This is a genomic window from Pantoea agglomerans (assembly GCF_020149765.1).
GTDB classification, from domain to species: domain Bacteria; phylum Pseudomonadota; class Gammaproteobacteria; order Enterobacterales; family Enterobacteriaceae; genus Pantoea; species Pantoea alvi.
This window is the reverse complement of sequence record NZ_CP083809.1, coordinates 1-115,343: the sequence shown is the minus strand read 5'-3', so window position 1 is coordinate 115,343 and position 115,343 is coordinate 1. Positions and strand designations below refer to the sequence as shown.

The 115,343-nt window shown below is 59.4% G+C and carries 97 protein-coding genes, 4 tRNA genes, 3 rRNA genes and 1 riboswitch (1 of these 105 running past the window's edge); of the genes, 49 read left to right on the top strand and 55 right to left on the bottom strand.

Annotated elements, in window-relative coordinates; all coding sequences use genetic code 11:
* The 3 genes from dgcN to mntP form a co-directional block, all read right to left on the bottom strand.
* A protein-coding gene (gene dgcN / locus LB453_RS02955; RefSeq protein WP_103796221.1) for an N-acetyltransferase DgcN crosses the window boundary here: on the bottom strand, positions 1-854 show its 5' portion. It extends 154 nt beyond the left edge of the window; only the first 854 of its 1,008 coding nucleotides appear in the window; the start codon lies at positions 852-854; its stop codon lies beyond the left edge, outside the window.
* Between the two features lie 252 nt (positions 855-1,106).
* A complete protein-coding gene (azuC, locus tag LB453_RS23380; protein ID WP_146053841.1) occupies positions 1,107-1,184 on the bottom strand; it encodes a stress response protein AzuC in 78 nt (25 codons plus the stop codon).
* A gap of 117 nt (positions 1,185-1,301) precedes the next feature.
* Complete coding sequence (gene mntP / locus LB453_RS02945; protein ID WP_103796220.1) at positions 1,302-1,877, bottom strand: manganese efflux pump MntP; 576 nt, start codon at positions 1,875-1,877, stop codon at positions 1,302-1,304.
* A 303-nt stretch (positions 1,878-2,180) separates the two neighbouring features.
* Here mntP and LB453_RS02940 point away from each other — a divergent pair, with 303 nt between their 5' ends.
* The 3 genes from LB453_RS02940 to LB453_RS02930 all read left to right on the top strand — a co-directional run bounded on the left by LB453_RS02940 (position 2,181) and on the right by LB453_RS02930 (position 7,079).
* Positions 2,181-2,423 carry a DUF1158 domain-containing protein gene (locus LB453_RS02940; protein WP_103796390.1) on the top strand — a complete coding sequence of 81 codons (243 nt, stop codon included), beginning with the start codon at positions 2,181-2,183 and terminating at the stop codon, positions 2,421-2,423.
* 514 nt (positions 2,424-2,937) lie between these two features.
* A complete protein-coding gene (gene mqo / locus LB453_RS02935) occupies positions 2,938-4,554 on the top strand; it encodes a malate dehydrogenase (quinone) (protein ID WP_103796219.1) in 1,617 nt (538 codons plus the stop codon).
* Between the two features lie 140 nt (positions 4,555-4,694).
* The gene (locus LB453_RS02930) at positions 4,695-7,079 is read left to right on the top strand and encodes a phosphoketolase (protein WP_103796218.1); all 2,385 of its coding nucleotides are present in this window, start codon (positions 4,695-4,697) and stop codon (positions 7,077-7,079) included.
* Here LB453_RS02930 and LB453_RS02925 read toward each other — a convergent pair.
* Positions 7,076-7,657 (bottom strand): LysE family translocator, encoded by a 582-nt coding sequence (locus tag LB453_RS02925; RefSeq protein ID WP_103796217.1) that lies wholly within the window; start codon positions 7,655-7,657, stop codon positions 7,076-7,078. The genes LB453_RS02930 and LB453_RS02925 overlap by 4 nt on opposite strands.
* Before the next feature lie 135 nt (positions 7,658-7,792).
* Between LB453_RS02925 and LB453_RS02920 the strand changes: the two genes are divergently transcribed.
* A complete protein-coding gene (locus LB453_RS02920; protein ID WP_103796216.1) occupies positions 7,793-9,280 on the top strand; it encodes a PLP-dependent aminotransferase family protein in 1,488 nt (495 codons plus the stop codon).
* On the opposite strand, the gene LB453_RS02915 is transcribed toward LB453_RS02920, so the two are convergent.
* Entirely contained in the window at positions 9,247-9,873 is a 627-nt protein-coding gene (locus LB453_RS02915) for a glutathione S-transferase family protein (protein ID WP_103796215.1), read from the bottom strand. The two genes, LB453_RS02920 and LB453_RS02915, sit on opposite strands and share 34 nt — an antisense overlap.
* A gap of 98 nt (positions 9,874-9,971) precedes the next feature.
* Here LB453_RS02915 and LB453_RS02910 point away from each other — a divergent pair, with 98 nt between their 5' ends.
* A complete protein-coding gene (locus tag LB453_RS02910) occupies positions 9,972-10,820 on the top strand; it encodes a PhzF family phenazine biosynthesis protein (protein ID WP_103796214.1) in 849 nt (282 codons plus the stop codon).
* Between the two features lie 83 nt (positions 10,821-10,903).
* Here LB453_RS02910 and LB453_RS02905 read toward each other — a convergent pair whose 3' ends face one another.
* Positions 10,904-11,662 carry an SDR family NAD(P)-dependent oxidoreductase gene (locus LB453_RS02905; protein WP_103796213.1) on the bottom strand — a complete coding sequence of 253 codons (759 nt, stop codon included), beginning with the start codon at positions 11,660-11,662 and terminating at the stop codon, positions 10,904-10,906.
* 115 nt (positions 11,663-11,777) lie between these two features.
* On the opposite strand from LB453_RS02905, the gene LB453_RS02900 reads away from it, so the two are divergent.
* The 5 genes from LB453_RS02900 to LB453_RS02880 all read left to right on the top strand — a co-directional run bounded on the left by LB453_RS02900 (position 11,778) and on the right by LB453_RS02880 (position 17,430).
* Positions 11,778-12,677: a LysR family transcriptional regulator gene (locus LB453_RS02900; RefSeq protein WP_103796389.1), complete on the top strand. Its 900-nt coding sequence runs from the start codon at positions 11,778-11,780 to the stop codon at positions 12,675-12,677.
* Positions 12,678-12,722: 45 nt separating this feature from the next.
* A complete protein-coding gene (gene yhjD / locus LB453_RS02895) occupies positions 12,723-13,739 on the top strand; it encodes an inner membrane protein YhjD (RefSeq protein WP_103796212.1) in 1,017 nt (338 codons plus the stop codon).
* A 275-nt stretch (positions 13,740-14,014) separates the two neighbouring features.
* Positions 14,015-15,349, top strand: a complete 1,335-nt coding sequence (locus tag LB453_RS02890; protein ID WP_103796211.1) for an MFS transporter — start codon at positions 14,015-14,017, stop codon at positions 15,347-15,349.
* A gap of 80 nt (positions 15,350-15,429) precedes the next feature.
* Entirely contained in the window at positions 15,430-16,350 is a 921-nt protein-coding gene (locus tag LB453_RS02885) for a LysR family transcriptional regulator (RefSeq protein WP_103796210.1), read from the top strand.
* An 81-nt stretch (positions 16,351-16,431) separates the two neighbouring features.
* Positions 16,432-17,430 (top strand): aldo/keto reductase, encoded by a 999-nt coding sequence (locus LB453_RS02880; protein WP_224481588.1) that lies wholly within the window; start codon positions 16,432-16,434, stop codon positions 17,428-17,430.
* Between the two features lie 78 nt (positions 17,431-17,508).
* On the opposite strand, the gene ilvC is transcribed toward LB453_RS02880, so the two are convergent.
* Positions 17,509-18,984, bottom strand: coding sequence for a ketol-acid reductoisomerase (gene ilvC, locus LB453_RS02875; protein WP_103796208.1), 1,476 nt, complete (start codon positions 18,982-18,984; stop codon positions 17,509-17,511).
* 162 nt (positions 18,985-19,146) lie between these two features.
* Between ilvC and ilvY the strand changes: the two genes are divergently transcribed.
* Entirely contained in the window at positions 19,147-20,028 is an 882-nt protein-coding gene (gene ilvY, locus LB453_RS02870) for an HTH-type transcriptional activator IlvY (RefSeq protein ID WP_103796207.1), read from the top strand.
* Here ilvY and ilvA read toward each other — a convergent pair whose 3' ends face one another.
* The 6 genes from ilvA to ilvL all read right to left on the bottom strand — a co-directional run bounded on the left by ilvA (position 20,029) and on the right by ilvL (position 26,587).
* Positions 20,029-21,576, bottom strand: coding sequence for a threonine ammonia-lyase, biosynthetic (gene ilvA / locus LB453_RS02865; RefSeq protein ID WP_103796206.1), 1,548 nt, complete (start codon positions 21,574-21,576; stop codon positions 20,029-20,031). It lies immediately after the preceding gene.
* A 3-nt stretch (positions 21,577-21,579) separates the two neighbouring features.
* Complete coding sequence (ilvD, locus tag LB453_RS02860) at positions 21,580-23,430, bottom strand: dihydroxy-acid dehydratase (protein ID WP_103796205.1); 1,851 nt, start codon at positions 23,428-23,430, stop codon at positions 21,580-21,582.
* A 60-nt stretch (positions 23,431-23,490) separates the two neighbouring features.
* Positions 23,491-24,420, bottom strand: coding sequence for a branched-chain amino acid transaminase (locus LB453_RS02855; RefSeq protein WP_033792780.1), 930 nt, complete (start codon positions 24,418-24,420; stop codon positions 23,491-23,493).
* Between the two features lie 12 nt (positions 24,421-24,432).
* Entirely contained in the window at positions 24,433-24,696 is a 264-nt protein-coding gene (gene ilvM / locus LB453_RS02850) for an acetolactate synthase 2 small subunit (RefSeq protein ID WP_103796204.1), read from the bottom strand.
* The gene (gene ilvG, locus LB453_RS02845) at positions 24,693-26,339 is read right to left on the bottom strand and encodes an acetolactate synthase 2 catalytic subunit (RefSeq protein ID WP_103796203.1); all 1,647 of its coding nucleotides are present in this window, start codon (positions 26,337-26,339) and stop codon (positions 24,693-24,695) included. The genes ilvM and ilvG overlap by 4 nt, the downstream gene beginning before the upstream one ends.
* Before the next feature lie 149 nt (positions 26,340-26,488).
* Positions 26,489-26,587: an ilv operon leader peptide gene (gene ilvL, locus LB453_RS02840; protein WP_071813600.1), complete on the bottom strand. Its 99-nt coding sequence runs from the start codon at positions 26,585-26,587 to the stop codon at positions 26,489-26,491.
* A 329-nt stretch (positions 26,588-26,916) separates the two neighbouring features.
* Here ilvL and LB453_RS02835 point away from each other — a divergent pair, with 329 nt between their 5' ends.
* Positions 26,917-28,437: a YifB family Mg chelatase-like AAA ATPase gene (locus LB453_RS02835; protein ID WP_103796202.1), complete on the top strand. Its 1,521-nt coding sequence runs from the start codon at positions 26,917-26,919 to the stop codon at positions 28,435-28,437.
* Between the two features lie 28 nt (positions 28,438-28,465).
* Here the strand turns inward: LB453_RS02835 and LB453_RS02830 are convergent, their stop codons facing one another.
* Complete coding sequence (locus LB453_RS02830; protein WP_103796201.1) at positions 28,466-28,804, bottom strand: DUF413 domain-containing protein; 339 nt, start codon at positions 28,802-28,804, stop codon at positions 28,466-28,468.
* Positions 28,805-28,925: 121 nt separating this feature from the next.
* Between LB453_RS02830 and hdfR the strand changes: the two genes are divergently transcribed.
* Complete coding sequence (hdfR, locus tag LB453_RS02825; RefSeq protein ID WP_033753511.1) at positions 28,926-29,750, top strand: HTH-type transcriptional regulator HdfR; 825 nt, start codon at positions 28,926-28,928, stop codon at positions 29,748-29,750.
* A gap of 108 nt (positions 29,751-29,858) precedes the next feature.
* Here the strand turns inward: hdfR and LB453_RS02820 are convergent.
* From LB453_RS02820 to btuB, 9 genes are all read right to left on the bottom strand, one after another.
* A tRNA-Trp gene (locus LB453_RS02820) sits at positions 29,859-29,934 on the bottom strand.
* A gap of 8 nt (positions 29,935-29,942) precedes the next feature.
* Positions 29,943-30,019 (bottom strand) — tRNA-Asp (locus LB453_RS02815).
* 74 nt (positions 30,020-30,093) lie between these two features.
* Positions 30,094-30,209 (bottom strand): 5S ribosomal RNA (gene rrf / locus LB453_RS02810).
* 91 nt (positions 30,210-30,300) lie between these two features.
* Positions 30,301-33,206 (bottom strand): 23S ribosomal RNA (locus LB453_RS02805).
* 196 nt (positions 33,207-33,402) lie between these two features.
* Positions 33,403-33,478 (bottom strand) — tRNA-Ala (locus LB453_RS02800).
* Positions 33,479-33,626: 148 nt separating this feature from the next.
* Positions 33,627-33,703 (bottom strand) — tRNA-Ile (locus LB453_RS02795).
* A 71-nt stretch (positions 33,704-33,774) separates the two neighbouring features.
* A 16S ribosomal RNA gene (locus LB453_RS02790) occupies positions 33,775-35,316 on the bottom strand.
* Together the 16S, 23S and 5S rRNA genes with 4 tRNA genes alongside form the textbook arrangement of a ribosomal RNA operon.
* A 396-nt stretch (positions 35,317-35,712) precedes the next feature.
* Positions 35,713-36,564: a glutamate racemase gene (gene murI, locus LB453_RS02785; protein WP_103797165.1), complete on the bottom strand. Its 852-nt coding sequence runs from the start codon at positions 36,562-36,564 to the stop codon at positions 35,713-35,715.
* Positions 36,509-38,389, bottom strand: a complete 1,881-nt coding sequence (gene btuB, locus LB453_RS02780) for a TonB-dependent vitamin B12 receptor BtuB (protein ID WP_103797164.1) — start codon at positions 38,387-38,389, stop codon at positions 36,509-36,511. Before btuB ends, murI begins: the two co-directional genes overlap by 56 nt.
* Positions 38,390-38,458: 69 nt before the next feature.
* Positions 38,459-38,641: riboswitch (cobalamin riboswitch) on the bottom strand.
* Between the two features lie 111 nt (positions 38,642-38,752).
* On the opposite strand from btuB, the gene trmA reads away from it, so the two are divergent.
* Positions 38,753-39,859, top strand: coding sequence for a tRNA (uridine(54)-C5)-methyltransferase TrmA (gene trmA / locus LB453_RS02775; protein WP_103797163.1), 1,107 nt, complete (start codon positions 38,753-38,755; stop codon positions 39,857-39,859).
* A 233-nt stretch (positions 39,860-40,092) separates the two neighbouring features.
* On the opposite strand, the gene LB453_RS02770 is transcribed toward trmA, so the two are convergent.
* Positions 40,093-40,449, bottom strand: coding sequence for a YijD family membrane protein (locus tag LB453_RS02770; protein WP_103797161.1), 357 nt, complete (start codon positions 40,447-40,449; stop codon positions 40,093-40,095).
* A gap of 17 nt (positions 40,450-40,466) precedes the next feature.
* Positions 40,467-41,111 (bottom strand): HTH-type transcriptional repressor FabR, encoded by a 645-nt coding sequence (fabR, locus tag LB453_RS02765; protein WP_033755575.1) that lies wholly within the window; start codon positions 41,109-41,111, stop codon positions 40,467-40,469.
* Positions 41,112-41,302: 191 nt separating this feature from the next.
* Between fabR and sthA the strand changes: the two genes are divergently transcribed.
* Positions 41,303-42,703, top strand: coding sequence for a Si-specific NAD(P)(+) transhydrogenase (gene sthA / locus LB453_RS02760; protein WP_103797160.1), 1,401 nt, complete (start codon positions 41,303-41,305; stop codon positions 42,701-42,703).
* Here sthA and oxyR read toward each other — a convergent pair.
* Complete coding sequence (gene oxyR / locus LB453_RS02755) at positions 42,686-43,603, bottom strand: DNA-binding transcriptional regulator OxyR (RefSeq protein ID WP_033792985.1); 918 nt, start codon at positions 43,601-43,603, stop codon at positions 42,686-42,688. The genes sthA and oxyR overlap by 18 nt on opposite strands.
* Before the next feature lie 126 nt (positions 43,604-43,729).
* Between oxyR and LB453_RS02750 the strand changes: the two genes are divergently transcribed.
* Positions 43,730-44,464 (top strand): glutathione peroxidase, encoded by a 735-nt coding sequence (locus tag LB453_RS02750; RefSeq protein WP_103797159.1) that lies wholly within the window; start codon positions 43,730-43,732, stop codon positions 44,462-44,464.
* A 119-nt stretch (positions 44,465-44,583) separates the two neighbouring features.
* On the opposite strand, the gene argH is transcribed toward LB453_RS02750, so the two are convergent.
* From argH to argC, 4 genes are all read right to left on the bottom strand, one after another.
* A complete protein-coding gene (argH, locus tag LB453_RS02745; RefSeq protein ID WP_103797158.1) occupies positions 44,584-45,957 on the bottom strand; it encodes an argininosuccinate lyase in 1,374 nt (457 codons plus the stop codon).
* A gap of 87 nt (positions 45,958-46,044) precedes the next feature.
* Positions 46,045-47,262, bottom strand: a complete 1,218-nt coding sequence (locus LB453_RS02740) for an argininosuccinate synthase (RefSeq protein ID WP_103797157.1) — start codon at positions 47,260-47,262, stop codon at positions 46,045-46,047.
* 23 nt (positions 47,263-47,285) lie between these two features.
* Positions 47,286-48,062 carry an acetylglutamate kinase gene (argB, locus tag LB453_RS02735; protein WP_103797156.1) on the bottom strand — a complete coding sequence of 259 codons (777 nt, stop codon included), beginning with the start codon at positions 48,060-48,062 and terminating at the stop codon, positions 47,286-47,288.
* Positions 48,063-48,077: 15 nt separating this feature from the next.
* On the bottom strand, positions 48,078-49,082 hold the full coding sequence (argC, locus tag LB453_RS02730; RefSeq protein WP_103797155.1) for an N-acetyl-gamma-glutamyl-phosphate reductase: 1,005 nt from the start codon (positions 49,080-49,082) through the stop codon (positions 48,078-48,080).
* Positions 49,083-49,250: 168 nt separating this feature from the next.
* Here argC and argE point away from each other — a divergent pair, with 168 nt between their 5' ends.
* The 7 genes from argE (at position 49,251) to LB453_RS02695 (ending at position 58,893) form a co-directional block, all read left to right on the top strand.
* Positions 49,251-50,399, top strand: coding sequence for an acetylornithine deacetylase (gene argE, locus LB453_RS02725; protein ID WP_103797154.1), 1,149 nt, complete (start codon positions 49,251-49,253; stop codon positions 50,397-50,399).
* Positions 50,400-50,684: 285 nt separating this feature from the next.
* Complete coding sequence (ppc, locus tag LB453_RS02720) at positions 50,685-53,336, top strand: phosphoenolpyruvate carboxylase (protein ID WP_103797153.1); 2,652 nt, start codon at positions 50,685-50,687, stop codon at positions 53,334-53,336.
* Between the two features lie 152 nt (positions 53,337-53,488).
* Complete coding sequence (locus LB453_RS02715) at positions 53,489-54,205, top strand: DUF3053 domain-containing protein (protein WP_103797152.1); 717 nt, start codon at positions 53,489-53,491, stop codon at positions 54,203-54,205.
* A 445-nt stretch (positions 54,206-54,650) separates the two neighbouring features.
* The gene (locus LB453_RS02710; RefSeq protein WP_103797151.1) at positions 54,651-56,585 is read left to right on the top strand and encodes a PTS mannitol transporter subunit IICBA; all 1,935 of its coding nucleotides are present in this window, start codon (positions 54,651-54,653) and stop codon (positions 56,583-56,585) included.
* 93 nt (positions 56,586-56,678) lie between these two features.
* Positions 56,679-57,827: a mannitol-1-phosphate 5-dehydrogenase gene (gene mtlD / locus LB453_RS02705; RefSeq protein ID WP_103797150.1), complete on the top strand. Its 1,149-nt coding sequence runs from the start codon at positions 56,679-56,681 to the stop codon at positions 57,825-57,827.
* Between the two features lie 82 nt (positions 57,828-57,909).
* The gene (locus tag LB453_RS02700; protein WP_103797149.1) at positions 57,910-58,443 is read left to right on the top strand and encodes an MltR family transcriptional regulator; all 534 of its coding nucleotides are present in this window, start codon (positions 57,910-57,912) and stop codon (positions 58,441-58,443) included.
* An 87-nt stretch (positions 58,444-58,530) separates the two neighbouring features.
* Complete coding sequence (locus LB453_RS02695; protein ID WP_103797148.1) at positions 58,531-58,893, top strand: YibL family ribosome-associated protein; 363 nt, start codon at positions 58,531-58,533, stop codon at positions 58,891-58,893.
* Between the two features lie 8 nt (positions 58,894-58,901).
* On the opposite strand, the gene LB453_RS02690 is transcribed toward LB453_RS02695, so the two are convergent.
* The 3 genes from LB453_RS02690 to fdhD all read right to left on the bottom strand — a co-directional run bounded on the left by LB453_RS02690 (position 58,902) and on the right by fdhD (position 61,614).
* Positions 58,902-59,864 carry a VirK/YbjX family protein gene (locus LB453_RS02690; RefSeq protein WP_103797147.1) on the bottom strand — a complete coding sequence of 321 codons (963 nt, stop codon included), beginning with the start codon at positions 59,862-59,864 and terminating at the stop codon, positions 58,902-58,904.
* 183 nt (positions 59,865-60,047) lie between these two features.
* Positions 60,048-60,665, bottom strand: coding sequence for a superoxide dismutase [Mn] (gene sodA, locus LB453_RS02685; RefSeq protein WP_033755547.1), 618 nt, complete (start codon positions 60,663-60,665; stop codon positions 60,048-60,050).
* Positions 60,666-60,849: 184 nt separating this feature from the next.
* The gene (fdhD, locus tag LB453_RS02680) at positions 60,850-61,614 is read right to left on the bottom strand and encodes a formate dehydrogenase accessory sulfurtransferase FdhD (RefSeq protein ID WP_103797146.1); all 765 of its coding nucleotides are present in this window, start codon (positions 61,612-61,614) and stop codon (positions 60,850-60,852) included.
* Positions 61,615-62,068: 454 nt separating this feature from the next.
* Between fdhD and fdnG the strand changes: the two genes are divergently transcribed.
* From fdnG to LB453_RS02655, 5 genes are read left to right on the top strand one after another with little or no spacing between them, the layout of a single operon-like run.
* Entirely contained in the window at positions 62,069-65,119 is a 3,051-nt protein-coding gene (gene fdnG / locus LB453_RS02675) for a formate dehydrogenase-N subunit alpha (protein ID WP_224481587.1), read from the top strand.
* A gap of 12 nt (positions 65,120-65,131) precedes the next feature.
* Entirely contained in the window at positions 65,132-66,016 is an 885-nt protein-coding gene (gene fdxH / locus LB453_RS02670; protein WP_103797144.1) for a formate dehydrogenase subunit beta, read from the top strand.
* Positions 66,013-66,654, top strand: coding sequence for a formate dehydrogenase cytochrome b556 subunit (gene fdoI, locus LB453_RS02665; RefSeq protein ID WP_103797143.1), 642 nt, complete (start codon positions 66,013-66,015; stop codon positions 66,652-66,654). Before fdxH ends, fdoI begins: the two co-directional genes overlap by 4 nt.
* Positions 66,654-67,580 (top strand): formate dehydrogenase accessory protein FdhE, encoded by a 927-nt coding sequence (gene fdhE / locus LB453_RS02660; protein ID WP_103797142.1) that lies wholly within the window; start codon positions 66,654-66,656, stop codon positions 67,578-67,580. Before fdoI ends, fdhE begins: the two co-directional genes overlap by 1 nt.
* 28 nt (positions 67,581-67,608) lie before the next feature.
* Complete coding sequence (locus LB453_RS02655; RefSeq protein WP_103797141.1) at positions 67,609-68,220, top strand: glutathione S-transferase; 612 nt, start codon at positions 67,609-67,611, stop codon at positions 68,218-68,220.
* 180 nt (positions 68,221-68,400) lie between these two features.
* Here LB453_RS02655 and LB453_RS02650 read toward each other — a convergent pair whose 3' ends face one another.
* The 4 genes from LB453_RS02650 to glyQ form a co-directional block, all read right to left on the bottom strand.
* Complete coding sequence (locus tag LB453_RS02650) at positions 68,401-68,718, bottom strand: helix-turn-helix domain-containing protein (protein ID WP_103797140.1); 318 nt, start codon at positions 68,716-68,718, stop codon at positions 68,401-68,403.
* Positions 68,711-69,100 (bottom strand): type II toxin-antitoxin system RelE/ParE family toxin, encoded by a 390-nt coding sequence (locus tag LB453_RS02645; protein ID WP_103797139.1) that lies wholly within the window; start codon positions 69,098-69,100, stop codon positions 68,711-68,713. Before LB453_RS02645 ends, LB453_RS02650 begins: the two co-directional genes overlap by 8 nt.
* 147 nt (positions 69,101-69,247) lie before the next feature.
* The gene (gene glyS / locus LB453_RS02640) at positions 69,248-71,317 is read right to left on the bottom strand and encodes a glycine--tRNA ligase subunit beta (RefSeq protein WP_103797138.1); all 2,070 of its coding nucleotides are present in this window, start codon (positions 71,315-71,317) and stop codon (positions 69,248-69,250) included.
* A 9-nt stretch (positions 71,318-71,326) separates the two neighbouring features.
* On the bottom strand, positions 71,327-72,238 hold the full coding sequence (gene glyQ / locus LB453_RS02635) for a glycine--tRNA ligase subunit alpha (RefSeq protein WP_033793010.1): 912 nt from the start codon (positions 72,236-72,238) through the stop codon (positions 71,327-71,329).
* A 192-nt stretch (positions 72,239-72,430) separates the two neighbouring features.
* Here glyQ and LB453_RS02630 point away from each other — a divergent pair, with 192 nt between their 5' ends.
* Positions 72,431-73,426: an acyltransferase gene (locus LB453_RS02630; RefSeq protein ID WP_103797137.1), complete on the top strand. Its 996-nt coding sequence runs from the start codon at positions 72,431-72,433 to the stop codon at positions 73,424-73,426.
* Here LB453_RS02630 and LB453_RS02625 read toward each other — a convergent pair.
* The 4 genes from LB453_RS02625 to xylA all read right to left on the bottom strand — a co-directional run bounded on the left by LB453_RS02625 (position 73,411) and on the right by xylA (position 77,786).
* The gene (locus LB453_RS02625; protein ID WP_103797136.1) at positions 73,411-74,346 is read right to left on the bottom strand and encodes a GlxA family transcriptional regulator; all 936 of its coding nucleotides are present in this window, start codon (positions 74,344-74,346) and stop codon (positions 73,411-73,413) included. The two genes, LB453_RS02630 and LB453_RS02625, sit on opposite strands and share 16 nt — an antisense overlap.
* Before the next feature lie 17 nt (positions 74,347-74,363).
* Positions 74,364-74,903, bottom strand: a complete 540-nt coding sequence (locus LB453_RS02620) for a cysteine hydrolase family protein (protein WP_103797135.1) — start codon at positions 74,901-74,903, stop codon at positions 74,364-74,366.
* A gap of 99 nt (positions 74,904-75,002) precedes the next feature.
* Positions 75,003-76,445 carry a xylulokinase gene (gene xylB / locus LB453_RS02615; protein WP_103797134.1) on the bottom strand — a complete coding sequence of 481 codons (1,443 nt, stop codon included), beginning with the start codon at positions 76,443-76,445 and terminating at the stop codon, positions 75,003-75,005.
* Positions 76,446-76,463: 18 nt separating this feature from the next.
* A complete protein-coding gene (xylA, locus tag LB453_RS02610; protein ID WP_224481586.1) occupies positions 76,464-77,786 on the bottom strand; it encodes a xylose isomerase in 1,323 nt (440 codons plus the stop codon).
* Between the two features lie 341 nt (positions 77,787-78,127).
* On the opposite strand from xylA, the gene xylF reads away from it, so the two are divergent.
* The 4 genes from xylF to xylR all read left to right on the top strand — a co-directional run bounded on the left by xylF (position 78,128) and on the right by xylR (position 83,109).
* Positions 78,128-79,120: a D-xylose ABC transporter substrate-binding protein gene (xylF, locus tag LB453_RS02605; RefSeq protein WP_103797132.1), complete on the top strand. Its 993-nt coding sequence runs from the start codon at positions 78,128-78,130 to the stop codon at positions 79,118-79,120.
* 29 nt (positions 79,121-79,149) lie between these two features.
* Positions 79,150-80,670 carry a xylose ABC transporter ATP-binding protein gene (locus LB453_RS02600; protein WP_103797131.1) on the top strand — a complete coding sequence of 507 codons (1,521 nt, stop codon included), beginning with the start codon at positions 79,150-79,152 and terminating at the stop codon, positions 80,668-80,670.
* Positions 80,663-81,838, top strand: coding sequence for a xylose ABC transporter permease XylH (gene xylH, locus LB453_RS02595; protein ID WP_103797130.1), 1,176 nt, complete (start codon positions 80,663-80,665; stop codon positions 81,836-81,838). Before LB453_RS02600 ends, xylH begins: the two co-directional genes overlap by 8 nt.
* Positions 81,839-81,930: 92 nt before the next feature.
* Positions 81,931-83,109 (top strand): D-xylose utilization transcriptional activator XylR, encoded by a 1,179-nt coding sequence (gene xylR / locus LB453_RS02590; RefSeq protein ID WP_103797129.1) that lies wholly within the window; start codon positions 81,931-81,933, stop codon positions 83,107-83,109.
* Positions 83,110-83,160: 51 nt separating this feature from the next.
* Here xylR and LB453_RS02585 read toward each other — a convergent pair whose 3' ends face one another.
* The 5 genes from LB453_RS02585 to LB453_RS02565 form a co-directional block, all read right to left on the bottom strand.
* Complete coding sequence (locus tag LB453_RS02585; protein ID WP_103797128.1) at positions 83,161-84,285, bottom strand: ROK family protein; 1,125 nt, start codon at positions 84,283-84,285, stop codon at positions 83,161-83,163.
* Positions 84,286-84,458: 173 nt separating this feature from the next.
* Positions 84,459-85,199 (bottom strand): DNA replication protein DnaC, encoded by a 741-nt coding sequence (dnaC, locus tag LB453_RS02580; RefSeq protein WP_033793024.1) that lies wholly within the window; start codon positions 85,197-85,199, stop codon positions 84,459-84,461.
* Positions 85,199-85,735 carry a primosomal protein DnaT gene (gene dnaT / locus LB453_RS02575; RefSeq protein WP_224481585.1) on the bottom strand — a complete coding sequence of 179 codons (537 nt, stop codon included), beginning with the start codon at positions 85,733-85,735 and terminating at the stop codon, positions 85,199-85,201. Before dnaT ends, dnaC begins: the two co-directional genes overlap by 1 nt.
* Before the next feature lie 103 nt (positions 85,736-85,838).
* Complete coding sequence (locus LB453_RS02570; RefSeq protein ID WP_103797126.1) at positions 85,839-86,516, bottom strand: hypothetical protein; 678 nt, start codon at positions 86,514-86,516, stop codon at positions 85,839-85,841.
* A 77-nt stretch (positions 86,517-86,593) separates the two neighbouring features.
* On the bottom strand, positions 86,594-87,283 hold the full coding sequence (locus tag LB453_RS02565; protein WP_103797125.1) for an autotransporter: 690 nt from the start codon (positions 87,281-87,283) through the stop codon (positions 86,594-86,596).
* A gap of 141 nt (positions 87,284-87,424) precedes the next feature.
* Between LB453_RS02565 and LB453_RS02560 the strand changes: the two genes are divergently transcribed.
* The 9 genes from LB453_RS02560 to LB453_RS02520 all read left to right on the top strand — a co-directional run bounded on the left by LB453_RS02560 (position 87,425) and on the right by LB453_RS02520 (position 96,538).
* Entirely contained in the window at positions 87,425-88,006 is a 582-nt protein-coding gene (locus LB453_RS02560; RefSeq protein WP_103797124.1) for a DNA-3-methyladenine glycosylase I, read from the top strand.
* Between the two features lie 88 nt (positions 88,007-88,094).
* Entirely contained in the window at positions 88,095-88,757 is a 663-nt protein-coding gene (locus LB453_RS02555; protein WP_103797123.1) for an OmpA family lipoprotein, read from the top strand.
* A gap of 159 nt (positions 88,758-88,916) precedes the next feature.
* A complete protein-coding gene (locus LB453_RS02550) occupies positions 88,917-89,903 on the top strand; it encodes a LacI family DNA-binding transcriptional regulator (protein WP_103797122.1) in 987 nt (328 codons plus the stop codon).
* 67 nt (positions 89,904-89,970) lie between these two features.
* A complete protein-coding gene (locus tag LB453_RS02545) occupies positions 89,971-90,996 on the top strand; it encodes a LacI family DNA-binding transcriptional regulator (RefSeq protein ID WP_103797121.1) in 1,026 nt (341 codons plus the stop codon).
* Positions 90,997-91,134: 138 nt separating this feature from the next.
* Positions 91,135-91,884, top strand: coding sequence for a sugar phosphate isomerase/epimerase family protein (locus tag LB453_RS02540; protein WP_103797120.1), 750 nt, complete (start codon positions 91,135-91,137; stop codon positions 91,882-91,884).
* 9 nt (positions 91,885-91,893) lie between these two features.
* The gene (locus tag LB453_RS02535; protein WP_103797119.1) at positions 91,894-92,847 is read left to right on the top strand and encodes a sugar kinase; all 954 of its coding nucleotides are present in this window, start codon (positions 91,894-91,896) and stop codon (positions 92,845-92,847) included.
* Between the two features lie 35 nt (positions 92,848-92,882).
* Positions 92,883-94,163, top strand: a complete 1,281-nt coding sequence (locus LB453_RS02530; protein WP_103797118.1) for an MFS transporter — start codon at positions 92,883-92,885, stop codon at positions 94,161-94,163.
* A gap of 72 nt (positions 94,164-94,235) precedes the next feature.
* On the top strand, positions 94,236-95,207 hold the full coding sequence (gene ghrB / locus LB453_RS02525; RefSeq protein WP_103797117.1) for a glyoxylate/hydroxypyruvate reductase GhrB: 972 nt from the start codon (positions 94,236-94,238) through the stop codon (positions 95,205-95,207).
* 77 nt (positions 95,208-95,284) lie between these two features.
* On the top strand, positions 95,285-96,538 hold the full coding sequence (locus LB453_RS02520; RefSeq protein WP_103797170.1) for a valine--pyruvate transaminase: 1,254 nt from the start codon (positions 95,285-95,287) through the stop codon (positions 96,536-96,538).
* Between the two features lie 36 nt (positions 96,539-96,574).
* On the opposite strand, the gene LB453_RS02515 is transcribed toward LB453_RS02520, so the two are convergent.
* Entirely contained in the window at positions 96,575-98,029 is a 1,455-nt protein-coding gene (locus LB453_RS02515) for a PLP-dependent aminotransferase family protein (RefSeq protein ID WP_103797116.1), read from the bottom strand.
* Between the two features lie 237 nt (positions 98,030-98,266).
* On the opposite strand from LB453_RS02515, the gene LB453_RS02510 reads away from it, so the two are divergent.
* The 6 genes from LB453_RS02510 to LB453_RS02485 are packed head-to-tail and all read left to right on the top strand — an operon-like array spanning position 98,267 to position 103,995.
* A complete protein-coding gene (locus tag LB453_RS02510) occupies positions 98,267-99,733 on the top strand; it encodes a hypothetical protein (protein ID WP_103797169.1) in 1,467 nt (488 codons plus the stop codon).
* Between the two features lie 18 nt (positions 99,734-99,751).
* Positions 99,752-101,029 carry an acetyl-CoA carboxylase biotin carboxylase subunit family protein gene (locus LB453_RS02505; protein ID WP_103797115.1) on the top strand — a complete coding sequence of 426 codons (1,278 nt, stop codon included), beginning with the start codon at positions 99,752-99,754 and terminating at the stop codon, positions 101,027-101,029.
* On the top strand, positions 101,026-101,724 hold the full coding sequence (locus LB453_RS02500) for a class II glutamine amidotransferase (RefSeq protein ID WP_103797114.1): 699 nt from the start codon (positions 101,026-101,028) through the stop codon (positions 101,722-101,724). Before LB453_RS02505 ends, LB453_RS02500 begins: the two co-directional genes overlap by 4 nt.
* Positions 101,725-101,729: 5 nt before the next feature.
* On the top strand, positions 101,730-102,530 hold the full coding sequence (locus LB453_RS02495) for a hypothetical protein (protein ID WP_224481583.1): 801 nt from the start codon (positions 101,730-101,732) through the stop codon (positions 102,528-102,530).
* Positions 102,531-102,566: 36 nt separating this feature from the next.
* Positions 102,567-103,067 carry a YbaK/EbsC family protein gene (locus LB453_RS02490; RefSeq protein WP_103797113.1) on the top strand — a complete coding sequence of 167 codons (501 nt, stop codon included), beginning with the start codon at positions 102,567-102,569 and terminating at the stop codon, positions 103,065-103,067.
* Between the two features lie 16 nt (positions 103,068-103,083).
* Positions 103,084-103,995 carry an EamA family transporter gene (locus LB453_RS02485; RefSeq protein ID WP_103797112.1) on the top strand — a complete coding sequence of 304 codons (912 nt, stop codon included), beginning with the start codon at positions 103,084-103,086 and terminating at the stop codon, positions 103,993-103,995.
* A gap of 82 nt (positions 103,996-104,077) precedes the next feature.
* On the opposite strand, the gene ibpA is transcribed toward LB453_RS02485, so the two are convergent.
* On the bottom strand, positions 104,078-104,494 hold the full coding sequence (gene ibpA, locus LB453_RS02480; RefSeq protein WP_033755460.1) for a small heat shock chaperone IbpA: 417 nt from the start codon (positions 104,492-104,494) through the stop codon (positions 104,078-104,080).
* 286 nt (positions 104,495-104,780) lie between these two features.
* On the opposite strand from ibpA, the gene LB453_RS02475 reads away from it, so the two are divergent.
* Positions 104,781-105,146, top strand: a complete 366-nt coding sequence (locus LB453_RS02475) for a YceK/YidQ family lipoprotein (protein ID WP_224481582.1) — start codon at positions 104,781-104,783, stop codon at positions 105,144-105,146.
* Here the strand turns inward: LB453_RS02475 and LB453_RS02470 are convergent.
* From LB453_RS02470 to dnaA, 7 genes are all read right to left on the bottom strand, one after another.
* Positions 105,130-106,383 (bottom strand): DUF3748 domain-containing protein, encoded by a 1,254-nt coding sequence (locus tag LB453_RS02470; protein ID WP_103797110.1) that lies wholly within the window; start codon positions 106,381-106,383, stop codon positions 105,130-105,132. The two genes, LB453_RS02475 and LB453_RS02470, sit on opposite strands and share 17 nt — an antisense overlap.
* Positions 106,384-106,430: 47 nt before the next feature.
* Positions 106,431-107,747, bottom strand: a complete 1,317-nt coding sequence (locus LB453_RS02465) for an MFS transporter (RefSeq protein ID WP_103797109.1) — start codon at positions 107,745-107,747, stop codon at positions 106,431-106,433.
* 286 nt (positions 107,748-108,033) lie between these two features.
* The gene (yidA, locus tag LB453_RS02460) at positions 108,034-108,843 is read right to left on the bottom strand and encodes a sugar-phosphatase (protein ID WP_103797108.1); all 810 of its coding nucleotides are present in this window, start codon (positions 108,841-108,843) and stop codon (positions 108,034-108,036) included.
* A gap of 260 nt (positions 108,844-109,103) precedes the next feature.
* On the bottom strand, positions 109,104-111,512 hold the full coding sequence (gene gyrB, locus LB453_RS02455; protein WP_103797107.1) for a DNA topoisomerase (ATP-hydrolyzing) subunit B: 2,409 nt from the start codon (positions 111,510-111,512) through the stop codon (positions 109,104-109,106).
* Positions 111,513-111,529: 17 nt separating this feature from the next.
* Positions 111,530-112,615, bottom strand: a complete 1,086-nt coding sequence (gene recF, locus LB453_RS02450) for a DNA replication/repair protein RecF (RefSeq protein ID WP_103797106.1) — start codon at positions 112,613-112,615, stop codon at positions 111,530-111,532.
* A gap of 216 nt (positions 112,616-112,831) precedes the next feature.
* Positions 112,832-113,932 carry a DNA polymerase III subunit beta gene (gene dnaN / locus LB453_RS02445; RefSeq protein WP_103797105.1) on the bottom strand — a complete coding sequence of 367 codons (1,101 nt, stop codon included), beginning with the start codon at positions 113,930-113,932 and terminating at the stop codon, positions 112,832-112,834.
* A 4-nt stretch (positions 113,933-113,936) separates the two neighbouring features.
* Positions 113,937-115,343, bottom strand: coding sequence for a chromosomal replication initiator protein DnaA (gene dnaA, locus LB453_RS02440; protein ID WP_103797104.1), 1,407 nt, complete (start codon positions 115,341-115,343; stop codon positions 113,937-113,939).

Genomic DNA, 115,343 nt, shown 5'->3' with positions numbered 1-115,343 from the left:
TGCGGATTGTCGCTGGTCACCTGCGCCGCGCGCAGATTGGCTTCGACGCAGTCCGCCAGGCCCACCATCGGCTGATGAGGCAAATGACGCATATGCGGACGCCCCATCTCATGGCACATCACCAGCCAGTGCGGCTGCGCGCCGTGGATTAATCCCATGCTGACGCCCGCATAGGAGGGGTGGAACAGCGAGCCTTGCCCCTCGACGATATCCCAGTGATCGTCGTCGTTGGCTGGCGAGAGCGCCTCCGCCGCGCCGGCGATAAAATCGGCGATAACCGCGTCGATGGCGATGCCTTCGCCCGCCACCAGGATGCCGGTCTGTCCGGTGGCGCGAAAATCCGCCTTCATGCCCTGCTCGCGCATGGCGGCTTCCAGCGCCAGCGAGGTATACATTTTGCCGACCGAGCAGTCGGTGCCAACGGTCAGCACGCGTTTTCCGCTGCGCTTTTTGCCGCTGCCCACGTTTAGTTTCGGCCGCATATGACGGATATCGAACAGCGCGACGCCGTGCGCCTCCGCCAGCGCCACCAGTTCAGGTTCGTCGGCCAGACGATGATGCAGGCCGCTCGCGACGTTCATCCCTGCTTTAATGGCGGTGGTAATGCTCTCCAGCCAGTGCTGCGGCAGATAGCCGCCGGCGTTGGCGGTGCCGAGCACCAGCGTTTTGGCGCCGCGCGCCTTCGCCGCCGCGATGTCCAGCTCTTCAAGTCCCAGGGTCACGGTACAGCCGGGCAGGCGAATTTCGCCGACGCACTGTTCGGGTCGCCACACCTGAATGCCGCGCGCGGTTTTAGCGGCCAGCGGATCGGTGACGTCGCCGAGAAATAGCAGATAGGGTTGCGGGATAAGCATAATGCGTTCTCTTTCAGACAGGGTGGAAGGTCTGAAAGGCACTATTTCACGGGCGGCGAAGCGGGACGAATGCTTGTTTAGTCGCTGGCTATAACCTGCGGCTATAGCGAAAAGCTGAGCTTATGGCAGAGGCCGAATCGGGTGGTAAAAAGAGGAGGGTGCGCGAAGGCGTAGAAAGAAAAGCGTATGGCGAGGGGGCATCACGGCACGCTAGCGGCCGTGATTGCCTGAGACGGTATAAAGCGTAAAGGATTAGTACATCGCGCCTGGCGGTACATATTTGAAGGTTTCGACGTAAGCGCGGAAAACATATTTTACGAAGCGTTTCATAGGCTACCTGATTCAAAATTTGTTGAAGAAATGCAGAGAAATTATAACTTCCGTGCATTTTTCAGGCAATAAATTTTGAACCAGATCACAAAAACACCCTTAACGGGCGATAACAACTCAGGCGAAGAGATTGAGATGCTCGATCAGAATGGTACAGCCGATAGCGATAAGCACCACGCCGCCGAGCACTTCCGCCCATTTGCCCAGCACCGGCCCGACCAGCCGTCCCACCAGCACGCCGGTGGTCGCCATAATGGTAGTCGCCATGCCGATGGTCAGCGCGGTGGCGATAATATTGACCTGCAGGAAGGCCAGGCCCACGCCCACCGCCAGCGCGTCCAGGCTGGTGGCGACCGCCGTGGTCGCCAGCACCATAAAGCCATGACGCTGCGGCGCTTCGCACGCTTCTGCCGTCGCCGTCTGGCGAAAACCTTCCATCATCATGCGTCCGCCCAGGAACGACAGCAGAATAAAAGCGACCCAGTGATCCCAGGCCATTACATAACGGCTGGCGGCGAGGCCGGCAGCCCAGCCGATCAGCGGCGTCAGCGCTTCAATCGCGCCAAAAATCAGACCGGTGCGCAGCGCTTCTTTAAATCCGGGACGATGCAGCGCCGCGCCTTTGCTGAGCGCAGCGGCAAAAGCATCCATCGACATGCCGAAGGCAAGGATCAGAGTTGCGATAAAAGTCATAATGGCTAGTGTCAGGGTAAAAAGCGTTCAGACGCCTGCTTTTTGCCGCAATAAAGGTTCAGTCTGGTAAAAGTGCGCGCAGTCTAGCACGCATCCCGCCTGATAAAAAGACAAGGAAATCATGGATTTAAATATAGCAAAGGCTATAACTTTTATCTTTCGCTATCTTTTGCCGCTAAGTTAATGGTCCTTAAGCCTTTTCTCAGAGCCAGACGCGCGGCCTGAAGGCGTGGCCGCGGCGGGGATTGAACCCCGGCGGAGATTGCCGGAAAATAGCCGCGCTGACTAATGCGGAACCTGCTGATGAAAAACCCTTTTGAATCCCTGATTATCCCCGGCGGCATCTTGCTGCTCGGCTTTCTCTCTGCGCTGCTGCTGCCTGCGCCCAATTTTGGACTGACGATGGCCAGAAGCCTGACCCAGCGTCTGCACCTGCAGGATATCAACCAGCTCTATACCCTGATCTTCTGCGTCTGGTTCCTGCTGCTGGGCGCGGTGGAGTTTTATGCGATCCGCTTTATCTATCGCCGCTGGTTTCGCACCTGATCCTGTTGCCTGTCGCTGCGGCTGTCGGCCCGGCGCGGGCAGATTGAAATCACAAAAATGTAACATTACTTTTACAGAATCGGCTGAAAAAGGCCGCCTCGTGAAAAATCCTTTATCGATCCCTTTTTGTCTAATCTTTTAAAATCAGCGCCTTATAAAATAAGGCGATTTTTCCCTCTCTCCCTGCCATGCACCGTCATCGTGCATTTCCGCAACATCATATTCGGTTAACCCGCTGAGTTTTCGATAAAAAATTCCTTATGCACGTCGAGCCGGGATGATTAATTCTTATGCTGAATCATTTCTGCATTTAAAAAATAAACAAATGTTTAATTCAGAGGCGAGAATGTTATATTCAACAGATAAAGCATAACGTGCAGTTAACCTGCAGCCCGCTTAAACGAACCTGAGTCTTAACCTTTGAGAAATAGCGCAACGCGCTCCCAAGAAGCGCGGCTATTTCGCCTGCGAACCTGTTGAGCATCAGGTCAACAGAGAGAGGAGATGTCGCCTCATGAGCAAAACAGCTGTAAACCTTACGCTCGCAACGAGCGCCGTTGGCACGGGAAAACCGCAGATGTCCGAGCGTAAAGACGTTGATGTGCTGCTGATTGGCGCAGGCGTAATGAGCGCGACGCTAGGCGCCTGGCTACAGGAGCTGGAGCCGGACTGGGCCATTGAAATGGTCGAGCGTCTCGATAACGTGGCGGAAGAGTCCTCTAACGGCTGGAACAATGCCGGGACCGGCCATGCCGCGCTGGCGGAGCTGAACTATACGCCGTTAAAGGCGGATGGCAGCATCGATATCAGCAAAGCGCTGGCAATTAATGAATCCTTCCAGGTTTCCCGTCAGTTCCTGGCCTGGCAGGTGCAGAAGGGACGTCTCCACTCGCCTGAACGTTTTATTAACAGCACGCCACATATGAGTTTTGTCTGGGGCGATGAGAATGTGGCTTTCCTGCGCAAACGCTATCAGGCGCTGCAGAAAAGCACGCTGTTCCGCGGTATGGCCTACTCCGAAGATCCACAGCAGATTGCCGAATGGATCCCGCTGGTGATGAAAGGCCGCGACCGCCGCCAGAAAGTTGCGGCGACCTGGACGGAGATGGGCACCGACGTCAATTTCGGCGAAGTGACGCGTCAGCTGATCGCCTCGCTGGAGAAACATCCCGGCTTCCGCCTGCGTCTGCGTCAGGAAGTGCGCGACCTCAAGCGCCTGAGCGACGGCCGCTGGCAGGTTACCCTGCATTCGCTGGCAACGGGCGAGAGCCGCCTGCTAACGGCGAAAAACGTCTTTATCGGCGCGGGCGGCGCGGCGCTGCCGCTGCTGCAGAAGAGCGGCATCCCGGAGGTCAACGGCTACGCCGGTTTCCCGGTCGGCGGCTCGTTCCTGGTGACCGAGAACCCGGACGTGGTGCGTCAGCATATGGCGAAGGTCTATGGCAAAGCCTCGGTCGGCGCGCCGCCGATGTCGGTGCCGCACGTCGATACCCGCGTGCTGGACGGCAAAAGAGTGCTGCTGTTTGGCCCGTTCGCCACCTTCTCCACCCGGTTTCTTAAGCAGGGCTCGCTGCTGGATATGTTCGGCTCGATAAACAGCAGCAACCTGCTGCCGATGATGAACGTCGGGCTGAAGAATTTTGACCTGGTGAAATACCTGGTCGATCAGGTGCTGCAGAGCGATGCCGATCGCATGGAGGCGCTGCGCACCTATGTGCCGGAGGCGCATCCTGACGACTGGCGTCTGGTTACCGCTGGCCAGCGCGTGCAGATTATCAAAAAAGAGGGCAAAGAGGGCGGCGTGCTGCGTCTCGGCACTGAAGTGGTCACCTCGGAAGATGGCTCTATTTCCGCCCTGCTCGGCGCCTCGCCGGGCGCCTCCACCGCTGCGCCGATTATGCTGGAGCTGATGGCGAAAGCCTGGCCAGAGCAGATGGCGTCGACGGAATGGCAGAACCGCATTCGCGCCGTGGTGCCCTCCTGGGGGCGCAAACTTAACGGCGACGTGGCGCTGACGGAGCGAGTGCTGGCGGATACCAGCCGCGTGCTGAAACTCGCCTACGCGCCGCCGGTGACGCCAAACGCTGCGAACGACGAAGCGCGCGAAACCGCCCATGTGGTAGGCAAGTAAGCCCGTTTGGCCGATCAAAGCCCCGCCCTGGCGGGGCTTTTTGTTTCCGGGTATCGCGCCTGGTCGAGTCGTGGATTCTCTATTAGGGTTAATGAAACGCTTTTTTTCTCGTCACGTTTCGCTAACCAGGAGAATGTCCGATGTCAGAATCGACCGCTGCCAGTGAGTTACGCCTGCTGGACCGCTACTGGCGCGCCGCCAACTACCTTTCCGTCGGGCAGATTTACCTGATGGCGAACCCGCTGCTGCGCGAGCCCCTGCAGCCGGAACATATTAAGCCTCGCCTGCTGGGGCACTGGGGCACCACGCCCGGCCTCAATTTTATCTACGCGCACCTCAACCGCATTATTCGCCAGCGCGACCTGAATATGATCTATATCTGCGGACCGGGCCACGGCGGGCCGGGCATGGTGGCGAATACCTGGCTGGAGGGCAGCTACAGCGAAATCTATCCGCACATCAGCGAAGACGCGGAAGGCATGCAGCGCCTGTTCAAACAGTTCTCGTTTCCCGGCGGCATCCCGAGCCACGCCGCGCCGGAAACGCCGGGGTCGATCAACGAAGGCGGCGAACTCGGCTACTCGCTGTCGCACGCCTTTGGCGCGGCCTTTGATAATCCCGATCTGATCGTGCCCTGCGTGATCGGCGACGGCGAGGCGGAAACCGGCCCGCTGGCCTCGAGCTGGCACGGCATCAAGTTTCTTAATCCCCAGCGCGACGGTGCCGTGCTGCCGATCCTGCACCTCAACGGCTACAAGATTGCGAACCCCACTATTCTGGGACGCGCCAGCGACGACGATCTGCAGCAGCTGTTCCGCGGCTACGGCTACGAGCCGCTGTTCGTGAGCGGGCACGAGCCGGAGAAGATGCATCAGCAGATGGCCGACACCCTTGAGCACGCCTTCGATCGCATCGCCGCTTACCAGCAGGCGGCGCGCGAAGGCCACGAGCAGGACGGCATTCCACGCTGGCCGATGATTATTATGCGCAGCCCTAAAGGCTGGACCGGCCCGCAGGAGGTCGACGGTAAAAAGGTGGAAGACTTCTGGCGCGCCCATCAGGTGCCGGTAGCGGCCTGCCGCGAAGATGCGGGACATCGTCAGATACTGGAGCAGTGGCTGCGCAGCTATCAGCCGGATGACCTGTTCGACGAACAGGGTCGGCTAAAGCCGGAGCTGCGCGCGCTGGCACCGCAGGGCGATAAACGTATGGGGGCGTCGCCCTACGCCAACGGCGGGCTGCTGCGCCGCGAGTTGAATACGCCCGATATCCGTGAATTCGCCTTTGACGTGAAGGCACCAGGCTCGCAGCTGGCGCAGGCCACCGAGCAGTTCGGCCGCTATCTGGCGGAGATATTTGCGCGCAACCAGCATAACTTCCGCCTGTTCGGCCCCGACGAAACCGCCTCGAACCGCCTGACGCCGGTCTTCGACGTTACCAGCCGCACCTGGCTGGAGCCGGTGAAGCCCTATGACGAGCAGCTGGCGCGCGACGGCCGCGTGATGGAGATCCTTAGCGAGCATCAGTGTCAGGGCTGGCTCGAAGGCTATCTGCTGACCGGCCGTCACGGCCTGTTTAACTGCTACGAAGCCTTTATCCATATTGTCGATTCGATGTTCAACCAGCACGCCAAGTGGCTGAAGGTGACGCGCAAGCTCGGCTGGCGCAAGCCGGTCTCCTCGCTCAACTACCTGCTCTCTTCCCACGTCTGGCGTCAGGATCACAACGGCTACAGCCACCAGGATCCTGGCTTTATGGATCACGTCGCCAATAAAAAGGCGGATATCGTACGCATCTATCTGCCGCCGGACGCCAACACGCTGCTGTGGGTCGGCGATCACTGCCTGCGCACCTGGGACCGTATCAACGTGATTGTGGCGGGCAAGCAGCCGTCGGCGCAGTGGCTCGATATGGAGAGCGCCATTGCCCACTGCGAGGCGGGCATGGGCGAATGGCGCTGGGCGGGCACCACGCCGCCGGGCGAAGAGCCGGATGTGGTGATGGCGTGCGCCGGCGACGTGCCGACGCTGGAGACGCTGGCGGCGGTGGATCTGCTGCGCGGCTATCTGCCCGACCTGCGCATTCGCGTGGTGAACGTGGTCGATCTGATGGCGCTGCAAACCCAGGAGCAACATCCGCACGGCAAAAGCGAAGAGGATTTCGACGCGCTGTTCACGCTCGACAAGCCGGTGATTTTCGCCTTCCACGGCTACCCGGCGCTGGTGCATCGCCTTGCCTACCAGCGCAACAACCATCGTAATTTCCACGTACGCGGCTTTAACGAAGAGGGCACCACCACCACGCCGTTCGATATGACGGTGCTTAACGAGCTGGACCGCTATCATCTGGCGCAGGAGGCGATCCTGCGCGTGCCGGGACTGGCGGATCGCCACCCGGAACTGCTGGACGATTTGCAGGAGCGCATCGCCGAGCATCATCGCTACGTACGCGAATATGGCGAAGATGTGCCGGAGGTGCGCGGCTGGAAATGGCCGTCGGAAACGGGTACCGGCGCGCCCGATTAACGCAGGGCGTCCGCCAGCATCCATAACGTCGTGGCCACCAGCGACAGCGCCATCACGCTGTTGAAGAGACGACGCTTCCACGGCGTTTGCAGATGCAGGCCCAGCCGATCGCCCAGCGCTGCCCAGATGACTACGCAGGGCAGGTTTACCAGCGCGAAGCCAAGCATGACCGGCAGCAGCCCGCTCTGCGCGCTCCACAGCAGCGCTACGTTGGTCGCCATCAGCCAGGCCTTGGGATTGAGCGCCTGAAAGCCGATAGCACCGGCGATGGTCATCGGCTGCGCCTTTTCCCGCTGGGTCGGCGCGCCCGCCCGCCAGATCTTCCACGACAGCCAGAGCAGGTAGGCGCAGCCCGCCAGCGTGAGCGGCAGCCGGACGGCGCCCATCCAGCTCAGCAGCCACTCCAGCGCCAGAACCGCCAGCGCGGTTTGCAGCAGACAACCCAGCAGCACGCCGGAGATCATCGGCAGCGTACGCCGCAGGCCGAAATTAACGCCGGAGGTCGCCAGCAGCAGGTTATTGGGGCCAGGGGTAATAGACATAACGGTGACATAGCTGAAAAAAGAGGGATCGAGCATGGCGGCGTTCTCCACAGGAAACAGTAAGGCCATGCTAAAACGCCAAATGAATTGGTAACAGAGACACAAAATCACTATTGTCATGGTTACAGTCTGTAATTTTAAATATTGTACCCATGACTCGCGGAGGCTTTTGTGTCCCTTTCTTTCTCTGCCGATCAGCCGCTCTATTGCCAGCTTGCCGATAGCTTCGCCGAGGCGATTCATCAGGGCACGCTAAAACCGGGCAAGCGCCTGCCTGCCATTCGCCGCGTGGCGCAGAGCCATCAGGTCAGCATTAATACCGTGCTGAACGCCTGGCAGCGGCTGGAAGATCGCGGCCTTATCGAGGCGCGGCCACAGTCAGGCTATTATGTGCGCAGCGTGCTGCCCGCCCTGACGCAGCCGGTTCCCCATCGCACCCGCATTAAAGACCCGAGCAGTGAAAAGCTCGATCTGATCGACCAGGTGTTCGCGGCGCAGAACCATCCCGATTACGTCAATATTTCGCTGGCCTGCCCGCAGGACGGCGAGCTTTATCCGTCGGCGCGCCTCGCGCGCATTACCGCTTCGCTGCTGCGCCGCAATCCCGACCTTATCGGCCGCTATGCGCTCCCTCCCGGTAGTGAGCGCTTACGGGAGGAGATTGCGCGCCGCGCGCTGCACGCGGGCATGTCGCTGACCAGCGAAGCGATCACCCTCACCCACGGCTGTATGGAGGCGCTGCAGCTGGCGCTACGCGCGGTGACCCAGCCTGGAGACTGCGTTGGACTGGAGTCGCCGACCTACTTTTTTCTCTTTCCGCTGCTGGCGTCGCTGGGGCTGAAGGCGCTGGAGATTCCCACCGATCCGCAGCACGGGCTTTCCCTCGACGCGCTGGAGATGCTGCTGCAGGAGAAGCGTATTCAGGCGCTGATCGCCATGCCGAGCGCGCAGAATCCGCTGGGCTGCTGCATGTCGCGCCAGAACAAGCAACGTCTGGCCAGGTTAGTAAATACTTACAAGGTTCCTCTGCTGGAAGACGGCCTCTATGACGAGCTGCAGTTCGACTGGCCGCTCTCGCCTACCGTAAAGTCATTTGATACCGAAGGTTGGGTGATTTACTGCACCAGCTTTACCAAAACCGTAGCGCCGGACTTTCGCATCGGCTGGATCGCCGCCGGCCGCTTCCATGAGGCGATAGCGCGCCTGAAGGCGGTCTCCTCGATGGCGGAATCCCGGCTGCTGTCGGAGACGCTGGCGGAATTTCTCGCCAACGGCGGTTACGATCACCATCTGCGCACGCTGCGCCGCCGCTACGCCGCCAATATGGACGAGGCGCGTGGCCTCATCGCCCGCTATTTTCCGCAGGGGACGCGCGCCACGCTGCCGCGCGGCGGGTTTGTTTTTTGGGTCGAACTGCCGGAGCAGGTCGATACGGTGGCGATGTTCCATCGGCTGCTGCAAGAGCAGATCTGCGTGACGCCCGGCGCGCTCTATTCGCTGAGCGAACGCTACAATCACGCGCTGCGTCTCTCCTGCTGCTACCCCTTCGACCAGCGCTATAGCTGGGCGCTGAAGCGCACCGGCGCGATCGCCTGCGAGCTGGCGGGCCTGGCGCCGGGGATCGATCAGGGTTTGCCGTTGCGGCCCCAGACGGTGTAGGGATGGCGCTCGGTCAGGCGTTCGTAGTAATTACGCACCGCAGGCAGGCTGGGATGATCCAGCGGGGTTTCATACCAGCGGTTGACCGCCAGCCCGACGCCGATATCCGCCAGGGTGAAGTTACGGCCCGCCACATAGCGTCCGGTTTTCTCCAGCTGCTGGTTAAGGATGCCCATGGTGTGCGCCCACCCTTTGCAGGCCGCCGCCAGCAGACGCGGATCCTGATGCGCGGGCGAGTTGCGCACCAGCGACATAAAGGCGTAGCGCCAGGAGGTATTGAGTTCGGTGGACTGCCAGTCCATCCACTGATCGATCGGCGCGCGGGCGCGCGGATTTTGCGGATAGAGCCAGTCGCCCTCATAGGCGTTGGCCAGATAGCGCAGGATGGCGTTCGACTCCCACAGCACGAAGTCGTCGTCGATAACGACCGGGATCAGGGCGTTCGGGTTAAGGGCGAGAAATTCCGGCTTGCGCAGCGAGTCAGGTTCCACGCCCCACTCTTCTTCGCGCTCGAAGTCGAGATCCAGCTCGTCGCAGAGCCAGAGCACTTTACGCACGTTAATTGACGAGTCGCGCCCAAGAATTTTCAGCATAACGGTCTCCTGCAGGAATTGTTAACATATTGATAACCCTGTCAGGCCATAAACGCAAATGTCGGGCGTGGAAATGCCCTGTTGAGAAAGGAGCAATAATGAACGTCGCCTTTAAGCAAGTAGATGTCTTTACCTCGTCCGCGTTCAACGGCAATCCGCTGGCGGTGATTATGGATGCGCAGGGCCTGAGCGACGCGCAGCTTCAGGCCATCGCCCGCTGGACAAATCTGTCTGAAACGACCTTTGTGCTGCCGCCGCAGCACCAGGAAGCTGACTACCGCGTGCGCATCTTTACCGTTGAGGGTGAACTGCCGTTTGCCGGACACCCGACGCTGGGCACCGCGCATGCGCTGCTGGAAGCGGGCTGGCCGACGAAGCAACCTGGCAGGATGGTGCAGGAGTGCGGCGTCGGCAACGTGACGATCAGCATCGGCGCCGGGGGTTCGCTGGCGTTTGCCGCTCCAGAGGCGACGATCGCTCCCTTTACCGACGCGCTGATGAGCAATGCGCTCGGCTGCGAGCTGTTCGACACCACGCAAACGCCCGCCGTGGTCGATATGAGTATCCGCTGGCTGCTTATCCCGATGATTAGCGCCGAGGCGGTGCTGGCGATTCAGCCCGCCGTCAGCGATCTGCAGCGCCTGCTCGCCCACGCGGATGTTACCGGCGTGATGCCGTTCGGCCCGCTGCCGCACGGCGAAAGCGAGCAGTATGAAGTGCGCGGCCTGCTGGTGGAGAACGGCAGCCTGACGGAAGATCCCATTACCGGCAGCGCCAACGCCTGCCTGGCGCGCTACTTTGCCGCGCAGGGTCAGATGCGCGATTACCGGACGCGTCAGGGTACGGCAATCGGGCGTGAAGGGCGCGTATCGGTGCGCTTCGAAGGCGACCAAATCTGGATCGGCGGTAAGACCGTCACGGTAATTGATGGCACCATTGCGCTGTAGCGCTGACGCTGCATTGCCGGCACCGCCGTGGAGGAGATAAGCCCGCGCAGATACGCACCTTATCCCTGGTGCGTATCCGTAGCTTATAACGCCTGGCCGCCTGACGCCTCAATGCGCTGCGCCGTGATCCAGCCGCTCTCCTCGCTGAGAATCGCGGTGATGGCGTCGCCGATATCGTCCGGCTGCCCCACGCGCCCCAGCGCGGTAAGCGCCGCAATGGTGTCGTTAATCTCTTTATTGTCGCGCACGCGTCCGCCGCCGAAGTCGGTCTCGATAGCCCCCGGCGCCAAAATATTAACGCGAATGCGCCGTTCGCCCAGCTCTTTCGCCTGATAGCGCGTCAGCACCTCCATCGCGCCTTTAACGGAGGCGTAAGTGGCGGAGCCTGGGTAGGTCATGCGCGTCAGCCCGCTGGAGATATTCAAAATGCGGCCACCGTCGTTGATCAGCGGCAGCAGTTTCTGCGTCAGAAAATAGGGCCCTTTAAAATGAACGTTAACCAGCGCGTCAAACTCTTCCTCTGTGGTCTCGCTAAATGGCTTATAGTGACCATGACCGGCGTTGTTTATTAAATAATCAAAGCGGTCGCGCTGCCATCCATTTTCCAGCGTCTGTTTGACCTGCGCGACAAAGCCGCTGAACTGGCCGCTGTCGCCTACATCCAGCTGCAGCGCGGCTGCGCGACCGCCCAGCGCCTCGATTGCAGTAATTAACGCCTGCGCCTCTTCTTCATGGCTGCGCCAGGTAAAAAGGATATCGACGCCTTTTGCAGCCAGTTTTAACGCCGCATTCTTGCCTAAACCGCGGTTGGCGCCGGTAATAAGTGCAATTTTATTACTCATGTTTCGATCCTGTTGCAAAATTGAACACCAAATCAGGATATTCCCCAATAATTGATCTATAAATGGCAGGAAATACGCAGCACTGTTTCACTTACAACAACAATCGGTGAACAACATGGACAAAATTCACGCAATGCAGGTTTTTGTGCGGGTGGCGGAAATGGGCAGTTTTACCCGAGCGGCGGAAAGTCTGGGCCTGCCAAAAGGCAGCGTGTCGCGCCAGCTGCAGGCGCTGGAAAATCAGATGGGTACGCGGCTGCTGCATCGCACCACGCGGCGCGTGCAGCTTACCCAGGATGGGCTGGTCTACTACGATCGCTGCCTGGATCTGTTGTCGATGATCGACGATATGGATAGCCTGTTTCAGCACGATCCCGCTACGCTGAGCGGCAAGCTGCGCGTCGATATGTCGGTAGCGATGGCGACCGGCTTTATCCTGCCGCGCCTGCCGGAATTTTTGCAGCACTATCCCGGCGTGGAAATCGAGCTGAGCAGCAGCGACCGCATGGTGGATGTGATCCGCGAAGGTTTCGACTGCGTTATCCGCGTCGGCGAGCTAAAAGACTCCGGCCTGATTGCGCGAAAAATCGGCACCTACACCTTGATTAACTGCGCCAGCCCCGGCTACCTTTCCCGTTTCGGCATGCCGACGCGGCTGGAGGAGCTGTCGTCGCACGCGATGGTTCACTACACGCAGCAGCTCGGCCAGCCTTCGCCCGGCTTTGAATATTTTGACGGCAAGCAGTGCCACTACGTGCAAACCGGCGGCGTTGTGACGGTCAACAGCACGGAAACCTATCGCGCCGCCTGCATGGCGGGACTGGGCATTATTCAGGTGCCGGCGATGGGCATCTATCCGCTGCTGGAGTCTGGCCAGCTGGTGGAAGTGCTGCACGCCTTTCCGGCGAAGCCGATGCCCATCTCTCTGCTCTATCCCCATCGGCGCAATGTGGCGCGGCGCGTGCGCGTGTTTATGGAGTGGCTGAGTCAGGTACTACAGGAGTATGTCACCTGAGCGGCTATAATTGCCTTTTCACGTAAAGCAGGATGATAACTGTCTATGACGGACAAACAGGAAACCCCGAATAATCCCGAGCAACCTAAACCGCTGATCGATATTCAGACCGGCAATAAAACCGTTGACGGCTCGATTCGTCGCGTATCGCGCTTTGCCGCCTGGTTTCAGGCGATTCCGGCGGTGGCGCACTTTATTCGCGCGCTGGAGCGCTTCAACGATCGCCTGGGCAGCCAGTTCGGCGCGGCCATTACCTACTTTTCGTTTTTATCGCTCATCCCGATCCTGATGGTCTCTTTCGCCGCCGTCGGGTTTGTGCTGGCGTCGAACCAGGATCTGCTGTCGCAGCTGATCACGAAGATCGTTAACAGCATCAGCGATCCTACGCTCGCTACGACGCTGAAGAATACGGTAAACACCGCCATCCAGCAGCGCGCCACCGTGGGTATTACCGGTCTGCTGCTGGCGCTCTACTCCGGCATTAACTGGATGGGCAACCTGCGCGAAGCGGTGCGCGCCCAGTCGCGCGACGTCTGGGAGCGCACGCCGGACGATCAGGAGAAGTTCTGGAAAAAGTATCTGCGCGACCTGATTTCGCTGATCGGCCTGATGCTGGCGCTGGTGATCACCCTGTCGCTGACCTCTATCGCTGGCGCGGCGCAGGCAGCAATCGTCAACGCGCTGGGGCTGGCAGATATCGAGTGGCTGCGCCCGGCGATGACCGCCATAGCGCTGGCCATTTCGATTATGGCCAACTATCTGCTGTTCCTGTGGATTTTCTGGATCCTGCCGCGCCACAAGCCGCGTAAGAAAGCGCTGTTTCGCGGCACGCTGCTGGCGGCGATCGGCTTTGAGGTTATCAAGTTCGTGATGACGCTGACGCTGCCCAAGCTCGCTTCGTCGCCCTCGGGTGCCGCCTTCGGCTCGGTGCTGGGTCTGATGGCGTTCTTCTACTTCTTCGCCCGTCTGACGCTGTTCTGCGCCGCCTGGATCGCCACCGCGAAGTATAAAGACGATCCGCAAATGCCGGACTCGCGTCGCGCCTCGCATCGTCAGGTGTAAAAAAAGGTTACCGGCAGCGAAAAATTTCTCCCTTCGGCTATTTTTCAACCAGACAGCAGGATGAATAGCTGAAGGGTCACTTTTATTTACCCCTTTTATAGAGATTCCCGCTGCAAAAGGTGGGCTTCTCCCTGCCTTAATCCACGCTTTCCATTTCAGCACAAATTATCCACTTTTTCGCCGAAAAAGCCCGTTCTGACGCGGTTTATCAGCGTTGAATGCGCTCTGGGAGGTGCGTAATATTCCTGGTCTCTATTTACAATTAAGAAACAGTTATGCAAGCCTCCATCACAGAATCCCTGAAAAAGTCACAAGACGAAACGCCGGTAAACTCTCGCGGCAAGGTCGTGGTGGCCTCGCTGGTCGGTACCGCCATTGAATTCTTCGATTTCTATATCTACGCCACGGCGGCGGTGATTGTTTTTCCTCATATTTTCTTCCCGCAGGGCGATAATACCGTGGCGACGCTGCAGTCGCTGGCGACCTTCGCCATCGCCTTTGTGGCGCGCCCGATCGGCTCTGCGCTTTTCGGCCACTTCGGCGACCGCGTGGGCCGTAAGGCGACGCTGGTGGCCTCGCTGCTGACGATGGGCATCTCTACCGTGATTATCGGCCTGCTGCCGGGCTACCAGTCGATTGGCGTCGCGGCGCCGCTGCTGCTGGCGCTGGCGCGTTTTGGCCAGGGGCTGGGCCTCGGCGGTGAGTGGGGCGGCGCGGCGCTGCTGGCGACGGAAAACGCGCCGGCGAAAAAACGCGCGCTCTACGGCTCTTTTCCGCAGCTGGGCGCACCGATCGGCTTCTTCTTCGCCAACGGCACTTTTCTGCTGCTCTCCTGGCTGCTGACGGACGAGCAGTTTATGCAGTGGGGCTGGCGCGTGCCCTTTATCCTCTCGGCGGTGCTGGTGATTATCGGCCTCTATGTGCGCGTTTCGCTGCATGAAAGCCCGGTCTTCGCGAAGGTGCAGAAAGAGAAGAAACAGGTACGGGTGCCGATCGCTGCGCTGCTGAGCAAGCATCTTACCGCGACCATCCTCGGCACCTTTATCATGCTGGCGACCTATACGCTGTTCTACATTATGACGGTCTACTCAATGAGCTACGGCACCGCGCCGGCGCCAACGGGCCTCGGCTTTTCGCGCAACAGCTTTCTCTGGATGCTGATGATGGCGGTTATTGGCTTCGGCGTGATGGTGCCGATCGCTGGTCTGCTGGCGGATCGCTTTGGCCGCCGTAAGACCATGATCGTGATTACGCTGATGATTATCGCCTTCGCCTTCCTGTTCCCGTCGATGCTGGGTTCCGGTTCACAAGCGCTGGTGATGGCCTTCCTGCTGCTCGGCCTGAGCGTGATGGGGCTGACCTTCGGCCCGATGGGCGCGCTGCTGCCGGAACTGTTCCCGACTGAAGTGCGTTATACCGGTGCCTCTTTCTCCTACAACCTGTCGTCGATTCTCGGCGCCTCGGTTGCGCCCTATATCGCCACCTGGCTCAACGCCCACTACGGTTTGCAGGCGGTAGGCTACTACCTGGCCTCGATGGCAGCGCTGACGCTGATTGCGCTGATCGCCTGTAAAGAGACGCGCCATCAGACGCTCTACGAAGCGGTGTAACAGGAAACAGTAAACCCGGCTAAGGCCGGGTTTTACCTCATGGTATAGTTCCCGCTGTTTCGTTATGCAGGAAAAGAACCATGGCGACGGCAGCTCACCTGATTAGCAATACCCTTCCCAGCGTTAAACAACTCCAGTGTTTCCTCGCCGTCGCGCACGAGCTCAATTTTCGCCGCGCCGCCGAGCGCCTCAGCATGACCCAGCCGCCGCTGACGCGTCATATTCAGAGCCTGGAAGCCCTGCTCCACCAGCAGCTTTTTAGCCGCAGCACCCACGCGGTGAGCCTGACCGAGGCCGGGCGCGCGCTGGTCGCCAGAGCGGAGAGCATTCTCGAGGCTCTCAGCGCCCTTCACGCCGACGCTCTCTCCCGTCAGGCGCGTCTGCGCATCGGGCTGACCCGAACGCTGGACTTTACCCGTATACCGCCTGTCGGTGCGCGGCTGGCGCAGCTGAATGCCGGCGATGATATCGACTCGCCCGATCTGACCTCCGCCCGGCTGCTGCAGTGTCTGACGCAGAACAGGCTGGATCTGGTGCTGACCGGCGAGAAAGGCGCAGGCAATGAAGAGAGCGTCCGCTATCGCTGGATCTGCCGCGAGCCGCTGCTTATCGCGCTGCCGACCACGCACCCCGCCAGTCGCCAGCATCAGGTCTCGCTCGATGAGGTCAGCGATCTGCCGCTGTTCTGGTTTGCCAGGCGCGCCAACCCCGCCTTCTACGATAAATGCGAGAAAGTTTTCGCGCAGCTGCCAGCGCCGTTGAAAAAGGTTAAAGAGCCTGACGATACCCTGACGATGCTGGCGCATATCGCCCGCGGCAAGGGATTCGCCCTGCTGCCGCAGTCAAAGTGCGCCTTTAATCAGGCCGGGTTGTGCTATCGGCCGCTGCGCGATAGCCAGGCGCAGCAGCTGAATATCGACGTCTACGCCGCCACGCGCCATGACGACGTGCGTCCGGCGCTCCTGCAGGCGCTGGCGAGGCTGAGCGACGGCGCGCCTTAATACCTTTTCAGCATCACAAAAACAGCAATTCCCTGCTGCTCCCCCTGGTGAAAGAATCGCAACAGGACAACAGGAGGGATAATGAAAACGCGTGACTTAGCAAAAACCTTAGAGGTGAGCGCCATTGGCTATGGCGCAATGGGCCTCAGCGAATTCTACGGCGCTGCGGACGACGCGCAGTCGCTGCGTGTTTTGCATAAACTTATCGAGCTGGGCCAGACCTTTATTGATACGGCGGATCAGTATGGACGCGGCCACAATGAAACGCTTATCGGGCAGTTTCTTGCCGGACTGAATAGCGCCACGCGCGCCCGGTTTAAGGTCGCCACCAAGTGCGGCATTGAACGCGCGCCCGACGAGGCTTACAGCCGCACCATCAATAACCGGCCGGACTATATTACCCGCTGCTGCCACGACTCCCTTAAGCGACTGGGCGTTGAGCGTATCGATCTTTTCTACCTCCACCGCGTCAGCCAGGCGACGCCGATTGAAGAGAGCATGGCGTGCCTGAGCCGCCTGGTGAAGGAGGGAAAGATAAACCATATCGGGCTATGCGAAGTCTCTGCCGCGACTCTGCGCCGCGCGCACGCCGTTCATCCCGTCGCCGCCCTGCAGACCGAATATTCCCTGTGGACGCGCGACGTTGAGGAGGCGATCCTGCCAACGGTTAAGGCGCTGGATATCGGCCTTGTTGCCTACTCGCCGCTGGGACGCGGTTTCCTGACCGGCAAATATCTGCGCAACAGCGACTTTGCTGAAGGCGACTTCCGTAAAAATAACGGGCGCTTTCAGCAGGCCAGCCTCGATCATAACGCCGCGCTGCTGAGCGCAGTGCGGCCACTGGCGGAGAAGTATGGCTGCACGCCAGGTCAGATAGCGCTGGCCTGGCTGCTGGCGCAGTACGCGAAGCTGGTGCCGATCCCCGGCACGAAACGGATCGCCTACCTGATGGAAAATGCCCAGGCGGCGCAGGTGGCTCTGGAGGCGGCGGACGTGGCGCTGCTGAACGCCCTCCACCAGCGCGTTCAGGTGCAGGGCGCCCGCTATTCGGCAGAGGGGATGAAGGGCGTGAATGCCTGAGGTGAAAGAAGTGAGGGCCTGAAAAGCAAAACCCCGGCAAGCCGGGGTTTTGCAGTGCTGAAAAGAGTGGTGTCTGGCTTAGCTGGCGACGGCGATACGCTTCATATCGGTCATGTAGCCGCGCAGTTTACGGCCAACCGCTTCGATCGGATGCTGGCGAATCGCCTCGTTGACGTCGCGCAGCTGCGCGTTATCAACCTGAGTGCCTTCAATCGCTTTGCCCAGATCGCCCGGCTGCAGCGTGGTCATAAACTCTTTCAGCAGCGGTACTGCGGCGAAGGAGAACAGGTAGTTACCATACTCGGCGGTGTCGGAGATCACCACGTTCATCTCATACAGACGCTTACGCGCGATGGTGTTGGCGATCAGCGGCAGCTCGTGCAGCGACTCATAGTAAGCGGACTCTTCGATAATTCCCGCGTCGACCATGGTTTCGAACGCCAGCTCAACGCCCGCTTTCACCATTGCCACCATCAGAACGCCTTTATCGTAGTACTCCTGCTCGTCGATTTTGCCTTCATACTGCGGCGCATTTTCAAACGCAGTTTTGCCGGTCTCTTCACGCCAGGTCAGCAGGTTTTTGTCGTCGTTAGCCCAGTCAGCCATCATGCCGGATGAGAATTCGCCGGAGATGATGTCGTCCATATGCTTCTGGAACAGCGGTGCCATAATCTCTTTCAGCTGCTCTGACAGCGCATAAGCGCGCAGTTTTGCCGGGTTAGAGAGGCGATCCATCATCAGGGTAATGCCGCCGAACTTCAGGGATTCGGTGATGGTTTCCCAGCCGAACTGGATCAGTTTTTCGGTGTAGGCCGCGTCGTGACCTTCCGCCACCAGCTTGTCGAAGCAGAGCAGCGAACCGGCCTGCAGCATGCCGCACAGAATAGTCTGCTCGCCCATCAGATCTGACTTCACTTCCGCCACAAAAGAGGACTCCAGCACGCCCGCACGGTCGCCACCGGTCGCGGCAGCCCAGGCTTTGGCTATCGCCATGCCTTCGCCTTTCGGATCGTTTTCCGGATGGACGGCGATCAGCGTTGGTACGCCGAAACCGCGCTTGTACTCTTCGCGCACTTCGGTGCCCGGACATTTCGGCGCCACCATAACAACGGTGATGTCTTTACGGATGGTTTCGCCTACTTCAACGATATTAAAGCCGTGCGAGTAGCCCAGCGCCGCGCCATCTTTCATCAGCGGCTGTACCGCCTGCACTACGGCAGAGTGCTGTTTGTCCGGCGTCAGGTTGACCACCAGATCGGCCTGCGGGATCAGCTCTTCATAGGTGCCGACTTTAAAGCCGTTCTCGGTGGCCTTGCGCCAGGAGGCGCGCTTCTCGGCGATCGCTTCGGCGCGCAGCGCATAGGCGACATCCAGACCGGAATCACGCATGTTCAGACCCTGGTTAAGGCCCTGCGCGCCACAGCCCACGATGACCACTTTTTTCCCTTTCAGGAAGCTGGCGCCGTCGGCGAATTCATCGCGCGCCATAAAGCGACATTTGCCTAACTGCGCTAACTGGTTGCGCAGATTCAGTGTGTTGAAGTAGTTAGCCATGGGGCACTCCGGTCAGATGTTATGTTTGTTTTTGTCTGGTAACGGCGCTGCTTACAGCGCCGCGAATGACCCCATCATATGACAGGAAATCCGTTGCTTAAATTGATATATTAGCAAGGTTACATTGCATAATTTGCAATACCACTGTAGAGGTCAAGGCGAATGGATTTACGAGATCTGAAGCTGTTTCTTCATCTGGCCGAAAGCTGCCATTTTGGCCGTACGGCGCGCGCCATGCACGTCAGCCCGTCAACGCTCTCGCGCCAGATCCAGCGCCTCGAAGAGGATGTGGGGCACGCGCTGTTTCTGCGCGATAACCGCACCGTGGTCCTGACCGAGGCGGGCGAACGTCTGCGCCAGTTCGCGCAGCAGACGCTGCTGCAGTATCAGCAGCTGCGCCACGTCATGGATCTTAACGGCCCGTCGCTGAGCGGCGAGCTGCGCCTGTTCTGCTCGGTGACGGCCGCCTACAGCCATCTGCCGCCGATTCTGGATCGCTTCCGCGCCGAGCATCCGCAGGTAGAGATCAAGCTGACCACCGGCGACGCCGCCGACGCCATCGAAATGGTGCAGTCGGGCGAAGCAGATCTGGCTATTGCTGGCAGACCCGAGTCGCTGCCCGCCAGCATCGACTTTACGCCGCTGGGACTGATCCCGCTGGTGCTGATTGCCCCCGCGCTGCCCTGCCCGGTGCGCAGCCAGGCGACCCAGCCGACGCCCGACTGGGCGCACATCCCTTTTATCCTGCCCGATCAAGGCCCGGCGCGGCGCGGCATCGATCTCTGGTTTCGGCGGCGTCGCATTCCTAATCCGCAGATTTACGCCACGGTCTCCGGTCATGAGGCGATTGTGTCGATGGTGGCGCTCGGGTGCGGCATCGCGCTTTTACCGGATGTAGTGCTGGAAAATAGCCCGGAGCCGGTGCGCAATCGCGTGCTGACGCTGGAGAATGTCGAGTCGGTGGCGCCGCTGGAGCTGGGCGTGTGCGTACAAAAAAAGCGGCTCGGGGAGCCGCTGATTCACGCCTTCTGGCACCTGCTGTAGTTACTGGCCGGCGAGGAAGAAGCGGAACGCCGGGTTATTGGCTTCGTCGTGGAAGTCATAGCCCAGTTCGGTAAGATGTGATTCAAAGCGCGGTTCGTTGTCGCCGATCTCAAAGGCCGCCAGCACGCGGCCGTAATCGGTGCCGTGGCTGCGGTAGTGGAACAGCGAGATATTCCAGTGGGTGCCGAGCGTTTGCAGGAACTTCAGCAGCGCGCCGGGTGCCTCCGGGAATTCGAAGCTGAACAGGCGTTCGCGCAACGGCTTCGACGGACGTCCGCCCACCATATAGCGCACGTGCAGCTTCGCCATCTCGTCGTCAGAGAGATCCACCACCTGATAGCCCCCCTGCGTCAGCTGGCTGATGATTTCGCTGCGCTCCTCCAGCCCGCGCGTCAGGCGCACGCCAACAAAGATGCAGGCGTTGTCGGCGTCGGCATAGCGGTAGTTAAACTCCGTTACCGCACGGCCGCCCAGCGTCTGGCAGAACTTCAGGAAGCTACCCTGCTGTTCCGGGATGGTGACGGCGAGCAGCGCTTCACGCTGTTCGCCCAGCTCACAGCGCTCGGAGACGTAGCGCAGGCCGTGAAAGTTAACGTTAGCGCCTGACAGCACGTGCGCCAGGCGCTCGCCTTTGATGTCGTGCTGCTGGATATATTTTTTCATACCCGCCAGCGCCAGCGCGCCCGACGGCTCCGCTACTGCGCGCACGTCTTCAAACAGATCTTTCATCGCCGCGCAGATAGCGTCGCTGTCGACGGTGATAATATCGTCGAGGTACGCCTGGCAGAGGCGAAAGGTTTCGCTGCCGATACGCTTTACCGCCACGCCTTCGGCAAACAGCCCGACGCGCGGCAGATCCACCGGCTCGCCCGCCTCGAGCGCCGCCTTCAGGCAGGCAGAGTCTTCCGACTCTACCGCGATAACTTTGATTTGCGGCATCAGCTGTTTGATCAGCACCGCCACGCCCGCCGCCAGGCCGCCGCCGCCAACCGGCACGAAGACGCGATCGAGATGCGCATCCTGCTGCAGCAGCTCCATCGCCAGCGTGCCCTGACCGGCGATGACCGCCGGATGGTCAAATGGCGGCACGAAGGTGTAACCCTGCTGTTCCGCCAGCTCAATCGCTTTGGCTTTCGCCTCGTCGAAGTTAGCGCCGTAGAGATAAGCCTCACCGCCAAATGCGCGCACCGCCTCTACCTTGATGTCTGCCGTGGTGACCGGCATAACAATCAGCGATTTGATGCCGAGCCGGCTGGCGGAGAGCGCCACGCCCTGCGCGTGGTTGCCGGCCGACGCCGTCACCACGCCGCGCGCTTTCTGCTCTTCGTTCAGTCCGGCGATCATCGCATAGGCGCCGCGCAGCTTGAAGCTGTGTACCGGCTGCCGATCCTCGCGCTTCACCAGAATGGTGTTGCCGAGACGCGATGAAATTTTTTCCATTTTTTGCAGCGGCGTCACCTGTGCGACTTCATACACGGGCGAGCGCAGCACGGCGCGCAGATATTCCGCGCCGCAGGGCGACGCAGGTAGCGGTTGAGCCTCAGCCATCGGTCAGCCTCCCAGCTTGCTCTTGTCGCGCACCGCGCCTTTGTCGGCGCTGGTGGCGAGCGATGCGTAGGCACGCAGCGCGAAAGAGACCTGACGCACGCGGCCGTGCGGCGTGTAGGCCGCCTCGCCGCGCGCTTCTTCCTCTTCGCGGCGCGCATGCAGTTCGTTGTCCGGCACCGCCAGTTTGATGCCGCGGTTAGGGATATCGATTTCGATGATGTCGCCATCTTTTACCAGCGCAATGGTGCCGCCGCTGGCCGCTTCCGGCGAGGCGTGGCCGATCGACAGGCCGGATGTGCCACCGGAGAAGCGACCGTCGGTGATCAGCGCGCAGCTTTTGCCGAGCCCCATCGATTTCAGATAGGTGGTTGGATAGAGCATCTCCTGCATGCCCGGGCCACCTTTCGGCCCTTCGTAGCGGATTACCACAACGTCGCCCGCAACCACTTTGCCGCCGAGAATCGCCTCGACTGCGTCATCCTGGCTTTCGTAGACTTTTGCCGGGCCTTTAAACGTCAGGATCTCTTTGTCGACGCCAGCGGTTTTGACGATACAACCATCTTCGGCGAGGTTGCCGTAGAGTACCGCAAGACCACCATCCTGGGAGAACGCATGTTCGCGCGTGCGGATACAGCCGTCCTGACGATCGTCATCCAGCGTGTCCCAGCGACAGTCTTGCGAAAACGCCTGGGTGGTACGAATCCCTGCCGGACCGGCGCGGAACATTTTCTTCACCGCTTCATCCTGCGTCAGCATGATGTCGTACTGATCCAGGGTTTCACGCAGGTTCAGGCCCAGCACGTTACGTACGTCGGTATGCAGCAGGCCCGCGCGATCCAGCTCGCCGAGAATGCCGATAACGCCACCAGCGCGGTGGACATCTTCCATATGGTATTTCTGCGTGCTCGGCGCGACCTTGCACAGGTGCGGTACCTTGCGCGACAGACGATCGATGTCGGAAATATTGAAGTCGATTTCGCCTTCCTGCGCCGCCGCCAGCAGGTGCAGTACGGTGTTGGTGGAACCGCCCATCGCGATATCCAGCGTCATGGCATTTTCAAAGGCCGCTTTGCTGGCGATGTTGCGCGGCAGTACGCGCTCATCATCCTGCTCGTAATACTGTTTAGTCAGATTAACGATGCGCTTACCGGCGTTGATAAACAGATCCTTGCGGTCGGCGTGGGTGGCCAGCAGCGAGCCGTTGCCCGGCTGCGACAGACCCAGCGCTTCGGTCAGACAGTTCATGGAATTAGCCGTGAACATACCGGAACAGGAGCCGCAGGTCGGACAGGCGGAGCGTTCAATCTGCTCGCTCTCGGCGTCGCTGACGTTCGGGTTCGCACCCTGAATCATCGCATCCACCAGATCGAGCTTGATGATCTTGTCAGAAAGTTTGGTTTTCCCCGCTTCCATCGGGCCGCCGGAAACGAAAATAACCGGAATATTGAGGCGCAGCGACGCCATCAGCATTCCCGGGGTGATTTTGTCGCAGTTGGAGATGCAGACCATGGCGTCGGCGCAGTGCGCGTTAACCATGTATTCCACCGAGTCGGCGATCAGCTCGCGCGACGGCAGCGAATAGAGCATGCCGCCATGGCCCATGGCGATACCGTCATCCACCGCAATGGTGTTGAACTCTTTCGCCACGCCGCCCGCCGCTTCGATCTGCTCGGCGACCAGCTTGCCGAGATCGCGCAGGTGGACGTGGCCCGGCACAAATTGGGTGAATGAGTTGACCACGGCGATAATCGGCTTGCCGAAATCGGCGTCGGTCATTCCTGTGGCGCGCCACAGGGCACGGGCACCCGCCATATTGCGGCCATGAGTGGTGGTGGCGGAACGGTACTTAGGCATGCTCTGTTTACTCCAGTCTGTAAATGACGCGGGAACAGCTGCGCCCGCGTGACTCTCTTGTTATGGGTTAACCTGATCCAGCCAGCCGTATTTGTCTTCGGTTTCGCCAGTGAACAGGCCGAAGAAGGCTTTCTGGATTTTCTCGGTTACCGGTCCGCGTTTGCCCTCGCCAACCTGAATGCCGTCGACGCTGCGTACCGGCGTGATTTCTGCAGCGGTACCGGACATAAAGATCTCATCGGCCAGATAGAGCGATTCGCGCGACAGCACCTGCTCGCGAACTTCAATGCCCATATCCTGCGCCAGCTTGATGATGGCGTCGCGGGTAATGCCAGGCAGCGCGGAAGAGGTGAACGGCGGCGTAAACAGGATGCCGTCTTTTACTTCGAACAGGTTTTCGCCAGCGCCTTCGGAGATATAGCCGTTGGTGTCCAGCGCGATGCCTTCCTGATAGCCGTGACGGCGCGCTTCGCTGCCCACCAGCAGAGAGGAGAGATAGTTGCCACCTGCTTTCGCCGCGGTCGGCAGGGTGTTCGGCGCAACGCGGTTCCATGAAGAAACCATTGCATTGATGCCGTTTTCCAGCGCTTCAGCGCCCAGATAGGCGCCCCACGGGAAGGCGGCGATGATCACGTCGGTGGTGTAGCCATCCGGCGGGTTCACGCCCAGGCCGACGTCGCCGACAAAGGCCAGCGGACGGATGTAGGCGCTTTTCAGATTGTTGTCGCGCAGTACTTTGCGGGTCGCTTCCATCAGTTCGTCCACGCTGTATTTCAGCGGGAAACGATAAATTTTGGCTGAGTCGTGCAGACGCTGCATGTGTTCACGGTGACGGAACACCACCGGGCCTTTGTGCGAGTCGTAGCAGCGCACGCCTTCAAACACAGAAGTACCGTAATGCAGTGCGTGGGACATCACGCTGACCTTTGCGTCTTCCCACTTAACCATCTCGCCATTGAACCAAATAAAGTCTGCTTTCTTCGTGCTCATTCTTATTTCCTTTCACGACCAGGCGTGGATTTGTTGTGATGTTTGTTGCTGGATCTCGACGCTGGCGACATCCATTAATTTGTTTAATTGGGAAGACAGTAAATCGACTGAGCGCTGGCTGGCAACGGTCATTTCAATATTAATGTTCTCGCTGTTAGCCGCCGCGCCCATGTTCATGGCGCAGACCTGAAAACCGCGGTGACGGACGACGCGTAAAATGCGCTCCAATATTTCAGGGCGAAAGCGAGCTTCGATAGACAATTGATGCTGATTCATACGGTTTTCTCCATCATGTTTGCGTTGCTGGCGCCGGGTGGCACCAGTGGCCAGACGTTTTCATGCTCATCAATCGCAACATGCAGGAAGTAAGGACCTTCGCTGTTCAGCAGAGCATCAAGGGCGGCGTCGACCTCATCTTTACGGCTAATACGCTGGCCTGGAATATCAAACGCGCTGGCCAGCGTCAGAAAATCGGGGTTGTCGGTCAGTATGGTTTCGCTGTAGCGACCATCGAAAAAGAGCTGCTGCCACTGGCGCACCATGCCGAGGCGCTGGTTATCCAGCAGCAGGATTTTCACCGGCAGCTTTTTACGTTTGATGGTGCCCAGCTCCTGGATATTCATCATGATTGAACCGTCGCCCGACACGCAGATCACGGTGTCGTCGGGACGGGCAACCTGCGCGCCTACCGCAGCCGGCAGGCCGAAGCCCATGGTGCCCAGGCCGCTGGAGGTGATGAAATTCTCCGGCGCGCTGAAGTTCATATGCTGGGCGGTCCACATCTGGTGCTGGCCGACGTCGGTGGTGATAACGGCGCTGGCGGGTTTACGATCGGAGAGCTGCTTCAGCAGCAGTGGCGCGTAGATCGCCTCGCCGGGATGATCGTAGCGCCAGCTGAATTCCGCTTTCATCGCCTTCACCTCTTCGCGCCAGCCCGCAATCTGCATCGGCATACTCAGCGCGGGCAGGATCTGATTCATATCGCCCTGCAGCGAAACGTGCGCGCGGCGCAGTTTATTCAGCTCGGCCGGATCGATATCAATGTGAATGACGCTGGCGTGCGGCGCAAAGGTATCGAGCTTGCCGGTTACGCGATCGTCGAAGCGCGCGCCGACGGCAATCAGCAAATCGCACGACTGAACCGCCAGGTTTGCGGCTTTGGTGCCGTGCATACCCAGCATGCCCAGGTAGACCTCGCTTTCGCTATCGGCGCTGCCGAGACCTTTCAGTGTGGCGGCCACAGGGATGCCGGTCTCCTGCGCCATAGCGCGCAGTGCGGGAACCGCCTGCGCCATACCGACGCCGCCGCCGATATAGAGCATCGGCTTGTGCGACTGCGCCATCAGCGCACGCGCCGCTTCGATATGCTGCAGCGAATGGGCGATCGGCTCTTCGACCGGCAGCAGATGCGGGTTCAGCTCGCCGCTGGCGATTTGAATATCTTTAGGGATGTCGACCAGCACCGGGCCAGGGCGGCCTGACTGAGCGATAGCGAAGGCCTCAGCCATTACGGAGGGCAGCTCTTCCAGCGATTCAACCAGAAAGCTGTGTTTGGTGCAGGCCAGCGACAGGCCCAGCACGTCGATCTCCTGAAAGGCGTCGGTGCCGATAAATGCCGACGAGACCTGACCGGTGATGGCGACGACCGGCACTGAGTCCATCATCGCATCGGCCAGGCCGGTGATTAAGTTGGTCGCGCCAGGGCCCGAGGTCGCAATGCAGACGCCGGTTTTTCCGGTCGCGCGGGCATAGCCGATCGCCGCGACCACCGCGCCTTGTTCATGACGACACAGTAGGTGTTCCACGCCGCCATCGTAGAGCGCATCGTACACTGGCATGATGGCGCCGCCAGGATAGCCAAATACGGTGTCGACACCCTGCGCGCGTAAAGCCTGAACTACCCACTGTGCACCTGTCATGGTTATTCTCCTGTATCCTTAGGGGAACAACAGAATTTTATGCTACTGCTCATTGTTTGCTCCTCGGTAATTAGCTGATATTTGCTCTGGTCGAAAAAAAACCCCCGGACCTTACGGTGCGGGGGTTTTTCGAATTCCAGGCTTGATTTTTAAGCCTTTCTTTCTCCAAGCGTAGCCCCGCACGGTGGGTTAATAATCACCACCACGCTAATCACGACTAGGCTAATCACTTGTAGAAGGGCTTTCATCTGTTGTCTGTTTTTTCGTTTGTTCGAAGTAATACCTACAGAGTTATCACAGTTAGCGGTGCGATGACAACTTTTTCCATCGCTTTTTTTTATGACCGTTGGGGCGATAAGCAGGTATCACACTGTAAATAAACGCATATTTTATGCGTGATAAATATTCATCACGTCCGTGACGCAATAATTAAGCGGGCTATTTGTCAGGTAGCTTCAGAAAAAATGTATGGGGCTGAACGCCCCGTCGATTTATTGCGGCGTCTGCCGACAGATGAATCCTTTGGCCTCGTCGTCATGGTTCCACCGCTTCATAATCGCCGCGTTAAGGAGCGGTTATGACACTGTCGAGAGTTCTTACCCGAGCGGCGCTAGGCGTCGAGGCGCCGCTGGTGACCCTGGAAGCGCATATCAGCAGCGGCCTGCCCGCGCTGACGCTGGTCGGCTTGCCCGAAACCACGGTAAAAGAGGCGCGCGAACGGGTGCGCAGCGCCATCATAAACAGCGGCTTCAGCTTTCCGGCGAAGCGCATCACCATCAATCTGGCCCCCGCCGATCTGCCTAAAGAGGGCGGACGTTACGATCTGCCGATGGCGCTCGCTATTCTCGTCGCGTCTGAACAGCTTCCAGAGGCGAAACTGGCGCAGCATGAGTTTGTGGGCGAACTGGCGCTCAACGGCGCGCTCTGCGGCGTTCAGGGCGCCATTCCGGCGGCTATGGCGGCGATGCGGGCCGGGCGGCAGCTGATCGTCTCGACGGAGAATCAGCCGGATGTTGGCCTGATCCAGCATGGCGATACGCTGGTTGCTGCGCATCTGCTGGAGATCTGTGCCTGGCTGCAAAACCAGGGCGAGCTGGCGCGCGCTCAATCTCAGCAGGATGGGCCTGAAGAGCCAGCGGAAGACCTGAGCGACATAATCGGTCAGGAGCAGGGGCGCCGGGCGCTGGAGATTACCGCAGCGGGCGGTCATAACCTGCTGCTGATGGGGCCTCCCGGCACAGGCAAGACGATGCTGGCTACGCGGCTGCCCGGCATTATGCCGCCGCTCAGCGACGCAGAGGCGCTGGAGTGCGCCGCTATTGCCAGCCTGGTGGACAAGGTCCGGCTGCAAAAAGCCTGGCGGAAACGCCCTTTTCGCTCGCCGCATCATAGTGCGTCACTCTATGCGCTGATCGGCGGCGGATCGCTGCCTCGACCTGGGGAGATTTCGCTGGCGCATAACGGCGTGCTGTTTCTGGATGAACTGCCGGAATTTGATCGACGCGTGCTGGATGCGCTGCGCGAACCTATCGAGTCTGGCGAAATCGCCATTTCCCGCGCCCGCGCGAAAGTCACCTATCCGGCGCGCTTTCAGCTCATCGCCGCCATGAACCCTAGCCCGACCGGCCACTATCAGGGACAGCATAATCGCTGTTCACCGCAGCAGGTGCTGCGCTATCTGAGCAAGCTATCCGGCCCTTTTCTCGATCGCTTCGACCTGTCGATTGAGGTCCCGCTGCTGCCGAGCGGGATGCTGAGCGGACGCCGGGAGGCTGGTGAGAGCTCAGCCAGCGTCAGCGAGCGGGTGATAAAGGCTCGCATGCTGCAAATGGCGCGTGCAGGCAAGATTAATGCGCATATGAGCAACATTGAGATCAAGAGGTGGTGTGATATCGCCCGCGAGGATGCGGAATGGCTGGAAGAGGTGCTGAATCAGCTGGGGTTATCCGTACGGGCATGGCAACGCATTCTTAAGGTTGCGCGGACCATTGCCGATCTGGCAGGTGAAGAGCGGGTTTTACGTGCGCATCTGCAGGAGGCGGTCGCCTATCGCAGCATTGATCGATTGATGATCCATCTGCATCGCAGCCTGGAATAAAAAAATGGGGCTGATCGCCCCATTCTGTTTAGTCATCGCTGTCGCTGTAGTCTTCCACCGTATCCATCTGCGGCTTGCCGCCTGAAAGCGTATGGAAACGTTTTGGACGCTTAATGCGAGCGGTATATTTAGACCATACTCGCTCAGCTTCGGTTTGCGGCTCACGCAGACCACGACATACTTCTAAGAAAAGACGCTCTTCTTCAGTAGTCGGCTCACGCTTTGCTAAATCGAGTTCGTTAAAAGCGAAACCATGACGTTCCAGCAATTGGGCTTCTTTAATGGTGAAATCACCATGCCGCGAGAAACCGCGCGGATAATGTTTGTTATCAAAGAAACGATTTGTGGTTGAGAAGCTTTCCGCCATCTTACACGCTCCTGATTCTCTTATGGCCGAGCTATTAATGGCGCGGAGTATTAGATAGGCTTGACAGAGTGTAAAACAAAACATTTAAATCTATACGACAAACATTTTTTGGGAGAAAGCTGTGGATACGGAATTACTGAAAACTTTCCTGGAAGTGAGCAGAACTCGCCATTTTGGACGAGCTGCAGAAGCACTTTACCTCACACAGTCCGCCGTCAGCTTTCGCATCCGTCAGCTGGAAAATCAGCTGGGCGTAAACCTTTTTACTCGTCATCGCAATAATATACGGCTGACGTCGGCGGGAGAACGCCTGTTACCCTATGCGGAAAGCCTGATGAGCACATGGATGATGGCGAAGAAGGAGGTCTCGCACACGCAGCAGCACCACGAGCTGTCGATAGGCGCTAGCGCGTCGCTCTGGGAGGCTTATCTGACCCCGTGGCTGCAAACCCTGTATGAAAACCGGGAGAGCCTGCATCTTGAAGCACGCGTGGCGCAGCGGCATCTTCTGGTTAAACAGCTTCATGAACGCCAGCTGGATCTGCTGATCACGACCGAAGCGCCTAAGATGGATGAGCTGACCAGCCAGCAGATCGGCCATATCTCTCTGGCGCTGTTCCGGGCGCGTAAAACAGAGAAGCGCGAGAAGTACGATTACATCAAGCTGGAATGGGGCGCGGACTTTCATCAGCATGAAAGCTACCTCTCCGGCGGCGATGATGTTCCTGTGTTAACCACTACCTCGGCGCACGTAACGCGCGAGTTGCTTTATACCACGGGTGCCTGCGCATTTTTGCCAGACTACTGGCATAGCCTCTACAGCGATCTTATGGTGATCCCTGATACGCCGGTGGCGGTACGTCCTTTATATGCAGTGTGGCTGCAGAACAGCGATCAGCAGGCGCATATTCGACAGCTGCTTAAGTTTCCGGTGCTGGCGCGCTAATTTCAGGCATAAACGGTGAAGAGGCTGACGTAGTCGGCCTTTTTTTGATCTTCGGGCTGGATAAAAAGCAAAAAAAAATCCTTTGCCGAAGCAAAGGATTCTTTTTTCTGGCAGGGGCGGAGGGACTCGAACCCCCAACACCCGGTTTTGGAGACCGGTGCTCTACCAATTGAACTACGCCCCTAAAGAGGGTGGCGGTGCGGACGGGACTCGAACCCGCGACCCCCGGCGTGACAGGCCGGTATTCTAACCGACTGAACTACCGCACCACCGAATACTGCTGCTACCAGCGGGGTCTCGCTGATAACCGGTGTCACCCTCGCGGGTGGATACCAATTTGGATGCCTGGCAGTTCCCTACTCTCGCATGGGGAGACCCCACACTACCATCGGCGCTACGGCGTTTCACTTCTGAGTTCGGCATGGGGTCAGGTGGGACCGCCGCGCTAAGGCCGCCAGGCAAATTCTGTTTCCGCGCCGCCCGCAGGCCGCGCAGATATATCCGTCACAAGCTGAAAATCTCGCGTCTCACAAAACGCCTCTGGCGTTGTAAGGTTAAGCCTCACGGGTCATTAGTACCGGTTAGCTCAACGCATCGCTGCGCTTACACACCCGGCCTATCAACGTCGTCGTCTTCAACGTCCCTTCAGGAGCATCAAGTGCTCAGGGAAAACTCATCTCGGGGCAAGTTTCGTGCTTAGATGCTTTCAGCACTTATCTCTTCCGCACTTAGCTACCGGGCAGTGCCATTGGCATGACAACCCGAACACCAGCGGTGCGTTCACTCCGGTCCTCTCGTACTAGGAGCAACCCCCCTCAGTTTTCCAGCGCCCACGGCAGATAGGGACCGAACTGTCTCACGACGTTCTAAACCCAGCTCGCGTACCACTTTAAACGGCGAACAGCCGTACCCTTGGGACCTACTTCAGCCCCAGGATGTGATGAGCCGACATCGAGGTGCCAAACACCGCCGTCGATATGAACTCTTGGGCGGTATCAGCCTGTTATCCCCGGAGTACCTTTTATCCGTTGAGCGATGGCCCTTCCATTCAGAACCACCGGATCACTATGACCTGCTTTCGCACCTGCTCGAGCCGTCACTCTCGCAGTCAAGCTGGCTTATGCCATTGCACTAACCTCCTGATGTCCGACCAGGATTAGCCAACCTTCGTGCTCCTCCGTTACGCTTTGGGAGGAGACCGCCCCAGTCAAACTACCCACCAGACACTGTCCGCAGCCCGGGTAACGGGCCTACGTTAGAACACCAGCCATTAAAGGGTGGTATTTCAAGGACGGCTCCACGCAGACTGGCGTCCACGCTTCAAAGCCTCCCACCTATCCTACACATCAAGGACCAGTGTTCAGTGTCAAGCTGTAGTAAAGGTTCACGGGGTCTTTCCGTCTTGCCGCGGGTACACTGCATCTTCACAGCGATTTCAATTTCACTGAGTCTCGGGTGGAGACAGCCTGGCCATCATTACGCCATTCGTGCAGGTCGGAACTTACCCGACAAGGAATTTCGCTACCTTAGGACCGTTATAGTTACGGCCGCCGTTTACCGGGGCTTCGATCAAGAGCTTCTCCTTACGGATAACCCCATCAATTAACCTTCCGGCACCGGGCAGGCGTCACACCGTATACGTCCACTTTCGTGTTTGCACAGTGCTGTGTTTTTAATAAACAGTTGCAGCCAGCTGGTATCTTCGACTGGCCTCAGCTCCGGGAGCAAGTCCCTTCACCTACGCGCCAGCGTGCCTTCTCCCGAAGTTACGGCACCATTTTGCCTAGTTCCTTCACCCGAGTTCTCTCAAGCGCCTTGGTATTCTCTACCTGACCACCTGTGTCGGTTTGGGGTACGATTTCGTGTTGCCTGGAGCTTAGAGGCTTTTCCTGGAAGCAGGGCATTTGTTGCTTCAGCACCGTAGTGCCTCGTCGTCACGCCTCAGTGTAAAGTGAACCGGATTTGCCTGGAACACACACCTACACGCTTAAACCGGGACAACCGTCGCCCGGCCAACATAGCCTTCTCCGTCCCCCCTTCGCAGCAACACCAAGTACAGGAATATTAACCTGTTTCCCATCGACTACGCTTTTCAGCCTCGCCTTAGGGGTCGACTCACCCTGCCCCGATTAACGTTGGACAGGAACCCTTGGTCTTCCGGCGAGCGGGCTTTTCACCCGCTTTATCGTTACTTATGTCAGCATTCGCACTTCTGATACCTCCAGCATGCCTCACAGCACACCTTCGACGGCTTACAGAACGCTCCCCTACCCAACAACGCATACGCGTCGCTGCCGCAGCTTCGGTGCATGGTTTAGCCCCGTTACATCTTCCGCGCAGGCCGACTCGACCAGTGAGCTATTACGCTTTCTTTAAATGATGGCTGCTTCTAAGCCAACATCCTGGCTGTCTGGGCCTTCCCACATCGTTTCCCACTTAACCATGACTTTGGGACCTTAGCTGGCGGTCTGGGTTGTTTCCCTCTTCACGACGGACGTTAGCACCCGCCGTGTGTCTCCCGTGATAACATTCTCCGGTATTCGCAGTTTGCATCGGGTTGGTAAGCCGGGATGGCCCCCTAGCCGAAACAGTGCTCTACCCCCGGAGATGAGTTCACGAGGCGCTACCTAAATAGCTTTCGGGGAGAACCAGCTATCTCCCGGTTTGATTGGCCTTTCACCCCCAGCCACAGGTCATCCGCTAATTTTTCAACATTAGTCGGTTCGGTCCTCCAGTTAGTGTTACCCAACCTTCAACCTGCCCATGGCTAGATCACCGGGTTTCGGGTCTATACCCTGCAACTTAACGCCCAGTTAAGACTCGGTTTCCCTGCGGCTCCCCTATACGGTTAACCTTGCTACAGAATATAAGTCGCTGACCCATTATACAAAAGGTACGCAGTCACCCCACAAAGAGGCTCCCACTGCTTGTACGTACACGGTTTCAGGTTCTGTTTCACTCCCCTCGCCGGGGTTCTTTTCGCCTTTCCCTCACGGTACTGGTTCACTATCGGTCAGTCAGGAGTATTTAGCCTTGGAGGATGGTCCCCCCATATTCAGACAGGATACCACGTGTCCCGCCCTACTCTTCGAGTTCACAGCATGTGTGCTTTCGTGTACGGGAGTGTCACCCTGTACCCTGCGACTTTCCAGACGCTTCCACTAGCACACAAGCTGATTCAGACTCTGGGCTGCTCCCCGTTCGCTCGCCGCTACTGGGGGAATCTCGGTTGATTTCTTTTCCTCGGGGTACTTAGATGTTTCAGTTCCCCCGGTTCGCCTCGCAACACTATGTATTCATGTTGCGATAGTGTGTCGAAACACACTGGGTTTCCCCATTCGGACATCGCCGGCTGTAGCGGTTCATATCACCTTGCCGGCGCTTTTCGCAGATTAGCACGTCCTTCATCGCCTCTGACTGCCAGGGCATCCACCGTGTACGCTTAGTCGCTTAACCTCACAACCCACAGGCGTCTTGCGACGTCGCGGATGTGATTAATTGAGAGACTCGAACGCGCTGCCTTTCACTCCTGTTTACGGGGAATGAACGCAGGGCGTCGTTTCAATTTTCAGCTTGTTCCGGATTGTTAAAGAGCATAATACTTCGCAGCCCACCGTTTCCGGTACGCTCTGAAGTATTTCAGAAAACAGTATGGTGGAGCTAAGCGGGATCGAACCGCTGACCTCCTGCGTGCAAGGCAGGCGCTCTCCCAGCTGAGCTATAGCCCCATACAGTTACTGCAGAGACCGTCTACTACCACTCAACCGAGTAAACATTCTTGCGTGAAGAATGTAATTTCTTCTCAGGCAAGGCATGCGGAAGGGAAGTTTACCTCAGGTAAACGACCGCGCGCATAACGCAGCATGAGGAGAAATTTGGTAGGCCTGAGTGGACTTGAACCACCGACCTCACCCTTATCAGGGGTGCGCTCTAACCACCTGAGCTACAAGCCTGTAGAGGTTTTTCTGCTCGTTACTTTCTATCAGACAATCTGTGTGAGCACTTCGAAGGCAGTATCTTCAGGTAAGGAGGTGATCCAACCGCAGGTTCCCCTACGGTTACCTTGTTACGACTTCACCCCAGTCATGAATCACAAAGTGGTAAGCGCCCTCCCGAAGGTTAAGCTACCTACTTCTTTTGCAACCCACTCCCATGGTGTGACGGGCGGTGTGTACAAGGCCCGGGAACGTATTCACCGTGGCATTCTGATCCACGATTACTAGCGATTCCGACTTCACGGAGTCGAGTTGCAGACTCCGATCCGGACTACGACGCACTTTATGAGGTCCGCTTGCTCTCGCGAGGTCGCTTCTCTTTGTATGCGCCATTGTAGCACGTGTGTAGCCCTACTCGTAAGGGCCATGATGACTTGACGTCATCCCCACCTTCCTCCGGTTTATCACCGGCAGTCTCCTTTGAGTTCCCGACCGAATCGCTGGCAACAAAGGATAAGGGTTGCGCTCGTTGCGGGACTTAACCCAACATTTCACAACACGAGCTGACGACAGCCATGCAGCACCTGTCTCACGGTTCCCGAAGGCACTAAGGCATCTCTGCCGAATTCCGTGGATGTCAAGAGTAGGTAAGGTTCTTCGCGTTGCATCGAATTAAACCACATGCTCCACCGCTTGTGCGGGCCCCCGTCAATTCATTTGAGTTTTAACCTTGCGGCCGTACTCCCCAGGCGGTCGACTTAACGCGTTAGCTCCGGAAGCCACTCCTCAGGGGAACAGCCTCCAAGTCGACATCGTTTACGGCGTGGACTACCAGGGTATCTAATCCTGTTTGCTCCCCACGCTTTCGCACCTGAGCGTCAGTCTTTGTCCAGGGGGCCGCCTTCGCCACCGGTATTCCTCCAGATCTCTACGCATTTCACCGCTACACCTGGAATTCTACCCCCCTCTACAAGACTCTAGCCTGCCAGTTTCGAATGCAGTTCCCAGGTTAAGCCCGGGGATTTCACATCCGACTTGACAGACCGCCTGCGTGCGCTTTACGCCCAGTAATTCCGATTAACGCTTGCACCCTCCGTATTACCGCGGCTGCTGGCACGGAGTTAGCCGGTGCTTCTTCTGCGGGTAACGTCAATCGACGCGGTTATTAACCACATCGCCTTCCTCCCCGCTGAAAGTACTTTACAACCCGAAGGCCTTCTTCATACACGCGGCATGGCTGCATCAGGCTTGCGCCCATTGTGCAATATTCCCCACTGCTGCCTCCCGTAGGAGTCTGGACCGTGTCTCAGTTCCAGTGTGGCTGGTCATCCTCTCAGACCAGCTAGGGATCGTCGCCTAGGTGAGCCGTTACCCCACCTACTAGCTAATCCCATCTGGGCACATCCGATGGTGTGAGGCCCGAAGGTCCCCCACTTTGGTCTTGCGACGTTATGCGGTATTAGCTACCGTTTCCAGTAGTTATCCCCCTCCATCGGGCAGTTTCCCAGACATTACTCACCCGTCCGCCACTCGTCACCCGAGGAGCAAGCTCCTCTGTGCTACCGTTCGACTTGCATGTGTTAGGCCTGCCGCCAGCGTTCAATCTGAGCCATGATCAAACTCTTCAATTTAAGTTTGATTTGCTTAAACAAGTTAAGCGGTGCTCATCTGTAAAACGTCATAATGAATGTCATTATGTGTCCACTCGTGAGGCTTGATATTTTTTAAAGCCCGAAGGCTTTTGATATCTGCTCTCGAGTGCCCACACAGATTGTCTGATAAATTGTTAAAGAGCATGCCGCGATTATTCAGCGGCGCGGGCTGCGTATATTACGCTTTCCGCTTTATCAGTCAAGCATTTATTTTTGCTTTCCTGACGATTCGAACCTTGTCGAATCTTACTTAACACCGCATTCCGTAAGCCGTTGTGCCGTGTCAGTGGAGGCGCATTATAGGGAGTTCTTTCGGGCTGACAAGCGCTAATTTCAAATTAATTTCTGAGTGACTATTTTTTCAGCAAAACTACCCTAAACCGCCACTTTTTCCAGCGCCGGAAAGCCATAACGCTGTAAAACCGGTGATAATTGCAGCGCTTCACCGTTGAGCTCGGTACAAAACGCACAGTTCGCCTGCGAAGTCTGTACCCCAGGCGATTCATGCTCCAGCAGCCAGGCGGTGCGGCGCGCTATCGCCGCGCCCGAATCAATTAAACGCGTGCCTTCGGGCAACACCTGCTGTAGCTCTTCACGCAGTAAAGGAAAGTGCGTGCAGCCCAGCACCACCGTATCTGGCGGTTCGGCCATACGCAGCCAGGGCTGAACGATACGCCGCACATCCTCTAACGCGATAGTCTGACCATGAAGCTTCTGCTCAGCCAGCTCCACCAGCTCCGCCGAACCCAGCATGGCAATCCGGCATGAGGAGGCGAACTGCGCCACAAGATCGTGCGTATAGGGACGACGTACGGTCGCGCGCGTCGCCAGCAGCCCGACGACACCATTACGCGTCAGACGCGCCGCAGGCTTAATTGCTGGTACGACGCCAACGACGGGAAAGCCGAAGCGCGCGCGCAGCGCTGGCAAAGAGACCGTACTGGCGGTATTACAGGCGATGATGCAAAGCGAAAGCGGATGACGGCTGGCAATCGCGCCGACGATATCGACGACGCGCTCGACAATATACTCTTCGCTCTTTTCTCCGTAGGGAAAACCGGCGTTGTCGAAAGCGTAGAGATAGTGCAGATCCGGCAGTAGCTGCCGGACCTCGTCATAGACAGAGAGCCCACCCACGCCGGAGTCAAACACCAGCACGGTGGGGCGCAGATCAGAAGCTGTAGCTGGCGCTGAGGTAATACTCCGTTCCTGGAGTTCGATAGCCATACGCTGTCTCGTAATCTTTATCAAACAGGTTGGCAATTCTACCACGAACCATCAGCTGAGATGTGACCGGATACGACACCGCGAGATCCCACAGGCTAACACCGCCCAGTTTAACGCGACGGGTAGGATAGCTGTTGTAGTCGTTATCAAAGCGATCGCCCAGATAGTGATAAGTCACCGACCAGTCGAAATCATAGAGAGACCAGTCGAGCTGATACTTAACCTGCTGTTTTGCACGGCGCACCAGCTGTTGATCCGTTTCGCCATCGCGCGCATCAACGTAGTCATAGGAGATTTGGTGGCCCAGCGGGCCGGTATCGAACGAGGCGGTCGCCTCGACGCCTTTAATGTGCGCCTTGCTGATGTTGTAGTAGCGATAGGTGGTCGGATCGCTGTCTATCAGGTTATCAATGTCGTTGCGATAACCGGATACCCGCCAGCTAACCGGACCGGTCAGCCCTTCGAAGCCCCCTTCCCACTGCTTGCTCTTTTCTGGATCAAGGTCGGGATTGCCGTAGCCTGGACTATAGATCTGGGAGAGGTTTGGCGCCTTAAAGGCGGTGCCGTAGGAGGCGAAGACGCGATAACCTGAAATAAACTCCCAGGATGCAGCGGTTTGCCAGGTGTTGTGCCAGCCGAACTGGTTATTGTCATCGCCGCGCAGCGCGCCCTCCAGCGTCACGCTGCCGAACTGCTGCTGTCCGGTAAGATAGAGGCCGGTGTTGCGCTGCTCATACCCGTCTGCCAGGTAGTTGGTACCCGGTTCAGTGGTCTCTTTCTGCCAGTCGATGCCGCCGCTAATCGCGCCCTGGCCAACCTGCACGGTGTTACCCCACTGAAGGTTGTACTGGGTAACGTCATCAAAGGTCGAGGCGGCGCCAAAGCGGCCGTTGCGCGGATCGTAGTTAATATCTTTGGTGCGGCTGTAGCTGGCGATCAGCTGCGTTGAATAGCTATCCCGGTTGAAGCGCAGGCCAGTATCCCAGGTCTGACTATAGAGCTGACGCGTATCCGCCAGGCCGACAATACTGGTGTAGCTGTCATCATAGCTATAAGAGCCGTCATAGGCGGTGCGGTTGTCGAAACCGTAGCCGCGCACGAATCCGCTCAGCTCATCGCTGAACTGGTGCTCAAGGTTGCCATAGAGGGTTTTACTCATAAAACCATCTCTGTCGCCCTGCGCCGGACCATAGTCGTTAGGATAGCCTGCGCCGACGTCGAAGCCGCGGGTATAGGTGTAGTTGCCAGCCAGCGTTACTCTGGTGGCGTCGCCCAGCTGCTGCTGCGTAGACCCGTCGTAAGACTGATAGCCTTTCGAGCCGACGCCTGCGGTGAGCGTCGTGCCGGGCTGCGCGCGGCCGGTAATAATGTTCACCACGCCGCCGATAGCATCCGATCCATAGACCGCCGAGCGCGCACCGCGGATATATTCAATACGCTGCACCAGCGAAAGCGGGATCTGGCTAAGGTCTGAGGAGCCGGAGATGCCCGCCTGGTTGAGGCGAATACCGTCAATCAGGATCAGCACGTGGCTGGAGTTGGTGCCGCGAATAAACAGCGAGCTGGTTTGCCCCAGGCCGCCATTCTGCGCCACGTCGACGCCAGGCAGACGGCGCATAACATCGGTCAGGCTTTTTGCCTGCCAGCGGTCGATCTCGGCGCGCGTCACCACTGTGGTGGGCGCCAGCACCGACGAAGCTGGCTGAGCGAAACGGTTGGCGGTGACAATTTGCGTATCATCATTATCCTGAGCGAAACCAGGTTGCGCCCAGAGAGCAAGCGCCGTTGCGCTAAATGCGAACAGCGAAGCGGAGTGTTTTTTCATTGTTATGAGCATCCAAAAGACGAAACAGGATGCCGCAGATATACGATCGATAGCACGCGATGACCGTACGAGTTGCGACGTCACGCCGGCAGGTCTTCGGGCTGGGAACCATAAAGTGGCGAAGACTTCCCATCCAGCTGGACAGTGTCTGCAAGGCGATCGCCACGACATTCCTTACCGCTGCGCGTCAGCTCCAGATTCGCACTGGATTCCCTATTAACTCAGGCTGAGGCCGGCGCAGGCAGTCTACAGGAGTGGTAATGGAAGTCCAGACTGCCATACTGCCCGGCGCGCACAGGACTGGACAACGCCAGGTGAATGCCTACAATCGCCCGGCAAGTTTGCTATTAACCAGGATCGCACATGACACCCGAACATCTCCCGACTGAACAGTACGACGCGCAACTGGCCGAGAAAGTCAGCCGTTTACAAACGATGATGACGCCGTTCGCTGCGCCTGAAGCGGAGGTGTTTCGCTCGCCGGTCAGCCACTACCGGATGCGCGCGGAGTTCCGCCTCTGGCACGATGGCGACGATCTTTACCACATCATCTTCGATCAGGCGACGCGCGAGCGTATTCGCGTCGATCGTTTTCCCGCCGCCAGCGAACTGATCAATGCGGTGATGCCGGAAATGATCGCGGCGATCCGCGATAACCGCGTGCTGCGCCATAAACTGTTCCAGATCGACTATCTCTCGACCATGAGCGATGAGATCGTTATCTCCCTGCTCTACCACCGCAAGCTCGAGGCGGACTGGGTTGAAGCGGCGAGCGCCCTGCGCGACGCGCTGCGCGCCAAAGGTTATAAGGCGCAGCTGATTGGGCGTGCCACCAAAACCAAAATCTGTCTCGATCAGGATTTTATCGACGAGCGCCTGCCGGTGGCGGGCCGCGAAATGATCTATCGCCAGGTGGAGAACAGCTTTACCCAGCCCAATGCGGCAATGAACATTCAGATGCTGGAGTGGGCGCTGGACGTCACCAGCGGATCGCGCGGCGATCTGCTCGAGCTCTACTGCGGCAACGGCAACTTTTCACTGGCGCTGGCGCGCAATTTCCGCCGCGTGCTGGCGACGGAAATTGCCAAGCCTTCGGTGGCGGCGGCGCAGTTCAATATCGAAGCCAACCAGATCGATAACGTGCAGATTATTCGTATGGCGGCAGAGGAGTTTACCCAGGCGATGAACGGCGTGCGCAGCTTTAACCGCCTGCAGGGCATCGATCTGAAAAGCTATGAGTGCGAAACCATTTTTGTCGATCCGCCGCGCAGCGGGCTGGATGAAGAGACGGTGAAGATGGTGCAGGCCTATCCGCGCATCCTTTATATCTCCTGCAACCCCGAGACGCTGTGCGACAACCTGCAAACGCTGGCGCAGACGCATAAGGTTTCACGCCTGGCGCTGTTCGACCAGTTCCCCTATACGCACCATATGGAGTGCGGCGTGTGGCTGACGCGAAAAGAGGGATAAAAAGGTCTTGTCTGTAGCGCGGTCGCAGCGTCGCTCAAGGCATCGCTGCCCGCCCGCCTGTTTACGCACCTCATCCTTGAGGCGCGCCGATAAAGGGGCCAGCGCTCTGCGCCGTTCAGAAACGCTCCCTGCGTTTTTGTCCACGGCGCGGGCCGCTTTGCGCTTTGTGCCACGCCACCCGCGTTTTAACTTACCCAGCCGTCTGACGGAAACGTCAAACTCCAGGTTCGCCCTTAATCGTTGTTCTTACGACGCTTAATCTTCACGCCAATCCAGAACACCAGCGCCACCATCAGCAGCGTCGGAATAAAGTTAGAGCCGATATCGGGATACTCGGCGCGCACCAGCGCGCTATATACCAGAATGCCCAGCAGGAAAAACGCCGCCGCCAGACCCGGCATGCCATCCGGCATATTGCGATTCAGATAACGCTGATGCAGGCTCCAGACCGCAAGCCCCAGCGCGATAATCGGGAAGATAGAAAAAGGTACAAAGGCGCTAAACAGCACGGAAAATGAGCCGTTAATCGCTAAACCGGTAATAAAAGCCAGCAGCAGCGTGCCTTTATCGCGGGAAGTCGGTTGTGTCATGGCATTATCCTTATCGATTACTCTTCGGGTTTTTCCAAGGTGACCGCCAGGCGTTCCTGCTCGCGGCGATACCAGTAATAAGCGCCTTTGGCGATCATGCGCAGCTGCAGCACCAGGCGATCTTCAAGCTTGCGACGCTGCTCGATATCCACATCCAGCGCTTCCGCGCCCGCGCTAAAGACAATCGTCACCATCGCCTCCGCCTGCGCTTCGGTAAAGCTGCGCGGCATGCGGTTTTCGACTTCAAGGTAGTCAGCCAGCTCGGCGATGAAATGCTGGATTTCACGCGCCACGGCGGCGCGAAACGCGGCAGACGTGCCGGAACGCTCGCGCAACAGCAGCCGAAACGCGTTGGGATTGTTGCCGATAAACTCCATAAATGTGGAGACCGAGGTTTTGATAATGCTGCCGCCCTTCGCGATGCGCTGACGCGCCTGACGCATCAGCTGGCGCAGCATCAGGCCGCTCTCATCGACCATCGTCAAACCAAGCTCATCAACATCTTTAAAATGACGATAAAAAGAGGTGGGCGCGATACCCGCTTCCCTGGCAACCTCACGCAAACTTAAACTGGCAAAGCTGCGCTCGGCGCTGAGCTGGCTGAATGCCGCTTCGATCAGCGTACGTCTTGTACGTTCTTTTTGTTGCGCTCTGACGCCCATTCTCTCTGCCTTGTGACGAGTTAAGAGGGCACTATAACAAAATATTCAGCGTACATAGGTCAAAGTTTGTGACCGCCTGTGAACCTCACGCTTTGTCAATCCGTGGGGAATTTCACTGTTAGAATTCAGATGTGCGCGGCGAGATGTTAGAATCTCGTTGTAAAAATGTATAGAAAATAGGACGTACTGGTATGCAAAAGTCTTACGATTACGATGCCATCGTGATTGGCTCCGGTCCTGGAGGTGAAGGTGCAGCCATGGGCCTGGTGAAGCAGGGAGCGCGCATCGCAGTGATCGAACGCTACCATAACATCGGCGGCGGTTGTACTCACTGGGGCACCATTCCCTCCAAAGCGCTTCGCCATGCAGTCAGTCGCATTATTGAATTCAACCAAAACCCGCTTTACAGCGATCACACTCGCCTGCTGCGCTCCTCGTTCGCCGATATCCTTAACCACACGGAGAACGTCATCAGCCAGCAGACCGCCATGCGTCAGGGCTTTTACGAGCGCAACCGCTGCGAGCTGTTTCAGGGCAACGCCCACTTTATCGATGCCAACACTATTGAAGTCGAACATTACGACGGCACGCGCGAGCGCCTGACGGCGGAAAAATTTGTCATCGCCTGCGGCTCTCGCCCTTACCATCCGGCGGACGTCGATTTTACCCATCCGCGCATCTACGATTCCGACTCCATTCTTAATCTGCATCACGAGCCGGGCCACGTCATTATCTATGGCGCAGGCGTTATCGGCTGCGAGTATGCGTCGATTTTCCGCGGGCTGAACGTCAAGGTCGATCTGATTAACACCCGCGACCGTCTGCTGGCGTTCCTCGATCAGGAGATGTCCGATTCGCTCTCCTATCACTTCTGGAACAGCGGCGTCGTTATTCGCCACAACGAAGAGTTTGAGAAAATCGAAGGCGTTGAAGATGGCGTGATTATGCACCTGAAGTCGGGCAAAAAGGTGAAAGCCGACTGCCTGCTCTATGCAAACGGCCGAACCGGCAACACCGATTCGCTGGCGCTGGAAAACGTCGGGCTGGAGGCGGACGGACGTGGCTTGCTGAAGGTAAACAGCATGTATCAGACCGCGCAGCCGCACATCTATGCGGTGGGCGACGTTATCGGCTATCCGAGCCTGGCCTCAGCCGCCTACGACCAGGGCCGCATCGCCGCGCAGGCCATTATCAAAGGTGAAGCCAGCGCGCACCTGGTGGAAGATATCCCGACCGGTATCTATACCATTCCGGAAATCAGCTCGGTGGGCAAAACCGAACAGCAGCTGACGGCGATGAAGGTGCCTTATGAAGTGGGCCGCGCGCAGTTTAAGCATCTGGCGCGCGCGCAGATTGTCGGCATGAACGTGGGCAGTCTAAAGATCCTGTTCCACCGCGACACCAAAGAGATCCTGGGCATTCACTGCTTTGGCGAGCGTGCGGCGGAGATCATTCATATCGGCCAGGCGATTATGGAGCAGAAAAACGGCGGTAATACCATCGAGTACTTTGTTAATACCACCTTTAACTACCCCACCATGGCCGAGGCCTATCGCGTGGCCGCGCTAAACGGCTTAAACCGCCTGTTTTAACGTGGTATCGAGATAGCCCTGCATGTGCGTGCGAATCGCTTCTGCCAGCTGCTCATAGCGGCTGCGCAGAGGCGAACCGGGTCGATAGACCAGCGCGATGGTGCGCTGCGGCACAGGCTTATAGCACGGCAGATAGCATACGCCGTCGCGCACGCGCTCCTGCGGCACAGCCAGCGCGGGCAGCAGCGTGATGCCGCTTCCAGCCGCGACCATATTGCGCAGCGTCTCCAGACTGGTGGCGCGAAAATGCGTATCTTCATCCGCACCCGCCTCAAAGCAGAAGCCCATCGCCTGATCGCGCAGGCAGTGGCCGTCTTCCAGCATCAACAGCTTTTCGCCCGCCAGATCGGACATCGGCACGCGATCGCGGTCGCGCCACGGGTGATCCTGATAAACCGCCAGCTTCATCGGCTCGTCGAACAGCGGCACCTCAATAAAGGCTTCACTCTCTTTCACCAGCGCCAGGATGGCACAGTCGAGCTTGCCGCTGTCGAGCTGCGCCAGCAGCTGCTGCGTCTGCGCCTCGTGCAGATACATTTCCAGCTTGGGAAAAGTGCGATGTAGCATAGGAATGATTTGCGGCAGCAGGTAGGGGCCGGTAGTGGGGATAAGCCCGATATGCAGCGGTCCGGACATGGCTTCGCCCTGCTGGCTCGCCATCTCTTTTAATACTTTAACTTCCCGCAGCACGGTGCGCGCCTGATCGACCAGCAGCATGCCCGCCTGGGTGAACAACACTTTACGGCTGGTTCGCTCCAGCAGCATCACGCCCAGCTCATCTTCCAGCTTGCGGATCTGTCCGCTGAGCGTCGGCTGGCTGACGTGGCACGCATCCGCCGCCCGGCGGAAGTGGCGATGCTCGGCAAGCGAAACCAGGTATTCAAGATCGCGAATGTTCATTGTTATCCTCCAGACCACGATAGCCCGTGGCGATAGATAGGATAGCAATGAACGATTAGCCCTATCAAGCAATGATCAGAATAATGCACGCAACAAATTCAGGCGATCTGCTCTCAAGGAGAAAATATGTTTGCAACTCAGGAAGGTAAGCCCGTTCCGCAGGTCGTATTTCATACCCGACAGGGCGATCGTTGGGTAGACGTTACTACCGATGAGCTGTTCAAAGACAAGACGGTTATCGTCTTTTCGCTGCCGGGCGCCTTTACGCCCACCTGTTCATCGAGCCATCTGCCGCGCTACAACGAACTTTACAACGTCTTTGCCCAGCATGGCGTTGACAGCATTCTCTGCGTGTCGGTTAACGACACCTTTGTAATGAACGCCTGGAAAGCGGAGCAGCGCGCAGAAAATATTACCTTTATTCCAGACGGCAACGGCGAGTTTACGCGCGGAATGGAGATGCTGGTTGAGAAAGGGGACCTCGGTTTCGGCGCGCGCTCGTGGCGTTATTCGATGCTGGTGCGCAACGGCGTAATCGAGAAGATGTTTGTTGAGCCAGACAAGCCTGGCGATCCCTTTGAGGTTTCCGACGCCGATACCCTGCTGCGCTATCTGGCGCCAGAATTCAAAGTGCAGGAGTCGGTCTCGCTCTTTACCAAACCTGGCTGCCCGTTCTGCACCAAAGCGAAACAGATGCTGATCGACAACAATATGCCGTTTGAAGAGATTGTGCTGGGTCAGGATGCCACCACCGTTAGCCTGCGCGCCGTATCGGGCCGCGCCACGGTGCCGCAGGTCTTTATCGGCGGTCGCCATATCGGTGGCAGCGACGATCTGGAGCAGTACCTGCTGTCAGCGTAAAAGAATCACTGTGTCAGCCGGAGCGCTGGCCCTCTGATGATGTGCCTATAAAAATAGTAATTAAATTCCGAAGCTAGAGGTTAGCGGGCAATTATTGCCCGCTTTTTTTTGCCTGCCGATCAGCCGAGACGCTTTTTCGCCTCGGCGATGGCGGATGCCACCTGCTGCGGAGCGACGCCGCCTTTCGCATTACGTTTTTCCAGGCAGGACTGCAGCGCCAGAACAGGGTAAACGTCCTCTTCAATCGCCGCGCTGAACTGCTTTAGCTGCGCCAGCGACAGCGCTTCCAGCGCCACGCCCTGCCCGATCGCTTCCACGACCGCTTCCCCAACGATGTGGTGCGCTTCGCGGAACGGCACTCCCTTCGCCACCAGATAGTCGGCCAGCTCAGTCGAGTTAGCGTAGCCCTGCTCCGCCGCTTCCTGGCAGCGCGGACGTTTTACCTGAATGCCATCCAGCACCAGCGCCGACATATGCAGACAGTCCAGCCAGGTGTCGAGCGCGTCGAACAATCCCTCTTTATCTTCCTGCATATCTTTGTTGTAGGCGAGCGGCAGGCCTTTCAGCGTCATCATCATGCCGGTCAGCGCGCCCTGCACGCGGCCACACTTGCCGCGGATCAGCTCCAGCGCGTCTGGATTTTTCTTCTGCGGCATCAGCGATGAGCCGGAGGTCACCTTATCAGACAGCTCGACAAAACCCGCTTCGCCGGTGTTGAAAAAGATTAAATCTTCGGCGAAGCGCGACAGATGTACCATGCCGATAGAGGCATCGGCCAGCAGCTCCAGCACGTGATCGCGATCGGAGACGGTATCCAGGCTGTTGCGGGTCGCGGAGGCGAAGCCCAGCCAGCCGGCCAGCTGTTCGCGGTCAATCTCATAGGCGGTGCCCGCCAGCGCGCCGCAGCCGAGCGGGCTGACGTCGAGACGCTTCAGCGTATCCTGCAGACGGCTTTCGTCGCGCGCCAGCATTTCAACATAGGCGAGACACCAGTGAGCGAAGGTCACCGGCTGGGCGCGCTGCAGGTGGGTATAGCCCGGCATTACCGCATCCTGGTTGGCTTCGGCGGTCGCCGTCAGCGCCTGCTGCAGCTCGCGCGTCGCACCCAGCAGCGCCTCGACCTGCATTTTACACCAGAGCTTCAGATCGGTGGCGACCTGATCGTTACGGCTGCGGCCGGTATGCAGCTTCTTGCCCAGCGCGCCGACTTTCTCAATCAGCTGGCCTTCAACCCAGCTGTGGATATCTTCGGCATCGCTTTGCAGGATCTGTTCTGGATCCGCCTGCACCTCAGCCAGCAGCGCATTCAGTGCATGCTCCAGCTGCTGCTGCTCATCATTGCTCAGCACGTTAACCGTCACCAGCGCTTTGGACCAGGCGATGGAGCCGACAATATCCTGCTCCGCCAGACGATAGTCAAAGCGCAGCGAATCGTTGAACTGTTTGAAACGTTGGTCTGCTGCCTGGGTAAAACGTCCGCCCCAAAGTGCCATGTGAAACTCCTTCAATCCTTAAACCAGAGGCGGCCCGAAGCCGCCTCTGCGAAATCTGGTTGGGCGAGGCACACGCCTCGCCGGTTATTACTTCTTCTGCTCGTTCAGGGCGCGAATGCGCGAAGAGAGCGAGAACAGACGGATAAAGCCGCCTGCGTGACGGTGATCGTAAACCTCGTCTTCGCCGAAGGTGGCGAACTCTTCCGAGTAGAGGCTGTTAGAGGAGCGTTTCTGGATCGCCGTCGCCTGACCTTTATAGAGCTGCAGCACGACTTCGCCATTTACCTCTTCGGCCAGCGACTCGGCAGCGGCCTGGATTGACTTACGCAGCGGCGCAAACCAGCGGCCGTCGTAAACTACGTAAGACATCTCATGGCCCAGCTGCTCGCGCCATTTGAAGCTGTCGCGATCCAGTACCAGCTGCTCAACCGCGCGCAGCGCGTTGACCATAATGGTGCCGCCAGGGGTTTCGTAGCAGCCGCGCGACTTGATGCCGACCAGACGGTTTTCCACGATGTCGATACGGCCTACGCCATGCTTCGCGCCGATGGCGTTCAGCACTTCCAGACACTGGAACGGGCTCAGCCTTTCGCCGTTCACCGCGACAACGCGGCCTTTTTCCACGGTGACGGTGACGTTTTCCGGCTGATCGGGCGCTTCCAGCGGATCCACGGTCCACACCCAGCAATCTTTATTCGGCGCATTGGACGGGCTTTCCAGCACCCCGCCTTCGGTCGAGATATGCCAGGCGTTCTCGTCACGGCTATAGATTTTTTCCAGCGACGCGGTAGTTGGGATATTGCGCTCTTTCAGGTAGTCCAGCAGCGCTTCACGGGAACGCAGGTTCCATTCACGCCACGGCGCCACCACTTTCAGCTGCGGCGCCAGCGCGGTGTAGGTGGTTTCGAAACGCACCTGATCGTTACCTTTGCCGGTCGCACCGTGGCACAGCGCATCCGCGCCGACTTTCAGCGCCAGCTCAACCTGCGCCTTGGCGATAATCGGACGCGCCATTGAGGTGCCGAGCAGATAGGTGCCTTCATACAGCGCACCGGTCTGCAGCACCGGATAAACGTAATCGCTGATAAACTCTTCACGCAAATCGACTACGTGGCACTCAGAGGCGCCGGACTGCAGCGCTTTCTTCTCCACGCCTTCCAGATCGCTACGCTCCTGGCCAATATCCGCCACAAATGCCACGACTTCGCAGCCGCCGTAGTTCTCTTTCAGCCACGGAATAATGGCGGAGGTATCCAGACCGCCGGAATAGGCCAGTACGATTTTCTTGATATTTTGCGTGCTCATGTCGTCATCCTAAATCTAAGTCGTTAAGCGAGGATCCGGGTGCCGATCGACACGCCGTTAAACAGGTCAGGCAGTTGCTCTGCGTGGCGCCAGCTGGCGATATCCACCGGGCGGCCCAGCGTGCGCGCCGCGTCGAGCGCCGCGTTCACTTTTACAATCATGCCATCGGTAATGATGCCTTGTGCAATAAGCTGCTCCGCTTTGGCGGCGGTCATCTCTTCGATGCGCTGGCCTTTGCCGTCGAGAATGCCGCTCACGTCGGAGAGCAGCACCAGATCGGCGCCCAGCGTGGCCGCCAGCGCGGTCGCCGCCTGGTCGGCGTTGACGTTCATCAGCTCGCCCGCGTCGGTGATGCCGATAGAGCTGACAATCGGCATATAGCCTGCGGTCAGCAGGGTGTTAATCAGCGCCGGATCGCCCGGCTCGGCGTGGCCGACGTGTCCCAGCTCTTCATCGAACTGCGCCACCTTCACCAGGTCGGCGTCGCCCAGGCTCAGCCCGACCGCCTTAATGCCGTGCTTTTTCGCCCAGGCGAGCAGGGTTTTATTGGCGGTGCCCGCCAGCGCGCCGGTAATAATGTCGATCTGATCGGCTGGCGTAACGCGCAGGCCGTTCTTCTTCTTCACCGGCAGCGACAGCTTTTTCATCAGCTCGTCGACCACGCAGCCGCCGCCGTGAACGATCAGCAGCGGACGCTGATGGGCGCTGCGATAAGCCAGCAGCGCGTCGAACAGGCGCGCCAGCGCCTCTTCGCTGTCGAGCAGCACGCCGCCCAGTTTGATAATTAATGGAGTTGTCATGTGCATCCTTGTCCGTTAAATCAGCGACTGCGTTTCAGGGAAGCCGAAGCGAATATTCAAACACTGCACCGCCTGCGACGCAGCGCCTTTCAGCAGGTTATCCTCCGCCGCGACGACGATCAGATGCTCGTCCTGCACCGCGAAGCCGATGTCGCAGAATGGCTGGCCGATAACCGCTTTCAGCGCCGGCACGCCCTGCTCATAGACGCGCACCAGCGGCTTGTCGTGATAGGCGCTGTGGAACGCCGCCGCTACGTCGTCGTGCGTGACGCCCGCCTTCAGACGGCAGGTGATGGTCGCCAGAATACCGCGCGGGAAGTTGCCGAGGTGCGGCGTAAAAATCACCGGCGCGCCGAGATGGGCAACAATTTCTGGATGATGGCGATGATTGAACAGGCCGTACGGCTGCAGGCTCACTTCGCAGAAGCTGGTAGTGACGCTGGCTTTACGGCCGGCACCGCTTACGCCGCTGGTGGCGTTGATCACCGGCCACTGATCGGCGTTAAGCAGATCGCCCTCGATCAGCGGCTTCAGCGCCAGCTGCGCCGCGGTGGGATAGCAGCCCGGCACCGCCACCAGCTGCGCCTCTTTGACTTGCGCGTGGTTCCACTCCGCCAGGCCGTAGACCGCTTTGTCGAGCCAGTCGGCGTGCTGATGGGTGAAGCCGTAATAGCGCTGATAAAAGTCGCCGTCGTTGACGCGGAAGGCACCGGAGAGATCGAACACCACGCAGCCGGCCTTCAGGAACTCAGGTGCCAGATCGTGACTGACTTCATGCGCGGTCGCCAGGAACACCACATCCACCTTGTCCGCCCACTCGGCCGCGCTGCTCAACGGCTGCAGCGGCAGATCCACCACGCCTTTCAGCTGCGGATGCAGATCGGACAGACGCTTCCCGGCATCCGGGCTTTGCGCTGAAACCGCCAAAGCGGTTATGTTCATATGTGGATGGCGATTGAGGAAGGTGGCGAGCTCTACGCCAGCGTAACCACTGGCACCAACGATCAGCGTATTCAACATCAGGCTGTATACCTTTTTACAGTCACACGTTCCGGGTCGCGGCCTTGCCCCGTTGCCCACGATGCCGTTTGCGAAGGATTTCTGCTTCCCAGCCAACCGGCGTTAATGTATTTTTATTCACTATTAATGCATGAATATTGATACATCCTAACTCAAGGACCGTCAACAGTGAAGACAAAATTACCGCCTTTTATCGAACTCTACCGCCAGCTGATTGCCACACCGAGCATCAGCGCAACCGACGCCGCGCTCGATCAGAGCAATGAAACTTTAATCAATTTGCTGGCAGGCTGGTTCCGCGATCTCGGCTTTAACGTAGAGGTACAGCCGGTGCCGGGCACGCGCCATAAATTTAACCTGCTGGCGCGCAGCGGCAGCGGCGCAGGCGGTCTGCTGCTGGCGGGCCATACCGATACCGTGCCGTTCGACGACGGGCGCTGGACGCGCGATCCCTTTACCCTGACGGAGCACGACAACAAGCTCTACGGCCTGGGCACCGCCGATATGAAAGGCTTCTTCGCCTTTATCCTCGACACGCTGCGCGACGTCGACGTCAGCAAACTCAGCAAGCCGCTCTATATTCTCGCCACCGCCGATGAAGAGACCACCATGGCGGGCGCGAAGTACTTCTCTGAAACGGCGAGCATTCGCCCAGACTGCGCCATTATCGGCGAGCCGACCTCGCTGAAGCCGGTGCGCGCGCATAAAGGCCATCTCTCGCACGTTATTCGCGTGCAGGGCCAGTCTGGCCACTCCAGCGATCCGGCGCGCGGCGTCAACGCTATCGAACTGATGCACGACGCCATCGGTCATCTGATGCAGCTGCGCAATACCCTGAAAGAGCGCTATCACCACGACGGCTTCGCCATTCCCTATCCGACCATGAACTTCGGCCATATCCACGGCGGCGACGCGGCGAACCGCATCTGCGCCTGCTGCGAGCTGCACATGGATATTCGTCCGCTGCCGGGCCTGTCGCTAAACGACCTGGAAGGGCTGCTGAACGAGTCGCTGGCGCCGGTCAGCGCGCGCTGGCCGGGACGGCTTACGGTCGGCGAGCTGCATCCGCCGATTCCGGGCTACGAATGCCCGGCCAGTCACGAACTGGTCGCCGTGGTGGAAAAACTGCTCGGCACGCAGACCGAAGTGGTGAACTACTGCACCGAAGCGCCGTTTATTCAGGAGCTGTGCCCGACGCTGGTACTGGGGCCGGGATCGATCAACCAGGCGCATCAGCCAGATGAATTTATCGATACCGCATTTATTAAGCCGACTCGCGCCCTGATCGCGCAGGTTGTGCAGCACTTTTGCCACTGATACGCAATAAACAGGGCAATCTACTGTTAAGAAAGTAAATTTCCTGTTCAATACGCGGGATTTGTTGATAAGAATAACTTATCCCGCTCCTCTCTATTTAAAATCTTTGAATTTCCAGCAGTTAGCCGCATGTTACCGGGCGCTTATGCGCATTGACGTCGCCAGGTTTACGTGGCTAGATAAAAGACGATGTTATGCCCGGTGGGTGATTACTCATGCAGTTTCGGCCTGGCCGCGAACGCTGGGTGTAGAAGTTTACAAAGACGATAAGGGTGTCAGGGTCACATGAACGAACAATATTCCGCAATGCGAAGTAATGTCAGTATGCTCGGCAAACTGCTCGGGGATACGATCAAGGATGCACTAGGAGAGAACATCCTCGACCGGGTGGAGACCATCCGCAAACTCTCAAAGTCATCCCGTGCGGGAAATGACACTCATCGCAAGGAACTGCTTAACACGCTGCAAAATCTGTCGAACGACGAGCTGCTGCCGGTGGCACGCGCTTTTAGCCAGTTTCTTAACCTGACCAACGTCGCCGAACAGTATCAGACCATTTCACGCAGCGGCGACGGCGCGAACCATCCCGAACTGTTGAAAACCACCTTTGATCGTCTTAAACAACAGCCCGACGTCAGCGAAAGCGCGATCCGTGCAGCGATTGAATCGCTGTCGCTGGAGCTGGTGCTGACGGCGCATCCCACCGAGATCACCCGCCGCACCCTGATCCACAAGCTGGTCGAGGTGAACAGCTGCCTGAAGCAGCTCGATCACAGCGACATCTCTGACTATGAGCGCAACCAGATTATGCGCCGCCTGCGACAGCTGGTGGCGCAGGCGTGGCACACCGATGAGATCCGCAAATATCGGCCGACGCCGATCGACGAAGCCAAATGGGGCTTCGCCGTGGTGGAGAATAGCCTGTGGGAAGGCGTACCCGCCTTTCTGCGCGAGCTGAACGAACAGGTCGAAGAGGCGTTCGGCGTGAAGCTGCCGGTAGATTTCGTGCCGGTGAAATTTACCTCCTGGATGGGCGGCGACCGTGACGGCAACCCCAACGTCACCGCCACGGTGACGCGTCACGCCATGCAGCTCAGCCGCTGGAAAGCCGCCGACCTCTTTCTGCGCGATATCGGCGTGCTGATCTCCGAGCTCTCGATGTCTGAATGCAGCGACGAGGTGCGCGAGCTGTGCGGCGACCCGGAGGCGATTGAGCCTTACCGCGTGATTCTGAAGCGCATGCGCAGCCAGCTGCTCGCCACCCAGTCCTGGCTTGAGCGCCGCCTGAAGGGCGAGCATCTGCCGCGTCCTGCCGATCTGCTGGTCTCCAACGATCAGCTCTGGACGCCGCTTTACGCTATCTATCAGTCGCTGCAGCAGTGCGACATGGGCATTATCGCCAACGGTCAGCTGCTGGATACGCTGCGCCGCGTGAAGTGCTTCGGCGTGCCGCTGGTGCGCATCGATCTGCGTCAGGAGAGCACGCGCCATACCGAAGCGATCGCTGAAGTGACCCGCTATCTCGGCCTCGGCGACTATGAAAGCTGGTCGGAAGCGGATAAGCAGGCCTTCCTGGTACGCGAGCTTAACTCCAAACGTCCGCTGCTGCCGCGCCACTGGGCGCCGAGCGACGAGACGCGCGAAGTGCTGGAAACCTGCCGCGTCGCCGCCGAAGCGCCGCAAGGCTCGATTGCCGCCTACGTTATCTCGATGGCGAAGACGCCGTCCGACGTGCTGGCGGTGCATCTGCTGCTGAAAGAGGCGGGCATTACCTTCGCCATGCCGGTCGCGCCGCTGTTTGAGACCCTCGACGACCTCAACAACGCCAATGACGTTATGAGCCAGCTGCTGAATATCGACTGGTATCGCGGCTTTATTCAGGGCAAACAGATGGTAATGATCGGCTACTCCGACTCGGCGAAAGATGCCGGGGTGATGGCCGCCAGCTGGGCGCAGTATCAGGCGCAGGACGCGCTGATCAAAACCTGCGAGAAAGCCGGCATCGCGCTGACGCTGTTCCACGGCCGCGGCGGCAGCATCGGCCGCGGCGGCGCGCCTGCGCACGCGGCGCTGCTGTCACAGCCGCCGGGCAGCCTGAAAGGCGGCCTGCGCGTAACCGAACAGGGCGAGATGATCCGCTTTAAGTATGGTTTGCCGGAAGTCACCATCGCCAGCCTGTCGCTCTACACCGGCGCGATTCTGGAAGCGAACCTGCTGCCGCCGCCGGAGCCGAAGAAAGAGTGGCACACCATTATGGATCAGCTCTCACAGCACTCCTGCGCCATGTATCGCGGCTACGTGCGCGAAAACCCGGACTTCGTGCCCTACTTCCGCTCCGCCACGCCGGAACAGGAGCTGGGCAAGCTGCCGCTCGGATCGCGTCCGGCGAAGCGTCGCCCGACCGGCGGCGTCGAGTCGCTGCGCGCCATTCCCTGGATCTTCGCCTGGACGCAGAACCGTCTGATGCTGCCCGCCTGGCTCGGCGCGGGCGCAGCGCTGCAAAAGGCGATGGACGAAGGCCATCAGGATCAGCTCGAAGCGATGTGCCGCGACTGGCCGTTCTTCTCCACGCGGTTAGGCATGCTGGAGATGGTGTTCGCCAAAGCTGACCTGTGGCTGGCGGAATATTACGATCAGCGTCTGGTGGACAAAACGCTGTGGCCGCTGGGTAAACAGCTGCGCGACCAGCTTGACGCCGACATTAAAGCGGTGCTGACCATCGCCAACGACGCGCATCTGATGGCGGATCAGCCCTGGATAGCCGAGTCGATCGCGCTGCGTAACGTCTACACCGATCCGCTCAACGTGCTGCAGGCGGAGCTGCTGCAGCGTTCGCGCGATCAGGAAGCGCGCGGCGAAGAGGTCGATCCGCGCGTCGAGCAGGCGCTGATGGTGACCATCGCGGGCGTCGCCGCGGGTATGCGCAACACCGGTTAACCCTCTTGACTACTCCGGGCAGGCCTCTGCCCGGAAACCTCTGAGCCGCAGCGCCTTTCCCGCTTGCCGGCGTTGTGCCTGAGCGCTACTTTGCTCTATTCTTTAGGACCATTCCTCAGTTATCCACATTCTCATTTACAGGAGTTGCCCTTATGGCATCAGGAATTTCTCGCATCTGGATGCGTACCGGCATGTTGCTCGGCGCCGCGTTGCTGGTGCTTAACCTCACCGCGTGCGGCGACAAAGAGGGCGATCAGCGCAAGGCCTTTATCGACTTTCTGCAAAACACCGTTATGCGCAGCGGCGAACATCTGCCAAGCCTGAGCGAAAGCCAGAAGCAGAATTTTGGCAAGTACGCGGGCGACTACGCCATTCTTTACGGCTTTTCCCAGCAGGTGAATAAGGCGATTGATCAGGGCATGCGTCCGGTGGTTGATGAGCTGTCGGCGATCCACGTACCGCAGGACTACCTGACGCGCCGCGACGCGCTGCGTCAGGCGAACGGCGCGCTGGTGATTGTCACGCAGCAGCTGGAGAGCGCCAAAATGCAGGCGGACAGCAGCAAGGCCTCGCTTAAGCAGGAAGAGGATCTGAAGAAGGTCTACGACGCCGCTTACGATAAAGTGGTTACGCAGCCAGCTAACCAGCTGGTGCCGCTGCTGCCGAAGCTGCAGGCGCTGAGCCAGGGCGCGGCGCAGGCGGGCGACTTTCTGCAGCAGCAGGGGCCGCGCGTGAGCTTTAACAATAGCGCCGTTCAGTTCCCGACGCCCGATCAGGTCACGCAGTATAACGCGCTGATGAGCACCATCTCCGCCAACGCGCAGGCGTTGACTCAGGCGCAGACCGCCGTGCAGAACGGCCTGCAGTAAAGCCTCCTCCGGGACAAGTTTGCCGCTTGTCCCGGCCTCCCCGCATTACCGCTTTTCACTTTATTGTCCGCCCGACAAACGCGCCGCCAGTAGTGTGATCTGGCGCATTTTCAATCAAAAATAGTTTGTGAACTTCGTCACATATATGAAACAAACCGAGATGATCTAAATGTGATTTTAGTCACATATATCCCGGTTTTGTGGCGAAAAAATCGTCTTTGCCGGTTTTTTAAGCCGATGTTATGTGATCTAAATCACCAAAAAAGCCCCTGCCACCACTGTAGTTAAGTGATCTTGATCACACTTAGGCCGCCCGCTACGCAGCGTCATATTCGCGTGTTAGAGTCCGCCTGCATACAGTAATAGCGACGGCTCGACGCCGTGCTGGCTTAACAAAAACAAACGCGCTCTCTTATTGCAGCGCGTCTCGATAAGGGGTGGCTTTATGTCCTCATCAGTCAAGGTCAAGGTTCAAAGCTTTGGTCGCTTTCTGAGTAATATGGTGATGCCTAACATCGGGGCGTTTATCGCCTGGGGTATCATTACCGCGCTGTTTATCCCGACCGGGTGGATCCCTAACGCGACGCTGGCGAAGCTGGTCGGTCCGATGATCACCTACCTGCTGCCGCTGCTGATCGGTTTCACCGGTGGCCGTCTGGTTGGCGGCGATCGCGGCGGCGTAGTTGGCGCTATTACCACTATGGGCGTGATCGTCGGCGCCGATATGCCGATGTTCCTCGGCGCCATGATTGCCGGTCCGCTGGGCGGCTGGGCGATCAAATCTTTTGACCGCGCCGTTGACGGTAAAATCAAAAGCGGCTTCGAAATGCTGGTCAACAACTTTTCTGCCGGCATTATCGGTATGTTGCTGGCGCTGCTGGCGTTTCTCGCCATCGGGCCGCTGGTAGAGGGGCTGTCCCATATTCTCGCCGCAGGCGTCAACCTGATGGTGCAGAACAACCTGCTGCCGCTGACCTCCATCTTTGTTGAACCGGCGAAAATACTGTTCCTTAATAACGCCATCAACCACGGCATCTTCTCACCGCTGGGCATCCAGCAGGCAAGCGAAGCGGGCAAATCGATCTTCTTCCTGATTGAGGCGAACCCTGGTCCGGGTATGGGCGTACTGGTCGCCTATATGATGTTTGGCCGCGGCAGCGCCAGGCAGTCCGCGGGCGGCGCGGCGATCATCCACTTCCTCGGCGGCATCCACGAAATCTACTTCCCGTACGTGCTGATGGCACCGCGTCTGCTGCTGGCAGTGATTCTGGGCGGCATGACCGGCGTCTTCACCCTGACGCTGCTCAATGGTGGTCTGGTCTCTCCCGCCTCGCCGGGCTCTATCCTGGCGGTGCTGGCGATGACGCCGAAAGGCGCCTACTTCGCCAATATCGCGGCGATCGTGGCGGCTTTTGCGGTCTCCTTCGTGGTCTCTTCCATCCTGCTGAAAACCAGCAAAGCCAAAGAAGAGGACGATATCGAAGCGGCGACCAAACGCATGCATGATATGAAAGCTCAGTCGAAAGGCCAGGCTGTGGCGGGCGCGCCGGTGGTTGCCGACGCCAGCAGCGTTGACGTCAGCCACGTGCGCAAAATCATCGTCGCCTGCGACGCCGGTATGGGTTCAAGCGCAATGGGCGCGGGCGTGCTGCGTAAGAAAGTGCAGGATGCGGGACTCACTAACGTTTCCGTTACCAACAGCGCGATTAACTCGCTGCCGGGCGACGTCGATCTGGTGATCACCCACCGCGACCTCACCGAGCGCGCGATGCGTCAGGCACCGCAGGCGCAGCATATTTCGCTGAATAACTTCCTCGACAGCGCGCTCTACACCAACCTGACCGATCGCCTGGTGGCGGCGAACCGCAGCGAAGCGCACCGCGAAGTGGTACAGACCGCGCTGGCGGACAGCTACGACACCAGCAACCCCCATCTGTTTAAGCTGGGTGCGAACAACGTCTTCCTCGGCCTGAGCGCCAGCAATAAAGAGCAGGCGATCCGCTTCGCCGGCGAACAGCTGGTGAAGGGCGGCTACGTGCAGCCGGAATATGTCGAAGCGATGCTGGCGCGCGAAAAACTCACCCCCACCTATCTGGGCGAGTCCATTGCGGTGCCGCACGGCACGGTGGAAGCGAAAGATCGCGTATTGAAAACCGGCGTGGTGTTCTGTCAGTATCCGCAGGGCGTGCTGTTCGGCGACGATGCGGATGACGTGGCCCGCCTGGTTATCGGTATCGCGGCGCGCAACAACGAGCACATCCAGGTGATCACCAGCCTGACCAACGCGCTGGACGACGAAAGCGTGATTGAGAAGCTGGCGCACACCACCAGCGTGCAGGAAGTGCTGGATCTGCTGTCAGGCAGCCCGGCGGCCGCCTAAACGTCCTGCGTGATTTCCCTGGGGCGGGTAAGCCCGTCCCGATTTCCGGGGCGGGCGTGCCCGCCCCATCGTCATTTGATATGGGTCAATATTATGAAAGCGTTACATTTTGGAGCAGGTAACATCGGTCGCGGCTTTATTGGCAAGCTGCTGGCGGATGCAGGCATTGAACTGGTGTTTGCCGATGTTAACCAGGTGGTGCTGGATGCACTGAACGCGCGTCATGAATATCCAGTACATGTGGTTGGCGAGCAGGCGAAAGTGGAAATTGTAAAGGGCGTCAGCGCCGTCAACAGCACCAGCGACGACATTATCGCGCTGGTAGCGGAGGTCGATCTGGTGACCACCGCCGTTGGTCCGCAGATCCTGGAGCGCATCGCGGGCAGCGTAGCGAAAGGCCTGGCGAAGCGCCATGACGAAGGTAACGATCGTCCGCTCAATATTATTGCCTGTGAAAACATGGTGCGCGGCACCAGCCAGCTGAAGCAGCACGTGCTGAAAGCGCTGCCGGAGCAGCATCACGCCTGGGTCGAGCAGCACGTCGGCTTCGTCGACTCCGCCGTAGACCGCATCGTGCCGCCATCCGAAGCGGGCAGCAACGATCCGCTGGAGGTGACCGTTGAAACCTTTAGCGAGTGGATTGTCGATAAAACCCAGTTTAAAGGCGAGCTGCCCACCGTTGCAGGCATGGAGCTTACCGACAATCTGATGGCGTTCGTCGAGCGCAAGCTCTTCACCCTGAACACCGGCCATGCGATCACCGCCTATCTCGGCCAGCTTGCCGGGCATCAGACCATTCGCGACGCCATCCTGGATGAGAAAATCCGCGCGGTGGTCAAGGGAGCGATGGAGGAGAGCGGCGCGGTGCTGATCAAGCGTTACGGCTTCGACGCCGACAAGCATGCCGCCTATATCGAGAAAATCCTCGGCCGCTTCGAAAATCCTTACCTGAAAGATGATGTAGAGCGCGTGGGCCGCCAGCCGCTGCGTAAGCTGAGCGCGGGCGATCGCCTGATCAAACCGACGCTGGGCACGCTGGAGTATCAGCTGCCGAACGCCCATCTGGTGCAGGGCATTGCCGCTGCGATGCACTACCGCAGCGCGCAGGACCCGCAGGCGCAGGAGCTGGAAGCGCTGATTAACGAGAAAGGCCCGCAGGCGGCGCTGGCGCAGGTATCCGGTCTGGATGCCGACAGCGATGTTGTCGCGGCGGCGGTCAGCGCGTATAACGCAATGGCCTGACAGGCGCGTGTCAGTCACGCACAAGCGGTACGGGCGCGGCGACGCTGCGCCCGTTGACGGGATAAGAATTCTGCAGGCGACAATGGAAGAGAAGCAAGCTTTTGAAAACCGGGTGCTTGAGCGCCTGAACGCCGGACGTTCGGTGAGAAGCTTTCTGATCGCTGCCGTCGAGCTGTTGGCCGAAGCGGTCAATCTGCTGGTGCTGCAGGTGTTTCGCAAGGATGACTACGCGGTGAAGTATGCGGTTGAGCCGCTGCTGCTGGGCGACGGCCCGCTCGGCGAACTGCCGGTGCGCCTTAAGCTTATCTATGGTTTGGGCGTCATCAGCCGCCATGAGTATGAAGATTGCGAGCTACTGCTGGCGCTGCGCGAAGAGCTGAACCACGATCGCGGCGACTATCGCTTTACCGACGATGAGATCCTCGGCCCCTTTGGCGAGCTGCACTGCGTGGCCGCCTGGCCGCCGAAACCCGATTTTCATCCCGACGATGCCGAGCTGCGCGCCATGCAGCAGCAGCGCTATCTGCAAATGGTGCGCTCGACCATGGTGCTCTCTCTGACCGAGCTGATCTCGCGCATTAGCCTGAAACAGGCGTTCAAACGTCCCGGCGCCTGAGCTTCAGGCGCCCTCCTCGCTTGCCGCGCGCGAATTTGCGCCGCTTTTCGTGTATCCTTTGCCTGTTTTCCACAACGAGTTTTCGCCATGAAAGAGCAAGAAAAAGCCGAGATTAAACGTCTGAGCGATCAGCTGGACGCCCTGAATCGTAAAGAGCCGCAGCTGCTGGAAGCGGGCGACGCCGAGAAGCTGGGCGCGCTGCTGAAAGAAAAAGAGAAGCTGGTGACCGAGATCGAACGCCTGCGCGACAAGCGCGACGACAAGCTGAGCAAAGAGGCGCAGAAGCTGATGGCGCTGCCGTTCAGCCGTGAGATCACCAAAAAAGAGCAGGCCGATATGGGCACGCTGAAGAAGAGCGTGCGTGGCCTGGTGGTGGTGCATCCCATGACCGCGCTGGGCCGCGAAATGGGCCTGAAAGTGATGACCGGCTTCGCGAAGAAGCCGTTCTGAGTGCGGGATCAGGCGGCCGCCTGATCCTCTCCGCGCTGGCCGACGGCAGCTGACACCTGCTGCGCCAGCGCATCAAGCAGTTCATAACGTCGACGATATTCCGCACGCTTTTTACTGGCGATCTCCTCCAGCGCTTTACGCGGCAGGCTGAGCGGCAGCTGATAGAGCGCGTCTTTACGCGCCTCGCCGCCCAGCGATGTCCAGAACTCGCTATAGCTGGCAAAGAAGTAATCGCTTTTGCTGTGGCGATAGCGCAGGCTGCGGAACACGTGTGTAGTATCGCCTACGGCGATAATCTTCTCCGCCGCACAGCGCTGCGCCAGCATACAGACCACCTCCATAACGAGGCGTTTGGGAAATAGCCCGTGCGCCGCTTTCGTCGCCTCGCGGATCACCTCGTTAGAGATATGTTTACGCGGCCCCTGCAGGCCGCCGATCAGCACAGTGCGCACGCCAGCCTCCAGGATCAGCGAAAAAGAGAGCGAGGCGATAACCTCCTGCTGATAGCGCAGCACCAGCGTAATTTCCCCTTCGCGATCGAAACGGCCCGGGCAGCAAAAAAGCTCGAACGTCTCACCGTTTTTCCCGCTCAGCGTCGCCAGTAAATTATCGCCGGGGCTTTGCAGCAGCTGACGCAGCCGGCCGTTTTGCAACGTGGCGATGAGCTGATAGTGATCAAGGATCGCCTGCGCGCGCGCCGCCACGCTGAACCCGGCGCGCAAATAGGGACGGTGCAGCTTGGCGGGTAATAACCCCTGCACGCTCATTACCTGATGTAAATCGGGCAGGCGCGACAGCTGGTGTAAATAGCGCAGCGTTGTGACGGGAAACGCCAGCGTTCGCAGCGCGAACTTCAGGCGGAATTGTTTACTCAACCACAGTTTATCAGGAATATATTTTCCGCTGATGAGCTGAAAAAACAGCGAAGCAGATGATTCGGCGGCCGGTGTAGATGTAGTTATAATAGACATAATATTACATTCTCTGGTGGAATGTTATTTAGCCTACCTGCGTGAAATTCAACGGAAGGTTAATGTCCTGAAAGGTTAAAAGCCAGCTGCGCGCATGTTTAGCTGCGGTTTAATTACCGCTGTTTTAGCCATAAAAAAACCGGCGAATCGCTTCGCCGGTTTTAGCTTTATTAACGGAACAACTTATTTAGCAGAGGCGAAACGCGCTGCGGCTTCGTCCCAGTTCACCACGTTCCAGAACGCCTTGATGTAGTCAGGGCGTTTGTTCTGATACTTCAGGTAGTAGGCGTGCTCCCAGACGTCCAGGCCCAGGATCGGGTAGCCTGACGCGCCGGAGATCGCTTCGCCCATCAGCGGGTTGTCCTGGTTAGCGGTAGAGACCACGGCCAGTTTGTCGCCTTTTTTCACCAGCCACGCCCAGCCTGAACCAAAGCGGGTAGCGGCGGCTTTCTCAAACTCTTCCTGGAATTTCTCAACGCTGCCGAAATCTTTTTCGATAGCCGCTTTCAGGTCACCCTGCAGCGTGGTACCGGTTTTCAGGCCTTTCCAGAACAGGCTGTGGTTAGCGTGACCGCCGGCGTTGTTGCGCAGCACGGTTTTTTTGTCTGCCGGAACCTGATCCAGTTTGGTAATCAGCTCGTCAACCGGCAGGTCAGCGAATTCGGTCCCTTCCAGCGCGGCGTTAGCGTTGTTAACGTAGGTCTGGTGGTGTTTGGTGTGATGGATTTCCATCGTCTGCTTGTCGAAGTGCGGTTCCAGTGCGTCGTATGCGTAAGGCAGGGATGGCAGTGAATAACTCATGTTCTTCCTCTCCATTTCATATTTGGGCGGCGCCGCCTGATGGCGTGCCGCGTAAGCAGTCGAACCATTATAGTTAAATTCATGATCCGGAAAAGGGTAATCAATGCCCCATTAAAGATAAGGAATTTACAAATCCGTTATAAACAAACTGTTGTTTTTACAGACCGCTGGCGCTAAACGCGCCTTAGCGCAGCCGCTGCGGATGGGTATAGACGGTGGCGCGTCCCGGCTTGCTGAAGCCGACCAGCGTAAGGTTGCAGCGCTCCGCCACCTCGACGGCCAGGCGGGTCGCCGCCGAGACGGCGAACAGGATCTCGACGCCGCACATCGCGGATTTCTGCACCATCTCATAGCTGGCGCGGCTGGAGACCAGCACCGCGCCGTCGCCCCACGCCGCGCGGCTGCGGTAGCCAAGCAGCTTATCCAGCGCAACGTGGCGACCCACATCTTCGCAGCCGCCCGCCAGATCCCCATCCGGACGCAGCCAGGCCGCCGCGTGGGTGCAGCCGGTTTGCTGACCGACCGGCTGAAAACGCTTTAGCTGGCTCAGGCCGCGATCCAGCTGCGCCAGCTCAAAGGTCTGGGTAAAAGGCAGCGGCTGCACCGGCTTGCCGATCTGCTCCAGCTGCTCGACGCCGCATACGCCGCAGCCCGTGCGTCCCGCCAGCGCGCGCCGCTGCTCTTTTAGCGCCATAAAACGTCGGCTGGAAAGTTCGATCTGCACCTCAATGCCGTTACAGCCCGGCACCACGTCGAGACCAAAAATATCGCCCGGCGCGTCGATAATGCCTTCCGACAGGGAAAAGCCGATGGCGAACGCCTCCAGATCTTTCGGCGTGGTCATCATCACCACGTGGGAGATGCCGTTATAGACCAGGGCGACCGGCACTTCATCCGCCAGCCAGTCGGGCTGCGCCACGCTCAGGTCGGCGCGCTGCCATACCGGCATTTCGCTGACGCCGGTCTGAGTTGTTAAATTTTCGCCGGGGATTTGCGGGATAACGTTCAAGGAGTACGACCTGTTGTTAACAAGAGATTAAATTTTGCGCAGCCGCGAGGGCGGCCAGCCGCGCGGTTAAGTTTGCCCTGTTGTCACCGGCAGCGCAAAAAAACCGCTATACAAATTATGCGGTGAAAAGATAACCGATGGCGCTACGGCGCGCTTTAGCGAGATAAATGAGAATGATTTTCCGTTGCGCTTAACCTCGCCTTTATTTGAGAAGGGCGCGTTTTCCCGTCGCCTGAAACAGCACGCGCTACGCTGGCCGCTCTTCAAACAAATTTAAACAGAATTTAAAAAAGGCATTACTAAAAGCTAACTTATTGACCTTCATCAAATAAGACGCAGACAGGATTGTTATTTTGCATAGCTTCGCAATGGAGCCAATAAAGAAGAAAGATAAATGCAAATTACCAGACGGAGTTTTTTCAAAATCTGCGCTGGCGGAATGGCGGGCACCAGCGCGGCGCTGCTGGGCTTCGCACCGGAATCCGCGCTGGCCGGTATCAGGGAATATAAGCTCGTACGCGCCAGAGAGACCCGCAATAACTGCACTTACTGTTCCGTCGGCTGCGGCATGCTGATCTACAGCCTTGGCGACGGCGCCAAAAACGCCAGCGCCGCTATCTACCATATCGAAGGCGATCCCGATCATCCGGTCAGCCGCGGCTCGCTCTGCCCGAAAGGCGCGGGCGTGCTCGACTATATTCACAGCGACCAGCGGCTCAAATATCCGGAGTACCGCGCGCCAGGCAGCGACAAGTGGCAGCGCATCAGCTGGCAGGAGGCGTTTGAGCGCATCGCCCGCCTGATGAAGCAGGATCGCGACGCCCACTTCCAGCAAACCAACGCCGCCGGCGTCACGGCCAACCGCTGGCCGACCACCGCCATGTTCTGCTCGTCCGCCGCCAGCAATGAAACCGGGCTGCTCGACCATAAATTTGCCCGCGCGCTCGGCATCGTTGCGCTGGAGAACCAGGCGCGGCTGTGCCACGGCCCCACGGTCGCCGCGCTGGCGCCCAGCTTCGGCCGCGGCGCAATGACCAACAGCTGGAACGACATCAGGAACGCCAACGTGGTGTTGATTATGGGCGGCAATCCGGCGGAAGCGCACCCGGTCGGCTTTAAATGGGTGATCGAGGCGAAGACGCGCAACAACGCGCAGGTTATCGTCGTGGATCCGCGCTTTAACCGTTCGGCGTCGGTAGCCGATCTCTATGCGCCGGTGCGCGCGGGCAGCGACGTGGTGTTCCTGATGGGCGTCATTCACTATCTGCTGCAGCACAACCAGATTCAGCAGCCCTACGTGCGCGCCTTCACCAACGCCGCGCTGATCGTCAGCGAGGGCTATAGCTTTGAAGAGGGGCTGTTCAGCGGCTACGATGCGGAGACGCGCCAGTACGACCGCACCAGCTGGCGCTATGAGCTGGATGAGAACGGTCATGCGCGCCGCGACGACAGCTTTAGCCATCCGCGCTGCGTGCTTAATCTGCTCAAAGCGCACGCCAGCCGCTACACGCCGGAAATGGTGGAACGTCTGTGCGGCACCCCGCGTGAGACCTTTCTCACTATCTGCCGCCAGCTGGCGACCACCAGCGCCCCCAACCGCACCGCCACTATCCTCTACGCGCTGGGCTGGACGCACCATACCAACGGCTCGCAGATTATCCGCACCGCGGCGATGATCCAGCTGCTGCTGGGCAATATCGGCATGCCGGGCGGCGGCATTAACGCGCTGCGCGGCCACTCCAACGTACAGGGCTATACCGATCTCGGCCTGCTGTCGCAAAGTTTACCGGGCTATCTGCCGCTGCCGTCGGAGAAGATGGCGACGCTGGCGGACTATCTGCAAAAAGCGACGCCTGCCGCATCGCTGCCGGGCCAGGTCAACTACTGGCAAAACACCGATAAGTTCTTTATCAGCCTGATGAAGAGCTTTTACGGCGACAGCGCCACGGCGGACAACCAGTGGGGCTACGACTGGCTGCCCAAATGGGACAAGAGCTACGACTGCATGGCGCAGGCGGAGATGATGGAGCAGGGCGAAATAAACGGTGCCCTTGTTCAGGGCTTTAACCTGCTCGCCGCCTTCCCGGACAAGAACAAAGCCTGTCGCGCCCTCTCGCGCCTGAAGTATATGGTGGTGATCGATCCGCTCAGCACCGAAACCGCCAGCTTCTGGCAGCCTCACGGCGAATTCAACGACGTCGATCCCGCGCAGATTGCGACCGAGGTGTTCCGCCTGCCCTCTTCCTGCTTCGCCGAAGAGAACGGCTCGGTCGCCAACTCGTCGCGCTGGCTGCAGTGGCACTGGGCCGCCGCCGAGCCGCCGGGCGAGGCGCTGCACGACGGCAGAATCCTCGGCAATCTCTTTTTGCGCCTGCGCGAACTCTACCGCCAGGAGGGCGGCGTCGCGCCAGAGCCGCTGCTGGCGATGCGCTGGGACTACAGCAACCCCGCCGATCCGTCGCCGGAAGAGGTGGCGCAGGAGAGCAACGGCCGCGCGCTGCAGGACATTTACGACGCCAGCGGCAAGCTGCTGCTGAAAAAAGGCCAGCAGCTTAACTCCTTCGCCGAACTGCGCAACGACGGCAGCACCGCCAGCGCCTGCTGGATCTATGCCGGCAGCTGGACGCCGCAGGGCAACCAGATGGCGCGTCGCGACAACGCCGATCCCTCCGGGCTGGGCGCGGTTTCCGGCTGGGCCTGGGCGTGGCCGGCGAACCGCCGCATTCTCTATAACCGCGCCTCCGCCGACGAACAGGGCAAAGCCTGGGATCCGAATCGTCGCCTGATCGAGTGGGACGGCCAGCGCTGGCAGGGTATCGACGTGCCGGACTATCCGCTGACGCTGGCGCCGCAGCAGCAGGCGGGCCCCTTTATCATGCAGCCGGATGGCCTGGGCCATCTCTTCGCCCTCGACAAAATGGCCGACGGGCCATTCCCCGAGCACTACGAGCCGATGGAGAGCCCGCTGGGCGCCAATCCACTGCATCCGCAGCAGAGCCACAGCCCGGTGGCGCGCCTCTTTGCGCGCGACGCCGCGCTGCTGGGCGAAGTGGCCGACTATCCCTGCGTCGCCACCACCTACTCCATTACCGAGCTGTTCCGCCACTGGACGAAACACGCCCTGCTGAACGCGATCGCGCAGCCGGAGCAGTTTGTGGAGATTGGCGCAGAGCTGGCGGCGGAGAAAGGCATCAAGGCGGGCGACAGCGTCAGGGTCTCTTCCCGCCGCGGCTATATCAAAGCCAAAGCGGTGGTGACGCGGCGCCTGCAGCGCCTGCACATTGACGGCAAGCCGGTCGATACCGTCGGCATTCCCTGCCACTGGGGTTTTGAAGGCGCGACGCGCAAAGGCTTCCTCGCCAACACGCTGACGCCGTCAGTGGGGGATGCCAACTCGCAAACGCCGGAATACAAAGGATTTTTAGTAAAAGTGGAAAAGGCGTAACGGAGAACGAACATGGCTTACCCCACACAGGACATTATTCGTCGCTCCGCGACCAGCTCGCTCACGCCCGCGCCGCAGGCGCGCGATCATCGACAGCAGGTCGCCAAGCTGATCGACGTCACCACCTGTATCGGCTGTAAAGGCTGTCAGGTCGCCTGCTCGGAATGGAACGATATCCGCGCCGAGGTTGGACACAATATCGGCGTGTACGACAACCCGACCGATCTCAACGCCAAAGCCTGGACGGTGATGCGCTTCTCGGAGGTTGAGGAGAATGGCCGGCTGGAATGGCTGATCCGCAAGGATGGCTGTATGCACTGCGCCGATCCCGGCTGTTTAAAAGCCTGTCCGTCGGCGGGCGCTATCGTGCAGTACGCCAACGGCATCGTCGACTTTCAGTCTGAGCACTGCATCGGCTGCGGCTACTGCATCGCCGGATGCCCGTTTAACGTGCCGCGCATCAGCCAGGAGGACAACCGCGCCTATAAGTGTACGCTCTGCGTCGATCGGGTCAGTGTCGGTCAGGAACCCGCCTGCGTCAAAACCTGCCCGACCGGTGCAATCCACTTCGGCAGCAAAGAGGAGATGCAGCAGCTGGCGGCAGAGCGCGTCGCCGATCTCAAATCGCGCGGCTTCGAAAACGCCGGTCTTTACGATCCGGCAGGCGTCGGCGGCACCCATGTGATGTATGTGCTGCACCACGCTAATAAGCCGCAGCTCTACCACGGGCTGCCGGAAAACCCCAGCATCAGTTCGACAGTGACCTTCTGGAAAGGCGTCTGGAAACCGCTGGCGGCGATAGGCTTCGCCGCCACCTTTGCCGCATCGGTGTTCCACTATGTCGGCGTAGGCCCGAATCGGGTCGATGAGGAGCAGCATAAGGAGGAGGAAGAGTGAAAAAAGGCGAGCGCATCATACGCTACCGCGCGGCGGAGCGTATCAATCACTGGATTGTTGCCATCTGTTTTGTGCTGCTGGCGTTCAGCGGGCTGGGCTTTCTGTTCCCCTCGTTCAACTGGCTGATGAATGTGCTGGGCACGCCGCAGCTGGCGCGTATCCTGCATCCTTTTATCGGCGTAACCATGTTTGTTGCCTTTATGCGGATGTTTTTCCGCTACTGGCATCATAATCTGGTGAACAGAGAGGACCTGCTGTGGGCGCGCAATATTCACAAAATTGCCCTTAATGAAGAGGTCGGCGATACGGGCCGCTATAATTTTGGCCAGAAGTGTGTGTTCTGGGCTGCTATCATCAGCTTAGTGCTGCTGCTGCTTAGCGGCGTGGTAATCTGGCGTCCCTGGTTCGCCGGCGCCTTCAGCATCCCGCTGATCCGCGCGGCGCTGCTGGTGCACTCTCTCTCCGCCGTGGGCCTGATCGTCGTGATTATGGTGCACATCTATGCGGCGCTGTGGGTTAAAGGCACCATTACGGCGATGGTCGAAGGCTGGGTAAGCCCCGCATGGGCGAAAAAGCACCATCCTCGCTGGTATCGCGAGCAGCGTAACCGCTCAATACAACAGGAAAAACGCCTCTGATGAGTATTCGCATCATCCCGCAAGACCAGCTGGAGAAGAGCGAAAAAAACACGGCGGATACCATTCCGCCGTTACTTTTTCCACGGCTGAAGAACCTTTATAGCCGCCGCGCTGCGCGACTGCGCGATCTGGCGGCTAAAAATCCGCTGGGCGACTATTTGCGTTTCGCCGCCAAGATCGCCCAGGCGCAGGAGATCGTGCTGTATGACCATCCGCTGCACCGGGATCTTCACGATCGCCTGGTGCAGAGCGCCGCCGAGGGCAAGCCGCCGCTCGACATTCACAGCCTGCCGCGCGACGCGCACTGGCAGCGGCTGCTGCATTCGCTGATCGCCGAGCTAAAGCCGGAGATGACCGGCCAGGCGCTGGCGGTGCTGGAAAACCTGGAAAAAACCGCCGCAGGCGAACTGGAAACCCTTGCCAGCGCGCTGCTGGCGGGCGAGTTCGCACTGGTCAGCAGCGACAAAGCGCCCTTTATCTGGGCGGCGCTGTCGGTTTACTGGGCGCAGATGGCGGCGCTGATCCCGGGCAAAGCGCGCGCCGAATATGGCGAGCATCGCCAGTTCTGCCCCGTATGCGCCAGCATGCCGGTGGCGAGCGTGGTGCATCTCGGCACGCAGCAGGGCCTGCGCTATCTGCACTGCAACCTGTGCGAAAGCGAGTGGTATGTGGCGCGCAGCAAGTGCAGCAACTGCGAACAGACGCGCGACCTGCACTACTGGTCGCTGGACAGCGAGCATGCGGCGGTAAAAGCGGAGAGCTGCGGCGACTGCGGTACCTATCTGAAGATGCTTTATCAGGAAAAGGATCCGGCGCTGGAGCCGGTAGCGGACGACCTCGCCTCGCTGGTGCTGGATGCGCGCATGGAGCAGGAAGGCTTTTCACGCAGCAGCCTGAACCCTTTTCTTTTTCCGGATGAGAGCTAACTACACCTTTTAACGGCGGAGGAGTGCGATGAAACTGATCGGCAGCTATACCAGCCCTTTTGTACGGAAGATATCTGTCATGCTGCTGGAGAAAGGCATCGTATTCGAATTTGTGAACGATGCGCCTTACAGCCCCGACAGCCAGGTTTCGCACCACAATCCGCTGGGCAAGGTGCCGACGCTGATTGACGACAGCCAGCAGGCCTGGTTTGACTCCTCGATTATCGCACAGTATCTGGAGCTGCGCGGCGATGCGCCCGCGCTGCTGCCGGAGGACGCCTGGCTGGCGCTGCATATTCGGCAGACCGAGCGGCTGGCAGACGGGGTCAGCGACTGCGCCAGCGTTATCGTGCGCGAGAAGCTGCGCGCGCCGGAGCAGCAGTCCGCCGAGGTGCTGACGCGCAACCGGGAGAAGATCCTGCGCGGGCTGGATAAGCTGGAAGCCATAGCGGCGGAAGGGCGTTTGCTGAATAACGGCACGCTCAATCTTGCCGATATCGCGGTGGGCTGCACCATCGGCTATATCAACTTTCGCCACGTCGTGCCCAACTGGTGCGTGGATCGCCCGGCGCTGGTGAAGCTGGCGGAGCATCTGTTTCAGCGCGAGAGTTTTGCGCGTACCGCGCCGCCTGCTGCGTAGCCGCCTCCCTTAAATCTGGCGAATAGCCATGCTCAGCGCTGAAGATATAAATGACTATCTGAGCGCTGAGCATGACGGAATATAAGCCCGCCAGGCATTGATTTAAGCAGGTGCCCGTGGAGAAATGTGTATTACATGCACAGCGAAAAGTGATATAGATTTTTCTATCTGACGTCTGCCTCAATACATAAATATTTCCGGACCTTTATCGGAAATCATATTTATAATGCGCAGCACCGCCTGATTCGGCTTGCTTTCTCCACGCTCCCATTTTGAGACGCTTTCAACTGACATGCCGGTCATGCGAGCCAGAACTGACTGAGAGAGCTTCCAGCGCAGACGGACCGCCTTAATTTCTTCGCCCATCATCGGACGAACCTCAGGAATTTCCGCAGCTTTAATGCGAGCCTCAATGGTTTTGAGGGTATCGTCTTTCACAACGCCGTGCTTGTTATAGCGCTGCGCCATAGTATAGATGTTTTTCAAATCATCACTCATCGCAATTAACCTCAAATAGCTCTTTCTCTTTAAGCAGCGCATTTATCCTGTTCTGGTCCATCTCTATGAAATCTGGTGCGATGCTGCAAAAAATGTCTATTTCAGCATCTTCTATTTCTTTCCCTTTCTTTTTAGTAAGCGAGCTTTTCGCGTAAAGATAAAAAAAGTAAAGATGCTCGCCGTCATTAAAGAAAACGATTGAGCGCGCGCCATCTCTTTCGCTTACTTTCGGCAGGGCAATGCGTCTTTTATAGGTAAATTTTCCCAGCTGGCTTCCCTTCAGCCCGCTAAAAACCTTTTGGGCCGTTTTACAAAGAATTTTGTCCGTAATTCCCAGCCGCCTGCGCTCTGCGTCGAACTCAGGCGTTAAATAGACGCCCATAGATCCCTCTACATCCCTGTAATCCGTAACGGTTACTATAGTCTTCCTTACGGGTTTGATCAAACCGTCCGCCGCGCTTTTTTGAAAACAAAAAGGCCGACAATCCTGTCGGCCTTTTACGTTGACTACGGGAAGCGGGCTACAGGCTTACTGCAGCAGCGAAATATCCGCAACCTGCAGGAACAGCTCGCGCAGCTTCGCCAGCAGGGTCAGACGGTTGATGCGCACGTCGGCGTCGTCGGCGTTAACCATCACCTTGTCGAAGAAGTTATCGACGGCCTCGCGCAGCTGCGCCAGTTCGATCAGCGCATCCTGGTAGCGGCCCTCTGCGAAGTAGGGCTGCAGCTTATCGCCGAGCGCGGTCACGAAGGTCGCCAGCTGGATCTCTTCATTCTCCTTCAGCAGCGACGCCTGCACGCTGTCGTTCAGCGTTTCGGTCGATTTCGCCAGGATATTAGAGACGCGCTTGTTCGCCGCCGCCAGCGCCGCCGCTTCGTCGAGGGTGCGGAAGTGCGATACCGCCTTCATACGTGCGTCGAAGTCAGCCGGACGGGTCGGACGACGCGCCAGCACCGCCTGCAGCGTATCGACGCTGTGGCCCTCTTCCTGATACCAGCTGCGGAAGCGACCCAGCATAAAGTCGATAACGTCATCGACCACGTTGCCGTTGCTCAGCTTGCTGCCGTACAGGCGCACCGCCTCTTCCGTCAGGGTCTGCAGATCGAGCGGCAGGTTCTTCTCAACGATAATACGCAGCACGCCCAGCGCGGCGCGGCGCAGCGCAAACGGGTCTTTATCGCCTTTCGGATGCTGGCCGATGCCGAAGATGCCCGCAAGGGTATCCATCTTGTCGGCGATTGCCAGCGCGCAGGCCACCGGGTTAGAGGGCAGATCGTCGCCGGCGTAGCGCGGCTGATACTGCTCGTTGAGCGCGACCGCCACATCTTCGGCTTCGCCGTCGTGACGCGCGTAGTGCATGCCCATCACGCCCTGGGTGTCGGTAAACTCAAACACCATATTGGTCATCAGGTCGCACTTGGAGAGCAGGCCGGCGCGCGTCGCATGATTAACGTCGGCACCGATCTGCGCGGCGATCCAGCCCGCCAGCGCCTGGATGCGATCGGTTTTGTCGCGCAGCGTGCCAAGCTCTTTCTGGAACAGCACGGTTTCAAGGCGCGGCAGGTGATCTTCCAGACGCTTTTTGCGGTCGGTGTTAAAGAAGAATTCGGCATCCGCCAGACGCGGGCGCACCACCTTCTCATTACCGGCGATAATCTGCTGCGGATCGCTCGATTCGATATTGGTGACAAAAATAAAGTTCGGCAGCAGCTTGCCCGCGTCGTCATAGACCGGGAAATATTTCTGATCGCCCTTCATGGTGTAGACCAGCGCTTCCGCCGGCACCTTGAGGAACTTCTCTTCGAAGGTCGCGGTCAGCACCACCGGCCACTCCACCAGCGAGGTTACCTCTTCCAGCAGGCTGTCACTCAGGTCGGCATTGCCGCCCAGCTGGCGCGCAGCGGCTTCGGCATCAGCTTTGATCTGCGCCTTACGCACCGCGTAGTCGGCGATCACTTTGCCGCGCGTTTCCAGGATATCGGGATACTGGTCGGCGTGATCGATGGTGAACTCAGGCTCGCCCATAAAGCGATGGCCGCGAATGGTGCGCCCTGACTCAATGCCGAGGATGGTCGCCGGGATCAGCTCGTCGCCCAGCAGCAGCGTCACGGTGTGTACCGGACGGACAAACTGCACGTCGCTCGCGCCCCAGCGCATCAGTTTCGGGATCGGCAGCTTGCCGAGCGCGTTGGCAATCATGCCGGGCAGCAGCGACTGGGCGGACTCGCCTTTCACCTGCGCGCGATAAACCAGCCATTCGCCTTTGTCGGTGCTCAGGCGCTCAGCCTGATCGACGGTGATACCGTTGCCGCGCGCCCAGCCTTCCGCCGCTTTGGTCGGATTGCCACTGGCGTCAAAGGCGGCAGAGACCGCCGGGCCGCGTTTTTCGACTTCGCGGTCGGGCTGCGCGGCGCTCAGGCTCGCCACTTTCAGCGCCAGACGGCGCGGTGCGGCGTACCAGCGCACGTCGCCGTGCGCCAGGCCGGCGCTGTCCAGCTCGGCGGTAACCTGCGCAGCAAAGGCTTCGGCCAGGCTGCGCAATGCTTTCGGCGGCAGCTCTTCGGTGCCGATTTCCACCAGAAACGTTTTTTCAGTCATGGCTGCCTCTTACTTGTTGTTATTGCACATCGGGAAGCCCAGCGCCTCGCGGGAGGCGTAGTAGGCTTCAGCCACGGCTTTGGTCAGGGTGCGGATGCGCAGAATATAGCGCTGGCGCTCGGTCACGGAGATCGCCTTGCGCGCGTCCAGCAGGTTAAAGCTGTGCGCGGCTTTCAGAATGCGCTCATAGGCCGGCAGCGGCAGCGGTTTTTCCAGCGCCAGCAGCTGCTGCGCCTCTTTCTCATACTGCTCGAAGCAGGTAAAGAGGAAGTCGACGTCGGCGTATTCGAAGTTGTAGGTAGACTGCTCGACTTCGTTCTGATGGAAGACGTCGCCATAGGTGGTTTTACCCAGCGGGCCGTCGCTCCAGACCAGATCGTAAACGCTGTCAACGCCCTGGATATACATCGCCAGACGCTCAAGGCCGTAGGTGATTTCACCGGTCACCGGCTTGCACTCCAGGCCGCCCACCTGCTGGAAGTAGGTGAACTGCGTCACTTCCATGCCGTTAAGCCACACTTCCCAGCCGAGGCCCCACGCGCCGAGCGTCGGGTTTTCCCAGTTATCTTCCACGAAGCGGATATCATGCACGGTGGGATCGATGCCTAACTCTTTCAGCGATCCGAGATACAGCTCCTGAATGTTGTCCGGCGACGGCTTGATGATCACCTGGAACTGGTAATAGTGCTGTAAGCGGTTCGGGTTTTCGCCGTAGCGGCCGTCGGTTGGACGGCGCGAAGGCTGCACGTAGGCTGCGGCAATCGGCTCAGGTCCGAGTGCGCGCAGGCAGGTCATAGGGTGTGAAGTGCCAGCGCCCACTTCCATGTCCAGCGGCTGAACGATGGTGCAGCCCTGACGCGCCCAGTAATCCTGCAATGTCAGGATCAGGCCCTGAAAGGTTTTGGTATCAAACTTTTGCATGATGATTTCGCACGCGATTCGGGTAGATGAAAAAAGAGTGCGCCAGTATACCCTTTGACCGCGCGATGTGCAGCCGGAAATCCTGCCGGGCGCGGCCGCGCCAGACGGCTCCGAATCCTGCCGTGAAATGTTGTCGCGCGCATCGCGACTGTCTACCCTTCTTCGCACTATCGTGATGCGCAAGAGGACCCGATGTCGCACAAGATTTGCTGGATCGACAATTTACGCGCGGTCGCCTGTTTGATGGTGATCGTGATCCATACCACCACCTGGTATATCACCGGCCCGATGGCGGTGACCGGGCTCTGGTGGGATATCACCAACCTGCTTAATTCCGCGTCGCGCGTCTGCGTGCCGCTCTTTTTTATGATCTCCGGCTACCTGTTCTTCGGCGAGCGCAGCGCGCAGCCGCGCCATATGCTGCGGCTGGTGCTTTGCCTGCTGTTCTACAGCGCGGTGGCGCTGGCCTATATCACCTGGCTGACGCCCATCAGCGAAGGGCGCTCGCTGCTGAAGATGCTGCAGAAGCCGGTGTTTTATCATCTGTGGTTTTTCTTTGCGCTGATCGGCATCTATCTGCTGTCGCCGCTGATTCAGGTAAAAGCGGTGCAGGCGCGCTATGTGGCGCTGCTGGTGGTGGTGCTGGCGGTGCTGGCGAACCCAAATACCGTGGATCAGGCGGTGGGCCCCTTTCACTGGCTGCCGGTAAACCTCTACGTCAGCGGCGACAGTATCTATTATCTGCTCTATGCCCTGCTGGGACGCGCTATCGGCACCATGGAGACGGCAAAGCGCGGCGTGACGCCGCTGGCGGCCGGGCTGTTCGCCGCCTGCGTTATCGGCATTACCTTCGGCACGAAACAGGCGCTGATTGCTAACGGCGCCTTCAACGACCGCTGGTATCTCTACTGCGGCCCGCTGGTGTTTATCGCCGCCATCAGCCTGCTGGTGCTGTTCAAGAACGCCCTGAACGCCCGCACGCTGCCGGTGCTCGGCACGCTTTCACGCTATTCCCTGCCGATTTACGGCTTTCACGCGCTGTTTATTCACTTCCTGCGCACCCGCCACTATGACGATATGTCGCGGCCGCTGCTGGATCTGCCCTGGGTGTTCGGCGTGACGCTGGCGGGCAGCCTGCTGCTGGCGATGGGCCTGCAGCGCCTCGACAGACGTCACTGGGTAAGCTGATCGCGCCAGCGATCGCGGGCGCGCCGCAGCTGGCGCGCTGAAGAAAATCCCGCCGCCAGCGCCGCTTTTTCCGCGCCTTCGCCCTGCTGCTGGCGCTGGCGCGCGATACCCAGCCGCAGCTGCTCGTGATAGTCGCGCACGCTGATACCCAGATGCTGACGAAACAGGCGCGCCAGATGACGGCCGCTGACGTGGACGCGTGCGGCGAGATCCTCCAGCGACCAGCCGTGCTCGGGATGGGCGATCATCGCATCCTGTGCGCGATGTATCGCCGGATGGAGATGATTGCGGTAGCGCAGCCAGGGCGACAGCTGCGGATCGTCGCCGGAGCGGCGGAACCACACCACCATGTCGCGCGCCACCTCCAGCGCCGTCTGCGCGCCGCACAGCCGGTTAATCAGGTGCAGCGAAAGGTCGATTCCGGCGGTAATGCCTGCGCTGGTCCAGATATTGCCGTCGTCGACAAAGACGCGATTCTCTTTGACCTGCGCCGTCGGCGCGGCGGCTTTTAACCGCGCCAGCACGTCGTGATGGGTGGTGCACTGCACGCCGTCGAGCAGGCCCGCCTGCGCCGCCAGCAACGCACCGGAACAGACGCAGATTAAGGTAAGCTGCTGCGCGCGCAGCCGTGGCTGCTGGCGCTGCAGCCAGCGGCGCGCGGCCTCGGCCTGCGGCGTCGAGAACCAGAGGGTAGAGTCACTGACCCCCGGCACCACCAGCAGGCTGTCGGGCGGCAGGGTCTCGGGCAGCGGCTCAATCCCGGCAAGGGTCATCTGCGTAGAGCTTAAAACCGATGCTTGCGGCCCGATATAACGCAGCGCGAAGCGATCCTCTCCCGCCAGCCGCAGCGTCTCGGCCGGCCCGGTCAGGTCGAGCGCCATTACACCGGGCAGAGTAAGAAACAGGACAGTTTGCGGCATCGCGCCACTCCTTGTTGTCAGACGCGCGCCAGGCACGCTTCCACGCTCACCACCTCGGCAAAGCGGTTGGCCAGCACGGTTTCGGTACGGTGAATCAGTTCGGCGCTGCTGAGCGTGATGCCGTTGTGGGTCATCGGGAAGGTCAGCGTCGCTTCGGAGACAAACAGTACCTTAAAACCGAGATCGGACGCCACGCGCGCGGTGGTTTCGCAGCACTGTTCGGTGCGGATGCCGCTGATAATCAGGGTATCGACTGCACGCGCCTGTAGCCAGGGCAGCAGCCCGGACTCCGTCAGCGCGTTGTGTACATGTTTATGCACGCTGAACGTCGCCGCATGCTGCAAAAAAGTCATGCGCTTCACCCAGCCGGACGCCAGCGAGAAGGGGCCCTGCGGCGCGACGTGAAATACATCCACAATCGGCATCCCTTTCGCCTGGCACCCTTCGATTAGCGCGCTGATATTGCGCTGAAACGCCGGAACATCCGCCTCCTGCCAGAAATCACGGTGTAAAAAAGATTGCTGAACATCGATCACCAACAGCGCTGCCTGTGCCATTTTCGGCCTCCTGGGAAATGAACTCAGGCCCATCATGACGGGCCTGACGCGCAGGAAGAAGGCCAAATCGGGACAAGATGGCGACAATACGGGACAGCGTTACTGCATCAGCGGGGCAAGCTGCGCGTAGAGGCGGGCAAAGGTATCACGCAGCGGCTGATAGCGCTGATAGCGCGCTGCATCGGGCTGATGGCGCTGCACCCGCGTCAGGGCAGGCAGGGTAGTCTGCGGCTCGATCGCCAGCTGCGCCAGCCGCGCCGCGCCCAGCGCCGGGCCGACCTCGCCCCCCTGACAGTAGTCGAGCGTCTGGCCGCTGATATCGGCCAGCATCTGACGCCACAGCGCGCTGCGCGCCCCGCCGCCGATCAGCATAATGCTGGAGGGCGTGACGCCGCGCTCATGCACCGCGTCCATGCCCTGCGCCAGCGCGTAGCCAACGCCTTCCAGCACCGCTCGCGCCAGCTCAGGCCGACCATGCTGGTGCGTCAGGCCAAAGAAAACGCCCGTCGCCTTCGGGTTGTTATGGGGCGTGCGTTCACCGGAGAGATAGGGCAGAAACCAGAGCGGTGGCGCGCTGTCATCGGCGCGCTCCGCTTCCGCCAGCAGCTGCGGCACGTCGGCGCAGCCGGTCAGCGCGGCCGCCCAGTCGAGACAGGCGGCGGCGCTGAGAATAACCGACATCAGATGCCAGCGCTGCGGCAGCGCATGGCAGAAGCTGTGCACCGCACGCTGCGGATTGCTGAGGTAGCCGTCGCTGACCACGAAATAGACGCCGGAGGTGCCGAGCGACAGCATCCCCTGCCCCGGCTCGGTCATGCCGACCCCCACCGCGCCCGCGGCGTTATCGCCGCCGCCCGCCACCAGCGGCACCGCCGACATACCCCAGCGCGCCGCGATCGCGTCACTCAGCACGCCGGTAACGGCGTTGCCTTCAAACAGCGCTGGCATATGGTCACGCGTCAGTCCGCAGGCGTCGAGCATCAGGTCGCTCCAGTCGCGGCGCGCCACGTCCAGCCACATCGTGCCTGCCGCATCGGAGAGGTCGCTGGCGAAGTCGCCGCTCAGCCGCCAGCGCAGGTAGTCTTTCGGCAGCAGCACCTTCGCCACCCGCTGAAAAATCTCTGGCTCATGCTGCCGCACCCACAGCAGTTTGGGCGCGGTAAAGCCGGGCATCATCAGGTTGCCGGTGATCTGGCGCGACGCGGGCACGCGCTGCTCTAATTCACGGCACTGTTCGCCGCTGCGCCCGTCGTTCCATAAAATGGCCGGACGCAGCACGCGATGCTCGCTGTCCAGCAGCGTCGCGCCGTGCATCTGGCCGCTCAGGCCGATAGCCTTTACCTCGCCGAGCGCATGCTGCTGCGCCAGCGCCTGCATCGCCTGGTCGGTCGCCAGCCACCAGCTTTCGGGATCCTGCTCGCTCCAGAGCGCGTGCGGGCGCGACACCTGCAGCGGCGCGCTGCTGACCGCCGCCACCTCACCCTGCGCATCCAGCAGCGCCACCTTGACCCCGGACGTGCCTAAATCGATCCCGATATACATGCCTTACTCCCGCTTATCTCAGAAATCATAAAGATAGTGGTTCACCAGGTTCTCCAGCTGCTCCTGGCGCCCGCTTTGATGCTGCGGATTGAACGGCTGCTGCTGAGCATGGGCCGCCAGCGAGGCGAGGGAAAACTCGCCCTTGAGGATCTGCTGGCCAAACTCACCGTTCCAGCCGCTGTAACGCTGCGCCACGCGCTGGTCCAGCTCGCCCGCCTCCACCATGCGCGCCGCGGCTTTAAGCGCCAGTGCCATGGTATCCATCGCGCCGATATGGCCGTAGAAGAGGTCATATTTGTCGGTGCTCTGGCGACGTACTTTGGCATCGAAGTTCAGGCCGCCGGTGGTGAAACCGCCCGCTTTAATAATTTCGTAGAGCACCAGCGCGTTCTCTTCGACGCTGATCGGGAACTGGTCGGTATCCCAGCCACACTGCACGTCGCCGCGGTTGGCGTCCACCGAACCGAAAATGCCCAGCGCGATAGCGGTGGCGATCTCATGATGAAACGAGTGGCCCGCCAGCGTGGCGTGGTTCGCCTCGACGTTAACCTTGATCTCTTTCTCCAGTCCGAACTGCTTCAGAAAGCCGTAAACCGTTGCCACATCATAATCATACTGATGTTTGGTCGGCTCCTGCGGCTTCGGCTCGATTAGCAGCATGCCCTGAAAGCCGATTTTATGCTTGTGCTCTACCACCATCTGCATAAAGCGGCCAATCTGCTCGCGCTCCTGGCGCAGATCGGTATTCAGCAGGGTTTCATATCCTTCACGGCCGCCCCACAGCACGTAGTTTTCCCCGCCCAGCGTCTGCGTCGCCTGCATGGCGCTGCACACCTGGCTCGCCGCCCAGGCGAAGATCTCTGGATCGGGACTGGTCGCCGCGCCGGCGCCGTAGCGCGGATGGGTAAAACAGTTGGCGGTGCCCCACAGCAGCTTCACGCCGCTCTCCTGCTGTTTTTCCAGCAGCTTGTCGGTCATGACCGCGAAATTTTCCTGATAGCTGCGCAGCGAGTCCCCTTCCGGCGCGACGTCGACGTCATGAAAGCAGTAGTAAGGTACGTTCAGCTTGTGAAAGAACTCAAACGCCACGTCCGCCTTCAGCTTCGCCAGCTGCAGGGCGTCACCGCTCTTCTGCCACGGGCGGTCAAAGGCGCCAACGCCGAACATATCCGCGCCGTTCCAGCAGAAGGTGTGCCAGTAGCAGGCGGCGAAACGCAGGTGTTCGGCCATGGTTTTACCGAGGATCACCTCGTCAGGATTGTAGTGGCGAAAAGCCAGTGGATTAGTGCTCTTTATCCCTTCAAAACGAACGCGTTCGATCTGGTCGAAATAGGCGTGCATGTTTCGCTCCTTAGCGTGAAAATCCGGTCAGTTGGCCGTGTGTCCATATATTGCTGCCGCCTTTTCCGCTGGCTCAATTACGATATTTCACACCGCGCTTGAGATAATTAATATTTGTGCGCCCGTTCGCAAATTAATAGCAACATCGCGCTCAGGCGCCCTCCGCTGCTCTTAAAAGCGTTAAATCTCGATCCCGCTCATAAAAACAGAAATAAACCAAAAAACGTAATCGCCGGATAAAAATCAGTAATTGATGTTGCCGGAAAGCCAGGACAACAATTCAAGCGCCTGGACCCATGCGATAACGACAACAGCCTCAACCTACAGACAGGATGAACATCATGAAAATGAAACTTACGCTGTTAGCCGCCTGCGCCGCGCTGGCGCTTTTCAGTCACGTTGGTGCCGCGAAAGAAGTGAAGATCGGCATGGCGATTGACGATCTGCGCCTGGAGCGCTGGCAAAAAGATCGCGACATCTTTGTGAAGCAGGCGGAATCGCAGGGCGCGAAAGTGTTCGTGCAGTCGGCCAACGGCAATGAAGAAACGCAAATGTCGCAAATAGAAAATATGATTAACCGCGGCGTCGACGTGCTGGTGATCATTCCCTACAACGGCCAGGTATTAAGCAACGTCGTCGCAGAAGCGAAACGCGAAGGCATTAAAGTGCTGGCCTATGACCGCATGATAAATAACGCGGATATCGACTTTTATATTTCATTCGATAATGAAAAAGTCGGCGAGCTGCAGGCGGAAAGTATTGTTAAGCAGGTGCCAAAAGGGAACTATTTTTTGATGGGCGGATCGCCAGTGGATAATAACGCGCACCTGTTCCGCGCCGGTCAGATGAAGGTATTGAAACCCTATATCGACAACGGCAGCATTAAGGTTGTCGGTGACCAGTGGGTCGACGCCTGGCTGCCGGAAAACGCGCTGAAAATCATGGAAAACGCCCTGACCGCCAACAGCAACCATATCGACGCCGTGGTCGCCTCCAACGACGCCACCGCAGGCGGCGCCATTCAGGCGCTCAGCGCGCAGGGGCTGGCGGGCAAAGTCGCCATCTCCGGCCAGGACGCCGATCTCGCCGCCATCAAGCGCATCATCAACGGCACGCAAACCATGACCGTCTATAAACCCATTACCCAGCTCGCAACTGAGGCGGCCAATATCGCCATTGAGCTGGGCAACGACAAAATGCCCGCCAGCAACGGCAAGCTAAATAACGGTCTGAAAGAGGTGCCTTCGCGACTGCTGACGCCGATTCCGGTCAATAAAGAGAATATCGACAGCACCGTGGTGAAAGACGGTTTCCATAAAAAGAGCGAGCTCTGAGCGCGCGCGACCGCGAAGAGGAGAAATCGATGCTGCTGGAAATGAACAATATCACCAAGCGTTTCGGCGCGGTGAAGGCGCTGGATAACGTCAGCCTGCGGCTGGATAGCGGCGAAGTGATGTCGCTGTGCGGCGAAAACGGCTCGGGCAAATCCACGCTGATGAAAATCCTGTGCGGGCTCTACCCGCACGGCGAGTTCGACGGAGAGATCTATTTCGCTGGCGACCAGATTCAGGCGCAGACCATCCGCGACACCGAACGCAGGGGAATTGTGATTATCCATCAGGAGCTGGCGCTGGTGCGGCAGCTGACGGTTATGGAGAACATCTTTCTCGGCGCAGAGCTGGGCCGCTTCGGCATCGTCGACGACGAAACCATGACGCTGCGCTGTCAGCAGCTGCTGGCGCGCGTCAGCCTCGACGTCTCGCCTGATGCCCGGGTCGGCGATCTGGGGCTGGGTCAGCAGCAGCTGGTGGAGATCGCCCGCGCGCTCAATAAGCAGGTGCGGCTGCTGATACTCGATGAGCCAACCTCGTCGCTGACCGAGCGTGAAACCGAGGTGCTGCTGAGCATTATCAATAACCTGCGCGATCACGGCATCGCCTGTATCTATATCTCCCACAAGCTGAACGAAGTGAAAGCGATCTCCGACACCATCTGCGTCATCCGGGACGGCAAGCCTATCGCCACTCGTCCGGCTGCCGGACTCAGCGAGGATGACATTATTACCATGATGGTGGGACGCGAGCTGACCGCGCTCTATCCCCATCAGCGGCACGCCATCGGCGAGACGGTGCTGCGGGTTGAACACCTGACCGCCTGGCATCCGGTTAACCGGCACGTGCGCCGCGTTAACGACGTCTCCTTCACCCTGAAGCGCGGCGAGATCCTCGGTATCGCCGGGCTGGTGGGCGCCGGCCGCACCGAAACGGTTCAGTGCCTGTTCGGCGTCTGGCCGGGACGCTGGGAGGGCGATATCTGGATTAACGACAAGAAGGTGCAAATTCGCGACTGCCAGCAGGCGATCGCTCAGGGCATCGCCATGGTGCCGGAGGATCGCAAAAAAGATGGCATCGTGCCGCTGATGGGCGTTGGTAAAAACATTACCCTCGCAGCGCTGGACCAGTTCAGCCGCCGCTTCGCGCCGCTGGACGAGACGCGCGAGCAGCACGTCATCAACGACGCTATTGCGCGTCTGCGGGTTAAAACCTCGTCGCCGGAGCTGGCGATCGGCCGGCTGAGCGGCGGCAACCAGCAAAAGGCGATTATCGCCAAATGTCTGCTGCTGAACCCGCAAATCCTGATCCTCGACGAGCCGACGCGCGGTATTGACGTCGGCGCCCGCCAGGAGATCTATCTGCTGATCAACAGCCTGGTGCAGCAGGGGATCGCCGTGATCGTTATCTCATCTGAACTTCCCGAAGTGCTGGGCATGAGCGATCGCGTTCTGGTGATGCACGAAGGGCGGATCAAAGCCGATCTGATAAACAACAACCTGACTCAGGAGCAAGTGATGGAAGCGGCCCTGCGGAGTGAACATTATGCTTAAAACCGAAAGTCGTCAGGGCACGCTGCCGGGCGCGCCGTCACCGGGGAAATTCTCGCTGCCCAATCTACAGGTGCTGGTGATGCTGGGCGCCATTCTGGTCATCGCCCTGTTTTTCACCTGGACCACCGACGGCGCCTGGCTCAGCCCGCGCAACGTCTCTAACCTGCTGCGGCAGACCGCGATCACCGGCATTCTGGCGGTCGGTATGGTGTTCGTCATTATTTCGGCGGAGATCGATCTGTCGGTGGGCTCGATGATGGGCCTGCTGGGCGGCGCGGCGGCGATTTTCGACGTCTGGCTCGGCTGGCCGCTGCCGCTGACAATCGCGGTGACGCTGCTGATGGGGCTGCTGCTGGGCAGCTGGAACGGCTGGTGGGTCGCCTACCGCAAAGTGCCGTCATTTATCGTTACTCTGGCCGGCATGCTGGCGTTCCGCGGCATTCTGGTAGGGATCACCAGCGGCACCACGGTCGCGCCAACCACGCCCGCGATGTCGCAGATTGGGCAGAGCTATCTTTCGGACGGCGTCGGCTTCGGTTTCGGCATCGCCGGTCTGGCGCTGTTTATGCTGTGGCAGTGGCGGCTGCGGCTGCGCCGTCAGCAGCTCGGGCTGACGCAGTCCGCCGCGGGCGGCACGGTGGCGCGTCAGGCGCTTACCGCGGTGCTGGTGCTGGGTGCGATCTGGCTATTGAATGACTATCGCGGCGTGCCGACGCCGGTTCTGCTGCTGGCTTTGCTGCTGCTGGGCGGCATGTTTATGGCGACGCGCACCGCCTTTGGCCGCCGCATCTACGCCATCGGCGGCAATCTGGACGCCGCGCGGCTGTCGGGAATTAACGTGGCGCGCACTAAACTTGCGGTGTTCGCCATCAACGGCGTAATGGTGGCGATCGCCGGTCTGATCCTGAGTTCGCGCCTCGGCGCCGGTTCGCCGTCGGCGGGCAATATCGCCGAGCTGGACGCTATCGCCGCCTGCGTTATCGGCGGCACCAGCCTGGCGGGCGGCGTGGGATCGGTCGCGGGGGCGGTGATGGGCGCTTTTATCATGGCCTCGCTGGATAACGGCATGAGCATGATGGACGTCCCCACTTTCTGGCAGTACATCGTTAAAGGGGCGATTCTGCTGCTGGCGGTGTGGATGGATACCGCCACGCGTCGCCGGGTCTGATCGCGTCGGGGATCACAACCTGGCGCAAACAATTTCTGCTGCTCATCCGGCTGTGCTATGCATGGCGCTGGGATTCAGGAGAGCACGCCACTATGCATGAAAAACGCTATCGCATTACGTTGCTGTTCAATGCCAATAAGGTCTACGACCGTCAGGTGGTAGAGGGTGTCGGCGAGTATTTACAGGCGTCGCAGACCGACTGGGATATTTTTATCGAGGAGGATTTCCGCTGCCGCATTGAGAATATCCGCGAATGGCTGGGCGATGGCGTCATCGCCGACTATGACGACAGCTCAATTGAGCAGCTGCTGGCGAACGTTGAGGTGCCGATTGTCGGCGTCGGCGGCTCTTACCATCGCCAGCAGGATTATCCGCCGGTGCACTATATCGCCACTGACAACGCGGCGCTGGTGGAGAGCGCCTTTCTTCATCTCAAAGAGAAGGGCATCAATCGCTTCGCCTTTTACGGGCTGCCCGCCTCTGGCGGCAAGCGCTGGGCGCAGGAGCGCGAGCACGCCTTTCGCCAGCTGGTGCAGCGCGAGCGCTATCAGGGGGTGGTTTATCAGGGGATGAATACCGCGCCGGAAAACTGGCAGCATGCGCAGAACCGGCTGGCCGACTGGCTGCAAACCCTGCCGCCGCAAACCGGTATTATCGCGGTAACTGACGCGCGCGCGCGTCATCTGCTGCAGGCCTGCGAATATCTTAAAATCCCGGTGCCGGAAAAGCTGAGCGTTATCGGCATCGACAATGAAGAACTGACGCGCTATCTGTCGCGCGTTGCGCTGTCGTCTGTGGCGCAGGGCACGCGGCAGATGGGCTATCAGGCCGCCAAATTGCTGCATCGCCTGCTGGATAAACAGCCGCTGCCGCTACAGCGCATTCTGGTGCCGCCGATCAAAGTGATCGCCCGCCGCTCAACCGACTTCCGCTCGCTGCGCGATCCAGCCGTGATCCAGGCCATGCACTATATTCGCTTTAACGCCTGTAAAGGCATCAAGGTCGAACAGGTGCTGGATGCGATCGGCCTGTCGCGCTCTAATCTGGAGAAGCGCTTTCGCGATGAAACCGGCGATACGATTCACGCCATGATCCACCGCGAGAAACTGGAAAAGGCGCGCGAGCTGCTGGCCTCTTCCTCGCTGAACATTAATGAAATTTCCCAGATGTGCGGCTACCCTTCGCTGCAATATTTTTATTCGGTATTTAAGAAAAGCTACGCCAGCACGCCGAAAGAGTATCGACAGCATCACGGTGATAGCGTGATGTAAAAGGGCGGCGGCGTGATAAAGGCTAAGCCGCGGCCTTCAGACCTTCTCTCTTTATCCCTGCCGCTGTTCAAACTGCTCAATCACCGCCAGCGACAGCCCTACCGCCGGATCGAGGCGCGTCTGCAAAAAGTGCAGCCTGGTGTTCTGGAAAGTGAAGGCTGGCGTGCCCGCTTCGATCCGCTTGCGCACCGTATCGCAAAACAGCGGATGCACATTCCAGGGGGCGTCGATAATAATCGTCGCCGGATTCAGCAGCAGAATAATCTGGCCAATCGCCTTCGCAAGGAAGCCGCCCGCCTGCTGCATTACCTCATCCACCACCTTCGGCGCCTCGTCGCGCGTCTGCCAGCTTAAGCCGGGACGGCGCTGGGCGAGCTGCTGCTCAATCGCCGGTTTGCTGATCAGCGCTTCGGCGCACCCCTGACGGCCGCAGCGGCAGCGCGGGCCGTCCGGCTGCACGCTGAGATGCCCCGCTTCGCCCGCGGTCCAGCTATTACCGGTCACGACTTCGCCCTGCTGCACCAGCGCGCCGCCCATGCCTTCGGCGATGCGCAGGTAGAAGTGGCTGCCTGTCGATCTCAGCCCAAGCTGCTGCACCGCCAGCAGCGCCGAGGCCTTGACGTTATTCATCACGCGCAGCGGCACCTTGACCTTTTGCCTGACCGGCGTCAGCAGATCGACATCCTGCCAGCCGAGATGAGTCGAAAGGTGCATCCAGCCGCGATCGGGATCGACGATGCCGGGAAAACCCAGCCCGATGCCCAGCAGCTGCGGATGCTTCTCCGTGAGTTCGCCGCACAGGTTCGCGACCTCATCCAGCAGCTTTTTAGGGTTAGCGGTATCGACGCGACGCGTCTGCTCCACCATCACCTGCGAAAAGTAGTCGCAGACGCGGCAGTAAATTGCGTTGCGCTCCACCATCACGCCCGCGCTTTTCAGCTGTTCCGGGCGGAGGGCGATTTCAATTTTCGGGCGGCCGGCGGCGGCCACGTTGATCGGTCCCAGCTCGTGAAGCAGCGACTTTTCCAGCAGCTCGTCCACGATCAGCGAAACGGTGTTTTTGCTGAGCGACAAGATGTGGGCTAAATCCTGACGCGACGTCACGCGCAAATGGCGGAGCTGCGTCATCACGCGCTTCTGGTTATTAAGTCTGAGTAGTGCAGGGCCTTTACTCATATTTTTTCAGCGCTCTTCTGACAGGCAACGTATCTTTAAGTGTAACAGCGCCGCGACGCCCCTTATCCGGCACTTTTGCGCGCTGTTTCACACAAGTCGCAGCAGAGGGCGAAGGGAAGGATACCGACGTAAAAAAACCGGGACGCGCCCGGTTTCTGGAAAGGATAAAACGACTAATATTCGTCGCCGCGCACGCGGCTGCGGTAGCTTTCCCAGTCGAAGCGCACCCACATGCTGTTGCCGAGACGCATACGGTCCATCACGCGCTCGCCCAGCAGAGTATTCATACCGGCGGGATCCAGGTTAGAGAGCATACCGGTCGGACGTTTCGACGATGAGCGTCGATCGACGATCTGGTTGATAATCACCTTTTCGTAGCGCGACTCGCTCTGCATGCCGATCTCATCAATCACCAGCAGATCGACGCTGCTGAGATCCTGCAGCAGGCGCTCTTCGGTGATATCACTGCCGCCGCTAAAGGTGCCCTTCATGCTCGACATCAGATCCGCGACGGTAACGATCAGCACGCTTTTGCCGCGCAGGATCAGGTCGTTGCCGATGGCCGCCGCCAGATGGTTTTTGCCGGTGCCAGGACGGCCGGAAAAGACGAAGCTGGCGATGCTGCCTTCGAAATCGTCTGCATACTGGCGCGCCATCGTCAGCGCCCTGCGCTGCCCTTCGTTCTCGACGCGATAGTTATCGAACGAGCAGTTCATATGCAGCTCGCGAATGCCGGAACGCCCCATAACGCGCTGCATTTTCATGGCGCGGTTTTCACGCACGATAGACTCCGAACGCAGGCGCCCCTGCTCCTGGTTCCAGGCCAGCAGCTCTTCACCGCTGGTGAACTTTGGCTGGACGTTGGCGGGCATCATTTTTTTCAGACGGCTGAACAGATCGGTCGGCGTTTTCATTACTCACCTCGAAACCCATCGGGAATGTTGTAATCAGTATTGCTGATTTGCGTAATATCGCGTTTGGGCTGGCCGCCGCTGGCGGCGCGGTTCATCTGCACGCTGCGCGCCAGCTTCTGCTGCCACTGCACATGGTGAAACAGGCGGCCTTCCGCCTGCCAGTAGGCGACGAAAGCGGCCAGCTCGGCAGGGGTGACCGGCTCGCTTAGCGCCACGCCCCAGATAGCGGCCTGGCGCTGAAAGTCGGCGTCGGGCTGCCAGCCAGCATACATAGCGAACTTGCCCGCCGGCGTCGGCAGCGTCGCGGGCAGATCGTCATACAGGCTGTCGTCCAGCGTCACGTCGCTGGGATGCGCCGCGGCCGCCTCCAGCGCCAGCAGATGCGCCAGCCGCTCCGGCGTCACGGCATAAAACGCCGGCGCGTAATTATCCAGCACCGCCAGCGTGCCGTTTTCCGCCTGCTGCAGCGCCTGACGCGGATCCTGACGAAAGGCGTCCAGCCCAATAAGCGTAGAAGTAAGAATTTTGACTGACATGATGAAACCTGACGTTGACCTGCACGCTGCGCCGGCAGAGCACCGGCGCACAAGTCTTTATTGTACCTTTTTTAACGCCCTGGATCGCCAAAAAAGGCGCGCGTTACGAGGACCAGGAGGCGGACTCAGTGGAAAGCGCGTTCTGAACCGGCCTGGCGGCTTCTGCCCTGACGCGGGCCGGACGGGTTTGCCACAGGTAGCGCGTCGAGGCGAGCCAACACATGCTGTAGCCCAGCAGCTCGGTGCCCTCTTCAGCGATATTTTTCACCACGCGGTTGTAGCCGTCCAGCATCAGGTGCTGCCACAGCTGATGCATGCCGAACAGGCGGGAGAACACCAGCACGATCAGCATGCCGCTGACGGTCATCAGCCAGCAGCGGTTGGTCACGAAAGCGACCAGCCCGTCCAGCGTGTCGCGCACCGAACGCAGCGCCATCGCCAGGCAGGCCGCGGCGGTCGCCAGCGCGAACCAGATCCAGCTGCCGTGCTCGACGACGTCGAATACAAAGTCCAGTTCGCGGATCAGCATACAGCTGTAAAAGCCGCCGATAAGGATCAGCGCGCCGCGCTGGGCGGAACGCCGATGCGCCGACCAGAAGAACATCGCCGCGATGGAGGCGAGCACCACTTCCTGCAGCGTCTCCGTGATCGAGGTTTCATGCATGGCGTCGTTCATCCAGTTTACGTCGATATAGATGGCCGACATCATCAGCACAAGGAACAGTGTTGCAAATAAAAAAGCCGCGCATTCACGGCCGAGGATTGAAATTTGTTCGCGCATATTATTATTACCATTATGATTAGCGCGCTTATTATATGACGTTACTTATTCACCCTTTCTCATTTTATGCCACCCTGTTAAAAACTGGCGCTAACGCCGAGGCTGTAAATAAACTGCTCGCCGCTATTTAGCGCGTCGTTTTGCGAAAAGGCGGCGAACGCCGCAACATGGTGATTCAGCTGAATATGCGCACCGACGCTGACGTCTACCCAGCCCGCTTCGCGCGCGGCCGGATCATCCGGCAGCCGATCGCGCGCCTCGCCGGCCACGCCATCGCCGGGCTGATAGCTATAGCTAAGCTGCGCGTAAGGCGCGATCCACGCCAGCTGGGAATCAACGCGCCAGCCTAAGGTGGCAACGCCGTCGCGGCTGAAGTCGCACTGCGGGCAGCTGAGCGGCACGGTCGCTGGCGCGTACTGCGCCACCGGCCCGGTCGTCAGCGAAGCGCCCAGCGGCATATCCCAGCCCGCGCTGTAGCGCGTGCCGGTTGGCACAGGCTCGACGCGCAGCGTAAAGGGGGACTGAGGTGAATTCAGCGCCGCCTCCAGAAAATTCATGCGCGCATCGTTGCCGACGATCAGAAGATTTCGGGAGATTTTTTCCGCAAGGATGGTGTCGTAATCGGGACGATCGCGCGCATTATCCTCCGGCGCTAACAGGCTCTCGCCGCTCCAGGCAACCAGGGGCGTTGCAGAACAAAAAAGCAACGCACTACTCAGCGCCAGTGCCGCAAGGCGCTGGCTGGCACACTCTCTTTTCTGCAACATGAAAAAACTCCAGACGACGCTGAAGAGACCAGTCGGCGCTATGTGAAAATCTGTTTTATCACGCCTGCTGTTTAACTATTAACCGACTAAACGTAAGATCAAGCGACGTCACAAAATTTTCTCTTTATCAGGATACTGAAGATGCAACGATGCGGCTGGGTCACTGAGGACCCGCTTTACCTGGCCTACCACGACCGCGAGTGGGGCATTGCGCAAAATAACAAACAGGCGCTGTTCGAGATGCTCTGCCTGGAAGGGCAGCAGGCGGGGCTCTCTTGGATCACCGTACTGAAGAAGCGAGAAAATTACCGGCGCGCCTTTCACGCCTTCGATCCTCAGGCGGTAAGCCAGATGGATGATGAAGATCTGGCGCGCCTGATGCAGGATAGCGGTCTGATACGCCATCGCGGCAAACTTACCGCCATTATCAACAACGCACGCGCTTATCTGGCGATGGAGGCGAAAGGGGAAGATTTTGCGCGCTTCGTGTGGGGTTTTGTCGATAACCAGCCGGTTGTGCATCACTTTGCAAACTACAAAGAGGCGCCGACCACCTCAGAGCAGGCGATAGCGCTGTCAAAAGCGTTAAAGCAGCGTGGTTTTAAATTCGTAGGCCCGACAATTTGCTACTCCTTTATGCAGGCCTGCGGGCTGATCAGCGATCATCAGACCAACTGTTTTTGCCATCCTGACAACCTTTTATCCTCAAACCAGACAAAATAAGAGTTTCCCTCACCCCTTCTTCCTTCTTAAGCGGCATAATCTCGCCGCTTAAAAGACGTAAGGTCTTTGTTTGATTTAGGGAATGAGCATGTATAAAAAATCGTTTTCGCTTTGCCTGTTACTGAGCGGCAGTCTGGTACTGTCAGGCTGTACCGTTAATCCATACACCAACGAATCCCAGGCCGGTAAATCCGGCATCGGCGCCGGTCTGGGCGCGCTAATGGGCGCCGGCGTCGGCGTTCTCTCCTCGTCGAAAAAAGATCGCGGCAAAGGCGCGCTAATTGGCGCGGCGTCCGGCGCAGCGCTCGGCGGCGGCATCGGCTACTACATGGATGTGCAGGAAGCCAAGCTGCGCGAAAAAATGCGCGGCACCGGCGTCAGCGTGACGCGTCAGGGCGACAATATCGTGCTGAATATGCCGAATAACGTCACCTTCGACTCCAGCAGCAGCAGCCTGAAAGCGGCGGGTGCCAATACCCTGACCGGCGTCGCTATGGTGCTGAAAGAGTATCCGAAAACCGCGGTAAACGTGACCGGCTATACCGACAGCACCGGCTCGCGCGCGCTGAATATGCGTCTCTCTCAGCAGCGCGCCGAGAGCGTTGCCAGCGCGCTGATTACCCAGGGCGTCGCGGCAGATCGTCTGCGCACCCAGGGGCTGGGGCCGGATAACCCGGTCGCCACCAACAGCACTGAAGCAGGCAAGGCGCAAAACCGCCGCGTGGAAATCACGCTTAGCCCGCTCGGCTGAGGCAAAACGCCCCGTTTCGGGGCGTTTTCATCGTAATGTCGTTTTTTTACTTTTTTTACGTGCTTTTTTCGACAAAAAGGCGCGGAGGATCTCCATACTGTAGTGCCAAAACAGACTTTATGTTAGCGTGAAAAAAACGTGTTCAGCGAGTCGTCCAGCATGTCACTAAAAGCCATTGCCAGCGAATTAGGGTTGTCCGTTACCACGGTTAGCCGGGCATTGAACGGCTATGAGGATGTGGCGGAGGAAACGCGGAAACGCGTCGAAGCAGAAGCGCAGCGTCGCGGCTATCGTCCCAACGCCGCCGCGCGCCGTCTGAAAACCGGCCGCGCCAACGCGGTAGGGCTCGTCTTTCCCGTCAGTACGTCGCCTGTCAGCGACTGCCGCTTCAGCGAAATGCTGCTGACGCTCGATCAGCGCCTGGCGCAGCAGGAGATCGATCTGGTGCTGCTGGTGGATAAGCCCCATGACGGGCCGCGTACCCTGACCCGCCTGCTGCGCAGCCGCGTGCTGGATGCGCTGATCGTCACCCATACCCTGCCGCAGGATGAGCGTCTGCTGAGCCTGCAGCAAAAAAACTTTCGCTTTATTACCCTCGGCCGCAGCGACCTGCCGCAGCCCTACGCCTGGCTGGACGTCGATCATCACCGCGGCTCGCGCCTGGCGGTTGAGGCCTGCCTGCAACAGGGGCTGACGCGCATCGCCTGGCTGGGCAGCGACGAGGGCACGACGTTTGTCCGCGACCGCCGTCAGGGTTTTCTTGACGCGATGGGCGCCGTTGCGCCGGTCGATATTGTCGCCGTACCGCCGTCGCGCCGCGCTGGCTTCCAGCAAACCGCAGCCTGGCTGGCGCGGGATGCGTCGCTGCAGGCGATTATCACCGACAGCAGCGCGCTGGCAGAGGGTGCGGCGCTGGCGGTACAGCAGGCGAACCGGCTGCACGGCCGCGAGGCGATCCGCCTCTATGCCTGGGAAGGTCTACCGCGCGAAGCGATTGTTGAGGCTCCGACGATCGCCATCCGTCAGGCCTCCGACCGCGAAACCGGCGACCAGCTTGCCGATATGCTGATGCAGATGCTGGACGGCGCGCCGCTGGAGGCACTTCAGCTGCTGCATCAGCCCTGGCTGGATAGCGCGCCACGCTGATTGTGCTTTTTGCGACGGCCAGGGGCTGTGCTAGTCTCTGCCTGTTTCTCTTTCTACAGGTACCGACATGAAGAACAGACCGCCTCGCGCCACCATTAGCGATGTCGCTCGCAGCGCGCGAACCGGTAAAACCAGCGTGTCTCGCTATCTCAACGGCGAGCAGCATCTTCTTTCCGCTGATTTAAAAGCCCGCATCGAACAGGCGATTGCCGAACTCGACTATCGCCCCAGCCAGATGGCGCGCGGGCTGAAGCGCGGCCGCACGCGGCTGATCGGGCTGATTATCGCGGATATCACCAATCCCTACTCCGTCGACGTGATGTGCGGCATCGAAGCCGCCTGCCGCGAGCGCGGCTTTACGCTGCTGATGTGCAACACCAACAATGAAGTCGATCTGGAGCAGCACTATCTGCAGCTGCTGAGCAGCTATCAGGTGGAAGGCGTGGTAGTGAACGCCGTCGGCATGCGCGAAGAGGCGCTGAGCCGCCTGCAGCAGTCGCTGCTGCCGATGGTGCTTATCGACCGCAAAATTCCCGATTTCGCCTGCGATGTGGTCGGCCTGAACAACGCCGAGGCCGCGGAGATCGCCACGCAGCATCTGCTTGATAATGGCTATGAGGCGCTGCTGTTTTTAAGCGAACCGCTGGGCAGCGTCAACACGCGCCGCGAACGCCTGCAGGCGTTCCGTCAGCGCCTCGCCGCCTGGCCGCACATTGCGCACGAAAACGCAGAGGTGCCGCTGCATCAGCCCGCGGCGCTGGATGCGCTGCTGCTTGACTACGCGCAACGCCAGCGCGGAAAACGCGCGGCGGTGATGGTGGCGAACGGCGCCATGACGCTACAGGTTGCGCGCGCGATGCAGCGCGTCGGCCTGCGCTGGGGCGAAAATATCGGTCTGCTCGGCTTCGACGAGCTGGAGTGGGCGGCGCTGGCGGGCGTCGGTATTACCACGCTACGCCAGCCCACCTGGCAGATCGGCTATGCGGCGCTGGAGCGGCTGATCGCCCGCATCGAAGGCAGCGCCGGCCCCGCCGCCGAACAGGTATTTTCCGGCGAACTGGTGGTGCGCGGCTCCAGCCAGCCTCTCGCCTGACCCCTCCTCTTTTCTCCCTCTCTCGTGCTCGCTTCGTGAGCACGATCATAGTTTCAGCCTCTGCTCCTTTGCTTTGGAACCGGTTCCAATTAACGTTTTCCCTGTAACTTTTGCTTAACGCGCCTTTCAGGAGTGACGATGAACGCTGAAATTATTGTGGTGACCGCCGCCTACGGACAGCAACAGGTCGCCGCGCTGGGTGGTCAGCAGGCCCTGCTGCCGCTGATCCAGCAGGCCGGCGCAGACGGCGTCGAAATCCGTCGCGAACTCTTTGACGCCGCGACGCTTGCCAACCTGCCCGCGCTGGCCCAGGCCATTCAGCACCATCAGCTGCGCGCCAGCTACTCGGTACCCGACACGCTGTTTTGTGACGACGGCGCGTTAAATCCCCAGCTGGAGAACTACCTTAAAGAAGCTCAGCAGCTCAACGCGCAGCGCCTCAAGCTGGCGCTGGGCGGATTCAGCGGCGAGCTGCACGCGGCGGATTTGCGCGCCATCGGCGAACGCTACCAGCCAGAGCTGACGGTAGAAAACGATCAGACCCTCAGCGGCAAGCTGGCGCCTTCGCTGCGCTTTTTCCAGGCGGTGGAGCAGGCGAACCTGCCGGTGACGATGACCTTCGATATGGGCAACTGGCTCTGGACGCAGGAGAATGCGCAGGCGGCGGCGACGCAGCTCGGGCGTTTCGTGCGTTATATTCACGTCAAGGCGGCGGAGCCGCACGGCGACAGCTATCGCGCGGTGGCGCTGGATGAGGCGAACGCGGACTGGCGCGGCCTGCTGCGCCAGCTGCCGAACGACGCCCCGCGCGGCATCGAATTCCCGCTGGAAGGCGAAGATCTGCTGGCAGTGACGCGCCACTACGTGTCGCTGCTGCGCACTCTGTAAGGAGAGAAGATGACTACTCTGCATAACGGCGCGCTGGACGTCGTCACCATCGGCGAAGCGATGGCGATGTTCGTCGCGCGTGAAACCGGCGATCTCGCCGCCGCTGAAACCTTTATCAAGCGCGCGGCGGGCGCGGAGCTTAACGTCGCCATCGGCCTGGCGCGTCTCGGTCTGAAGGTCGGCTGGGTAAGCCGCGTCGGCGACGACAGCTTCGGCCGCTTTATTTGCCAGGTGCTGGAGAGCGAAGGCGTTGATCACCGTCAGGTGACGAAAGACGCGCGCTACCCCACCGGCTTTCAGCTGAAATCCAAAGTGGATGACGGCTCCGATCCGCTGGTGGAATATTTCCGTAAAGGCTCCGCCGCCAGCTATCTCTCCGTTGACGATTTCAACAGCGACTACTTCGGCGCCGCGCGCCATCTGCATCTGAGCGGCGTCGCCGCGGCGCTCTCCGCCAGCTCGCTGGCGCTGCTGAAGCACAGCGCGAAAGAGATGCGCGCGCGCGGCAAAACCATCTCTTTCGATCCTAACCTGCGGCCGGTGCTGTGGCGCAGCGAAGAGGAGATGCGTCAGCAGCTCAACCACCTGGCGGAATATGCCGACTGGGTGCTGCCGGGCGAAAAAGAGGGCTATATCCTGACCGGCTATCGTCAGCCGGAAGCGATCGCCGATTTCTACCTCGATAAAGGGGTAAAAGCGGTGGTGATTAAAACCGGCTGCGACGGTGCCTGGTATAAAACCGCGCAGGGCGAGCAGGGCCAGGTTGAGGCGATCCGCGTCGAGAACGTGGTGGACACCGTTGGCGCGGGCGACGGTTTCGCCGTCGGCGTGATCAGCGCGCTGCTGGAAGGTAAAACGCTGCCGCAGGCGATTAAGCGCGGCAACAGAATCGGTTCGCTGGCGATTCAGGTGATCGGCGACAGCGAAGGGCTGCCAACGCGCAGCGAGTTAGGCGATTTCTAGCCTGCATCCGAACCGTAATATCAGAGGAGAACCGCATGAAAACGCAGACAATCGCGCCGAAACGCTGGTGGTATATCATGCCCATCGTGTTTATCACCTACAGTCTGGCGTATCTGGATCGAGCAAACTTTAGCTTCGCCTCTGCCGCCGGCATCAACGACGACCTTGGCATCACCAAGGGCATGTCCTCGCTGCTGGGCGCGCTCTTCTTTCTCGGCTACTTCTTTTTCCAGATCCCCGGCGCGGTTTACGCCGAACGCCGCAGCGTGAAAAAACTGATTTTCTGGTGCCTGGTGCTGTGGGGCGTCTGCGCGTCGCTGACCGGCGTGGTGAGCAATATCCCGATGCTGGCGGCGATCCGCTTCGCCCTTGGAGTAGTGGAAGCGGCGGTGATGCCCGCGATGCTGATCTATATCAGCAACTGGTTCACCAAATCGGAGCGCTCGCGTGCCAATACCTTTCTGATCCTCGGTAACCCGGTTACGGTGCTCTGGATGTCGGTGGTTTCCGGCTATCTGATCGACGCGTTCGGCTGGCGCGAGATGTTTATCTTCGAAGGGATCCCGGCGGTGATCTGGGCTGTCGCCTGGTGGTTTATGGTGCAGGATAAGCCTGAGCAGTCGCGCTGGATGAGCAAGGAAGAAAAAGCCGCGCTGGCCGCCCAGCTGAAAAAAGAGCAGGAGAATATCAAAGCGGTGCGCAACTACAGCGAAGCGTTCCGCAACCGCAACGTTATCCTGCTCTGCATGCAGTATTTCGCCTGGAGCATCGGCGTCTACGGCTTTGTGCTGTGGCTGCCGTCGATTCTGCGCAACGGCACGGAGATGGGCATGGTGGAAGCGGGCTGGCTGTCGGCGGTGCCTTATCTGGCGGCGACCATCGCGATGATCGTTGTCTCCTGGGCGTCGGATAAAATGCAGAACCGCAAGCTTTTCGTCTGGCCGCTGCTGCTGATTGGCGCGCTGGCGTTCCTCGGCTCTTATCTGGTCGGCTCCGACAACTTCTGGCTCTCTTACGCGCTGCTGGTGATCGCGGGCGGCGCTATGTATGCGCCCTACGGCCCCTTCTTCGCCATCATTCCAGAGATGCTGCCGCGCAACGTTTCCGGCGGCGCGATGGCGCTGATCAACAGCATGGGCGCGCTCGGTTCGTTCGTCGGTTCCTGGATTGTCGGCTATCTTAATGGAGCGACGGGCAGTCCGGCGGCCTCCTATATCTTCATGGGCGCAGCGCTGCTGGTATCGGTGTGGCTGACGTTGATCGTCAAGCCCGCGGAAAACAAAACGCCGCCGCTGCACGGCGCGAAACACGCCTGAAAGCGTAAGCGCTGACCCTCTTCTCCGGGCGACCTGCGTGTCGCCCGTCACACGTTTTACAGGGAGCGAACGATGAAACCATCCGTGATTCTGTATAAAAGCCTGCCGGACGATCTGCGTGCCCGGCTCGACGCCCACTTCAGCGTAACCGAAATCAAAGATCTGTCGCCGGAAAGCCAGCAGCAGCACGCTGACGCGCTGGCGCAGGCTGAGGGATTGATCGGCTCCGGCGGCAAGGTCGACGGCGAGCTGCTGGCAAAAATGCCGAAGCTGCGCGCCTGTTCGACCGTATCGGTAGGCTACGACAATTTCGACGTCGAGGCGCTCAACCAGCGTCATGTGCTGCTGATGCATACCCCGACGGTGCTGACCGAAACGGTGGCCGACACCATGATGGCGCTGGTGCTAAGCAGCGCGCGCCGCGTCACCGAACTGGACGCGTGGGTAAAAGCGGGCCAGTGGAACAAAAGCATCGGGCCGGATAAATTCGGCATCGACGTACACCACAAGACCCTCGGCATTCTCGGCATGGGCCGCATCGGCATGGCGCTGGCGCAGCGCGCGCACTTCGGCTTTGGCATGAAGATTCTCTATAATGCGCGTCGCGAACATGAAGAGGCGCAGTCGCGCTTTAGCGCGCAGCGCTGCGATCTGGAAACGCTGCTGAAAGAGAGCGACTTTGTCTGCATCAGCCTGCCGCTGACCGAGCAGACGCACCATATGATCAGCGCGGAACAGCTGAAGCTGATGAAGCCGAGCGCCATCCTGATCAACGCCGGACGCGGCCCGGTGGTGGACGAAGAGGCGCTGATCGCCGCGCTGAAAGAGGGCACCATCCATGCGGCGGGTCTCGACGTGTTCGAGCAGGAGCCACTGACCGCGTCGCCGCTCTTCTCGCTGCCTAATGTGGTAACGCTGCCGCATATCGGTTCCGCCACCCACGAAACGCGCTACGGCATGGCGCAGGACGCGGTGGAAAACCTGATCGCCGCGCTGACCGGCAAGGTGGAAAAGAACTGCGTTAACCCAGACATACTTAAGTAATCTGCCCTTTCCATTGCGCCCGCCGCTGGCGGGCGTTATCGTTGATCCCCCATTCGTCACACATTTTTAACTTCTATATGTCTTTTTCTCAGTTCGGCGACAAGTTTACCCAGCCCACCGGCATCTCACGTCTGATGGAAGATATGGGCGCAGGCCTGCGTACCCCCGGCACTATTATGCTCGGCGGCGGTAACCCGGCGCAGATCCCGGCGATGAATGATTATTTTCAGCAGCTGCTGCAGCAGATGCATCACGAGGGCAAGCTGAGCGAAGCGCTCTGCAACTATGACGGCCCGCGCGGCAAAGCGACGCTGCTGAACGCGCTGGCGACGCTGCTCAGCAGCGAACTGGGCTGGCCGGTTACGGCGAACAATATCGCCCTGACCAACGGCAGCCAGAGCGCATTTTTCTATCTGTTTAACCTGTTCGCCGGCCGCCGCGCCGACGGCAGCAAAAAGCGCGTGCTCTTTCCGCTGGCGCCGGAATACCTGGGCTATGCCGATGCCGGACTGGACGAAGGGCTGTTCGTTTCCGCCAAACCCAATATTGAGCTGCTGCCGGAAGGCCAGTTTAAATATCACGTTGATTTCGAACATCTGCCGATGCATGACGATATCGGCCTGATCTGCGTGTCGCGTCCTACCAACCCGACCGGCAACGTCGTGACCGACGACGAACTGATGCAGCTCGACGCGCTGGCGCAGCTGCACGATGTGCCGCTGCTGATCGACAACGCCTACGGCGTGCCTTTTCCCGGCATTATTTTCAGCGACGCGCGTCCGCTGTGGAATCCCAATATTATTCTCTGCATGAGCCTGTCGAAGCTCGGTCTGCCCGGCGCGCGCTGCGGCATTATCGTCGCCGACGAAAAGACCATCAGCGCCCTCAGTAATATGAACGGCATTATCAGCCTGGCGCCCGGCAGTATCGGTCCGGCGATCGCCGCGGAGATGATCCAGCGCGGCGACCTGCTGCGGCTGTCGGAGGAGGTGATCAAGCCGTTCTATCAGGCCAAAGTGACCGAAACCATCGCTATTCTTCGCCGCCATCTGTCAGAAGATCGCTGCCTGATCCACAAGCCGGAAGGCGCGATTTTTCTCTGGCTATGGTTCCGCGATCTGCCGATCAGCACCGAAGCGCTTTACCAGCGCCTTAAGGCGCGCGGCGTTCTGATGGTGCCGGGCCACTTTTTCTTCCCCGGTCTGGAGCAGGCGTGGCCGCACACGCATCAGTGCATGCGCATGAACTATGTACCGGACGCTGAGAATATTGAGCGCGCGGTGACGATTCTGGCGGAAGAGGTTGAAAAGGCGTTTGCAGAGCAGCTTTAATTCGCAGTTTTAAACGTGCGCCGGCGTGTCCGGCGCTTACCCCTCTTTCACCTCCACCAGCGACTCCCGACACCACTGCGCCAGCTGGCGGATCGCCTGCTCCACCTCTTCATTCCAGCCGAAGCCGGCGTTGAGCCGAAAACAGTGGTCGTAGCGATCGTCGGTGGCGAAAATATGGCCCGGTGCAATACCGATACCGGCGTTGCGCGCCTTGAGGAACAGCGCACGCACGTTGAGCGCCCGGTGCGGCATCTCCACCCACAGCACATAGCCTCCTTCCGGCTCTGAAACGCGCGTGCCCGGCGGGAATTCGCGCAGCAGCGACTGACGCATCTGCTGAATCTGGCCGGCCAGCTCGCGCCGCAGCTTGCGCAAATGGGCGTCATAGCCGCCGCTGCGCAGCAGCTCGGCGATCGCCGCCTGCGACAGCGTTGAGGTGCCCATGGTCGAGGTATATTTCAGCGACGCGATCTTGCGCATGTAGTTGACGCTGTGTACCCAGCCGATGCGAATGCCGGGCGCAATGGTTTTGGAAAAGCCGCTGCAGAGAATGGCGTTGGGGCTAAAGGCGCGCATCGGAAAAGGCCGCCGCTCACCAAATGCGGTATCGCCAAAAATATCATCTTCGACGATCACTACGTCGTTCTCATCGGCCTGACGGGCGATATAGGCCTTCTGCTCGTTGGGAATCGATTTGCCGAGCGGATTGTTGACGTTGCTGATGGTAAGAAAGGCCTGCACCGCCCGGCGGCGAAACAAGGCGGTAAGTTTTTCGACGTCGACGTAGCCTTCCGGCCCGGCGTCAACTTCGATCACGCGCAGGTTGAGATTATGCAGCATCTGCAGCAGCACGAAGTAGCAGGGCGACTCTACCGCCACTACGTCGCCAGGCCTGAGCGTGGCGCGCAGCGACAGCGACACCGCCTCGATACAGCCGTTGGTGATAAGAATATCGTCGGCGCTGATATTGCAGCCGTACTCCACCGCGCGACGCGCGATTTCATGCTTAAGCGGCAAATAGCCGGTGCCCTTAACGGTGTTGCCCAACAGCGCCGGTTTGCTGTATCCCATCTGGCGCATCAGCAGCCCGATTTTTTTAACCGGATAGAGCGAGCTGTCGCCGTTCGCCAGGTCGAGACGAACGCGGCACTCCGAGCCGAGGATCGCCAGGTGCATCTCTGTCTGTTCATCCAGCGGCGCAACAAGCCGCGGCTGTGCCAGCTGCGTCGGCGCTGTCTCCTGGTGCCCCTGCCGCGCCGCGACGAAAAAGCCCGATTTCGGCTTCGCCACCGCAAAGCGCTCATCCTCCAGCGTGCGCAGCGTTTTTAGCGCGGTCGTCAGGCTGACGCTGTACTGCGTCGCCAGCGTGCGCACCGAAGGCAACCGGCTGTCGGGCAGCAGCGATCCGCTGCGGATAGCCTGCTTGATCTGCTCAGCTATCTGGCGGTAACGACTGCTTTGACTCTCCTGCTGGTCCGTTTCACCGGGCATCTGTTCCACCCCATATCGTACTGATCTGTGCGTATTCAAGAGAGTACATTCAAAGTACTTTAGGCTGCATCTCTTAATTATTTATGACGCGCAACCGTCTCGTTTGCCGCGTCCGGCTCCCTGACGTCCGCCTTCGCCCAGGCATTCATTGCTACACCGCTTAATGGCCTGTTTTTCATGGAATCAGCAGGTTCCATGCAGATAAACGAATTTATCAGCCAAAGGAAAACGCGAAAAATGAATAATCTGTCCACCATGATGAGAGAAATTGAAGGCTACCTGACGCCGGCAATCATCGATTCCGCTAAACGGTGCTCTCATCGCCTGCTTGCCGCCCTGCCGGACAGCGAGCATCTGTCGCGCAACTGCGTTCTGCTCGCCTACGGCGGCGGGAAAGACAGCAGCTATATGGTGGCCTACGTGCGTTACATCCAGGGCCTGATCTGGCAGCAGCGCGGCGATACCTTTCGCCTGCGCATCAGCACCAACCGCCACGCCGCCATGAGCGACAGCGTGATGGAGAATATCGACCGCGTTTACCGCGCGCTGGCTATTCACCATGACGCCTTCGTAGAGAGTCTGATCGTCGACGGCCAGCAGATCCGCCCTTTCGAACGTCATCTTCCCCTGCCCGCCTCGGTGCGCCAGCAAAACCGCAGCGACGTGCTGATGAACGGCCACCGCTTCCGCGCCGACGCGCGCTCCACCTTCTGCAACGCCTGTAACCTCAGCATGGTTAACTCGTTTGGCCTGGCGGCGCACTATAACGGCGGCGTGGACATGATTATCACCGGCGATTCGCCGCAGGAGCAGACCGCCTATGTCGCCTGGGCGCGGCACCTTTCGCGCCTGTTTGACGCGCCGACGGCGGAGAAAGATCAGGGCTTTCGCGGCTTTTTGCAGACGCTCGACGGCGTGGCCCTGCGCTACTCGGCCGCTATTCACGGCGAGGAGGCGGTGACGCCCGCGCGCCGCATCATGCATCAGCTAGCGCGCGATCCGCTGTTCTTTAATATCTACCAGGACACCGCCTATGAAGCCGGCGCGCACTGGGCGCTGCTCAACGACTTTATGCGCTTCCGCTTTGACCCGCTTATGTTCAGCTTTTCTGAATCGGACTGCGGCAACCCGACGCTGATGGCGCATATTCGCGGCCTGCGCGCGGAAACGCTCTTGCAGCGCAGCTACGCCGAAGGCATTCGCGAATATGTCCGCTTCGCGCTGGGACTCATGGAGCAGAAAGATTTTCCGCCTCAGCTGATCGCCGAAATGGCGGCGCGCTATCGCGACGACGCGGCGATTGAACAGCAGCGCCAGCGCGCGGCGCGCTTCGCCGAAGAGACGTTTGGCCTCGACGACACTCAGCTGGTTTGCATGATCTATTCGCCCTTTATCGCGCAGGGCAGCCAGCTGCGCAGCTGGCTGACGCAGCAGCAGATCGGGCTGGACGAGGCGGCGATTCGCCAGCTGCTTGCCGGCGAACGCGACGACGCGGCGCTGGCGCAGCAGCTTGGCCAGCTTTCCGGACTGGATCTTGCTCAGCTGCGCCACTGCTGGCGCAGCAGTCAGGTGAGCTCGCTGCTGGAGGGCAAAAGCGCCGATCCGCTGTCGCGCGTGCTGCGCTTCGATCCGCATAAGGCTGTGATTCAGGTAAACCACGGCGTCCTGCAGGATACCGTGACCGAAGTGATCTCCGGGCGCTGATCCCGGTAAGGCGAAGCGATGAGAAAAATTTTCCTGCAAATAGGCGCCACGCGCGACGGCCAGAACCCCTACTGCGAGGTGGCGAAGCGCGACGGCTATTTTACCGTGCTGGCGGAGATGAGTGATTTCGTCGACTACCAGTCGCTTAGCCTGACGCTGCCGTTTGATCTGATCGTCCGCCTCGATCGGCCGGAAAATCCCTGGGAAGTGCTGCAGGCCTGCCTGCATGCCGGGCTGCTGGAGCATCCGCGCGTGGTGCTGGCCGGCTTTGAAGCCTACAACGCCAGCGCCGGCCGGGTGCGGGAAATCCTGGCCGGCCCCGATGCGCCGCGCACCTTTATCCCGCTGGATAAATATGCCCAGCGGATGGCGCTGAAAAAAGCCTGGCCGCGCTTTCCGCAGCCGGAGTTCCGGTTTTTCGCCTCGCCTCTCAGCATTCTTGATGCCCACCAGGCGCTGATCTATCCCTGCGTTATCAAGCCGGTAGACAGTGGCGGCGGGCTGGGGATCTGGCTGGTGGAGGCGCCCGAACGCCTGGCGGGCGTGGTGCGGATGCTGGAAGAGACCATGAACTACGGCGGGCGCAGCTTTAGCGGGTTTATCGTCGAAAGCTGGCTGGACGGCGACGAGTATTCACTGCAGGGCGTGGTACACGACGGGCATCCCTATGCCCTTACCTGCTGCCAGAAAGTGATCGAGCAACATCGCGACGCTCAGGGCGGCATCAGTTTTTACGAATCCGGCCACGTCGCCGTTGCCGCCAGCACGCTGCCGCCCGCCTTTGCCAGCCTGATGGCGTTCTGCTGCGAAACCTTCAGCTACCGGCTCGGCGCCTTTCATATCGACTTCATCATGGTGGATGGCGTGCCGCATTTTCTTGAGATGGGCTTTCGCCTCTCCGGTATGGGCGTTGCCAGCCTGGTCGAAGAGACAACCGGCATCGACTGGGTGGCGGTCGCGTTCCGGCTTGAAGCGGGCGGCGAGATGCCCGCGCTGCGCTTCAGCGCGCCGCCGCGCGCCGTTGGCCAGCTGCGCCTGCGTCAGCCGGCCCAGCTCCGCCGGGCGGAAAGCTGGATCGCCGAACATCATCAGGGCGCGCTGCTGCCGCCGCTGACCTTTCCCGGCTTACAGGTGTCGCGGCGCTCGTCGCTCTATGCCGATTTAACGCGCCATGCGGGCATTCTCGGCACGTTGCGCCTGTCGGCCACCGGCCGGGACGACATTCTGGCCGTTTTTAACAGCGTGGTGCGCGCGGCATCTCGCTTTTCAGAAGGAAATTTATTGTGTGCAGAATGATTCTGGCGCAGGGCGAATTCGACGCGGCGCAGGTGCTGGAGGCGGCGCGCGCCATGAGCTGCGGCGAAACCGCCTGTCATGACGGGCCGATCAAAGAACACCCGAACGGCTGGGGATGTTTATGGCTGGAGGCGGGCGAGATCCGCACGCTGCGCGGCAGCGGCCCCTTTGCCGACGCGCTGCCCGACATTGATGTCGACAGCATCAAAGGCCGCTTTCTGGCGGTGCATGTGCGCCACGCCACGCTGAGTAAAAACCAGGGCCTGGAGTTTGCCCACCCGCTGCTGCGCGACAGCGCGGGCACGCGCTGGTACATGATGCATAACGGCTTTATGCCGACGGTCTACGCCCGGCTCGGCATGGCGGCCTCCCGCTTCGACTCGGCGGAATATCTGGAATATCTGGTGGATCGCATCACCCCGGCCGACTTCACGCGCGATTACCTGCGCGACAAGCTGGCGCAGGTCGAACCAGGCGGCAGCGCCGGCAACGCGATTTTCGTGACGCGCGACCGGGCATGGGCCTGGCAGTGGCACCCGCAGGATACGCCTTATCCGCACTACTTCACGCTGCACGTTTTGCAGCAGGCGCGCTGTACCTACATTTCGTCTGAACCTGTTCCAACCCTGGGCGACGCCGCCGGCTGGCGACGCATGGCTAACCATGAACTACGCGAGATTCCTTTGGGGGAGTAAATATCATGGCTATTTTCAATCAGATACGCGTGATCAATCCCAGCATGTATGTAGAACGCACCTGGCTGGACGATATTGTCACGGCGCGCGTGCCGCTGCTGGTGCTGCGCAACTTCCTGACCGATGAAGATCGTCAGGAGGTGGTGACAGATTTGCAGCGCTGCCGCGAGCAGATCCGCGTGTCGCACTATCCCAACGGCGCGCTCACTACGCTCGGCCCCTATCTGGCGAAACATACCGCCGCCCCGGAGAACTACTTTACTGAATGGCGCGATATCGCGCCGTCGCTGCCGCCGTCGCTCGCCGCGCTGCGCCTGCAGATCTATGAGTGGGTGCGCCACGCGCTAAAGCTGGAGAGCCTGCAAACCGCCTATGAGCCAGCCCTGGGGGACTACGCCGGTTCCATCGTGCGCTTCCACGCCGACGGCGTCGCCAATCCGCTGCACAACGACAATATCGTCCGCGACGCCGCAGGAACGGGGTTGGCGGTGACGCAGATCCTGCACCAGCTGAGCTGCGTGGTCTGCCTGCAGGAGTGCAACGCGGGCGGCGGGCTGCGCATTTTCAACAAAAAATGGTCGCCGGATGACGAGCGCTTTAAAACGCCGGGCGAACTCGGCTACCAGAGCGGCGTGGTGATGCAGAGCGAAACCTGCGAGTTCGTGCCGCGCAGCGGCGATATCTACCTGTTTAATCCCGCCTTTTACCACGAGATCGATCGGGTAGAAGGCGATACCCGCATCACTATGGGCTTCTTTTTTGGCCTGACCGATAAAAAAATGAAACACGCCATCGCGTGGAGCTGACGCCCAGCGCGCAGCCTTGCAAGACGAGGAGAAGAGATGACGACATTTGCAAACATTACCGACCTGCTGGATCGGCACGAAGCGGACTATCGCGTGGTAGAACATGAGGCTATCGGCCAGACCGACACCATTAGCGCGCTGCGCGGCAATGCGCTTAACCAGGCGGCGAAGGCGATGGTGCTGGAGGTCGCTATGCCAGACGGTGCCGAACCGCGCTTTCTGCTGGCGATTGTGCCGGGCGACTGCAAAATCAATTTTAAAAGCGCCGCACGCGCCATCGGCGGCAAAAAGTCGAGCTTCGCCGCGCCCGAGATGGCGCAGTCGCTGACCGACTGCGTAATGGGCGCGGTGCCGCCATTTAGTTTTGATGACCGGCTGGCGCTGCGCGTCGATACGCGCCTGCGCGACGTCGGCACGCTGTGGTTCAACGCCGGTGCGCTGGAGAAGTCGATTGCCCTTGATGCAGAGGACTATCGCCGTATCGTGGGCGAAGCCTGTTATGCCGATATCGCCACTCCCGTGGCGGTTAGCGCCTGACGGCTGAGGAAAGGTTATGTCAGTTAAAGATATGTTGCTGGCGCTGTGCGTCGTGGTGGCGTGGGGCGTTAATTTCGTGGTGATCAAGCTCGGCCTGCAGGGGATGCCGCCCTTTTTGCTGGCGGGCCTGCGCTTTTCCCTGGTGGCGTTTCCGGCGATCTTTTTTGTCTCTCGCCCCGTCATTCCGCTGCGCTGGCTGGTGGTCTACGGCATGACCATCAGCTTTGGTCAGTTCGCTTTTCTGTTTCTCGCCATCAAGCTCGGCATGCCCGCCGGGCTCGCCTCGCTGGTGCTGCAGGCGCAGGCGTTTTTCACGCTGCTGCTGGGCGCGCTGCTGCTGGCGGAAAAGCTGCGCTGGAATCATATTGCCGGCGTGCTGATCGCGACGCTGGGGATGTTTATGCTGGCGACGGCGGGCATGGAGGGGCAGTCGGCCGCGGGCATTACGCTGACGACCATGATGCTGACGCTGGCGGCGGCGCTGTCGTGGGGACTGGGCAATATCACCAACAAGATTATCCTGCGCAATCGCAAGGTGCCGGTGATGTCGCTGGTAGTGTGGAGCGCGCTGGTGCCGGTGCTGCCTTTCTTCGCCTGCTCCTGGCTGTTCGAGGGAGAAGAGGCGATAGTATTCAGCCTGACGCACATCTCGCTGCAAACGGTACTGGCGCTGATCTATCTCGCCTTTATCGCCACCATCGTCGGCTACGCCATCTGGGGCAACCTGCTTAGCCGCTATGAGACCTGGCGCATCGCCCCGCTGTCGCTGCTGGTGCCGGTGATCGGCATTCTCAGCGCCGCGCTGGTGCTGGGGGAGCACCTCTCGGCGCAGCAGATGCTGGGGGCAGCGGTGATTATCCTCGGCCTGCTGGTGAATGTCTTCGGCGGTCTGGTGAGCCAGCGCCTGGCGATGCGCACCCATCCTTAACGGCGCGGCGTTGCGCACGATGGCTGCACCGCAGCCATAAAAAAACGCCGCGAAAGCGGCGTTTTTTTCTCGTTGATTCTGATTAGTTCAGAATTTCAATCCGGCGCGGTTTCGCCTCTTCAGGGACGATGCGTTCCAGATCGATGCTCAACAGGCCATTTTCCAGGCGTGCATCGCGGACCACGATATGGTCGGCCAGCTGGAATTTGCGCTCAAAGTTGCGTTCGGCGATACCCTGATAGAGATATTTACGTTCGGTCTGCTCTTCAGGATGTGCGCCACGCACAATCAGAACGTTATCGTGAGCGGTAATATCCAGTTCGTTCTGGGCAAAGCCTGCTACCGCGATGGTAATGCGATAGTGGTTTTCGCTGACCAGTTCGACGTTGTACGGAGGATAGCCGCCGTTGCTCTGGTTCTGGTTGGACTCCAGCAGGTTAAACAGGCGATCGAAACCGATAGCAGAGCGATAAAGTGGAGCAAGATCAAAATTACGCATGGAATGACTCCTGATATTCAGCAAGTTTTGGCAACCTTCCACCATGGACAGGTTGAGCGGCGCCCCGATGTCCCTGTCGGCGACAGCGAGCGCGTCCGTAGCTTAAAAATGGGTATGCCCAGACTGGTTTCAAGAGGCGAAACGCAATTTTTTTCGCCAATCCGCTGAAGTGGCATACACTCAGGGGACCTTTCGTCTGACATAGCGCACCTTGCCGTAGAGTGAGGACGTTAGCGGACAAGCTAACTCAGCCGGGGCGAACGCCACAGTTGAAGGGATGATGAAGATGAAAAGATTGAAGGCATTTCCTCTGGCAGGCGCGCTGGCCTGCTGCACCTTTACGCTTACAGGATGCTCCAGCGTCATGTCGCATACCGGCCCGAATCAGGGCTACTATCCGGGCACGCGCGCCAGCGCCGATATTCTGGTCGACGATCAGAGCAGCTGGGCGCTGAAGCCGCTGGCGCTAATCGATCTGCCCTTTTCAGCCGTGCTGGATACGCTGCTGCTGCCGTGGGACTACGCGCGCAGCGACGACGATAAATCGATCGATTCCCCGCGTGAGCGCATTCTTCAAAGCGAAAAACTCAACCACACGCAGGAAAATCTGGCGCAGGCCGCACCCTATCCTGCGGCTACGCCGACACAGTAAAGAGCTGGCGCCAGCCGTCGACCTCACGCATAAAGGCGATCAGCTGCCCGTCCGGCGACCAGACCACCGCGTCGCCGCTCGGCGGCTCTTCGCTGCGGTCGGTCAGCGGCTGACAGGCTCCGCTGCTGATATCGCAGCGCATCACCTGGTTGTCGCTAATAAACGCGACGGCCACGCCCTGCGGATGCCAGCTAAAGGCCGACTGCACCGAATGCGCCAGCCGCGTCACCTGGCGCGGCTCGCCGCCGTTGGGCGACACCGTCCAGAGCTGAACCACATCCTGCTCGTCCGCCATTAAAAAGGCGATGGCGCTGCCGTCAGGCGCGCTGCGCAGCCAGTGGCGCGGCTGCTGGGCCAGTCCGCGCGGCGTATTGGTCAGGCGACGCTGGTGCACGCCGGCGGGCGGCGCGGGCAGGCTGCTCTCCGTGCCCTCCAGCGGTTCGTCGCCCGGCATGGCGTACGCCTCCAGCGCCTCCGGCAGATCGACAATAAACACTTCCGGCTGTTTATCGCCCGCGGCGGAGAGCGTGTCGCCGATAAAGGCGATGGCCCAGCGCTGCCAGCTGCCGTCCGGCTTTTGATAGCCGCGCGTGCCGATCCAGCCCTCTTCACAGGCGCGGTTAATCTCGTCGCTGCCTGGACGCGGCGTGGCGGTAGTGCGGCTGATCAGCACGCAGAAGTGGCTGCCGCCATATTCGCGAGGATGCTGTTTAATCGGATCCACCGCGCGCAGCGGCAGCGCGATGCCGACGTTGCGCAAATCTTCTTTCAGGTCCTTCTCATGCATCACGTGATCGTTGTAGGTGAAGCTGACGCGCGTACCGTCCGGGCTGAAGAGATGCACATGCGAGCCGCCGCGCAGCGCGCCGGGCGTAAAGGGTGGCGTGATATCGCAGGCGTCGAGGTTTTGCGCGCGGCCGTTTTGCACGATTACGCCGCGCCGGTGATGGAAATCGTAATGCCAGCGCTCGTCGGGCTGTTCCGGGCCGTGAATGCACAGGTAGCGCGGCGGCAGATCCGGGCTGACGGTTACCACGCCCACGTGGGCGCCGTCGGTTGCGCGATAGAGCACCTCGACCGCGCCCGTCTGCACGTTGACGCGCTCAATGGTCTCGCTGGTAAAGGAGGCGCCCGACGGACGCACGTCAAAAGCGAGCCACTGGCTGTCGGCGGTCCAGACGTTGCTGTTGGTAAGCTGATGGTGTCGCGGGCTAAAGGTGATCTGTTTTTCGCGCATAGGGCAACCTGACTAAAAATGTTGCCCCACACGCTACGCCAAAAGCGTTAAAGATGCAGCTCTGATTTCGGCTGCGGCGCAGCAACGCCCTCAATCGCCCGTTTACGCCCGACGAACAGCCCCAGCACCCCGCCGAGGATAAGCGCGCCCGCCACAATCAGCAGGCCGTCGTTATAGCTGCTGGTGGCGTCTTTAATACGTCCCATTACCGGCGGAAAAGCCAGCCCGGCGATATTCGCCACCGCATTGATCAGCGCCACCGACGCCGCGCCCGCCACGCCGGAGACCGTTTCGGTAGTCACCGCCCAGAATACCGGCGTAATGGCCCAGTTCAGCCCGACCATCAGCACCAGCAGCAGATACGCCATCCACTGCTGCGGCACCGCCAGCGCCGCCAGCAGCAGCAGACCCGCCGCCATCAGCGGCAAGCCGAGATGGCGCGCCCGTTCGCCGGTGCGATCGGAATGGCGTCCGTTAAGGTACATAAAAATGCAGGCGAACAGAAAAGGCACCGCCGACAGCAGGCTGACCGTCAGGTTGCTGCGCTCCGCCGCGACCGCTTTGACAATCATCGGCAGAAACAGCGTTACGCCGATGGTGCCGAAAGCCTGCAGCAGCCACAGCAGGCTCAGCGTCCAGACGCGTCTGCTTTTCAGCGCGATGCGCCAGTTATGATCGCGTATCGCTGAATGCTGCTCGTCGCGCGCCAGCGTCTGCTGCAGGTAGCTGCGCTGCTCCGCCGTCAGCCAGCGCGCGTTAGCTGGCGCATCGTCGAGGTAGAACCAGGTGACAATGCCGAGCGCGAACGCCGGAATGCCTTCCAGCAGAAACAGCCAGCGCCAGCCTTCGACGCCCAGCATGCCGTGCAGATTAAGCAGGCTGCCCGACAGCGGCAGGCCGATCACCGACGCCAGCGCCGCGCCGATATAAAACAGCGACATGGCGCGCGCGCGGTCGCTGCGCGGATACCAGCAGCTCAGATAAAAGATGATGCCGGGCGTAAAACCCGCCTCCGCCGCGCCGAGCAGAAAGCGCATTACGTAGAGCTGCGTCGGCGTCTGCACCAGGCTCATGCCCGCGGCGATGATGCCCCAGCTCACCATAATGCGCGCGATCCAGCGGCGCGCGCCGACGCGCGTCAACAGCACGTTGCTCGGCACTTCAAAGATGATATAGGTGACATAGAAGATACCGGCGGCGATGCCGTACATTTCAGCGGTCATGGCTAAATCGGCATTCATCTGCAGCGCGGCGACCGAGATATTGGCGCGGTCGATATAGGCGATCAGGTAGAGCAGCATGATAAACGGCATGATGCGCAGGTTCATTTTCTTAATGGTGCTGAGGTGAAGAGGGTTGTTCATCGCAAGATCCTCAGTTCAGGTAGGGTAGCAGCAGATAACCGTTTGATTTTTTTTAAATAGTCATGCCGCAGCCTGTAACGGCTGCGTTCGATCATCAGCGCTGCGACGCTGTGCGATCGACCTTCATTAGCGGTTTGATCTCAGTTGGGAAGAGTGACGCTGATTGTAGTATCCAAAATTAAATTTGTACTACAATACAGATCACAAAACAGACAATGCGGGCCAGCAGGCCCGCGTGGAAAGCGAAAAATGCGAGGCTGGACGGCGGAATGCCGTCCGGGAAGGGTTAGAGCACCAGCTCTTCGATAGCGTGCGCGACGCCGTCTTCCATATTGGTTTTGGTAACGAACTGCGCAATCTGCTTAACGGAGTCGATGGCGTTGCCCATTGCGACGCCCATGCCGGCGTACTCGATCATCGCCAGGTCATTTTCCTGGTCGCCGATCGCCATTACCTCGTCGCGCGCCAGGCCCAGCTTCTCTGCCAGCATTTTAACGCCCTGACCTTTGTTTACGCGGCGATCGAGGATCTCTAGGTAATACGGCGCGCTCTTGAGAAGGGTGTAGTTCTGCTGCGCCTGAGCCGGCAGGCGCTGAATAGCACTATCCAGCAGAGCGGGTTTATCGATCATCATCAGCTTGGGAAAACGCGTGGCGCGGTCCATCTCTTCCACTGCGCGGTAGCGCACCGGAATGCCGGTCAGGCTCGCCTCATGGATGGTGTATTCGCTGAGATCTTTGTTCGGCGTATAGAGCGAGGATTTGTCGAACGCCTGGAAATGGACGCCCAGATCGCGTGCCAGCTGTTCAATATAGAGATAGTCGTCAAAACCCAGCGTGATTTCCGCCACGCACTCGCCATCTTTGGCCTGCTGCACCAGCGCGCCGTTGTAGCTGATGCAGTACTGGCCGTCATCCACCAGGCCGAGCTCCATCAGGTAGCGCTGGATCCCCACGTATGGACGCCCGGTCGCCAGCACCACGGCAACGCCTTTTTTATGCGCGCGATCGATAGCTGACTTAACGCCAGCGGTGATCTCGTGCTGCGGGTTAAGCAGCGTGCCGTCCATATCAATTGCAACCAGTTTAATCGCCATAGCTTCCTCGTTGAGTCAGGGTTTGGCTTAAATGCTAGCGCGATTCAGCTCACTCTGACCAGTTTGGCGGCCATTCAGGCATAAAAAAACCCTTCCGGTTGGGAAGGGTTTGCAAGCTGGAGCCGGCGTGGGTGACAGAAACCGATCGCAAAGTCGCTGTTCGTCATCCCTGACCGCTCGGCCCACGACTTCCTGTCGCGGGACGCTTTGCTCTTCGGTTCCTGTCACCCACACTTTAGCTTTAGTCGCCGTCTGTTGGCTTAAATATCGATATTGGCCGCTTTCAGGGCGTTCTCTTCGATAAAGGCGCGGCGCGGCTCGACCGCATCGCCCATCAGCGTGGTAAAGAGCTGATCGGCGGCGATAGCGTCCTTGATGGTGACGCGCAGCATGCGGCGGCTGTCTGGATCCATTGTGGTTTCCCACAGCTGCTCGGCGTTCATCTCGCCCAGACCTTTATAGCGCTGTACCGACAGGCCGCGACGCGACTCTTTCACCAGCCATTCGATAGCCTGCTCAAAGCTGGCGACCGGCTGACGGCGTTCGCCGCGCTCGATGTAGGCGTCTTCCTCAATCAGGCCGCGCAGCTTCTCGCCCAGCGAGTTGATTTTACGGTACTCCGGTCCCTGAATGAACTCGGCGTCCAGCGTATAATCGGTGTCGACGCCGTGCGTGCGCACGCGCAGCACCGGTTCGAAAAGGTTCTGCTCGCGGTTTTCACGGACCTGGGCGACATAGCTGCTGCCGTGGGTTTCGCGCTCGGCCAGGAAGGCCACCAGCGCCTCCAGCCAGGCCTGAACCTCCGCCTGATTGCTCAGATCGCTCAGCGTTGGGTGATAAACCAGCGCGCGCAGCAGCGCGACCGGATAGCGGCGCTCCATACGTTTGATCATCTTCTGGGTGCTGTTGAACTCCGCAACCAGATTTTCCAGCGGCTCACCGCCCAGCGCCGGCGCGCTGGCGTTGGTGTGCAGGGTCGCGCCGTCCAGGGCGATAGCGATTTGATACTGATCCATCGCCTCATCGTCTTTGATGTACTGCTCCTGCTTGCCTTTCTTCACCTTGTAGAGCGGCGGCTGCGCGATATAGACGTGGCCACGCTCGATAATTTCCGGCATCTGACGATAGAAGAAGGTCAACAGCAGCGTACGGATGTGCGAGCCGTCGACGTCCGCATCGGTCATGATGATGATGCTGTGATAGCGCAGCTTATCGGGATTGTATTCGTCGCGGCCGATGCCGCAGCCGAGCGCGGTGATCAGCGTCGCCACTTCCTGCGAAGAGAGCATCTTGTCGAAGCGCGCTTTCTCTACGTTAAGGATTTTACCCTTCAGCGGCAGGATCGCCTGATTCTTACGGTTGCGGCCCTGCTTCGCCGAGCCACCCGCGGAGTCACCCTCCACAAGGTAGATTTCAGAGAGCGCGGGATCGCGCTCCTGGCAGTCCGCCAGCTTGCCCGGCAGGCCCGCCAGGTCGAGCGCACCCTTACGGCGCGTCATTTCGCGTGCGCGACGCGCTGCTTCACGGGCGCGGGCGGCGTCGATAATCTTGCCGACCACGATTTTCGCGTCGCTCGGGTTTTCCAGCAGGTATTCGCTCAGCAGTTCGTTCATCTGCTGTTCCACCGCCGATTTCACTTCAGAAGAAACCAGCTTGTCTTTGGTCTGTGAAGAGAACTTCGGATCCGGCACTTTAACCGACACCACGGCGACCAGGCCTTCACGGGCGTCGTCGCCGGTGGCGCTGACTTTCGCTTTTTTGCTGTAGCCCTCTTTGTCCATATAGGCATTCAGGGTACGCGTCATCGCCGCGCGGAAGCCCGCCAGGTGCGTGCCGCCGTCGCGCTGCGGAATGTTGTTGGTGAAGCAGTAGATGTTCTCCTGGAATCCGTCATTCCACTGCAGCGCCACTTCCACGCCAATGCCATCTTTTTCGGTGGAGAAATAGAACACATTCGGATGGATAGGGGTTTTGTTTTTATTCAGGTATTCGACAAACGCCTTAATGCCGCCTTCGTAGTGGAAGTGATCGGCTTTGCCGTCACGCTTGTCTTCCAGACGAATTGATACGCCGGAGTTCAGGAACGAGAGTTCGCGCAGGCGCTTCGCCAGAATGTCGTATTCAAACTCGACAACGTTGGTGAAGGTTTCGTGGCTCGGCCAGAAACGCACGCGGGTGCCGGTCAGATCGGTTTCGCCGGTGACGTTCAGCGGTGCCTCAGGCACGCCGTGCACGTAAGTCTGCTGGTGCACTTTGCCTTCGCGACGAATGGTCAGCTCCAGCTTCTGCGACAGGGCGTTCACAACCGAGACGCCCACGCCGTGCAGACCGCCCGATACTTTATAGGAGTTATCGTCGAACTTGCCGCCTGCGTGCAGCACGGTCATGATCACTTCCGCAGCGGAAACGCCCTCTTCTTCGTGAATGCCGGTGGGAATACCACGGCCATCATCCTGAACGGAAACGGAATTGTCGGCATGAATGGTCACGACGATATCACTACAGTGACCGGCGAGCGCTTCGTCGATTGCGTTATCCACGACCTCGAATACCATATGGTGCAGACCGGTGCCGTCATCCGTATCGCCGATATACATACCCGGACGTTTGCGTACCGCATCCAGCCCTTTCAGAACTTTGATACTTGAGGAGTCATAAGAATTCGACATCAACGTTTCTCGCTCATTTAATCTTCAGGTTGAACCGCTATTTTACCCTGTTCCACGCGGAACATCTTGCCCTTTTCGTCACTCATATCGATGACATGATCGGTGGCGATAGCGCTGACAAACACCTGAGCCTGCGTGGCTTTCAGTCGTTGCGCCAGCAGGCGCCGACGGCTGTCATCCAGCTCGGAGGCGAAGTCATCAATCAGGTAAAGACAGCGGCGTCCGCTCTGGCGCGTCAGGAACTCGCCCTGCGCCAGACGCAATGCACACATCAATAGTTTTAACTGGCCGCGCGACAGCAGATCTTCAACCGGCGTGCCGTCGGCGCGTATGCGGAAATCCGCTTTATGCGGGCCGCTGGCGGTATAGGTCAGCGCACGATCGCGCTCGAAATTGCGCTCCAGCAGCTCGGCGTAGGCGCTCTCTTTGTCCCAGCCGCGCTGGAAAGAGAAGTTCAGCGCGAACTCTGGCAAAAACTGCCCGCAGGTGGCGACGATCTCCGCTGAAATGGCTTCGCTGTATTCCGCGCGCCACTGGCTGATCTGCTCCGCCAGCGGCACCAGCTCCTGATCCCAGGCGCGGATTTGGCTGTAGCGCGTGACCTGACGCAGCGCGGCGTTGCGCTGCTTTAGCAGGCGCCGCAAATTGCTCCAGGCGTTGAAGAAACCGGGTGTGTTGTGAAAACAGCCCCAGTCGACATAGGCTCTACGGTATTTGGGGCCGCCGTTGAGCAAAGTAAACCCCTCGGGCGTAATTAACTGCATCGGCAGCAGCTGCGCCAGCTCCGCGACTTTATGGCCGTCGCTGCCGTCGATGCGCACCTTGCTGTCACCCGCGCGGTTTTTGGTCAGGCCAACCGAAATTTCCCGCTCGCTGCCCTCAATGCGACCGTGCAGCACAAAGGCGGCTTCGTCGTGGCGGATCACGCGTCCCGCCTGCAGGCTGCGAAACGCGCGACCGTGGCCAAGCGTGTAGATCGCCTCCAGCACGCTGGTTTTGCCGCTGCCGTTTGCGCCGACCAGGAAGTTAAATCCCGGCGCCAGCGCCAGATCGGCCTGCTCGATATTACGAAAGTCTTTGATAAGGAGGCGGGTTAAAGCCATGAATCAGTCCAGCGTGAAGGGCACAAAGAGGTATCGCCTTTAAGCAGCCTGTGGCCAACGGCGAAGCCCGATAACGGCCTCACCATCATCAGGCCGTCGGTGTTGCAGCCAGTCAGGTTGCGGCCAGCGCGCAGGCCCTGGGCGCATACTGAAGTATGTGACCAGGGACGAGCACTGCCCGCGACCAGAATGGCAAGTAAGCCAGGCCGATATATTCTATAACCGCATGGGCATTACGACGTAGGCGGCGGCCGGACTCGCGAGATCTTCGATCTGCACGCTCGACACCGAATCGGTCAGCAGCAGACGCACGTTCTCGCACTTCAGCGCGTTCAGTACGTCCAGCACGTAGCTGACGTTAAAGCCGATCTCCAGCTCGCTGCCGCCGTAGGTCACGTCCAGCATCTCTTCCGCCTCTTCCTGTTCAGGGTTATTAGCGGTGATCTTCAGCTGATTTTCGGTGATATAGAGGCGAACACCGCGGAATTTCTCATTCGACAGAATGGCCGCGCGTGCAAAAGCCTGCTTGAGAATATCGCAGCCCGCTTCCAGCACCTTGTCCGGGTTTTTCGGCAGTACGCGACGATAGTCGGGGAAGCGACCATCCACCAGCTTTGAGGTAAAGATAAAGTCGCCGACGTGGGCGCGGATATTGCTGCTGCCAATCTGCACCTGAAGCGGCGTCTCACCGCCATCCAGCAGGCGCACCAGCTCAATCACCCCTTTACGCGGCACGATCACCGAATGGTTCGGCAGCGCCTGACCAATCGGCATCGAGCAGACCGCCAGACGGTGGCCGTCGGTGGCGACGGTGCGCAGCTCTTCGCCTTCGGTCTCAAACAGCATGCCGTTGAGGTAATAGCGCACATCCTGATGCGCCATAGAGAACTGCGTCGCCTCGATCAGGCGCTTCAGCGTCGCCTGCGGCAGCGTAAACTCCACTTCGCTCTGCCAGTCGTCCAGATTAGGGAAGTCGCTGGCCGGCAGGGTGGAGAGCGAAAAGCGGCTGCGCCCGGAGCGCACCAGCATACGTTCGCCTTCCAGCGTGACGTTAATCTCCGCGCCCTCGGGCAGTCCGCGACAGATGTCGAGGAATTTACGCGCCGGGACGGTGGTTGCGCCCGGCTCGTGCGGCTGGGTCAGCGCCACGCGCGCCACCATCTCCATTTCCAGATCGGTGCCGGTCAGCAACAGCGTACCGTCGTTGACCTGCATCAGCAGATTTCCCAGGATCGGCAGCGTCGGGCGACCGCCTAACGGGCCGCTGACTTGCTGCAGCGGCTTTAGCAACTGTTCACGTTCAACAATAAATTTCATAGCGTCAGGAGGATAAAGTTCGAATGAGATTAGAGAAATCTTCTTTTATGTCGTGGCTCTCTTCGCGCAGCTGCTCGATTTTGCGGCAGGCGTGAAGCACCGTGGTGTGGTCGCGGCCGCCAAATGCGTCGCCGATTTCCGGCAGACTGTGGTTGGTCAGCTCTTTCGCCATCGCCATCGCCATCTGGCGCGGACGCGCGACCGAGCGCGAACGGCGCTTGGACAGCAGATCCGCGACCTTAATTTTGTAATACTCCGCCACCGTCTTCTGGATATTGTCGATGGTCACCAGCTTTTCCTGCAGCGCCAGCAGATCGCGCAGCGCTTCGCGCACAAAATCGATGGTAATGGCGCGGCCGGTAAAGTTAGCGTTGGCGATTACGCGATTCAGCGCCCCCTCCAGCTCGCGGACGTTGGAGCGCAGGCGTTTGGCGATAAAAAAGGCAACTTCGCCCGGCAGACGAATATCGTTCTCATCCGCTTTTTTCATCAGAATCGCCACGCGCGTCTCCAGCTCTGGCGGCTCGATGGCGACCGTCAGTCCCCAGCCGAAGCGCGACTTCAGGCGATCTTCCACGCCGTTGATCTCTTTAGGGTAGCGGTCAGAGGTCAAAATGATCTGCTGATTGCCTTCCAGCAGCGCGTTGAAGGTGTGGAAAAACTCCTCCTGCGAGCGCTCTTTATTGGCGAAGAACTGAATGTCATCGATAAGCAGTGCATCAACGGAGCGGTAGTAGCGCTTGAACTCTTCAATGGCATTGTTTTGCAGCGCCTTCACCATATCCTGCACGAAGCGCTCGGAGTGCATATAGACCACTTTGGCATTCGGCTTGCGCGCGATAATGCCGTTGCCAACCGCGTGCAGCAGGTGGGTTTTGCCCAGGCCGGTGCCGCCATAAAGGAAGAGCGGGTTGTAAGCGCCGCCAGGATTGTCCGCCACCTGACGCGCCGCCGCGCGCGCCAGCTGGTTGGATTTACCTTCAACGAAGTTATCGAAGTTATGACGGTTATTTACGTTAGAGCGGTAGGTCACATCGGCCGGTGCCGGGACGTTATCCCAGCTTGGGCGCAGAATCTGCGCAGGCGCAGGACGGCTCTCGACCGGTGCGGGCGCGCTAACGCTCGCCATCGCCGGCTGGCTCATCGCCGCAGGCTGCTGCTGTACGGCGCGCGTCCCGACTTCGAAACGCAGCAAAGGCACGTCCACGCCGCAGAATTCGTTCAGCAGCCCGTTGATGTTATTGATGTATTTATCTCGTACCCAGTCGAGCACAAACCGATTTGGTGCATACAAGGCCAGCGTATTGTCGTTTAACTCCGCCTGCAGCGGTCGAATCCACATGCTGAATTCGGTGGCAGGAAGCTCATCCTGCAAACGGGCAAGACACTGTTGCCAGAGCGTAAGTGACAC

Coding starts and splice junctions, on each gene's coding strand:
- LB453_RS02910 (WP_103796214.1), top strand. CDS start 9,972: ATGAACGTCGCCTTTAAGCAAGTAGATGTCTTTACCTCGTCCGCGTTC.
- ilvL (WP_071813600.1), bottom strand. CDS start 26,587: ATGAAAGCCCTTCTACAAGTGATTAGCCTAGTCGTGATTAGCGTGGTG.
- ilvC (WP_103796208.1), bottom strand. CDS start 18,984: ATGGCTAACTACTTCAACACACTGAATCTGCGCAACCAGTTAGCGCAG.
- recF (WP_103797106.1), bottom strand. CDS start 112,615: ATGGCTTTAACCCGCCTCCTTATCAAAGACTTTCGTAATATCGAGCAG.
- LB453_RS02905 (WP_103796213.1), bottom strand. CDS start 11,662: ATGAGTAATAAAATTGCACTTATTACCGGCGCCAACCGCGGTTTAGGC.
- LB453_RS02560 (WP_103797124.1), top strand. CDS start 87,425: ATGCAACGATGCGGCTGGGTCACTGAGGACCCGCTTTACCTGGCCTAC.
- dnaT (WP_224481585.1), bottom strand. CDS start 85,735: ATGTCAGTCAAAATTCTTACTTCTACGCTTATTGGGCTGGACGCCTTT.
- fdxH (WP_103797144.1), top strand. CDS start 65,132: ATGGCTTACCCCACACAGGACATTATTCGTCGCTCCGCGACCAGCTCG.
- glyQ (WP_033793010.1), bottom strand. CDS start 72,238: ATGCAAAAGTTTGATACCAAAACCTTTCAGGGCCTGATCCTGACATTG.
- LB453_RS02545 (WP_103797121.1), top strand. CDS start 89,971: ATGAAGAACAGACCGCCTCGCGCCACCATTAGCGATGTCGCTCGCAGC.
- fdhE (WP_103797142.1), top strand. CDS start 66,654: ATGAGTATTCGCATCATCCCGCAAGACCAGCTGGAGAAGAGCGAAAAA.
- LB453_RS02490 (WP_103797113.1), top strand. CDS start 102,567: ATGACGACATTTGCAAACATTACCGACCTGCTGGATCGGCACGAAGCG.
- LB453_RS02835 (WP_103796202.1), top strand. CDS start 26,917: ATGACACTGTCGAGAGTTCTTACCCGAGCGGCGCTAGGCGTCGAGGCG.
- LB453_RS02505 (WP_103797115.1), top strand. CDS start 99,752: ATGAGAAAAATTTTCCTGCAAATAGGCGCCACGCGCGACGGCCAGAAC.
- xylF (WP_103797132.1), top strand. CDS start 78,128: ATGAAAATGAAACTTACGCTGTTAGCCGCCTGCGCCGCGCTGGCGCTT.
- LB453_RS02900 (WP_103796389.1), top strand. CDS start 11,778: ATGGACAAAATTCACGCAATGCAGGTTTTTGTGCGGGTGGCGGAAATG.
- sodA (WP_033755547.1), bottom strand. CDS start 60,665: ATGAGTTATTCACTGCCATCCCTGCCTTACGCATACGACGCACTGGAA.
- LB453_RS02830 (WP_103796201.1), bottom strand. CDS start 28,804: ATGGCGGAAAGCTTCTCAACCACAAATCGTTTCTTTGATAACAAACAT.
- xylA (WP_224481586.1), bottom strand. CDS start 77,786: ATGCACGCCTATTTCGACCAGATCGAACGCGTTCGTTTTGAAGGGATA.
- LB453_RS02650 (WP_103797140.1), bottom strand. CDS start 68,718: ATGAGTGATGATTTGAAAAACATCTATACTATGGCGCAGCGCTATAAC.
- argC (WP_103797155.1), bottom strand. CDS start 49,082: ATGTTGAATACGCTGATCGTTGGTGCCAGTGGTTACGCTGGCGTAGAG.
- LB453_RS02695 (WP_103797148.1), top strand. CDS start 58,531: ATGAAAGAGCAAGAAAAAGCCGAGATTAAACGTCTGAGCGATCAGCTG.
- btuB (WP_103797164.1), bottom strand. CDS start 38,389: ATGAAAAAACACTCCGCTTCGCTGTTCGCATTTAGCGCAACGGCGCTT.
- LB453_RS02465 (WP_103797109.1), bottom strand. CDS start 107,747: ATGAACAACCCTCTTCACCTCAGCACCATTAAGAAAATGAACCTGCGC.
- xylR (WP_103797129.1), top strand. CDS start 81,931: ATGCATGAAAAACGCTATCGCATTACGTTGCTGTTCAATGCCAATAAG.
- ilvA (WP_103796206.1), bottom strand. CDS start 21,576: ATGGCTGAGGCTCAACCGCTACCTGCGTCGCCCTGCGGCGCGGAATAT.
- ibpA (WP_033755460.1), bottom strand. CDS start 104,494: ATGCGTAATTTTGATCTTGCTCCACTTTATCGCTCTGCTATCGGTTTC.
- LB453_RS02530 (WP_103797118.1), top strand. CDS start 92,883: ATGAAAACGCAGACAATCGCGCCGAAACGCTGGTGGTATATCATGCCC.
- LB453_RS02520 (WP_103797170.1), top strand. CDS start 95,285: ATGTCTTTTTCTCAGTTCGGCGACAAGTTTACCCAGCCCACCGGCATC.
- mtlD (WP_103797150.1), top strand. CDS start 56,679: ATGAAAGCGTTACATTTTGGAGCAGGTAACATCGGTCGCGGCTTTATT.
- gyrB (WP_103797107.1), bottom strand. CDS start 111,512: ATGTCGAATTCTTATGACTCCTCAAGTATCAAAGTTCTGAAAGGGCTG.
- LB453_RS02470 (WP_103797110.1), bottom strand. CDS start 106,383: ATGCGCGAAAAACAGATCACCTTTAGCCCGCGACACCATCAGCTTACC.
- LB453_RS02885 (WP_103796210.1), top strand. CDS start 15,430: ATGGCGACGGCAGCTCACCTGATTAGCAATACCCTTCCCAGCGTTAAA.
- ppc (WP_103797153.1), top strand. CDS start 50,685: ATGAACGAACAATATTCCGCAATGCGAAGTAATGTCAGTATGCTCGGC.
- argH (WP_103797158.1), bottom strand. CDS start 45,957: ATGGCACTTTGGGGCGGACGTTTTACCCAGGCAGCAGACCAACGTTTC.
- ilvM (WP_103796204.1), bottom strand. CDS start 24,696: ATGAATCAGCATCAATTGTCTATCGAAGCTCGCTTTCGCCCTGAAATA.
- LB453_RS02690 (WP_103797147.1), bottom strand. CDS start 59,864: ATGTCTATTATAACTACATCTACACCGGCCGCCGAATCATCTGCTTCG.
- sthA (WP_103797160.1), top strand. CDS start 41,303: ATGCAAAAGTCTTACGATTACGATGCCATCGTGATTGGCTCCGGTCCT.
- LB453_RS02710 (WP_103797151.1), top strand. CDS start 54,651: ATGTCCTCATCAGTCAAGGTCAAGGTTCAAAGCTTTGGTCGCTTTCTG.
- LB453_RS02620 (WP_103797135.1), bottom strand. CDS start 74,903: ATGGCACAGGCAGCGCTGTTGGTGATCGATGTTCAGCAATCTTTTTTA.
- xylH (WP_103797130.1), top strand. CDS start 80,663: ATGCTTAAAACCGAAAGTCGTCAGGGCACGCTGCCGGGCGCGCCGTCA.
- dnaN (WP_103797105.1), bottom strand. CDS start 113,932: ATGAAATTTATTGTTGAACGTGAACAGTTGCTAAAGCCGCTGCAGCAA.
- LB453_RS02715 (WP_103797152.1), top strand. CDS start 53,489: ATGGCATCAGGAATTTCTCGCATCTGGATGCGTACCGGCATGTTGCTC.
- yhjD (WP_103796212.1), top strand. CDS start 12,723: ATGACGGACAAACAGGAAACCCCGAATAATCCCGAGCAACCTAAACCG.
- LB453_RS02890 (WP_103796211.1), top strand. CDS start 14,015: ATGCAAGCCTCCATCACAGAATCCCTGAAAAAGTCACAAGACGAAACG.
- LB453_RS02740 (WP_103797157.1), bottom strand. CDS start 47,262: ATGAGCACGCAAAATATCAAGAAAATCGTACTGGCCTATTCCGGCGGT.
- ilvY (WP_103796207.1), top strand. CDS start 19,147: ATGGATTTACGAGATCTGAAGCTGTTTCTTCATCTGGCCGAAAGCTGC.
- yidA (WP_103797108.1), bottom strand. CDS start 108,843: ATGGCGATTAAACTGGTTGCAATTGATATGGACGGCACGCTGCTTAAC.
- fdhD (WP_103797146.1), bottom strand. CDS start 61,614: ATGCCGGTATGGCAGCGCGCCGACCTGAGCGTGGCGCAGCCCGACTGG.
- LB453_RS02485 (WP_103797112.1), top strand. CDS start 103,084: ATGTCAGTTAAAGATATGTTGCTGGCGCTGTGCGTCGTGGTGGCGTGG.
- LB453_RS02535 (WP_103797119.1), top strand. CDS start 91,894: ATGACTACTCTGCATAACGGCGCGCTGGACGTCGTCACCATCGGCGAA.
- LB453_RS02940 (WP_103796390.1), top strand. CDS start 2,181: ATGAAAAACCCTTTTGAATCCCTGATTATCCCCGGCGGCATCTTGCTG.
- fdnG (WP_224481587.1), top strand. CDS start 62,069: ATGCAAATTACCAGACGGAGTTTTTTCAAAATCTGCGCTGGCGGAATG.
- LB453_RS02570 (WP_103797126.1), bottom strand. CDS start 86,516: ATGCGCGAACAAATTTCAATCCTCGGCCGTGAATGCGCGGCTTTTTTA.
- LB453_RS02515 (WP_103797116.1), bottom strand. CDS start 98,029: ATGCCCGGTGAAACGGACCAGCAGGAGAGTCAAAGCAGTCGTTACCGC.
- murI (WP_103797165.1), bottom strand. CDS start 36,564: ATGGCTATCGAACTCCAGGAACGGAGTATTACCTCAGCGCCAGCTACA.
- trmA (WP_103797163.1), top strand. CDS start 38,753: ATGACACCCGAACATCTCCCGACTGAACAGTACGACGCGCAACTGGCC.
- mntP (WP_103796220.1), bottom strand. CDS start 1,877: ATGACTTTTATCGCAACTCTGATCCTTGCCTTCGGCATGTCGATGGAT.
- dnaC (WP_033793024.1), bottom strand. CDS start 85,199: ATGAAAACGCCGACCGATCTGTTCAGCCGTCTGAAAAAAATGATGCCC.
- argB (WP_103797156.1), bottom strand. CDS start 48,062: ATGACAACTCCATTAATTATCAAACTGGGCGGCGTGCTGCTCGACAGC.
- ilvD (WP_103796205.1), bottom strand. CDS start 23,430: ATGCCTAAGTACCGTTCCGCCACCACCACTCATGGCCGCAATATGGCG.
- oxyR (WP_033792985.1), bottom strand. CDS start 43,603: ATGAACATTCGCGATCTTGAATACCTGGTTTCGCTTGCCGAGCATCGC.
- LB453_RS02600 (WP_103797131.1), top strand. CDS start 79,150: ATGCTGCTGGAAATGAACAATATCACCAAGCGTTTCGGCGCGGTGAAG.
- mqo (WP_103796219.1), top strand. CDS start 2,938: ATGAGCAAAACAGCTGTAAACCTTACGCTCGCAACGAGCGCCGTTGGC.
- LB453_RS02645 (WP_103797139.1), bottom strand. CDS start 69,100: ATGGGCGTCTATTTAACGCCTGAGTTCGACGCAGAGCGCAGGCGGCTG.
- LB453_RS02625 (WP_103797136.1), bottom strand. CDS start 74,346: ATGCCGCAAACTGTCCTGTTTCTTACTCTGCCCGGTGTAATGGCGCTC.
- ilvG (WP_103796203.1), bottom strand. CDS start 26,339: ATGACAGGTGCACAGTGGGTAGTTCAGGCTTTACGCGCGCAGGGTGTC.
- LB453_RS02510 (WP_103797169.1), top strand. CDS start 98,267: ATGAATAATCTGTCCACCATGATGAGAGAAATTGAAGGCTACCTGACG.
- LB453_RS02770 (WP_103797161.1), bottom strand. CDS start 40,449: ATGACACAACCGACTTCCCGCGATAAAGGCACGCTGCTGCTGGCTTTT.
- LB453_RS02500 (WP_103797114.1), top strand. CDS start 101,026: ATGATTCTGGCGCAGGGCGAATTCGACGCGGCGCAGGTGCTGGAGGCG.
- LB453_RS02630 (WP_103797137.1), top strand. CDS start 72,431: ATGTCGCACAAGATTTGCTGGATCGACAATTTACGCGCGGTCGCCTGT.
- ghrB (WP_103797117.1), top strand. CDS start 94,236: ATGAAACCATCCGTGATTCTGTATAAAAGCCTGCCGGACGATCTGCGT.
- LB453_RS02495 (WP_224481583.1), top strand. CDS start 101,730: ATGGCTATTTTCAATCAGATACGCGTGATCAATCCCAGCATGTATGTA.
- azuC (WP_146053841.1), bottom strand. CDS start 1,184: ATGAAACGCTTCGTAAAATATGTTTTCCGCGCTTACGTCGAAACCTTC.
- LB453_RS02555 (WP_103797123.1), top strand. CDS start 88,095: ATGTATAAAAAATCGTTTTCGCTTTGCCTGTTACTGAGCGGCAGTCTG.
- LB453_RS02700 (WP_103797149.1), top strand. CDS start 57,910: ATGGAAGAGAAGCAAGCTTTTGAAAACCGGGTGCTTGAGCGCCTGAAC.
- LB453_RS02550 (WP_103797122.1), top strand. CDS start 88,917: ATGTCACTAAAAGCCATTGCCAGCGAATTAGGGTTGTCCGTTACCACG.
- xylB (WP_103797134.1), bottom strand. CDS start 76,445: ATGTATATCGGGATCGATTTAGGCACGTCCGGGGTCAAGGTGGCGCTG.
- LB453_RS02880 (WP_224481588.1), top strand. CDS start 16,432: ATGAAAACGCGTGACTTAGCAAAAACCTTAGAGGTGAGCGCCATTGGC.
- LB453_RS02540 (WP_103797120.1), top strand. CDS start 91,135: ATGAACGCTGAAATTATTGTGGTGACCGCCGCCTACGGACAGCAACAG.
- LB453_RS02585 (WP_103797128.1), bottom strand. CDS start 84,285: ATGAGTAAAGGCCCTGCACTACTCAGACTTAATAACCAGAAGCGCGTG.
- LB453_RS02855 (WP_033792780.1), bottom strand. CDS start 24,420: ATGAGCACGAAGAAAGCAGACTTTATTTGGTTCAATGGCGAGATGGTT.
- LB453_RS02930 (WP_103796218.1), top strand. CDS start 4,695: ATGTCAGAATCGACCGCTGCCAGTGAGTTACGCCTGCTGGACCGCTAC.
- LB453_RS02565 (WP_103797125.1), bottom strand. CDS start 87,283: ATGTTGCAGAAAAGAGAGTGTGCCAGCCAGCGCCTTGCGGCACTGGCG.
- LB453_RS02750 (WP_103797159.1), top strand. CDS start 43,730: ATGTTTGCAACTCAGGAAGGTAAGCCCGTTCCGCAGGTCGTATTTCAT.
- LB453_RS02655 (WP_103797141.1), top strand. CDS start 67,609: ATGAAACTGATCGGCAGCTATACCAGCCCTTTTGTACGGAAGATATCT.
- LB453_RS02475 (WP_224481582.1), top strand. CDS start 104,781: ATGAAAAGATTGAAGGCATTTCCTCTGGCAGGCGCGCTGGCCTGCTGC.
- LB453_RS02915 (WP_103796215.1), bottom strand. CDS start 9,873: ATGCTGAAAATTCTTGGGCGCGACTCGTCAATTAACGTGCGTAAAGTG.
- fabR (WP_033755575.1), bottom strand. CDS start 41,111: ATGGGCGTCAGAGCGCAACAAAAAGAACGTACAAGACGTACGCTGATC.
- glyS (WP_103797138.1), bottom strand. CDS start 71,317: ATGACTGAAAAAACGTTTCTGGTGGAAATCGGCACCGAAGAGCTGCCG.
- LB453_RS02925 (WP_103796217.1), bottom strand. CDS start 7,657: ATGCTCGATCCCTCTTTTTTCAGCTATGTCACCGTTATGTCTATTACC.